A 115343-nucleotide genomic window follows, 5' to 3' on the forward strand; every position below is an offset into this window, starting at 1 on the left:
AGCAGCATGAGGAAAGTCCATGCTAGCACTGGCTGTGATGCCAGTAGTGTTTGTGCTAGGTGAATTCATAAGCCTAGGGATGTTTAATTGACATTACGGCGGATAAGGAGAGCTAAGTCCTGTGATAAGCTCTCTGATCCTGAAAGTGCCACAGTGACGGAGCTCTTGCGGAAACGCAAGAGGTGGAACGCGGTAAACCCCTCAAGCTAGCAACCCAAATTTTGGTCGGGGCATGGGATAGCTGGAAAACGAACGGACTATCCCGACTGTACAAACAGTAGACAGATGATTATCGAAGGAGGCAGCACCTAGTGTCTCTGGAACAAAACATGGCTTATAGAAAATTGCATAATAGGTTTTAGAGCTAGCTCAGGCTAGCTTTTATTTTATAGTAGGAAGTCCATAAGGAGATAGAGAAGTTGAGCCTTCCTTTTTCTGCATGGAAATGAGTAAGGATGAAACAAAAATTTAATTTACTAGCAACAGCAGCGGCTGGTCTAGAGGCTGTGGTCGGACGTGAAATTAGAGATTTAGGACTTGACTGTCAGGTCGAAAATGGTAGGGTGCGCTTGCAAGGAGATATCCGCACAATCGCGGAAACAAACCTCTGGCTTCGAGCAGCTGACCGTATTAAAATTGTCGTTGGGGAATTCCCGGTACGAACGTTTGAAGAACTTTTTCAGGGCGTTTTTGCTCTCGATTGGGAAAATTATCTACCTTTAGATGCCGCCTTTCCTGTTACCAAAGCGAAATGTGTACGCTCAAAACTGCATAATGAACCCAGTGTTCAAGCTGTTACTAAAAAAGCTATTGTAAAGAAATTGCAGCAGCATTTTCACCGTCCAGACAGTGTCCCTTTGCAGGAAACTGGAGCAACTTTTGCGATTGAAATAGCGATTCGTAAGGATAAAGCTATGGTCATGATTGATACGACAGGCGAAAGTCTTTTTAAGCGTGGTTATAGGACTGATAAAGGCGGGGCTCCTATTAAGGAAAATATGGCAGCAGCGATTATTATGTTATCCAATTGGTATCCTGATAAACCTTTTGTCGATCCAACCTGCGGTTCTGGGACTTTTTGTATTGAAGCCGCAATGATTGGCATGAATATTGCACCAGGATTTAATCGGGATTTTGCCTTTGAAGCTTGGCCCTGGGTTGATAAAGAGCTGGTTGAGGCTGTCCGTGAGGAAGCTGACAGTAAGGCTAACTACGATATAGAATTGGATATTATGGGGACAGATATTGACTCCCGTATGATTGAAGTTGCTAAAAATAATGCCTTAGAGGCTGGCCTTGCAGATGTTATCAAATTGAAACAAATGCGCCTGCAAGACCTAAAAACAGATAAAATCAATGGTGTCATCATTTCAAATCCGCCTTATGGGGAGCGACTGCTGGATGACAAAGCGGTGGACATCTTGTATAATGAGATGGGTAAAAGCTTTGAATCGCTCAAAACGTGGAGTAAATTTATTTTGACGAGCGATGAAGCATTTGAAAGTAAGTATGGGCGACCTGCTGATAAGAAGCGCAAACTTTACAATGGAACCTTACGGGTTGATTTATATCAGTACTTTGGTCAGCGTGTCAAACGATCAGAAATGTAGAGAGGACTTTTATGGCTAAGGAAAATGAAAACGGGAAGCTGGATTTTGAAGATGCTAAAGATTTAACTGTTCAGGAAGCCTTGCGCAAGCATAAGGAAATTGAAGCGGGTGTTACTGATGATGATGGCGTCCTTGATAAATATATTAAGCAGCACCGCGATCAAGTGGTAGCTGAAAAATATGAGACACAGACGTCTGACTTTGAAAATATTGATACGTCATCTTTGGACAGTTTCATTCAAAAACAAAGGGAAGAATTGGCTAATCAAGGCTTATTAGCTAAGGATGAGGAAATTTCAGAAGCATCTGAGACATCGCAGGAGAGCAGTGAAAAACAAACTGAAGATGAATTTGTCGATGAGACCCGTGTTTTTGCGCCTGTTAAGAATGATGACTTAAAATCTGATATTGATTTGGCTATTGAGGAAGAGGAGCCGTCCTCACCTGTTGAAAGTGTCGCAGAAGATGAGGAGGCGGTAGATGATCTTGCTCCTTCAAAAAAGCATAGGTCTCTGATTATTGGAAGTTTAGTTGCCCTTCTAGTCTTGATCTTGGGGATTGGTTTTGGTATCAATCACTGGACAAAGCAATCCCGAACGGCTGTTTCATCGAAGGCTCCTTCTAAGTCAGAAAAATCTGGGACGTCTGATTATCAAGCTTTTGAAAAATTGTATAAGGCTTTCTTCATTGATAAAAAGCGAACGCAGCTTAAAAATAGTCAATTTTCTAAGTTATCTGATCTTAATATTAGTTTGAAAAAGCTGGAGGGTACTAGTTATTACAAGACAGCTAAAAGTGATTATAATAGTTTGAACAAGCAGATTACAGCTATTCAGACAGTAAATAAACTCTTTGAAAAAGCCGTTATTGTAGATGGTAAGTTAGTTAGCGATGCTAAGGCTAAAAAAGACGCTGACTTTGATAAGTTGACAGATGATACCCTGAAAACAGGTAATGCGACTCTGGATAAGCTGATTCAAGAAGCTATTGCTAAGGGAAAAGCGCAACAAGAAACAGATAAATCATCATCAAGTAATGAAGCGTCATCGGATGATAACTCTGATAACGCTGGTGGAGATACCAATGCTGGTTCATCCGCTAATACTGGTGCGATTCCATCTGGGGGGAATATTCGTCAAGCAGGAATTACCAATTATGATCCAGGTACCCTGCAAAGAGATCGAAGCCGTGTTCCTTATGATGCTGCAAAGGTCCAAGATGTTAATAATTCTGCTTGGGTCTTTGGCGATGGCATCTTGGAGAAGGTGGTTTCGACATCGCAGTCACGCGGATATTTTTCAGGTGATGATTATATTTTGGAACCTGTTAACATCATTAATGGTAATGGCTACTATAATATGTATAAATCAGATGGAACTTATCTCTTTTCTATCAACTGTAAGACGGGTTACTTCTTCGGAAATGCTTCCGGACGTCCGACAGATTTTTAAAAAATAGAAGGTAAGCTGGACAGGAACCGTTTAAAAATATAAAAACCACACAATTTTTTCTCATCTTGATTCGTTTCAAGTTAAGAATGACTGTGTGGTTTTTATTATGGACTCGTTCTTGCCCAGCCCGGATTTTTATGATTTAAACAATATGGCGTTCAAAAGCATTGTCTGAGATCCCTTGGGAAAGGATCAGTTTAGCCCACTCCTTAGCCGAATGCAGGCTGTGGTCTTTATAGTTTCCGCAGGACTCAATAGTTGTTCCTGGAACGTCGTTCCAAGTAATGCTGCTAACAATCTCTTCAAGACTGGACTTGACAGCTTTCGCGATTTCTGTCGGATTTTGCTTACCCCAAAAAATCATATGAAATCCTGTTCGGCAGCCAAAAGGAGAGCAGTCGATGAGGCCGTCAACGCGCTGGCGAATGAGCTTAGCTAGCAAGTGTTCAATAGTGTGAAGGCCTGCTGTATCAATAGCATTTTCGTTAGGCTGAACTAAACGGAGGTCGAAGTTGGTAATGGTGTCTCCGACAGGGCCTTGTTCTTCAGAAATCAAGCGGACGTAAGGTGCTTTGACTATGGTATGATCCAATTCAAAACTTTCTACTACAACATCTTTTGGCATAGGTAAACCTCACTTTCAAAAGTTTTACTAGTCTTATCATACCATAAATGTTAGGAATAAATAAAACAAATGATGACTGTTCTGTAAAACGCAGCATGTCGGGGATTTGTCATGTAAGAAATATAATTGAGATATTCTTTAAAATATGCTAGACTTAAAGTTAGCCTTTTAATAAAAAGGGTATTAGATTTGAGGTGAAACATGCTAGATATTATTTTAGTGATTGTTGCTATCCTCATTGGTTTAGGTATCGGTTATGGAGCCATGGTTGCTAAGACAAAAGCTGACCGTGAAGCTGCAGAACTAGCGCTTTTAAATGCTGAACAAGAAGCGGTTACGATTCGGGAAAAGGCTCAAGATGATGCTGTCCATATCAAAAAGACGGCTGAGTTAGATATGAAGGCTGAGCGTAAGGAGATGCTTCTTGAGGCTAAGGAAGACGCCAGAAAATATCGCGAAGAAGTTGATAAAGAATTTAAGTCTGAAAAACAAGAATTGAAGCAGATGGAGACGCGTTTAACCGAACGTGCTTCAAGTCTTGATCGTAAAGATGAGAATTTATCAAGTAAGGAAAAAACACTTGATAGTAAAGAACAAAGTCTTTCTGATAAATCTAAACACATTGATGAGCGAGAAGCAAAGATCGCACAATTAGAAGAAGAAAAACATGCCGAGTTGCAACGAGTTGCCAACATGACTATTGCTGAGGCGCGTGATGTTATTTTGACAGAGACTGAAAGTGATTTGAGTCAGGACATCGCTAATCGGATTAAGGATGCTGATGCCGAGGTCAAGCGAACGGTCGATAAGAGGGCCAAGAACTTGTTGGCTCAGGCCATGCAGCGCTTGGCTGGTGATTACGTTACCGAGCAGACCATTACGACGGTTCATTTACCTGATGACAGTATGAAGGGGCGGATTATTGGACGCGAGGGGCGTAATATCCGTACTTTAGAAAGCTTAACTGGGATTGATATCATCATTGATGACACGCCAGAGGTTGTTGTCCTTTCCGGTTTTGATCCCATCCGCCGTGAGATTGCCCGCATGACTCTGGAAGCCTTGATTCAAGACGGTCGTATTCATCCAGCTCGCATTGAGGAATTGGTTGAAAAGAACCGACAGGAAATTGACAATCGCATTCGTGAGGCTGGTGAAGCAGCTGCTTACGAAATTGGTGCTCCTAATCTTCATCCCGATTTGATTAAGATTATGGGTCGCTTGCAGTATCGGACGTCTTATGGCCAAAACGTTTTGCGTCACTCGGTTGAGGTCGGTAAACTAGCAGGTATTTTAGCTGGTGAGGTTGGCGAAAATGTTGCTTTAGCCCGCAGGGCAGGTTTTCTCCACGATATGGGGAAGGCGCTCGACCGCGATGTTGAAGGCAGCCACGTTGAAATCGGTACAGAATTTGCTCGTAAGTATAAGGAGCACCCTGTAGTCGTTAATACGATTGCTAGCCACCATGGTGATGTAGAGCCAGAGAGCGTCATTGCTGTTCTGGTTGCGGCGGCTGACGCTCTCAGTTCAGCGCGTCCGGGAGCTCGTAATGAATCTATTGAGAATTATATCAAGCGTCTGCGCGATCTGGAAGAGATTGCTTCCGGTTTCGATGGTGTTCAGAATAGTTTTGCTCTGCAGGCAGGTCGTGAGATCCGTATCATGGTACAACCTCAGAAGATTTCTGATGATCAGGTGACTATTTTAGCCCATAAGGTTCGTAAGAAGATTGAAGATAATCTAGATTACCCAGGGAATATCAAGGTGACAGTCATCCGTGAACTGCGTGCCATTGATTATGCCAAATAAAAGTTATAAAGTCGCTAGGCAACTTAGCGGCTTTTTTGGTGCACTTTTTGTTAGCGGCCGTGACAGAAGTTGTACCCAAAAAATATTGAAACGCTTACATTCCTTGCTTATAATGATGGTAACAAGGAAATAAGGAAGGAGGCCCGTATGATATCGCGATTCTTAACTCAGGATTGTGTACACTTTTCTGATAAAAAAATATCTTGGGAAGATGCTATAAGGTTGTCTGCCCAGCCGCTGCTTGACCAAGGTAAAATTGACGAAGTTTACATTGAGGCCATGATCAATAAGGTAAAAGAGTTTGGTCCTTTTATTAATTTGGGGCAGGGAGTGGCCCTCCCACATGCTCGACCGGAGGAGGGGGTCAAGGATTTTGGAATGTCCGTTTTAAAATTGCAAGAGCCGGTGTTTTTATTGAATGATGAACAACAAAAAGTAGATTTACTTTTTTGTTTAGCGGCTAGTGATAAGGACAAGCACTTAGAAGCTTTGTCCTCTTTAACGAAACTTTTGTCCAATAAGCAGACCTTGAAGCGGTTAAAAGAGGCCAAGACTAGTCAGGAATTTATGGCTATTATAAAGATGGAGGAAGGATCATGAAAATTTATGCCGTATGTCAAAGTGGTTTAGGAACTAGTTTTATGGTTCAAATGAATATTGAAGCAGCTTTAGAAGCAGCTGGGGTTGATAGGAATGATTTCCAGGTTGATCATGCCGATTCTGGCAGTATCAGTGGAGATATGGCAGATTATTTCTTTGCGGAAAAAACACTGGTACCAGCTTTAAATAATCTACCAGATGAAAAAATAATCCCTCTGGATTCCATTATTGATGCTGACGAAATTAAAGAAAAAGTTTTGCAGCTCTTAGATGATAATGGGATTGCGCACAGTTAATTCGGGAGATTAAAGGAGGGTCTCGGTTATGGAAAGTATCCTGAATTTATTTGTTTCGATTGTTACGCAGCCGGCGATTCTTGTGGCGCTGATTGCTCTGATTGGTTTGATTTTGCAGAAGAAAAAGATTTCTGATGTTGTTTCGGGAACGATTAAAACAGCTGTCGGTTTCCTTGTTCTGACAGGCGGAGCTGGCATTCTTCAATCAGCATTAGAGCCTTTCGCGAAAATGTTTCAAGTTGCTCTTCATGCTCAAGGGGTCGTTCCGAGTAATGAAGCTGTTGTGGCTATTGCCTTAAAAGATTATGGCAGCCAGACGGCCTTGATTATGCTGGTAGGGATGATCGTCAATATATTATTAGCTCGCTTTACAAGGTTTAAATATATCTTTTTGACAGGACAAGCAATGATGTATGTTTCCTGTATTACCGCCGTTATTCTGATTAGCTCTGGTATGAAGACCAGTCCTCTGATGATTATTTTAGGAGGCATTTTTGAAGGGACACTTTTAACGATTACACCAGCCCTTTGTCAGCCATTCATGAGAAAGATAACTGGCAATGATAAGGTAGCAATGGGGCACACTGGCAATATTGGCTATGCAGTCTCTGGCTGGATTGGAAAATTTTTTGGTGATGAAACAAAGTCAACAGAGGATTTAAATGTTCCATCATCGTTTGGTTTTTTGAGAGATTCGACCGTTTCTATTATGATTCTAATGAGCTTGGTTTACCTTGCTTTGACCTTCTTTACGGGTCTTGGTTACGTGGAAAATAAATTAAGTGATGGAACCAGTGCTATCGTCTTTGCTCTTGTTCAAGCCGGAACTTTTACAGCTGGCTTTGTTGTTGTTCTTCAAGGTGTTCGAATGGTTTTGGCTGAAATTGTTCCAGCCTTTCAGGGAATCGCTAAGAAGTGGGTACCTGATTCTAAGCCAGCCTTGGATGTTCCGATTATTTTCTCATATGCTCCTAATGCTGTGCTGATTGGTTTCTTTGCGAGTTTTTTGGCTGGAACCCTATCGATGTTTGTCATGATTGCTCTTCATACGACAGTGATTATTCCGGGTGTTGTTGGACATTTCTTCTGTGGAGCAGCAGCGGGCATCTATGGGAATGCTACAGGAGGTCGCCGAGGAGCTGTCTTAGGTTCGGCAGTCAACGGTGTGCTCTTGAGCTGGCTTCCTTTGCTTATCTTGCCGCTGCTAGGCTCTTTAAAATTGGCGGCTTCAACCTTTGCTGATACGGACTACTTAATTCCAGGCTGGATTTTAGGTACGTTGGGTCAAGCCGGCCCTGTGGTTTTAGTAGCTAGCATTGTTGCTTTTGTACTACTTGTTATCATGGCTAGTTTTCTTTTGGGAAGGAAGGTAAGATCTGTCAGCGGTGAATAAATAAGTCAACTATCGTCCTAACCAATTCGGGCGGTAGTTTTTGATTTCGAAATAAGGTATCAGTAGGTTAGAATGATTATATATACTGATTAGTACTAATGATTGCTTTGCACCAAAGGTTGGAGGACAAGTATGCTTGATAAGCGGTTAAGAGATCTGGCTATTTTTTTTATCAGGGAGAGACGAAGCAGCCTAGCTGTTTTAGAAAATTATTTCGGCTTGTCGCGTCGGCAAATTACATACGTACTCGATCGCTTAAATGAACTCTTTCGAGAAAATCAAATTTCACCGATTTCTTATCTAGGACGAGAGCTCGAACTCACAGATAGGCAGTTGGATTTTCTGTCGCAACTGCTTGCTACTCCTCAAACGAAGAATTATATTATGAACACTGAAGAGAGGCAGAAGTTCCTTTATTTGATGCTAGTTGCTGTTGATCTAGACTACATTTCTTTAGCAGATATCGTAGACGACTTACGGGTTAGTAAGACAACTGCTCTGGCTGATTTAAAGAATTTGGAAAAGTATTTAAAGGTCAAGGATGTCACTTTGGCTTATTCCAGAGATAAGGGCTACCATCTCTTGGGTGATGAATTAGTTTTGAGAAATCTACTTTTGGAGTGGTTAACACAAGATATTGAAGAGGATAATAGTATTATCTACGATGTTTACATTTCAACATTTAAGGCGGAGAATGTTGAAACTCTTGTCCAAAAAATCCGTTTATTGAAGCAGTCTTATCGTCTCCAGTTGGTAGAAAGCCGGATGGTTGAGCTGTCCTATTTTATTGTTTTGACTTTGAAGCGTTTAAAAGGGAGATTTTATCGAGGGGACGATTTTTCAGAGATTGAGCTCTCAGATTTTGAGGAATACCATTTTGTTCAAGCCTTGCTAAAAAGTCTGAACATAAATAGTAGCAAAGAAAGTTCATTTTTATCCGCCTTAGTTTTGGGAGAATCAGTAGGCGATATTAATTGTGCTTCACCAGATAGGGCAAAAATTTTAAAACTAACAGAGGCAATGGTCACTCATTTTAAGACCTTATCTGGAATTTACTTTACGGAAGGGTCCGATATCGTAGGGCAAATTTATAGCCATTTAAGGCCAACCTATTACCGTTTACTATTTCATCTACCCATCAATAATATATTAGTTGATAAGGTAAAGTCGGAGTACCCTAGTATTTTTTATCTCGTTGAAAAGGCTTTGCAAGAAACAGAAGGTCTAAAAATGTTTGTGGTTCCAGATGAAGAATTAGCCTTTTTGACGATGCACTTTGCCTCCCTCTTGACGAAGAACCAGCAAAGGGGACCTCATCGATCAGTCAGAGCGTTGGTTGTTTGTACGAATGGTGTAGGCAGTTCGGCTATCCTGTTTGAAGAATTAGACCATTTATTTACTGAAATAGATTTGTTGGGGCCGATGACTATGGAGAAAATGCTGACGATGGCTGATGATGATTTTGATATTATTTTTTCTACAGCTAGTAACCTTTCGATTTATCACATGCATAAGCCTGTTTTTATTGTCAATCCTGTCATGACTGCTGATGAAGAGTACCGTCTAGTCAGACGGGTTTATGAGACTGTAGGAAATTCTTATTTTAAGCTGCCTAATGTAGATGATTTGATGGCGATTATCGAAAAATATACGATTATTCAAAACAACTCATCTTTGCGGCAGGAACTGTCTCAATACCTTTCTCCTCAATCGAGAGATGGCGAGCGCTCTTTCGAAGGACCAGGTTTAAATGGTGTATTAAAAAAGGAGTTTGTCCTTGTTCTTGAAAATATATCCAGCTTGCATGAAGCAGTTGAAATGGTGGCTCAGCCATTAGTGGAAAAAAATGTCATTGAGGTGAGTTACACTAATCAGGTTTTAGAAAATCTGGATCAAAACTTGCAAAATTTTTTAATCGCTCCAGGAGTGTTATTGCCCCATGCCTATCCTAATGGTGTTAATGCTATAGGGGTAGGTTTAGCTGCATTGCCGAAGCCACTTGAGACGACTTTTGGTCAGATTAACCTGATTATTTTTCTTGCTGCTGTGGATAATGAGAGCCATCTGCAGGTCATGAAAGACCTGCTCAAGCTCCTTTCAAATCAAACACTCATCAATAAGCTGAAGGGATTAAGGTCTCAGGAAGAAATTTATGACTTGTTTCAAAAGACGTTCAAGTAAACATGGCTGGTTTTAGGCTGGCCAATCCAATGTTATTAAGTTAAGTAAATCCTAGATTATATGCCCCATCTGAGTGTAGGAGATTTTGCAGTTTCAGCACCTAGATGGGTTTTTGTGTGCACTAAAATATCATATTCGTTTGAGAAATTTCAGCAGTAAGAACCCGAGGATATTCATAGAAAGTCCCAGACTTGCATACTATTTGTGGAAAAAGGCTGTAATAGAGACCGACAGGATTTGACTGAGAAGTTTCTTAGGTAAGGGGGCTTCTACTCATGCTAGGGATTGTGGAACTTATGAACGGTATCTTAAAAATTAGGCGGAAAGTCTAATACTTGGGGTATCTTTTTGGTATTTATTAAATCTACTAAGGATTTTCACTAGAAATACTACTTTATAAGGTAACAGTGATTTTAAGGTGCATTGCAAACTATTTTTAAGCACGAGAGAGCTATCAGCTGTTTCTATAAGATCGGTTGACAAGGGGATCAGGATAGGTGAGAAAGTAATTTTTGTTATCTGGAATAAATGAAAACGAAAAGAAAAAGAATTTTTTTAGCCTGTAATAGTTAGTTTGAAATTTCATTAAATTAGGCTCAACTGTATTTTCATCTGAAACTAATTGTGTTAGACTGGGTTTCGTTAAGTCAAAGTGCTTAGCAAAATAAAAAGGGAAATAAAAGGAGAATTTCTTATGAACACACTTGCATTTAATGATTTTGAAGCAGTAGAATTAGTTGACTTGGCTGCTGTAGAAGGTGGTGACTTTGGTGATTTCCTAGAAGCAACTGGTGAGGGAGCTGCTATCGGAGGTGCAGGCGGACTAGTCACAGGCGGTGTTTCTGGTGCTATGGCTGGATGGATTGCACCTGGTCCAGGAAATGGTATCGGAGCTGTTGGTGGAGCTGCTATTGGAGGCGCCTCTGGTTTTGTTGGAGGAGCCGTTACTGGTGCCTTAAATTATTTATTTTAATTAATATCAGATATGAAAAGCACTTCTGTTAATCTCCTAGATACAGGGGTGTTTTTTCTATCCTTTGTCAAGTATATCAATGGTTTTAGTGAATAATTTTTAGAGAAACAGTAGAGTTGTGAGGTCTACTGTTTCTTTTGAGGTTGTTTTGATAGAAAAAAGAGTATACTAAAACAACACCTCATCTAGTATTTTTTGAAACAAGGTGTTACAATGATGAGGCCTAAACAACTTTAATGATTTTGGGTCGAAGCGTAATCGCAAAGTTTGTTAGGCGTAATGAGGTAATGCATTGTCCTGATGAGACAGTGTATAGAGGCAATCGTGTGTGGCTTAGTTGAAGCTATTGGCGATTGCCTTTTTCGTTTCTCATAGAAGTCAGCGATATGACAAGAATTGGTATGGTTAGCTGAAGCGATGTTGTGAATGCACTTGAATAAGATTTTTCTGGCATAAGGATTGCCTCGTTTGGTCATGTGCTCTTTAGCGAGAAAGTTACCAGATTCGTAGTGTCTAAGATCAATCCCAATAAAGGCATTGATTTGATTGGCAGGCTGGAAGCGGCGGATGTCGCCAAGTTCGCCAATGATAGAAGTCGCTGTGGTTTCTGCAATGTCAGGAAGAGACAGTGAAATGTCATATTCTGGTAAGATGCTAAGAATGGTGGAACTAGCAGTCTTTATAGATGAACCTCTCGTACGGGTAAGGGGAAGCTTAGAATGGCAATTTACCAGTATTTTGACTAGTTAGGATATCTAAAAAATGAGTTTTTAGAGCTGCTCTTTAGCGTAATGATTAAGATTATGGTTTTGCAGCAACGTTACATATCTGATAGAAACTTGTTGCAAGAAGATGTTATTTTCAAAGGTAATTTTTCTCTATATAATGTAAGCGTAAACAATCGAGAGCTAGAAAGGAGGGATAAGGTGTTAAATAAGCGTCAAGAAGATATTCTCCACTATATTGAAGACGGCAGGGAATATGTAACAATCGAAACAATTGCTAATAATTGTGGCTTATCCAAGCGGACAATCCATTCAGAGTTGCAAGCTGTTTCGAATTATCTTGAACAAGAAGGAAGGCATCTAGAGAAAAAACGCGGTGTCGGAATCACTATAAAAGATAATCTGGAAAAAAGTTTTGACCGAAAAAGTGAGACTATTTCGCCTGATGTTAGTGATGTCTTGGAACGCCGTATGGAAATTATGCGATGTCTGCTTTTCGATAATAAATATCTTACTTATCAATACCTGTCTGATCTATTTTTTGTCAGTAAAACTTCTATTGTCAAAGATTTTGAATTTATTATGTCAGTTTTAGGTGCAGATTCAGCTGTCTCTTTGACAAGCAATCGGCATGGTACCAAGTTACAAGGGACAGAAGCTGATTTTCAAACGGCTATGCTTCAGTTTAATCGCTTTGTCATGTCACATGCTGAAATTTATGCAGACGACATGCTGCATAAAAATATTGATATTTTGTCCATCTACTATGGCGATGATATTGTAAAAACTTGTAAAAATATTTTCTATTCCTATATCAGGAAGTACTCAAACGTTATATCTGATCACTATGTTCAAAATGTTTTGAGTATCTTTATTATCTTAACTTACCGCAGCAGTGAGGATAATCATCACTTGGCAGCGGACAATCCCAACAAAGTATCCGAAAAATTTTTTGAAGACAGTGCAGAGGCTATTTTAGATAAGGTGACACTGAGACTGGGGATTCATTTTACGAGCGAGGATAAGCAATTCTTTTCTAAACATTTAGTTTTAAATCGTTTTGAAGGAGTAACAGGCGGTTCGCAGTTTACGGAGTTTGCAGATAGATTATTGCAAAGAATGACCGATAGCCTAAAAATCGATTTTTTAAGCGATGAAAAACTAGTCAAACAGTTAAAGGATCACATTCCGGCCATGATGTACCGCCTGCAGTCTAATATGACAGTGGAAAACCCATTTACTTCTCAGATTAAACGAGAATTCTCCTTGATGTTTAATCTTATTTCGATGGTGATTGTTGAGATTGAAAGTGATTATCAGGTTGTTTTTAATGAAAATGAAATTGCTTTTTTGACAACTTACTTCCAATCGGCTATTGAGCGAGCCAAAATCAACAAAAGAATTTTAGTTGTCTGCCAGATGGGAATTGCTACATCAGAATTGCTAGTCAATAGAATCAAGAAGGCCTTACCTTCTATAGATACGATTGAACTATCTTCTGTAGCAGAATTGGAGTATCTTGATATTACTGTCTATGATTTTGTCATCTCCACGGTGCATTTGGACATTCCTGATAAGAATATTATCTTCGTCTCACCTTTTTTAACAAAAAATGATATTGAAAGAATTAAGGCAGCGGGTTATACGCCAAGTCTTCTTCCCTACAGTCAGGCTGTTAGTCAGTTTCATCATCTATTTGGAAAGTTATCAGAAGACAGCATTCTATTGAATACAGCTTTTGAAGACCGAAAGGGCCTTTTTAAAGAGTTTGGTCGTTATCTGGTAGAGAAGGGATACGTAGCTCCAGAATTTATTGGGGATTTATTTCATAGAGAGCAATTAGGTGCTACGGATTTACCTGTTGGTGTCGCTATTCCTCACGGAAACCCTCAACATATTAAACAAACCCAGATTTTCCTGCTGCGAAATAAGAAAAAAATCAGGTGGGATAAGTATCAAGTAGATATTATTTTTATGATTTGCGTGTGCAAAGATGATCTTATACTAACAAGGGGAATCTTGACTGATATTTATAACATTATTGATAATCCCAAATTATTAAAATTAATTCGGCATGAGAATCAGTCATCTAAATTATTGAAACATTTGCAGGGAGGACATTAAAATGAGTGAAATTCAAGCATCTTTAAAAGATGTTGTCAGTAAAAATCTAATCTTTTTAGATGATGATTTTCAAAAACCATATCAGGTTTTAGATTATATTAGTACTCAGGCAAAAAAACATGGTTATATTGATAACCGAGACAGCTTTTTGACAGCTGTTCAAGAGCGAGAAAGAGAAGTCGCAACAGCGATTGGTTATCTTGTTGCAATCCCGCACGGGAAAACCAGTGCGGTCACCTCTCCCTTTATTGCCTTTATGCGTTTAAAGCACATGATCCATTGGGGAGATGAACCAGTCAGATTAGTTTTCTTGATTGGAGTGCCTGAATCTGAGGCAGGCAAGCTTCACTTAAGATTTATCTCTCAGCTGAGTAAAAGGTTATTGGATGAGGAATTTAGAAATCGGTTGCTTGAGCAAGATACATTGGAAAATGTATATAAGCAGTTAACATCTATTGATATTTAAGGAGGTGGTTCATATGAAAGTTGTGGCCGTAACAGCTTGTCCAACAGGTGTAGCTCATACCTATATGGCTCAAGAGGCTATTGAAAAAGAGTGTAGAAAACGTGGTTATGATGTCAAGGTTGAGACGCAAGGCAGTATGGGGATAGAAAACGAACTTGATCAGGATGACGTAGCCAATGCTGATGTTGTTATTTTGGCAGTAGCTATTGGGATTGATGGACTGGAACGTTTTGAAGAAAAGGAGGATAAGGGGAAAGTTCTTAATATTGATCCAAGTGAGGTCATTAAACATCCTGCTGAAGCGCTTGATACCGCAGAAAAACTATAAAAGTACTAGGAGGAGGCTAGTATGAGTAAAGAAAACAAATTGTGGAAGGACTTACAAAAAGCTTTTAATACTGGGGTGTCCTACATGTTACCTGCGGTAGTCGTAGGCGGTATTTTCTTAGCTATTGCTCTTGGGACAGGGAAAACCGGAGATTCTGGGATAGAAGTGTCTAATCAATTTATGAAGAATCTCAATGATCTAGGTAGTGCAGGTTTTGCCATGATGATTCCGATTTTATCAGGCTATATTGCTTATTCTATTGCGGGAAAGCCTGGTCTAGCTCCGGCTATGATCCTAGGTTATGTGGCTAATAATCCTATCGGGTCGGAACAGGTCCAAACGGGATTCTTAGGAGCTATGCTAATGGGGGTAGCTTCGGGTTATTTTGTCAAATGGTGTAAAACGTGGAAGGTACCAAGTACGATAAAAACTATTATGCCCATTTTGATTGTTCCCGTTATTACAACCTTTGTATTGGGGATGATTTATATCTACATTGTTTCAGTGCCTATAGGTATAGCAATGGATTGGCTGGTTGATACTTTAAGTAGTCTTCAGGGGGGCAGTGCCCTTATCCTTGGGCTAATCCTTGGCGCCATGACAGCAGTGGATATGGGCGGACCAATCAATAAGACAGCGACTGCTTTCACCCTCGCTCTTATGGCAGAAGGTGTGTACGCACCCAATGGTGCTCACCGCATAGCAGTGGCCATTCCACCCTTGGCTTTGGCGATCTCAACTATTGTCGATCGTAAAAAATATACAGCTGAGGATAAGGATCTTGGTATTTCTGCCTTGTTCATGGGAGTAATTGGTATCACGGAAGGTGCCATTCCTTTTGCTATTAAAGACATTAAGCGTGTTTTACCTGCTATTATTGCGGGGAGCGCTGTAGGAGGTGCTCTTGGAATGGTCAATGGTGTTGAAGCTTTAGTGCCTCACGGTGGCCTTATCATTTTACCTGTTGTCAATGGGAAGCTTTGGTATGTGCTTGCTATGTTGATTGGAACTTTGGTATCAGTTCTTATCTTACATTTTGTGAAACCCAATTTAGAAGAAACGGAGAAGAAAAATGGATAAATTACCTATTAAAACAGTTGTTCAAGGACTTTTAGATTTACAAGCTACTGGTGACAGTGCCACAATTTTAGGAGTTGGCCCAATGTCAAAAAATTGTGTACAGGCGACTCTTGAACTCTCACAGGAAGATGACTACCCGGTTATGTTTATTGCTAGTCGTAATCAGGTAGACGCAGATGCGCTGGGAGGAGGCTATGTTAATGGCTGGAATCAGTTTACATTTGCTCAAGCAGTGGCCGAAGTAGCTGAGGAAATAAAATATGACAACCTTTATTATCTTTGCCGTGATCATGGTGGACCATGGCAGCGAGATAAAGAGCGTAATGATCATCTTCCCGTTGATGAAGCTATGGAACTTGGTAAAAAATCATATATAGCTGATATTGAAGCAGGTTTTGATCTTCTGATGATTGATCCTACTAAGGACCCATTTGAAATCGGTAAGGTCATCCCACTTGATGTTGTTTTGAAACGAACAGTTGAACTTATTGAATTCTGCGAACAGGAACGAAAGGCTCGCCATTTGCCAGAAATCGGTTATGAGGTTGGTACTGAAGAGACAAATGGAGGTTTGACCTCTACGGAAACATATGAAACTTTTATCATTCAGCTTCGCGAAGAATTGAATAAGCGCCAATTACCGATGCCTACCTTTATAGTTGGTCAAACTGGGACCCTAACACGTAAAACAGAACAGGTTGGTCACTTCAACTTTAAAAATGCTGTTGATCTATCACAGATGGCCAAAAAGTACGGCGTAGGATTGAAGGAACATAACGGAGACTACCTTGATGATGTCACTCTTCTGGAACATATTCCTTCTCATGTGACAGCTACCAATGTTGCGCCACAATACGGGACAGAAGAAACACGCGCTTATTTGAATTTGGCTAAAGTTGAAGCAAAATTAGTTGAGTATGGCCTAGTTAAGGAAGCTTCTAATATCCGTGAAGTTCTTCTTGTTCATGCTATTAAGAGCGAACGTTGGAGAAAATGGATGGTTGGGGATCAAACGAAGTTAACTGTTGACGAAATCCTAAAAGGTGATAAGGAGCTTCAAGAGGAGATTCTTGATATTGCGGGTCACTATACCTTTAATGATGATGAAGTTAAGGCTGAGATTGATAAATTATATGCTAATTTATCGGCCCATGATATTGATGGCAAGCGCTATGTTATCGATCATATTAAACGTCCAATACGGGACTATGCAGAATGTTACAATCTAAAAGGTGTAACAAACCGTATTAGAAATTTGTCAAAATAGTGGGGGAAGGTTATGAAGTTTTTCCTAGATACTGCGAATGTTGAACAGATCAAACAGATTGATGAGCTTGGTGTTGTTGATGGTGTCACAACCAATCCAACTATTATTTCGCGTGAAGGTCGTGATTTTGAAGAAGTTATTAAGGAAATTTGTGGTATCGTTTCTGGTCCAGTAAGTGCCGAAGTCACAAGTATAAGAGCTGATGACATGATTTTAGAAGCCAGAACCCTCTCCCAGTGGGCTCCTAATGTGGTTGTTAAAATACCGATGACGGCAGAAGGACTAAAAGCGGCTAAAGTTTTGTCCAAAGAGAAGATCAAAACGAACCTCACATTGATCTTCACGGTTTCGCAAGGATTAATGGCTATGAAAGCGGGGGCAACTTTTATTAGTCCTTTTGTCGGACGTTTAGAAGATACCGGAGCCGACGCCTATCAGTTAATCGCTGATTTACGCTCCATTATTGATCGTTACGATTTTAAAACTGAGATTATTGCGGCTAGTATTAGGAATACCAAGCATGTGGAATCAGTAGCAAAATTGGGGGCTCATATAGCGACTATTCCAGATAATTTGTTTATAAAAATGACGGAGCATCCTTTAACTAAGAGCGGACTTGAAACGTTTTTGAGTGATTGGAAATTATTTAAAAGGAAGTAAGACCATGCTCGCTTTGTATTTTGATGTAGATGATACTTTATATGATCAGTCTGTCCCTTTTCGGCGTGCCTTTTGTAAAAATTTTTCCTTTGATATTCCAATTGAAAGCTTGTATAAAGTCAGCCGAAGGTTAAGTGATACTGTTTTTGAACCATCAGAAAACGGGCAGATATCAATGCAAGAGATGCATATTTATCGTATCAAAGAGGCTCTAAAGAAATTTGGCTATCGTATTTCAGATGAAGAGGCGCTTAGATTTCAAAAAGATTATGAAAATTATCAAAAAAAGATTACGCTCTCTCCTCAAATCAAAGCTATGCTGGCTCAGTTAGCTGAAAGTGGTGTCACACTTGGAGTTATTACAAACGGTCCTAAAGGGCATCAGCAACAAAAGATTAAACAATTGGGCCTACAAGAATGGTTTTTATCGGAGCGTATTATTATTTCGTCAGACGTGGGTGTTGCAAAACCTGATCAGGCTATTTTTGATTTAGCTTATCATGCCATTTCTTTGCCTCTATCTCAATGTTATTATATTGGGGATTCTTTTGAAAATGATGTTAAAGGAGCCAAGGGGGCTGGCTGGAAATCGATCTGGTTTAACAGAAGGGACAATTCTCTTTTTGAAGGTGACCTAAGACCTGATAAGATTGTTTCAAGTGAGGAAGAATTGGCTAAAACAATCCTAGGATTGGTGCTATAGCAGCCTTTTGAAGTTTTTTATAAACGTTTTCAGAATATCTGATTTATTTATGATACAATAACGATATAGATTCTTATTCTTTTTTATATAGAAAGGTCGTTCCAGTCATGTCGTTTGATAATATTGATCAATTGGCGGTCAATACCGTCCGTTCACTGTCGATTGAAGCTATCCAAGCTGCTAATTCAGGTCACCCTGGTCTGCCAATGGGTGCTGCACCAATGGCTTATGTTTTGTGGAATCGCGTGATGAATGTGAATCCCAAAACTAGCCGTTCATGGAGCAATCGCGACCGCTTTGTTTTATCTGCTGGTCACGGTAGCGCCCTACTCTACAGTCTCTTGCACTTATCCGGTTATGCTGTCAGCATGGATGATTTGAAAAATTTCCGACAATGGGGTTCTAAGACGCCAGGCCACCCAGAAGTGGGACATACCGATGGTGTTGAAGCGACCACCGGTCCGCTCGGTCAGGGGATTGCTAACGCTGTTGGTATGGCTATGGCAGAAGCCCATCTAGCTGCTAAATTTAATAAGCCTGATTTTGATATTGTTGATCATTACACCTATGCTCTTAATGGTGATGGCTGCCTGATGGAAGGGGTTAGTCAGGAAGCAGCAAGTTTGGCAGGTCACCTCAAACTAGGTAAGCTGATCTTGCTCTACGATTCCAATGATATTTCCTTGGACGGCCCAACTTCAATGGCCTTTACCGAAGATATTAAGGGCAAATTTGAAGCTTATGGTTGGCAGCATATTTTAGTAGAAGATGGCAATGATCTTGAAGCTATCGAGACTGCTATTGCAGCTGCTAAGGCTGAAAAGGATAAGCCATCAATCATTGAAGTCAAAACAGTTATCGGTTTCGGTGCTGAAAAACAAGGAACGTCTGCTGTCCATGGGGCACCGCTAGGACAAGAAGGTATTGACTATGCTAAGAAAGCATGGGGCTATGATTACCCTGCCTTTACCGTACCTGATGAGGTTAAACGTCGCTTTGAAGTTGGAATCCAATTCCGCGGTGAAGCGGCTGAAAATGCTTGGAATACCAAGTTCAGTGAATATGAAAAAACCTATCCAGAACTGGCAGCTGAATATAAGGCGGCTTTTGCTGGTCAGCCCGAATCGGTTGAGCTGGAAGCTCATGAGCTTGGTACAGCAGTGGCTAGTCGGGTTTCTAGTCAATCTGCAATTCAGCAGATTTCTGCTCAAATTCCGCATTTCTGGGGTGGTTCAGCTGATTTATCAGCTTCTAACAATACTATGGTTAAAGATGAATCAGATTTCCAAGCTGATCATTACGCCGGCCGCAATATCTGGTTTGGTGTACGGGAATTTGCTATGGCAGCTGCTATGAATGGAATTGCTCTGCATGGCGGTACGCGTGTTTATGGCGGCACATTCTTTGTCTTCTCAAACTATCTCCTGCCAGCTGTTCGGATGGCTGCCTTGCAAAACCTGCCAACCGTCTATGTTATGACGCATGATTCAGTTGCCGTTGGTGAAGATGGCCCTACCCATGAGCCGGTTGAACAATTGGCTAGTGTCCGCTCCATGCCAAATCTGAATGTGATCCGGCCAGCTGATGGTAACGAGACCAACGCTGCTTGGCAGCGAGCTTTGGCTGAAACTGACCGTCCAACCATGTTGGTTCTGACCCGTCAAGGCTTGCCTGTTTTAGAGGGTACCAAAGAAAAGGCAGCAGATGGTATCAACAAGGGGGCTTATGTCCTGTCAGAAGCCAAGGGTGATTTGGATGGTATCATTATTGCGACTGGTTCTGAAGTGAAGTTGGCTTTGGATACACAGGCTGCTCTGGAAGCTGAAGGCAAACACGTGCGTGTGGTTTCCATGCCAGCACAAAATATTTTTGATGAGCAAGATGCCACCTACAAAGAAAGGGTTCTCCCAGCGGCTGTAACCAAACGTTTGGCGATTGAAGCTGGTGCGAGCTTGGGCTGGGGTAAATATGTCGGCCTAGCAGGCAAGACCTTGACCATTGATACTTGGGGAGCTTCGGCACCAGGTGGCAAAATCTTTGAGGAGTATGGTTTTACAGTTGATAATGCCAAAAAACTCTACGATTCCTTGTAAAATAAGCTTTTTATTCTAACATATGGAAAAAAGCTAATATTTGAAAGAGAGTGGGACTCAATCAGTAATCGTGGTAAAATCACGATTTTGATTTTCCTCGCTCTTTTATTTTAAGGCTCAGGCCTCTGCCACTTTCCTGTTTTTAGGTGGCAAGCTTTGGCAGTCTATCCTCAGACTGCCAAACTCCACTGGAGCATTTTGACCCTTGTTTTACAAGCTTTATTTCTCAATTAAAAAGGCCTACTAGACCTTTTTAACCCACCTCCGTATAGCCCCAAAGGTCCGGGGGACCTTTGGAGGTTGGAAATAAGATGATTTAACGTTCATAGAATTGGCTATCCACCACTGCGCCTAGCAAATAAAATTGACCAAATAAATAGGGCTGAGAACTTTTGTCTCAACCTCTTTTTTGGTTGACAAAAATCTGTAACGAATTATAATAGAGCTTGTAATGTTTCTATAGTACAATATTTGAAGTGTAAAATTAACTTGGTCAAATTCTTAAAAGTCTGAGGGAAAAACTATGACTATGTTGACTGGCTTTAATGAGACTATAGGGGTGATTGATCTGCAGTAGACACTGTTTTATCTGCAAATGGATTGCCCTTGTATTGTTATAGATTTAGCATCAAAAGGAGACTGTTATGATTGAATTTCAGCATATATCAAAAGTATATGGTGATAAAGAAGCATTGGGTGACTTGAACTTGACCATTAATAATGGCGAAATTTTTGGTCTAATTGGCCATAATGGAGCGGGAAAAACAACGACAATCAGTATTTTAACTTCTATTATTGAAGCAAGTTATGGTGATGTCCTAGTAGATGGGCAGCTTTTGTCGGCAAACCGTGATGCTATCAAGCGTAAGATTGCCTATGTTCCAGATTCACCGGATATCTTTCTCAACCTCTCGGCCAAGGAATACTGGCATTTTTTAGGTAAGGTTTATGGATTGGAGTATGTTCAGGTAGAAGAGAGAATTGCTGAATTAGCGCAGTTATTTGACTTGACTGAGCAGCAAAATGATATTATTGATAGCTTTTCACACGGTATGCGTCAGAAGGTCATTGTTATAGGGGCTCTGGTTGTTCGTCCGGAGATTTGGATTTTAGATGAGCCTCTGACAGGTCTCGATCCGCAGGCATCTTTTGATCTTAAAGAGATGATGAAAAAGCATGCGACCGATGGGAAGACAGTCCTCTTTTCAACCCATGTCTTGCAGGTAGCTGAACAGCTGTGCGATCGCATCGGCATTCTTAAGCAGGGTAAGCTTATCTTTGTTGGAACCTTGGATGAGCTCAAAGCTAACCATCCCGATAAGAATTTGGAGACGATTTATTTAGAGATGGCTGGCCGTCATACAGAAGAGGAGGAATAGGGATGTCTTGGTCAACAATATGGGAATTGGTAAAAATCAATATTCTTTATTCTAATCCGCAATCTATGACCCAGATTAAAAAGAAGCGGGAGAGAAATCCAAATAAAACTTACTCTTCTTACAAAGCGGTAATTCGTCAGCAGTTGCTTTTGATAGTAGTTTTTACTTTTATTTTTCTTTTCAATTTTGCGACGGTCAATTTCAAGGACTATCCGGGCCTTTTTAGCCAATATGTAGCTTCCTTTTTTGTCATGGCTGTTTTCTATGGCTTTTCAGCTATGTATTCCATCTTTTATGACAGCAAGGATTTGGTACTCTATGCGCCGTTGCCTATCAGACAATCCGAGATTTATGTCGCCAAGGTTATCTCGTCACTGGGCATGGGAGGTATGTTTTTGGTGCCTATGCTGGCCTTGTTTGGCATTGCCTATTGGGAAATAATAGGTCCCTTGGGGATTATTTTAGCCTTATGTAATTTTTTACTTTTATTTGCTAGCTGTATCACTCTTTCTCTTGTTATCAATCATTTGATAGGACGTTTAGCTGTTCGAAGTGCTCGCCGCAAACTCTTTTCGAGCCTACTAATGGTTATTACAACGGTTGCTTGGCTGGCCATCTGGATTTTTCTAAACTTTAGCTCGACTCATTACGAGGTAGGCTCTAGTCGATCGGACAGTTCCTTGTGGCCATATTTTCGGGGATTTTATGATATTGCTGTCCGGCCATTCAGTTTGGAGAGTCTTTTAAATTTTTATCTGCCAATCGTGTTGGTCTTGCTTTTGCTCTTAGGTCTTGTCAAGGTAATGGTTCCGCGCTTTTATCAGGAAACTCTCTATAGCGGTGCTATTCAGGCTTCCAGTCGCAAGAAAAAAGCTTATCAGGATCGTAGTCTGACAAAACTGCTTGTGAGGCATCATTTAGCTACCTTGCAAAATGGTCCTTTAATTATCCAGACTTACCTTTTGCCCCTGCTCTATCCTCTTATGCTACTAGTTCCGATGATGATTAGTGGCAAGGGGCCTCTGCGTCACATCCCTCTGACTTTTTTTGGCGTTGTTTGGCTGGCTGGAATGATTGTGGGCTTGATGTCAGTTAATCCCACAAGTTTTATAGGAGTTGCTCTGTCTTTGGAAAAGGAAGATTATTTTATGTTTAGGGCTCTGCCTTTAAATTTCAAGGCTTTTGCTAGGCAAAAGTATTTGGTTCTGGCAGCTGTGCAAGTCTGCCTGCCAGCTTTCGTCCTCCTTGTTGTTAGTTTGTTAGCTGGTCTTTCTCCAGGGCTATTGCTCAGTTTTCTTGCGGCTTACCTCCTGACAGCCTTTGTTGTGGGACAAATTTTTTACAGCAGGGATTACAGGTTACTGGTCTTGAACTGGCAAGACATCACCCAGCTTTTTCAGCGTGGAGGCGGACAGATTTTGGTCGCTACCTTGATTTTTGGTGCTATACTGCTAGGTATTCCTCTGGTATTTATAGCTTATATCCTAGCACAGTACACCAATCCAGCCATCGTTAGTTTGATTTTGGTTATTATTGGTTTAGGTCTGCTGGGAATTGTACAATTGATTATGAACCGTAGATTTTGGAAAAACTTAGCTTAGTTTATTAAAAAATAAGGAGAAGCCTTGGTTCAGGGCTTCTTTTTGGCTTTTTCTATCACTTGTCGAGACTACCAATCTTTTTCAAAAAATATTTTCTAAGGTAACTATTAATTTAGAGGAAAGCTTTGATTTTCTTGGTGTATGAGAGGGGGTGGCGTGCTCGATATGTGAGATTTGTGGATGAATGGACTGAAGCCGCTATGTCAGACAGCAAAAGATTATTGGGGCACATCTGTGTAATTTATGGTAAAATAAAAGTTATGACAAATGAATTTCATCATGTGACGGTACTCCTTCATGAAGCCGTAGATATGTTAGATATTAAACCTGACGGGATTTATGTCGATGCAACCTTGGGTGGCGCTGGACACAGTTCTTACTTGCTGTCAAAATTAAACTCCAAGGGACATCTCTACTGTTTTGATCAGGACCAAAAGGCAATTAATCATGCTAAGACCAGTCTGAAAGAGTACACTGAGAAGGGCATGGTGACTTTCATCAAAGATAATTTCCGTCATTTAAAAACTCGCTTAAATCAGCAAGGGGTGGAAGAAATTGACGGAATTTTATATGACCTAGGGGTTTCCAGTCCTCAACTTGACGAGCGTGAGCGTGGCTTTTCCTATAAGAAGGCAGCGCCTCTGGACATGCGGATGAATCAGGAAGCCAGTCTCACAGCTTATGATGTGGTTAATACCTATGATTATCGAGAGCTGGTGCGAATCTTTTTTCGATATGGTGAAGATAAATTCTCTAAACAAGTTGCCCGTAAAATTGAACAAGCGCGTGCAATCAAGCCCATAGAGACCACGACTGAGCTGGCTGAGGTGATTAAATCAGCCAAACCAGCTAAGGAGCTGAAAAAAAAAGGACATCCGGCCAAGCAAATTTTTCAGGCCATTCGCATTGAGGTCAATGATGAGCTGGGGGCGGCTGAAGAGTCACTTCAAGCGGCACTAGAACTCTTGAGTGTTGGTGGAAGAATTTCAGTAATTACTTTCCATTCTTTAGAAGATCGTCTGACTAAGCAGCTTTTTAAAGAGGCGGCGACGGTAGACGTCCCTAAGGGACTACCCTTTATTCCGGATGACTTGCAGCCCACTGTCGAGTTGGTTAATCGCAAGCCTATTTTACCGTCAAAGGCAGAGATGACTGATAATAATCGTGCGCATTCGGCTAAGCTACGAGTTGCTCAAAAAATTCGAAAGTAGAGAGATAAATATGGCTAATAACAATCAGGAAGAAAGGGCTGTCAAAGAGGCTTTTCAGCGGCGTTTTCGTAAATTTTCCCGTCTAGAGGTCGCTTTTTACGGCTCTATCATTTTGACAGCTGTTTTGATGGCAGTGGGGATTATTTATTTGCAAAGCCGCAATCTCCAAGTCAAACAGCAGATCACTGAAATCAACAGTCAGATTAGTGATGCTGAAACTGATTTAAATAATGCCAAACAGGAAGTTAATGAATTGACCCGTTCAGAGCGGATTTCAGAGATTGCACAAAAGGCAGGTCTGACTATTGATAATTCTAATCTTGGGAATGTTGGGAGTAACGAATAGGACATGAAAAATCTGATCAATCGATTTCTGTCTTTTGTAACCAGGGATCGCCGTGGCCCTAGGGCTAATCGTGAGCGTGTCGGTCAAAATTTGATGATTACGACAGTTTTCATCTTTTTTGTCTTTATTATTAATTTTGCCATTATTATTGGAACGGATCGAAAGTTTGGTGTCGACCTGTCCAAAAAGGCTAGGGATGTCTACCAGATGACAGTGACGAAGGCGGCCAAACGCGGGACTATCTATGACCGTAATGGCAATGTCATTGCCGAAAATTCGACGACCTATACGGTCTATGCTATTATTGATAAAAAATATGTCTCGGCTTCTGATGAAAAGCTTTATGTCCAAGACGATAAATTTGATGCTTTGGCTGACATATTGAATAAGCAGATTGGCATTGATAAAGACTATGTTGAAAAGCAGCTGAATCAGAAAGATCTTACTCAGGTCTATTTTGGTTCCAAGGGAAGTAATCTTTCCTACAGTACTATGAAAGCTATCCAAGATGAGGCTAAAAAAGCAGGTATTAAAGGAATTGATTTTGATTCTAGTGCCAGTCGCCTTTACCCGAATGGAACTTTTGCTTCGGAGTTCATTGGAATTGCACAGAGCCATAATGGTAATAAGGGTGACGCGACCTTGGTAGGAACCACTGGTCTGGAAGCTTCGATGAATGATATTTTGTCAGGGACAGATGGCAAGGTTACCTATGAAAAGGACGAGAATGGTAATATCTTGTTTGGAACTGGTAAAAATGTCAAAAAGACAGTCGATGGGCGTGATGTTTATACAACGCTGGACGCTACCTTGCAAAACTATCTAGAAACCCAGATGAATACCTTTATGGATGAGGTTGGACATGCGACTGATGCCGGTGCGACCTTGGTCAATGCTGAGACTGGTGAGATCTTAGCGACTACTCAGCGCCCCACTTATAATGCAGATACTCTACAGGGAATGAGTAAAGATGAGGGGTATAACTGGCTTAACTTGCTCTATGGTACTAACTATGAGCCAGGCTCGACGATGAAGGTTATGCTGCTGGCTTCGGCGCTCAATGAAGGAGCTTTCAATCCTAATCAAACCTATTATAATGGTGATGGAATTACTATCGCCGATACAACTATTAATGACTGGGCTGTCAACAATGGGACATCAGCTGGTCAGACCATGACCTTAGCACAAGGCTTTTCCTACTCCTCCAACGTTGGTATGACAATTTTGGAGCAGCAATTAGGAAATTCAACTTGGGGAAGTTATCTTTCTAAGTTCCGTTTTGGTCTACCGACGCGGTTTGGAATGGCTGATGAGGAGTCAGGTTCTGTTTCATTGAATAATGAGGTGACAGCAGCTATGTCGGCCTTTGGTCAAGGGGTTTCAGTAACTGAAACCCAGATGCTACGGGCTTTTTCGGCAGTGGCTAATGATGGGGTCATGTTAGAGCCGCGTTTTATCAGTCAAATTTATAATTCGGATAACAATACTAGTCGGGTTGGTTCAACTGAAGTTGTTGGGAATCCTGTATCCGCTGAGGCTGCTAGTCAAACACGTGATTATATGGTTGATGTTGGAACGGATCCAGACTATGGTACGCTTTATTCAGCTACAACTGGCGGACCTGTGATTAAGGTCGGTGATTATCCTGTAGCTGTGAAATCAGGTACCGCTCAATATGCTGCTGAAAACGGTGGTTATGAACAAGGGGAATTTAGTTATATTTACTCCGTTGTAGCCATGGTGCCATCGGATAATCCTAAATTTATCATGTATGTTACCCTGAAAAAGCCAGAAAGATTTAGCGCAGTTTACTGGGCAGATGTGGTGAATCCAGTATTAGAACAGGCCATGCTTATGCAGGACGAATTAGCTTCTCCATCAATGACTTCTCAAGCCCCTAAAGAAACGGGTTATAAAATGCCCAATTTCAATGGCAAAAATGCTGGTGATGCAGCAGTGACCCTGAGGCAGAACCTTGTCCATGTTGTGTCATTAGGAACGGGCAGCAAGGTCAAGAAGACCTCGGCAAGTACTGGCGCCAGCCTTGATGCCGGCAGTCAGGTGCTTATTTTGACTGATAAGATTAAGGAACTGCCCGATATGTATGGTTGGACTAAAGAAAATGTAAAAACCTTTGCCGACTGGATGGGGATCAAGGTGTCCTTTAAAGGCTCAGATTCGGGCACAGTGACTCAGCAGAACATTGATACTGGAACTAAGCTAAAAAAAGTTAAAAAATTAACCATTACACTAGGAGACTAATATGTTAACTATTTTATTAGCAGGCCTTATCGCTTTTGTCTTGACAGTGATTGCCATGCCCTTCTTTATTAAAGTTTATCAAGCCAAGAAGATTGCCGGTCAGCAGATGCATGAGGATGTTAAGCAGCATTTAGCTAAGGCTGGAACCCCGACTATGGGTGGAACGGTTTTTATCGTGACAGCGACACTGGTCACCCTGTGTTTTTCAAGTATCAGTCTCTTTAAGGAAGCTCCCTTTGGGGCGACAGCTGGTATTCTATCAGTAGTTGTTATTTATGGTATTATCGGTTTTTTAGACGATTTTTTGAAGATCTTTAAAAAAATTAATGAGGGACTAACTCCTTGGCAAAAGATGGCCTTGCAAATTATTGCTGGTTTGATTTTCTATTTCGTTCATGTCCGTCCGAGCGGTACGAATGCTATCAATATTTTTGGTTATCACCTCCATGTTGGTATCCTCTACTTAGCTTTTGTTCTCTTTTGGGTTGTTGGCTTCTCTAATGCAGTCAACCTCACTGACGGTATTGATGGTTTAGCTTCCGTATCGGTTGCTATCAGTTTAGCAGCGTATGGTGTAGTTGCTTATGTCCAAAGACAGCCGGATATTCTTCTCCTAATTGTGGTTATGATTGGAGCCTTAATTGGTTTCTTCGTTTTCAATCATAAGCCGGCCAAGGTCTTTATGGGAGATGTAGGCAGTTTGGCTCTCGGCGCTATGCTGGCCTCTATTTCTATCGCTTTGCGTCAAGAGTGGACCCTGTTGTTGATCGGTTTTGTTTATGTATTTGAAACCGCCTCTGTGATGTTGCAAGTAGCTTATTTCAAATACACTAAGAAGAAATACGGTGAAGGCCGCCGAATTTTTCGCATGACTCCGTTCCATCATCATCTAGAGCTTGGTGGTCTTTCTGGCAAGTCAGGTCAGTGGAGTGAATGGAAGGTTGATGCCTTCTTATGGAGTGTTGGTGCCTGTTTCAGCCTAGCAACCCTTTTGATCTGGCTGGTGATTAAATGATACCAGAGATTTGTTATATAACTGCAGTTTATTACTGGAGTGAGTTGCTGAGCTAAAATCAAATTTTTGTTCTAGATAGTATGAAATCCTTGCTTGCAAATATTGATTTCATACTATTTTTTGCTATGAATTTTATTTTTAAGATAGAGGATAGATAAAATATTACAAAAAAATGACAGAATTACAATTATACATTGAAAACGTTTTCCCTTATTGTTATAATAAACCTAGATATTGACCTAGAATACTAATGGAGGCATATCTTAGTAAGAAAGGAGATTAATCCATGAAAAGGGATTCAATTTGGAATGAAAGACAGCGCTTTTCCATTCGTAAATATTCCTTTGGTGCGGCCTCAGTCCTAATCGGTGCTAGTTTATTCTTCGGCGGTCAAGTACTGGCTGATGAACAAGCAGTGCCAGCGGGTCAGCCACAAGACCAAACGGTTCAAACCACCGTTGCTGACCAGCCCGTTCAAAATGGGAATAGCTTAGCTTCTCAGGCAGAAGACAGTAACACTGCCGTCTTTTCAGACAAGGCATCTGTGTCTCAACAAGCTAGTCAGGATTCAGCTCAGGCCACGGCAGAAACGTCTGCTCCCACAGACGCTGTGATAAGTACTGCAGCAGCGCCAGCTAGGGTGGACACTGCCACCCAGACGGATGCTATACCCGCTCAGGTTGAGGCACAATCAGCGGTTCAAACGGTTAATGTCACCTCACAGCAGAACGAAAGTCTGGCACCGACTCAAGCAAAGCCAGCTGTGACGAGAGCGTCTGTGGCGACAACGGTTCAAGCGGTTGGCAAAGATATCCCAAGTTCAGGCTATTATACCTATCCAGAGCGTACAGAAGTCAAGAATAGTCCTTCTGCCAGCGCACCCCTCGCCTTTTACGCCAATGCTGGTGACCGTGTTTACTACGACCAAGTGCTCACTCAAGATGGCTATCAATGGCTGAGCTACAAGTCTTACAGCGGCATTCGCCGTTATGCCAATATTGCAAAGCTAGAGGTTAAGGAAGTTCCGGCACCTAAGACAGACAATCAGTCAGCAGGAGACAGCGAAACTACTTTTCCAACCCTGCAGCGCTACACCTTCGATCGGGAAGTCGCGGTTAAAAACGAAGCCAGGGCAGCCGCTAAGACAGAGTTCACCTTTACCAAAGGAGAAGGGGTTAACTATGATAAGGAACTCAAGGCCGATGGCTACAAGTGGATTTCCTATGTCTCCTACAGCGGTATCCGCCGCTATGTCATGCTGGACAAGCTGTCTAATTCTCAGCCATCAGAATCCAAACTGACCGGGCAAATCAGTGTTGAGAACCAAACTAACCAAGGCTTTGATGTCAGGATTTCCAATGTTTCAGACAGCAAGGGTATCTTAGCCGTCAAGGTGCCTATCTGGACGGACCGAAATGACCAAGATGATATCATCTGGTATGATGGCGTTAAGCAGGAAGATGGCACTTACAAGGTAGCTGTCAAACTGTCTGACCATAAGAATGAAACCGGCACCTACAATATCCACCTGTATTATGTTGAAACTGACGGAGCTATGAAAGGGGTTGCCGCACAACAGGTTAAGGTGGCTGAACCTCAAGTTACCAGAACCGGAACCCTCTCCTTTAGTAACAAGGATAACGGCGATTTCGATGTCATCGTTTCAAATGTTACCGACAGCCAAGGACTTAAGGCGGTTAAGGTGCCTGTCTGGACAGATAGGAATGACCAAGATGATATTATCTGGTATGATGGCATTAAACAGGCTGATGGGACCTACAAGGTCACCGTCAGAGTGTCCGACCATAAGAATGAAACAGGCCTCTATAATATCCATCTCTATTACCTAGAAAATGATGGCAAGCTGGTTGGCATAACAGGTCAGCAACATCAGCCAGAAGCTAAGAATATGGACAAACAAGTGACTGGGATCCTTGCCATTCAAAATCAGACTTCCGATGGTTTTGATGTCCTGATTACCAATGTGTCGAACAGCAAGGGTATTGTAGCAGTCAAGGTTCCTGTTTGGACTAGTAATCGAGGCCAGGATGATATTGTCTGGTATACAGCAGATAGACAGGCCGACAATAGTTATAAGGTGACTGTAAAACTGTCAGAACACCAGTATGAGACAGGTACCTATATGATTCATCTGTACTATGTTGACAATAATAATCAGCTGGTTGGTGTCACCGGAACAACGTATGAGGTGCCAGCTAGTGAGAATAAGGAGCAGGTGATGGTAACCAGTATCTATAAGGGAACTGGGAACTACCTGATCACGGCTCACAATGTTCCCAGTGATGGTGATATGCTAGTGGCTATTTGGTCGGATACCCATGATCAGGATGATATCGTTTGGTATGAGATGAGCCGTTCCAACCTAGAGGCTTCCTTGCAAGTCAATACTCAAAACCACAGTGGTATCGGTATCTATCATGCCCACGTTTATCAACGGCTTGGAGATAAAATGACTGTTTTGATCGGTTATGATTTCCAAGTTGATAAGTCCAACTATGATACACCTTATTACAATCAAAGAGATGGTCGCTGGTCTGGTCTGAAATATGGCCGCGGTTATCTTGGCCCAACAGGCTGCGTTCCAACCGACTTAGCAATGGTCATCAGCTCACTCAAGGGTCAAGAGATTACCCCGAACCAGGTGGCTGACTACCTTTACAACAGTACCAATGAATTCAACAAGAATTTTGACGGAACCAGTGGTCAGGGGATCCTACAAGCTGCTAGCCATTGGGGTCTGGTTGCGACACCTCTGGGAAGCTTAGGTCAGGTTCAAACAGCTCTATCGCAAGGCTATCATGTTCTAGCTGCTGTGCAGAGTAATGTCTTTGTCAGCAATGGTAGTCATGAATTGGTCCTCAAGGGCTACAACAATGGTAGTACCCATGTATCCGATCCTTATACTTCTGGACTCTCTGGCTGGTATTCAGTGAGTCAGCTTTGGAATGAACAAAGTCATGACCCGATTGATACCAGTGGTATCGGTGCTCCGTTTATCAAGATTACAGATGCCTAGATTGTCAGATTAAACGAGATTCATCAACAGCAAAGAGCTTTGCTGCCCAGTCTTTTGAAAGATATCAGAAACAGGATTCTTTGCTAGTTGAGAGATAAGAAATGCTCGTCTTGTGAAAAAGATACGAGCATTTTTATTAGAAAAGAAGATGCAAAAAACTATTAGGAAAATATGGAGGCGAAGATGTGGTCTGAGCTGGGAGTCTATCTATATTCAGGTTCTTATGCTGAGTTCAATAAATCTTACACACCTGCCTTGTGATAGGAGTATGCTATGACTAAAGCAATTAAAAGAGGAATCTCATCCTATAATATTATGTTAGGAGTGATAGGTAACTTTGATGGACAGACGAAGTACTAGAGTTTGAAAAGAATTTTAATGGTGATGTTATACATAAATTTTCCAGTCTTATCATCCTAAATCATTCAAATATGGAGTAATAAAGAATTTTAAATTTCTCTTTGGTAGAAAGTAACTACTTCAAAATAAATTCACTCAATTATATTATGAGCTATATTCTAGATACTTTGTTACAGTACTTAGGCTTTTCTTCTGGTATAATGGGTTAAGCAAATAAGCAAAAGTAAGATATAAAAAAGCTCGGGCAGAGTTAATGAGGTAAACATGAGTTTTAAAGATTATAATTTCAAGTCCTACATCAATCAGGCTTTGGAAGAAATAGGATTCAAAGAGCCGACAGAGGTTCAAACCAAGTTGATCCCTGTAGTTCGTTCGGGTCGGGATTTGGTCGGTGAATCAAAGACAGGGTCCGGAAAGACCCATACTTTTCTCCTGCCGATTTTTGATAAATTGGAAGAGACTGCCAGCAACGTTCAAGCAGTGATTACAGCGCCTAGTCGAGAGCTAGCAACTCAGATTTATGAAGCAGCTAAGCAGCTTGCTCAGGCGGCTCAACAAGATATTCGTCTGGCTAATTATGTGGGTGGTACAGATAAACTGCGCCAGATTGATAGGTTGACGACAGTTCAACCCCATATCGTAATCGGGACTCCAGGACGAATCTATGATCTGATTAAATCTGGACATTTGGATGTTCATAGAACTAAGACTTTTGTCGTTGATGAGGCTGATATGACTATGGATTTGGGCTTTTTGGATACGGTTGATAAGATTGCTGCCAGTCTGTCAAAGGATGTCCAATTTCTTGTCTTTTCGGCAACGATTCCGCAAAAATTACAGCCTTTTCTAAAGAAATATTTGGCTAACCCTGTTGTTGAAAAAATCAAAAGCCAAACGGTTATCGCTGACAGTATTGAGAATTGGCTAATTTCTACTAAGGGGCGTGATAGGAATAGCCAAGTTTTGGCTGTCCTGAATGTCATTCGTCCCTACCTAGCTATGATCTTTGTCAATACGAAAGAACGTGCGGATGAACTTCATGCCTATCTAGTTGCGAACGGTCTGAAAGTGGCTAAAATTCATGGCGGTATCCCACCGAGAGAACGCAAGCGTATTATGAATCAAGTTAGGCGATTGGAATATGAATATATTGTTGCAACGGATTTAGCGGCTCGCGGCATTGATATTGAGGGGGTCAGCCATGTTATCAATGATGCTATACCGCAAGATTTATCTTTCTTTGTTCACCGGGTGGGCCGGACTGGTCGCAACGGTCTATCTGGAACAGCTATAACCCTCTATCAGCCTAGTGACGATTCGGACATAAGAGAATTGGAAAAGGCAGGAATTGTTTTTCTACCGAAGGTGCTTAAAAATGGTGAATTTCAGGATACTTATGATCGTGACCGCCGTGCCAACCGCGAGAAGGGCTATCAAAAACTTGATACAGAGATGATTGGTCTGGTTAAGAAGAAGAAAAAGAAAGTTAAGCCAGGCTATAAGAAAAAAATTCAGTGGAAGGTTGATGAAAAGCGTAAACGCGAGCGCCGAGCAGCCGCAAGGGCTAAGGGACGCGCCCATCGCAAGGCTAGGAAGCAAGATTTTTAGTAAAAAGGGTCAGAAAAAAGTGTTCTCTTTTCTGATGATATGCCCTGCCTATCACCCGATAAAAATTTGGTATTATTCAAATAGTTATTGGAATGGTAGACTGGTATTATATTAATAATGAGACGGGGACACATTCTATGAAGTTTAAAAAAATATTGCTAGCCAGTCTGATTGTGGGAGCTAGTGTTCTGACATTAGCAGCTTGCTCATCATCTAAGTCAAGCTCCACTAAGCAGGATATTATTGTGGCGACCGATTCGGATACAGCACCTTTTACTTTTACTGGAGATGATAATAAGCAGACAGGCTACGATATTGAAGTTTTACAGGCTGTCTTCAAGAATTCGGATAAATACAATTTAAAATTTGAAACGACTGAGTTTGATTCTATTTTACCGGGAATCGATTCGGATCGCTATCAAATTGCGGCTAATGACTTCAATTATAATGAGGATCGTGCTAAAAAGTATCATTTTTCTGATCCTGTCTCTGTCTCTAACTATGCGATTGTTACAAAATCTGGGACTAAATATGACCGGTTGGATCAGCTATCTGGAAAATCAACAGAAGCTCTAGCTGGTTCTAATTATGCTCAAACCCTAGAAGATTGGAATAAGAAGAATCCTGACAAGGAGCCGATCACCATTAATTATGTTTCGGGTCAAACCGGGTTTACATCACGCTTGCAGGATTTGGACCAAGGCAAGATTGATTTTATTTTCTATGATCAGATTTCTTCCTCCTATGCTGCTAAGGATCAGGGGTACGATTTTGAGGTGACTTCTTTGAAAGATAAGGTTGGATCCAGCAAAGATGGTTTGGAGTACTTCCTGTTTGCTAAGACTGATCAGGGTAAGGAATTGCAATCATTTGTGAACAAGCGCCTGAAGGAACTTCAAAAAGATGGAACCCTAGTTAAGCTTAGTAAGAAATATTTTGGCGGAGATTATGTTTCTAGCCTGAAATGATAAAGATTACAATTGAGGTGATCTTTAATGAAGTAGAAGATTTAGAGTAAGAGGCTGGGCAAAACTCGTCCAGTCTCCCTGTTTTTAAATAAAGTTTTAAGACAGTAATTGATAGCGACCAACCTCGCTGCCTTGATCAACAAGGTTCAACTGTCTACTAAACAGTTGAGCTCCCTTTATGCAAGGTTAAAGTCAGGAGGCTTGAAACAAGGAAACGAGCAGCTAACTGTGCTGGGCTCAGCCAGTCGAGGTCTGCTGTTTGAGATGCGAGCTCTAAAACAATAAGGTAAGCAGTCAGTTTGGAGAGAGGCTAGACGTTTCTGGTCGCCGCCGAGAAACTAGGGAGTGGAGAGAACCAGAATTAACAGTTTTGAGTTCCTTTCCGCTCTCTTTCTTGAGTTTTTAAAATTAACTATTTTACATAAGTCGGTTCGGGTGGTAAAATGGGAAAATAATTACTATTTTCTGTGAAAAACAAAATGATCCCCACTAATGGAAATGATTATTTTTAGCCAAGATAATTCTAATTTTCTTATTTTCCATTCCGATAGATAGGACACATTGATACTATAAGATCTTTTAAGTTAGGAGAATAATAGGAGTAAATATGGTAGAAAAAAATACAAAACTACAGGAAGTGGCTGAGACTAAGAAAGGGATTCAAGCTTTCTTTAAAACAGCAAAGGGGAAGATGCTAGGCTTCTTTGTACTCGTTTTCCTAGTGATTCTAGTGCTGACTCAGATTTGGCGTTTTTTACTAGATTCGGGGGTCTATGATAAATTTGTTAAGTCGCTCCCTGATGGTATGCTTTTCAGTGTACGTTCAGTTTTTAGCGCGATTCCTGATATTTTAAAGCATATGCCGATGACATTAGGCCTAACATTCTGGGGTTCTGTTTTTGGCCTCGCTTTAGCGCTCTTATTTGCCGTTGTAAAAATCAACCGTATACCGGTCATTTATCAGATTCAGGCCTTCTTTGTAAGCTTTTTACGGGGAACCCCTATTTTGGTTCAGCTGATGCTGACCTACTATGGTATTCCGCTTTTGCTGCGTTATCTCAAGATGGAATACCATCTTAATTGGAATGTCAATGATGTACCGCCAATCATTTTTGCGGTTGTAGCTTTTGCCTTCAATGAGGCAGCTTACACCAGTGAAACTATCCGGGCGGCTATTCAGGCCGTTGATTCTGGAGAAATTGAAGCAGCTAAAAGCTTGGGGATGACTAATCTGCAAATCTACCGCCGGGTAATTATTCCTAATGCAGCGGTTATTGCGACACCAACGCTGATCAATACCTTGATTAGTCTGACTAAGGGAACATCTTTAGCTTTCAGTGCAGGTATTATTGAAATGTTTGCTCAGGCTAAGATTATTGGCGGCCGTGACTACCGTTATTTTGAGCGTTATATTTCTGTAGCAATTATTTATTGGATCGTCAGTATTGTGATTGAAAATATTGGCCGTTACATTGAAAAGAGTATGGAGATTAAGTCGCCGGATAAACTTGCTGATAAGGAAGGGGAACTGCGCTAATGATTAAGATTACTAACTTGAGTAAAGAATTTTCGGGCCAAAAAGTTCTGGACGGTCTCAATTTGGAGATTCAAAAAGGCGATGTTATTGCCCTCGTTGGTGCTTCTGGTGCTGGGAAGTCTACTTTTCTGCGCAGTATGAACTACCTAGAAGAAGCAGATTCTGGAACTATTGAAATCGATGATTTTAAGGTCAATTTCGAGACCATCACCAAAGAAGAAATTTTAACGCTGCGGCGGAAATTAGCTATGGTCTTTCAACAGTTCAATCTCTTTGAGCGGCGGACAGCTTTGGACAATGTCAAAGAAGGGCTGAAAATTGTTAAAAAAATGCCGGATAGTGAAGCAACAGCTCTAGCTAAGGAGGAACTGCGTAAGGTTGGCTTGTCTGATCGTGAAAATCACTATCCGCGACATCTTTCAGGAGGACAAAAACAGCGGGTTGCTCTTGCACGGGCTTTGGCTATGAAACCGGATGTACTCTTGCTTGATGAACCAACTTCAGCTCTGGATCCTGAGTTGGTTGGCGAAGTAGAAAAATCTATTGCCGATGCGGCTAAATCTGGTCAAACCATGGTGCTGGTCAGTCATGATATGAATTTTGTTGCTCAGGTTGCTGACAGGGTTCTTTTCCTTGAAAAAGGCCATATCCTGGAGCAGGGAACACCTGATCAGCTTTTCAATCATCCTAAAGAGGAGCGGACCAAGGAATTTTTTGCTAGTTACAAAAAATCTTACGTTTGATATAATAAGATTATCTTTGGTGGGCTGCAATATTATGTACTGCCTTCTGGTGATGGATAACTTATGGTGTATCGCAGTACACCTTTATTATTAGGGAATAAAGCAGAGGCTGGAAGTGTGCCAGTCTCTTATTTTGGATAAAGGGAAAGCACGTTTATTATGCTAACAGACATTTTTAAATTTTATCTACAGGGACTTTTATTGGCTGTTGTGTTCGTTATTATTGCTGTTATTTATTGGTTAAGTTACCGGGCACTTAAGCTTAAGGATAAGACTATCAGGGAGCGTCAGAACGCCCTTTATGATGGGATAATGATGGCCTTGGTCTCTATCCCAATTTTGTCTTTTGCTTTTATGGCGATTATTCTCATGATTAAGTCGTCATAATTGACCATTGTTGACTTTTAGAGTAAACTAGGAGCACATACTGAAGTGAGGGGAGTAAAAACTATGTATGATACATTGATTATTGGCTCTGGTCCAGCAGGGATGACAGCAGCTCTTTATGCAGGACGCAGCAATTTAAAGGTTGGTGTTATTGAACAAGGGGCTCCAGGCGGTCAGATGAATAATACTTCAGATATAGAGAACTATCCAGGATTTGAAACTATTTCGGGTCCGGATTTGTCAATGAAGATGTATGAACCACTGGAGAAGTTCGGTGTTGAAAACATTTATGGTATTGTTGACAAGATTGAAGACCATGGTAATTTTAAACGCGTATTGACCAGTGATGACCATTTTGATGCTAAGACGATCATTCTGGCTACCGGTGCTAAGCACCGCCTGATTGGTGTCAAGGGTGAGCAGGAATTTAATAGCCGGGGTGTTTCTTACTGTGCGGTTTGTGATGGTGCTTTTTTCCGCGGGCAGGATCTCTTAGTTGTTGGTGGCGGCGATTCTGCTGTTGAAGAAGGACTTTATTTGACACAGTTTGCTAACAAGGTGACTATTGTGCATCGTCGCGATGAGCTGCGAGCACAAAAGATTTTGCAGGACCGTGCCTTTGCCAATGATAAGATTGATTTTATCTGGGATTCTGTTGTCGAAGAGATCAAGGGTGATGACGTCAAGGTCCGTTCGGTTGATATCAAAAATGTAAAGACCGGCCAAGTAACGAATCATGATTTTGGTGGCGTCTTTGTCTATGTTGGTCTCGATCCTGTTTCTAGTATGGCTGCTGATTTGGGAGTCACTGATGAAGCAGGCTGGGTGATCACCGATACAGATATGAAGACGAGTGTTGACGGTGTCTTTGCTATCGGAGATGTCCGTCAGAAAGATTTACGCCAAATTACGACTTCCGTTGGAGATGGTGCAGTTGCTGGTCAGGAAGTCTATAAATATCTCACTGAACATGCTTAATGATCTTTTAAATCGAAGTTGGGAGGAAATCCCAACTTTTTAAATTATGTTATAATAGTCACAACTTTATACGCTTTTAGCATCAGAAGGAGACCTTCATGTACCAAGATGACAGTTTAACATTACATACAGATTTATACCAAATCAATATGATGCAGGTTTATTTTGAACAAGGCATTCATAATAAAAAAGCCGTGTTTGAGGTTTTTTTCCGCAAGGAGCCTTTTGCGAATGGCTATGCCATTTTTGCAGGTTTAGAAAGAATTATTCAATACCTAGAGCAGCTGCATTTTTCGGAGACAGACTTAGCCTATTTAAAAGATTTGGGTTATCCAGCAGATTTTTTAGCCTATCTAAAAAATCTAGAAATGACTTTAACCGTTAAGTCAGCAAGAGAAGGAGATTTAGTTTTTGCCAATGAGCCTATTGTTCAAATCGAAGGCCCTCTGGCTCAGTGTCAGTTAGTTGAAACAGCCATTTTAAATATTGTCAATTATCAAACATTGATTGCGACCAAGGCAGCTCGTATTCGTTCAGTTATTGAAGATGAGCCTCTCTTAGAGTTTGGGACACGCCGAGCTCAAGAAATGGATGCTGCCATCTGGGGAACACGGGCAGCAGTTATCGGTGGCGCTAATGCCACTTCTAATGTACGAGCGGGTAAAATGTTTGGTATTCCCGTCTCTGGCACCCATGCTCACGCTCTCGTACAGACTTATGGCAATGACTACGATGCTTTTATGGCTTATGCTAAAACCCACAGGGACTGTGTTTTTCTTGTTGACACCTATGATACTCTTCGCTTAGGAGTTCCGGCTGCTATCCGTGTTGCCAAAGAATTGGGGAATAAGATTAATTTTCTGGGTGTGCGTTTAGATTCAGGGGACTTAGCTTATCTATCTAAGAAAGTTCGTAAGCAACTAGATGAGGCTGGATTTACGGATGCCCATATTTACGCTTCTAATGATTTGGATGAAAATACCATTTTAAACCTTAAGATGCAAAAGGCTAAGATTGATGTCTGGGGCGTTGGCACAAAGCTCATTACAGCTTATGATCAGCCAGCTCTTGGTGCAGTTTATAAAATTGTTGCCCTAGAAGATGATAGAGGCGTAATGCAAAACACGATCAAACTCTCCAACAATGCTGAGAAAGTTTCCACACCCGGCAAGAAGCAGGTGTGGCGCATTACGAGTCGTGAAAAAGGCAAGTCGGAAGGGGATTACATCACCTATTATGATGTCGACGTCAATGAAGTAGAAGAGCTGCATATGTTCCACCCGACTTACACCTATATCAATAAAACAGTGAAAAATTTTGGTGCTGTTCCCCTTTTGGTTGATATTTTTGAGCAAGGGCTCTTGGTCTATAAGCAGCCGACTCTTGAGGAGATAAAGGCTTATGCCAAGGCAGAATTGGATGATCTCTGGGATGAATATAAACGAGTTCTCAATCCGCAGGATTATCCAGTTGATTTAGCACCAGATGTTTGGCAGGATAAGATGGATTTAATCGATCAGCTGCGTGATAAAGCTAAACAAACTGAGAATTTCTAAGGAGGAGAGTATGACCTTACAAGATACCATTATTCAAGAATTAGGAGTAAAACCGGTTATTCATGCTCAAGAAGAGATCCGCCGTTCTATTGACTTTCTCAAAGATTATATGAAAAAACACCCCTTCTTGAAATCATACGTATTAGGCATTTCAGGAGGCCAGGATTCAACCCTAGCAGGCCGCTTGGCTCAACTGGCCCTTGAGGAATTACGTGAAGAGACAGGTAAGGATTATCGCTTTATCGCCATCCGTCTTCCCTATGGTATTCAAACTGATGAGGCAGATGCCCAGCTTGCCTTGGAATTTATTCAGCCTGATCTTTCGCTTTCTATCAATATTAAGAAAGCTGTTGATGGGCAGGTTGCTGAATTAGCCAAGGCAGGTGTAAGTGTATCAGATTTCAATAAAGGGAATATTAAGGCTCGGCAACGCATGATTACTCAGTATGCTGTTGCGGGTGAAAATGATGGGGCAGTTATTGGAACAGACCACGCTGCCGAGAATGTCACAGGATTTTTTACTAAATTTGGCGATGGTGGAGCTGATATTTTACCGCTCTATCGTCTGAATAAACGTCAAGGTAAACAGCTGCTGGCGGAGCTAGGGGCAAATAAGGCTCTCTACGAAAAAGTACCGACAGCTGATCTAGAGGAAGATAAACCGGGGATTGCTGATGAGCTTGCCTTAGGTGTCACCTATCAGGATATAGACGATTATTTGGAAGGTAAGAACGTCGGTTCCCAAGCTCAGCAAACGATTGAGAATTGGTGGAAGAAGGGCCAGCATAAACGCCATCTGCCTATTACAGTTTTTGACGACTTTTGGAAATAAAAAGGTCCAGTGGACCTTTTTATCCCGAGCCCAAAAATCAAACAGCGAGGTTAGTCCAGTGATTATCGGTTTTCCATTTTTAAAATTTTAGAGTGGGACTCAATCAGTAAATGGTGGTAAAATCATGATTTTGATTTTCCTTGCTCTCTTATTTTAAGGCTCAGGTCTCTGCCGCTTTCCTTAGGCTATTTTTGGATTTATTTTAGTAAATTTGGTTCTTGCTTCTTCCTTTGTTACATGGTATACTAATAGTAAGTTAAAAAACTAATTTTTTTTGATAAAGCAATGCTGATCAGCTCAACTTGCTAGAGACAGAACTGATGAGCCGAATGTGTTTGTATTGGAGGATGAGATGTTTTCGGCAGAAAAATTAAAGAAACGTCGTCAGAAATTGGGTCTATCTCAGGCTGATCTCGCTCGTCAGCTAGGAATTTCCAGACCATCGTATTTTAACTGGGAAAATGGTCACACTAGACCTAATCAAAAAAATTGGGATAAACTCAGTCAGATTTTACAAGTAAGTCCATCCTACTTTTTATCTGAGCATGAGATAGTTGAGACCTATGTTCAGCTTAACCAGACGAATAAGAAAAAAACTTTAGATTTTGCCAATCACCTTTTAATCAGTCAAGGTAAAATGATATCGGAAGCTGGTAAGCAGCTATATCCTTACAAAGTTTATGAACGGCTATCTGCTGGTACTGGCTATACTTATTTTAATGATGGCAATTACGATGAAGTTTTTTACGATGAGGAATTAGACCATGATTTTGCTTCTTGGGTTTTTGGAAACTCTATGGAACCTACCTATCTCAATGGTGAAGTTGTATTGATTAAACAAACAGGATTTGATTATGACGGAGCTGTTTATGCGGTGGATTGGGACGGTCAAACCTATATCAAACGAGTCTATCGTGAGGAAGGTGGTCTGCGTTTAGTATCGATTAACCAGCAGTATGCCGATAAGTTTGCTCCTTATGATGAGGAACCGCGGATCGTCGGAAAGATCGTAGGCAATTTTATGCCAATAGAAGCTCAAGGATAGTTAGGATTTGCAGCAGGCCGCTAGAATTTATGAAGAAAACAAATACCTAGCCAAGCCTAAACTTGCTGGAGAGAGAGCTATTATGATTAATCCTAAGCGAGCAGAAGCTTGGAACTAATTAGCTCGGATTCATCGTCAGGCAGGCCAAGTTTATCAAGCTTCTGCTTGTGATTATATGGTCAAGGATTTGGAAGCCAAGCCCAATTTTCTTTTTGTCTGCCAACCACTTATGATTTTTGATTTTCTTGTGAGCTCTTAGAGTTTGGTATTGAGCTTAGTCGTATGGTTGAAGCTTGCCAGAGTTCTATCAGTTAATTTTAAGGAGATATAAAGAAACTTACCAAAACTATCTTTCTTATCTTTCTGATTTCATGCTTTATCTATATCAGGAAGGTACCTAAGGACTAGAAGACGGATTAATTTAGAATTTATAGAAAAAAGACTCTCTTACCTTATGGTGCGGGAGTCCTTCTTTTTTTAATTATATTTATAACTATTGGATCGCGAGAGGGTTTATTAACTGACTGGCATGATAAGCTGGGATTTCTCCAAATCAAGGCTTAGGGAATAATCACTGTTATCGCGCAGGGTATGTTCAAAATCAGTTGTATAGAGAATAAGGCGGAGGGTGTCTCCTTTGGATAGTTGGTAGATGCTAGGCTGTAAGTCCAATATTAGAGTCATCCATTGATCCGGCTCAATATCCTGTACCCTCAAAAGACTACTTCTATTTTGGAGATTGATACTGGCTTTACTAATCACTCTGTAGGGTGTTTCAGCAAAGGGCAGTTCCATACAGTGTTCTCTAGCATAAAGGCGACCGTTATCAATACCTCGGGCTTCTTTAACAGCTGGGACGTCCTTATGGCGTTTTTTCTTGCCGTAATCCAATAACTGAGCGGACAAGAGTCCCTTGTTTGCAGAGGATTTTATCCTAAGTTTTAAGCGTGGTCGACCATTCATCAGTAAGTCTTTCGTCAGGTTCAAATCAACTGTCACTTGCTGGGCTTTATTGTTAAAAAGCTGAGTCTTGAAATGATTAAAGTCTTTGCAATAGCTATCAAAAACCTCTTGTTGGTAATGATTTTGAATGATAGGCACATTATTCCCTAAGTTGAAAGTCTGCTGATATTGGCTATCGAATTGCTCCAGAATTTGCCAACTTTGTTCCTGGTGGTTATCCTGCCAGATAAGCTCAGGTAGTTCAAATTGGTTATCTACCCTCAGCAGTTTTTTAGTTAAGAGGGCATTCATACATTCTCGAAAATCAATAGACTGCCAATTGTTCATATAAACATGCATACCATTGTGGAAAAAGAGATGCTTTTTAACATGACTGGGCAAAGCTCTGAAAAATTGGTAGGTATGTATGGGTTTGACATTCCAATCCTGACTGCCGTGGGTCATAACGATTTCAGCTTTGATCTTATCGGTATGAATAAGGTAGTTACGATCGTGCCAGTATTGGTTGTAATTTCCGCTATCGCGCTCAAGTGCCTGGCTTTGCTGTTTGAGAAAGCCTTGATAGTTGTTATTGCTGCGTAAATATTCTCCGGCTAGAAGATTTCTGGAGTAGGTGTATTCTGTCAAAACGTCTAAATCTTCTCCAGGATAGCCGCCAGGACTGGACACTAAGCCATTTTCACGATAGTAGTCATACCAAGAGGAAATTCCCGCTTCAGCAATGATAACTTCTAAGCCATCTACTCCTGTAGTTGCTAGAGCATTTGACATGGTTCCCAGATAAGAGAGTCCGGTTGTGACCACCTTGCCTGAGGCCCAGTCTGCTTTTACTTGGAGTTGCCGCTTGTGGGTGGTAAACGCATTAGCACGACCATTGAGCCAGTCAATAACCGCTCGAAAAGCGTTAACTTGCTGATAGTCCCCGCTGGTCATAAATCCTTGGGAGGCTAAGGTGCCTATCCCAGATACATAAATATTAGCGAATCCGCGGGCAAGGAGATAATCATTAAGCGAATAATTGGCGATATGTGTAAAGGTCTCTTGCGCTGGGCTCGTCGGTTTCTGGGAGAGTCGGTAGTTAGGAGAAGGGATAGGTTTATCGACAAGTGTGATAGTTTCAGCTTTTTGGGGCTTGAGCTCTTCTTCCATTTGGTGCATCTTTTTATCATTAGCAGCAGGATTGGTACCTTGGTGGTAGGGACTGGCTGTCATGCTTGCTGGTAAGGGCTGGTTGGATTCTGGACGCATGATATGGACACGAATAAGATCGTTTTGGCCATCGTGGTCACTATCAACTGCTGTTTCGACATAGACAACTTCACGGATAATACGGTTAGTATCAAAAGTAGCCAAACTTTTTCCATTGAAAAAATGATAGTGATTGTCTGTGGGAATCAGCCCTTGACTGACCAATTTATCAATGAGGGTCATGCCGGTCTTCTGTCGTGTTGCTAGCAGCTGATGTAGAGTCTTGGGAAACTGTTCAGCTTGGTAAAGCACAGGAAAGTGAAGTTCAGTCAGAAAGGATTCTATATTTTTAAAATCAACATGAGGAATAAAATCTAGCAACTGTAGGGCTACGATATTAAAAATTTCTTCAGTGAGCGGCTGTTCCGATTGGAAAAAGGTCCATAAGTCTGTATTAAAATCGGCAATAAGATTAGAGATAGGAAAGTCTTTATCATGATATTGAAAAAAATACCTTTCAAGAAAATTTTTTAAATTATGCTTAGTAGAGTAATTTCGATCAATATCAAAACCCAAAGCCCGCAGTTCTGTCTCTGCTTGATCCAGCGGACTAGGGATGTAACTAAATTGGTTGTATCGCATAGTATTTCCTTCTTTTCCTTGCTAGTAAGCGTTTTAATTTCGTTAACATCTTTACTTTATCTATTATACTTGATAAAATGGTAACTGTCTAAAACTTGTAAGTAGAAGGGAAAGCTAGACAAATGAATGAATTTTTTAAAGAGGCTCTGACGCATGAATGGCTGCTTAAGTATGGAACAGAGGTCATTGCAACGGCGCTGATGGTTTTAATTGGTAATGGTTCTGTAGCCAATGTTGAATTAAAAGGCACTAAAGGAAACAAATCTGGCTGGTTGGTAATAGGGTTTGGGTATGGCTTTGCCGTAATGCTTCCAGCTCTTATGTTTGGTACAGTTTCAGGAAATCATATTAACCCAGCTTTTACACTAGGATTAGCTGTATCTGGCTTGTTCAAATGGACTTATGTACCAGGGTATTTGATTGCTCAGTTCTTAGGTGCTATGCTTGGACAAGGCTTGCTTGTTCTTGGTCATGCAGCTTACTATCAAAAGACAGAGGATCCAAACGCTATCCTAGGTTCTTTCTCGACAATTTCAGCTTTGGATGATGGTACAGAAGAATCTCGACGTCCATCTACGATCAATGGCTTTATTAACGAATTTATTGGAACCTTTGTTCTAATTTTTGGGGCGCTTGCCTTGACAAAAAATTATTTTGGTACAGATATTCTTAAGCAAGCCGCTGAGCAAACTGGGATGACAGTAGAAGTGCTATCCCAACAAAGTCCTCAAATTCCATTGTTAACTAGTGGTTCTCTTGCTGTTGCGCATTTAGGACTAGGGTTCCTTGTGGCAGCATTGGTTATTTCTCTCGGTGGTCCGACTGGTCCAGCTCTTAACCCTGCTCGTGACCTAGGTCCTCGATTGCTTCACCATCTTCTTCCAGAAACGGTTCTTGGAGAAAACAAGGGAGATTCAAAATGGTGGTATGCTTGGGTACCGGTTGTAGCTCCAATTTTAGCAGGTATTATCGCCGCTGCAGCCTTCAAAGCCTTGTATCTGTAATAGATGAAAAAAACGCTCCAGTGGAGCGTTTTTTCACGAGCTTAGAAATGAGAAGGCGAGTCAGCTTCGGTGGAGGAGTTTTCATGACTTCAAAATCAAGTAGGCAACTCTGCCTGTATTTATATTAAAAAATATCTAGAAATGCCTGGCATTTGAGGTAGCTTATCTTTATAATTTATCAAAAAAATCTAGCTTTAAGCTAGATTTTTTTGATAAGGGACGAGCGGATAAGCATAATACCAGTAAAGATAACGATACCCACGACCAATGTTTTGAGAGTATTGAGATCGATGCTCGTCAAAAATCTAACAGCAATCAGTACTCCAATGATACCTCCAAGAACAAGACCAGCATAGCCGGTCCAATTAACGCGGTCGGCCTTGATAAATTGTGTACTGGAAGCTGTCATAATCATGGCTGCATCCAGCATCATAACCGGCATAGCAATGGTTGGGCTGAGTCCCATAAGTGAGAAGAAGATGAGCTCAGGTGCGTAGTTGCCTAATCCCATTGTCATGAGGATTCCAATGATAAAATTGAATATTACCCCGACGATGAGCCAGATACCGTGCAGACCATGGATGCTATTGGACAGGTTATTTCCAGGGTTAGTAAGCATGCGGTAGAGCATGATTAAGGCTGCAACAATCAACAGACTACCTAGAATCAGTTGGACTAATTTTTCATTCCAATTTTTGGTGATTCGTGTTCCATAGAGGGCGCCAAAGAAGGAAGCTGCTGCCATGAGAACTAGGGTCAAAGGCTCAACTTTAACAACCAGAATAAAGCAAAGAGCTTGCACCATAACTGGAATAACATGGGCTGTATTCATAGTACCAGGCAACTTGCTATCATCATCATTAAGTTTAGTAATTTTAAAGAGGGTTGTCGTCGTCGCAAAAGATCCAATTCCTAAGGTATCTAGCATATCTGTGATGAGGCCAATCCAAAAACCCGTGAAGAAGCGTTTAAAAATATCAATTTTTTTATGGCGAATGTGAAGAAAAAGTTCGATGATAATCGCCAACATAGCTATTACCAAAGTTGCTTGGATAACATGTAAGATAATATTTTCGTTCATATAGCTAGTTTACAGAAAAAAAACATAATAGTAAATAGTTTTTGCTTAGGGCGCATAATTATTTGTCAAATGGATAGTTTTTGACTAAAATGGAGGAGATCGGGTTGAGAAATCACGATTTAGAAATACAATTGCATTGGCCTTAATCAAGTAGCCAAAATGGTTAAGTCCAGCACGTTTTAGCTTAAGCAGCGGTGCTTTTCTAAAATGCTAGCTACTTTTTAAGAGTCTTGAACTTTGTATAAGGAGAGTATTATGACAATATTTGATGGTATTAGTTTATCAGCACCTGTTCTGCGGGTGAATAATCGCGAACGTAATATAGAGTTTTATTGTAAGACGCTGGGATTTAAGGTTTTAAAGGAAGAAAACACCGAGGTTTTTTTCGGTGGTCATGCTAAGAAAATTGATCGTTTTCGGATTGAGGAGTCACCATCGATGCGTGTTCGTGCGGTAGAAGGGCCAAAAAAGCTCCATCGTCTCTATATTAAAGCAACAGTGGCAGGGGAGATCGAGGCTCTTTTAGCAAAAGGTGCCTCCTATCAGCACCTTTATAAAGGCGACAATGGCTATGCTTTTGAAGCTCTGTCGCCAGAAGGAGATACTATCTTGCTACATGCGGAAGACGATGTGTCTAGTCTGAAAGATATCTCTAATCAGAAGTGGTCTTTCCAAACGATAGAAAATTTTCAGGGTCTATCTGACTATCAAGTGGATAAGCTTATTTTAAATGTTCCTGATCTACAGCAATCGAATGACTTTTATCAGTATTTTGCTGGCTTATCTTTTCTGCCGGATTTACGTTTAACTCAAGGATCCGATTTACAGGCTGAACCTAATAGCACTTGGGATCTTGAGTTTCTTGAATATCATGTTCCAGACGACTATGATCTATCAATGCTGAAATCTCATCTTGAAACTTTAGGGCTGGATGTTTACTTGGATAGGGCCCAGACTGTGCTTGTTCTTTCAGATCCTAGCCGTGTAGAAATTTGGTTCAGTAAATGAAAGTTATTTTAGATAAAATTAGGGCCCAGATTGAGGCTGGTATTTATCGTGGTGCCAGTCTAGGTCTGTATCGTGGTGACTGGCAGGAATATTATCTAGGCACTCAGGATGGGCACCTACCGGTTGGACCAGACTTGGTTTATGATTTGGCCAGTGTTTCCAAGGTTGTGGGAGTTGGTACTGTGATACTTCAATTGATTGATGAAGGAACTATTCGGCTGGATCAACCGCTCAAGCTCTATTATCCTGACTTTGATAATGGACAGGTCACCATTCGTCAGCTCCTGACCCATACTTCTGGTATTGAGCCCTTTATTCCGAATCGGGATGATTTAGATGCAGCAGGTTTGAAAGCGGCTATTAACAACATTCAGGTGATAGAAAAAAAGGATTTCCACTATACTGATATTAACTTTATCCTACTTGGTTTTATGCTTGAGCGCGTGACTGGTCAATCCCTATCTCAACTTTTTTCTGAACGTGTATTTAAACCTTTTGGAATGTCAGAAACAGGTTTTGGGCCTGTAGCAGCGGCAGTACCGACAGTAAAAGGTCTACCATCTGGTCGAGTTCATGATCCCAAAGCGCAGGTTCTGGGGGTTCATACGGGTTCTGCAGGCCTTTTCTCAACGTTAAAGGATTTAGAGCTCTTTAGTCAGGCTTATTTGATACAGGATTTTGCAAAATCCCTTCGTCACAATTATGCTCCTTCAGGACATAAGGAACGCAGTCTTGCTTGGGACAAGCAAGGGGATTGGCTCCTCCATACTGGCTACACTGGTACTTTTATTATGTTTAATCGTAAGGAACAGCAAGCTGCTATTTTCCTATCTAACCGCACTTACGATAAGGATGAACGAGCTCAGTGGATTATGGATCGTGATGAGCTCATTGCAGTCATCAAAGAAGCCTTGGGGCAGTGATGGGGAAAATCTCAAAGTAAAAAAGACTTTGCCTAAGCGGCAAAGCCTTTTATAAATGGATTTTATTTAGCTTGGCCTGAAATGGCTTCAGCTGCATCATCCATTGAAAGAACTTCGTGGAAGACACGTTGCGTCAATTCAGTCTTTTGTTCCTTAGTCAGGTACTTAGTGTTAACACAGTAACCAGAGATACGAACGATAACATCTTCACCATTCATGATCTTGTCGTAGACATCTTTAAGGTCCATGACATTGAGGTTGACGTGTTGGCCACCATTTTCAAAGTAACCATCAAGGATAGTAACAAGATTATCTACTTGTTCATCACGAGTCTTACCAAGAGCACGTGGAGAAACTTGAGTGGTCAATGAGATACCATCTGCTGCATAGCCAAAGTCAAGGCTTGCAAGAGAGTTAAGGTTTTGCAACCAACCACCCTTTGCCTTGTTAGAAGGGTTAGCACCTGGTGAGAAGAATTCAAGTTTAGACAAGTTAACCGTACCATCTTCGTTGAGGTAAACACCCTTGTGGACTGGTGAGTTACCAGTTTGTTTAGAGTAAGCAACATTAGATGTGATTGTAAGAAGTGATACAGTAGCTTCAGCATTCTTGTAAAGCTTGTGGTTACGAAGACGAGTCGTGTAGGCTTCGATCAACCATTCTGCTAGTTCGTTTGAACGAGGATCGTCTTCACCCCAACGTGGGTAATCACCAGTTGTTTCGTAATCGTAGATGTAGCCATCTTCATCACGAATTGGTTTAACAGTAGCATACTTGATAGCTGAAAGCGTATCAACTGTGTTGGCAAAACCACAGATACCGAATCCCATGTTAGCACGTTGATGAGTAGGCAAGAAGGCCATTTGTACAGCTTCATAGTTGTACTTATCAGTCATGTAGTGGATGATGTTAAGGGCGTCAACATAAGTATCAGTCAACCAATCTAATGATTTTTCAAAGTTTTCCTTAACAGTATCAAAGTCTAGGACATCATCACGGATAGGCTCGATATCGAAGACCTTATAGTCTTTATGAACATCATCGTAACCACCGTTAAGACCAGTCAAGAGAGCTTTCAGAACATTTACACGAGCACCAAAGTATTGGATGTTGTGGCGTTGCTCTTCATTTTCAGGGTCAAGCGGTGATACACAGCATGAGATACAGCTCATTTCACCGTAACCGTCTTTAGCCATTGTTGTCACACCTTCGTACTGGATGGAAGAGTGCTTATGACTCATATGCATGCAGTAATGACGGAAAGCGTATGGCAATTTATCTGTCCAAAGAACAGTCAGGTTTGGTTCTGGTGAATTACCAATATTATCCAAGGTGTTTAAGAAACGATAATCCATCTTGGTAACACGGTGACGACCATCAGCTCCCATACCGGCCATAGAAGTAGTGATAAAGGTAGGGTCACCTGAATACAGTTCATCGTATGCTTTAGTGCGGGCAAATTTAACCGTACGCAGTTTCATAACGAAATCGTCAATAAATTCTTGGATTTCACTTTCAGTATAAGTACCGCGAGCCAAGTCACGTTCAGCATAGATGTCAAGAACGATTGGAACACGTCCAAGAGAAGTAGCTGCACCATTGATAACACGGCAGACAGCCATGAAGGCAATATTAGTCCATTGAACAGCTTCTTTTGTATCATAAGCAGGACGGCGGACATCAAGACCATAAAGGTCACCTAATTTAACAACATCTTGTAAAGCTTGATATTGCAGGTTAACTTCTTCACGGAGACGAATGGTTTCTTCGTCAATTTCTGTTAAAGCATTCCAATCATTAACTTTTTCCTGCATAAGGTAGTCAGCACCATAAAGGGCAAGACGAGCATAAACACCGATGATACGTCCGCGTGAGTATGCATCTGGCAAACCAGTTACAGTGTGGGCGTGACGAGCACGACGAATATTTGAAGTGTAAGCACGGAAGATACCATCATTAACAGTTGTCACATGTTTTGTAAAGATTTCATGAACAGCTGGATCTGGTTCGTATCCGTGTTCCTTCAAAGCGGTTTCGGCCATGCGGATACCGCCTTTTGGCATAAAGTTAAGCTTGAAGAGCTCATCATTTTGAATACCGTAGATCAATTCTTGATCTTTATCGATATAACCAGCATCGATATCAGCGATTGATGTTGGGCGAGTATCCATCGGGAAGCGTCCTTGCGCTTCGTAACCAGCTTTAGTTTCATCTACGAGCTTTTTGATGTGCAAGGTCCGTTCAGTTGGACCAGCCAAGAAGCTTTCGTCACCATCGTAAGGGGTATAGTTTGCTTGCACAAAGCGGGCAATACTTGCTTTTTCTCTCCAGTCGGTACCTTTGAAGCCTTCCCAAGCTTTTTCAAAGACATCAGTGTTGGTTTTGACAGTAGCCATGATAAAAAATTCTCCTAATCTAGTAGCAGATTTATCTGTTACAATTTACAGTATAATAGTAACACAGAGTAACCGTTTTCACAAGAAAAAAATCCGATAATAGGGGTTTCTTTTATAATACAGTTCCTGAAATTCTTTTAACTGTCTTATAAATTGCTTGATTGGAAATCTCACAGAAAATGTTGTATAATAAACTAACAAAAATATAAAAGAAGGCCTGTGTATGCTCATTTTTCCTCTCTTGAACGATACTAGCAGAAAAATTATCCATATTGACATGGACGCTTTTTTTGCTGCTGTTGAGGAGCGCGATAATCCTGAGCTGGTTGGAAAGCCGGTTATTATTGGAGCCGATCCAAGAAAGACTGGCGGGCGCGGTGTTGTTTCTACTTGTAATTATGAAGCTAGAAAATACGGAATTCATTCAGCTATGAATGCAAAAGAAGCCTTGGAACGCTGTCCAGATGCTATTTTTATTTCTGGTAATTATCAGAAATACCGCAGTATTGGTACTCGTATTCGGGAGATTTTTAGACGCTATACGGATTTAGTAGAACCTATGTCCATTGATGAGGCTTATCTGGATGTTACAGATAATAAGAAAGGACTTAAATCAGCTGTCAAAGTTGCGAAAATGATTCAGTTTGATATCTGGCATGAATTGCGTTTAACTTGTTCAGCTGGCGTCTCCTATAATAAATTTTTGGCCAAGCTAGCTAGTGATTTTGAAAAACCCCACGGTTTGACTTTGATTTTACCAGAGGAGGCAGAAGATTTCTTAAGCACTTTACCGATAGAAAAATTTCACGGTGTCGGTAAGCAGTCGGTCAAGCGTCTACATGAGTTAGGTGTTTATACGGGAGGCGATTTGCAGGCTGTGCCTGAGATGACTTTAATTGATTGTTTTGGCCGTTTTGGTTACGACTTATACCGCAAGGCAAGGGGAATTTCTAACAGTCCTGTTAAGCCCAATCGTGAGCGCAAGTCTATTGGCAGTGAACGTACTTATGGTAAACTTCTTTACAGCGAGGAGGATATTAGGGCAGAGATTGCAAAAAATGTCAGACGGGTTGCGGCTAGTCTGGAACAGCATCAAAAACAGGGGCGAATCATTGTGCTAAAGGTTAGATATTCGGATTTTTCGACCCTGACTAAGCGCCATAGCCTAGAGTCAGCTACCCATGATGGTGATACTATTGAAAAGGAAGCCTGCGCTATTTTTGATGAACTAGAGGACAGGACAGCTTTGGGAGTACGGCTTTTGGGTGTTACGGTAGCAGGATTGGAAGATCATAGAGAAGATATTCCTCTGGATATTTAATAAAAACGAATGGATCTGGTAACTTGGTTTGTCCAGATCCATTCGTTTTAGTTAGAATAAGTAAAAGTATTAATTCCTAGTTTTAATTGGTGTGTTCATTTCAATCTTTAAAGTCATCAGAGGAATTGGTAATGGCAGACTGGAGGATTATCATTTATTTCATCATTAAGGTAAAAATACAAGGAAAGAGAGTGAGTGATAACTATAAAGAACTGTTTAAAAGGCGGGCAGCCTTGCGGGAGGAAGCATAAAAAGGAAGGTAGATAATTTGTAAAAAGAGATTAATAGTGATTCCCGCTGTTATCCAGTCGGATAGGACATTGATAGCAAAGAGAGTGTAGCCTAGTAGATAAGGCCATTCAGATAGTCCTTGATTTTTCCTTAGTTTGGCTTGATTTCGAAAGGCTAAAACCATGATAACAACATTAAAAATAATATTTACTAATGTGTTAAATGTAAAATTACCCGGTAAATTTTGCAAGGCATTGCTGGCATCAGCAGCTGAAGGGTAACCAGTTTTAGGATAGAGGTCTGCTTGGAGGGAGTACATCAAAAGAATATAGGCTAAAAGTGTCAAACTGTTTAGCACTAGATTGATAAGATGCAGGACAGCAACTGGTCGGTTTGATTTTTTAAAAATCTTTTTTAAATCTTGGATAGGTATCATAGCATAACTCCTATATGTTCAGGGGATTAAACTTGGTCTTGATGGGACTTAAAGAAATGAGCAAAGTCAGCTTCTTCTAAACCAATAAGAGGGTCAATAGTCAGTAAGTTATCGTCTGTAAGGCGATAACTTAGGGCAGATTCGGACTGACGGTCCAACTTTTTTTGTGTTTGACTAGCTGTTTCGTCATCAGAAACAGCTAGAGTACGCTCATTACTATTAACAGTCTTCAAATCAGCTGTCTGGTTTTTAACTTCGGCTTGTTCTGGATCTTTGAAGCGCTCAACCAGATAAGTATGGCGTTGACTGCCTTGATTTTTCACGGCATAATCAAAGGCTGTTATTTCTCCCAACAGGATAAGTTTACTCTTGGAACGAGTAATAGCTGTATAGAGCAGGTTGCGCTGGAGCATACGGCCGCTCTGGCGTGTCAGAGGTAAAATAACGACCTGAAACTCACTTCCCTGTGATTTATGGATGGACATGGTGTAGGCTAGGGTTATCTTTGACCATTCATTGCGTGGATAGACTACTTCGCTACCGTCGAAGTCCATATAGATTTCATCCTGTTTGCTCTCAGTGTATTTAGCAGGGATAAGGTCGGTAATATAGCCAATATCTCCGTTAAATACATTGAGTTGGGCATCATTAATGAGGTGGAGAACCTTGTCTCCTTTGCGAAAGCTTAAGTCGTTGAAACGAAATTCATTCTGGCCTGTTAAAGGATTTAAAAGGTTTTGCATCAGGGTATTGAGGTTGTTAATCCCAGCCTGACCGCGGTACATGGGGGCTAAAATCTGAATTTCGAAAGGAGCAATGCCGTTTTTGACCGCAGAGGTAACGATTTGTTCTACCATAGCAGGAATGTGATTAGCTTGTGCTTCAAAATAGGAGCGGTCTGCTTTCTTGGCGGTGAAATCACTGGGGAGCTGTCCTTGCCGAATCTGACTGGCCAGGGTGACAATAGTGGAATTTTCAGATTGTCTAAAAATTTTAGTCAGACTAATTTGTGGCAGCTGCTCTATTTTAAGGAAGTCCGCTAAGACCTGTCCCGGACCTACTGATGGGAGCTGATCGCTGTCACCAACAATGATAACTTGCGTATGGGAAGAGATGCTAGCGAGCAACTGATTAGCGAGCCAGGTATCAACCATGGAAAATTCATCGATAATAATCAGGTCGCAATCAAGATAGTCATCAAGCGCTTGATAATCACTATCATCAGTTGTTAGACCGAGGTGGCGATGGATAGTCGCGGCAGGTAATCCTGTGAGTTCGTTCATTCGGCGGCTAGCTCGTCCGGTTGGTGCTGCTAAAATGATGGGAATATCACCCTTATCTAAATCAATGTTATAGAGCTCAGCATAAGCCCTAATGATACCGTTGATAACAGTCGTTTTACCTGTGCCCGGACCTCCAGTTAGAAGAAAAATTTTGCTGGCTAAAGCCTTTTGGATAGCTGTTTTTTGGGTACTATCGTAGCTGAGATTGAACTCTTCTTCGATATCTTTGAGAATGGCCGATACCGTTTCGGCTTTAGGTGTCTGCACCAACGGTGTCTCAAGAATACGACTAATATGCTTTTTAATCCCTTCTTCGGCATAGAAGAGGCTATTGTCAAAAATATAGGTACCGACATTTTGTACCTTATCTTCGGTGATTAAATGCGTCAGCTCGTTAGCAACTAGCGTAGGATCAAGCTCGATTTGGCGGGCGTTCTCCAAAAGGCTGATGGCATACTCTAACAAGTCGCGGGCTTCTACATAGGTATCCCCGCGTTCGATAGAGAGTTCTGTTAAAGCGTGGACTAAGGCTGCTCGGAAACGTTTGGGAGAATCACTCTTGATCCCCAGCTGCTCTGCCAGAGTGTCCGCAATTTTGAAGCCGATCCCTCTAATGTCCTCGACCAACTGATAGGGATTGTCCTGAAGGATATCTAGTGTTTCTCCCTTATAGGTATCAAAAATATCGAGAGCTTGGCGGTTGCTGAGACCATATTCCGCTAATTTGGAAAGAACTTGCTCAGTACCGTAATTACTTTTTAACTTAGCGAGGAAGCTGTTTCGACTGTCTTTTGAAAGTCCAGGGATTTGTTTTAGTTTATCAGGGTTGGCTAAAATCTTATCGATCGTATTGCCATCACCATAAGCCTCAACAATGCGTTGGGCTATTTTTTTACCAATCCCTTTGAAGTTATCGCTGGCAAAATATTTGATAAGACCAGCAGCAGTCAGTTGGGCGCGTTCATAGCGATCGGCCTTGAGCTGTTCCCCGTATTTAGGGTGCTGGATGACTTCTCCCCAGAAGGTATAGTCTTCATCTTCCATGATGTCAGCCATGGTTCCAGTGATGATGATATCGCTATCCTCGTAGTCGGGATGATTGGTATCTTCGATATTAAGGAGAAGAATTTTAAAAAAATTACTGGCATTTTCAAAGATAATACGTTCGACAGTTCCAGAAAAATAAACGTGACTCATAAGCTGGTGCTTCCTTGATGTTTATAACTTGATTGGGCTAATAAAAAAGAGAGTAAGGCAAAATGCTAACCAGTGGCTTCTGCTGTCTCTCCATAATTATTATAGGACTATTCTACGCCCCCTACTTTGGTTAAAGGCCAGAAACGTAACTTGATTTCCCCGACGACGGCATCCTTGTCAAAGGTTCCGACTAGGCGGCTATCCTTGGAAACAATACGGTCATCACCAAGGAGGAAATATTGCCCTTTGGGAACTTTAACAGTGAAATTAGCATTACCTTGACTATCAACGGTAAAAGATTTAGCCGCTCTAGCGAGCTGCTGAAAGTAGGTATCATAGGAGTAAGTCGATTGCAACTTATCTTGGGCAAATTTCTTCTGATAAGACTGGAGGTATTCTTCATTGACCTTCTTACCATTGACAGTCAAAACGTCGTTATTGTAGGTGATAGTATCACCAGGCATACCGATAACCCGCTTGACAATCTGTTTCGATTTACCTTTTTCGGTCTCCTTGGCAACAACAATATCAAAACGCTCAATCTTAGCTGTTTTGAGAACGATAAGCCGCTGATTTTGGGCAAGAGTAGGATCCATGGAGTGGCCATCGACAGTCACTACACTCCAGATGAAGATGCGACTGAGTAAAAGTAAAACAATGATAGAAATTAAAACTCCCCACTCTTTAAGAAAGGTGACAATAGGGGGGTCAAAAGTCTTAGTGGTTTGTTTAGATGAAATTGCAGACATGGTAATAGTTATCCTTTATTTTTTAATAAGGCTTGTGCCTTTTTGGTATTGGCAAAATGAAGTTTAGCACAGTAGTTCAGTCCCTGCATGCCATAGGCTTCAAGAATTTGACTGGCAACTCTGTCAGGCTTACTTCCTGCACCGCTGGGGAGCTGATAGCCCAACTCTTGACCTAGGACCTTGAGGTTCTCCAAGAAAAGGTTGCGGGCAATAATAGAACTAACAGCCACAGCCAGATATTTTCCTTCAGCTTTTTCTTCAAAAGTTAAGGGATTGTCAAATTGGTTGCGCTCCTGCTTGAGGTATTTTTGGTAATTCTGATAATTCGTGAAAGCATCAATTACAATCTTATCCGGTTTGTCTACTTCCTGAAGGAGGAGATAGATAGCTTGATTGTGTAAGGCTACCTTGACGGATACAGCATTGTAAGACTTGCCTGAGCCAACGACCTCATTATATTTTTGCGGCGATAACAGCAAGCACTTGTGGGGAATGGCTTCCTCGAGGAGTGGGGCTATCTGCTGAATCTTTTGGTCCGTCAGAGCTTTGGAATCAGCTACTCCCAATTCTTTTAAAAAAGAGTGCTTGCTAGGTGTTACAAAGCTAGCGACAACAGCGAGACCACCGAAATAGGAGCCATTGCCAACTTCGTCGGAGCCGATGAGGGTCAAATTCTGCTGATCAACCTCAGCTGCCCCCTTATCAGTAATAGTTGGCAAACCAAACTGCTGGGCCAGTATTTCAGCCTCTCTTCCTTGAAAAACGACCTTGCCAGAGGTATAAACAAGCACGGTCGTTCCCTGCACTTTAGCTGCAAAGCTGACATAGGGGTTTTTGTTGCTAATCTGATAGGCAGCCAATTCTGTCGGTAGCTGTTCAGTTCTTCCCTGCCCCATTTTCATGACGAGAGTATTCATGAAAACTATTCTATCATAAAAGACTTTATCGTGGCAGAAAGAAGGCACAGAAATTTTATTGACTGCTTGCCAGAGTAAATCCAGATTGGAAATGCCTATAACAGTGAAGCTAATCCTTCTTCTTTTTGTGGAAGGTGAGGATTGTCGAAAGGGGAATTTTACGGTATAATGGCAGGCAAAGAGGTACGAGTATGACAAAGACAAAGAATCGCTATAAATTTACGTTTGGCCAGAAACCGCTGACGCTGACGACTGATAAGGACAATCTCTTTATGGAGGAAGTTGAGAGGGTCGCGCGCGAGAAGTATGAAGCTATCAAAGAGGCTCTCCCTTCTGCAGATGATGAAACGGTTGCTATTTTGATGGCTATCAACTCTTTATCAACCCAGCTCAGCCGTGAGATTGAGTTTGATAAAAAAGAGGCAGAATTAGAGGAACTTCGTAAGAAGGAACTGACAGCGATTAAAGGCAGAAAGGCTAACAAGGCAGCTAGTGGTGGCGAAGCATGATTTCGCTTATCGTTCTCTTGCTTCTTGCTTGGCAGTTTTATATTGGCTACAGGCGAGGTCTGTTTTTGCAGGTCTTTTACTTTATCGGCAGTTTATTCGCGATTGTAGTAGCTTTCCTTTTTAAAAATAAGCTTGCCGATATTCTTAATCTCTGGGTCCCTTATGCTAATCCTACAGAAGGAGCTGAGATGCAGTTTTTCACCTCAGAGAATATCTTTGGTCTAAATCGGCTTTATTATGCTGGAGTAGCTTTCCTTCTCCTCTACCTCACTGTTTACTTAATCTGGCGATTTTTTGGGATTTTTGCCCATGTTGTAAGCAGCCTCCGTCTTGAAATGTTAGCTTATCAGCAGTTGCTTGCTGGTGGATTAGCAGTCTTTGTGGCACTCTTTAGCTTAGGGGCTTTTTTAACTGTTTTAGCTACTCTTCCGATCACAGGCCTACAGAATATGCTAGCAGATAGCTGGCTGATTAAGGTATTAGTCGTGCTTTTCCCGAAATTTTTGCTGAATTAAATCAAGATATATTAATGACTGAGGCTGGAACATTTGTGTTCCAGCCTCAAACTTTGTATAGGATAATAGTTTCCCACAGTGCTTAATGTCCCCAAAATGTTTGAATGTCGCAGCTGTGACTTGAACAGTAGGCTGCAACAATAGATCTAGTGGAGTGCCAAAATGAGAATTAAGGTTGATGAAGCAAGGTTACTTTGATTTACTGTGTGATTAAGACTATTCTTTTTGCTCGGTGACAGCTAAGCGCTTGAGTGACAGGGTTTAGTGGCTAGGAAGGTATATTAGAGGCCGCTCATTTAGGCATAAATCTGTTATAATATCCCTATGAACATGAAAATTTTAGAAGCTTTGGAATTTGCCAAGGTCAAAAATCAATTTGAACCCTATTTACAAACTCAGGCCGGTCAAGAGGAGCTGCAGCAGCTGCTTCCTGAAACTAATCGCGACAAGATTGAGCGCTCTTTCGTTGAAATTCGTGATATGGAGCAGCTTTTTGTAGAGGAACATGGCTTTGCTGTTGGATCAGTTGGTACTATAGCGGAACCTCTGGGTCGATTAGAGTTAGATGCTGATCTTAATGTTGATGAACTCATTGCGCTCAAGCGTCTTTTAGAAGTTTCTGCTGAGCTTGCTCGTTTTTATGAAAATTTGGAGAATGTCGAGCTAGGAGCTTTGCATCGGCTTTTTGAAAATCTAGAAATCTTTCCTAAGTTGCAGGGGAGTCTGCAAGCTGTGAATGATAGTGGATTTATCGAGAATTTTGCTAGTTCTGACTTAGAGAAAATCCGTCGCCGTATCCATCAAGGGGAAAGCCAAGTACGTCAGATTCTACAAGATATGCTCAAGAACAAGGCTGATTTGCTAGCCGAAAATCTGATTGCCAGCCGCAATGGCAGAAGTGTGCTGCCTGTTCGTAATACCTACCGCAACCGGATAGCGGGGGTTGTTCATGATATTTCTTCATCGGGAGGAACGGTGTATATTGAACCGCGTGCCGTTGTTCAAGTTAATGAAGAGATTACTCAGGCTAGAGCGGACGAGCGTCATGAGTTGCGTCGCATTTTGCATGAATTATCTCAGCTGCTTCGTCCTCATAGGCAAGCGCTTCGCAATAATGCATGGCTGATTGGCCATCTTGATTTTGTTCGCGCGAAGTACCTTTTTATGCAAGAGTATCAGGCTAGTCTTCCGGAATTATCGGAGGACAAAACGGTTCATTTGCTCAATGTCCGCCATCCTTTGCTGACTGCCCCTGTTGCTAATGACTTGCATTTTTCCGAAAACCTGACAGTTATTCTTATCACGGGGCCTAATACGGGTGGTAAGACCATCATGCTGAAAACACTCGGTCTGACCCAGTTGATGGCTCAGTCTGGTTTGCCTATCTTAGCCGATAAGGGCAGTAAGGTCAGCATCTTTAAGGAAATCTTTGCTGATATTGGTGATGAGCAATCAATTGAGCAGAGTTTATCGACCTTTTCCAGCCACATGGGGCATATCGTCGATATTTTGGGACAGGCTGATAAGCAGAGTCTAGTCCTGCTCGATGAGTTGGGAGCGGGAACCGATCCCCAAGAAGGTGCCAGTCTGGCCATGGCTATTTTAGAGCATTTGCGTCTCAGCAATATTAAGACTATGGCAACAACTCATTATCCTGAACTTAAGGCTTATGGTATTGAAACGGCTCATGTTCAGAATGCCAGTATGGAATTTGATATAGACAGTCTTAGTCCGACCTATCATTTTATGCAGGGCGTTCCGGGGCGCTCCAATGCTTTTGAGATTGCCAGACGCTTGGGCTTAGCTAAGATTATAGTGGATGATGCTGAACGAATGACTAATCAAAACAGCAATACCAATGCCATCATTGAGCAGCTGGAGGCTCAAACGGCTGAAAGTCGCAAGCGCCTGAATCATATCCGAGAAGTTGAGCAGGAAAATCTCAAATTTAATCGGGCCGTTAAAAAACTTTACAATGAATTTTCACACGCCTATGACAAGGAGTTGGAAAAAGCACAGGAACAAGTTCGCCAGATGGTAGATAAGGCCTTAGCAGAAAGCGATCAAATTCTTAAAAATCTCAATGACCGTTCGCAGCTTAAGCCGCATGAAGTGATTGAAGCTAAGGGACAACTTGAAAAACTGGCACCGGGTGAAGATCTCTCTAAAAATAAAGTTTTACGCAAGGCTAAACGACAGAAAGCAGCACGCGCCCCTAAGGTTGGTGATGATATTGTTGTGTTAGCGTATGGCCAGCGAGGAACGCTGACCAGCCAGCTTAAGGATGGACGTTGGGAAGCCCAAGTCGGTTTAATCAAGATGACTCTGAAAGAATCTGAGTTTAATTTGGTGAAAAATCAAGAAAATAAGAAGGTCAGCAAGAAAAAACAAGTTAATGTGGTCAAAAGGTCTACTGGAACTGGTCCGCGTGCCCGTTTGGATCTTCGTGGTAAGCGCTATGAAGAGGCTATGCAGGAGCTGGACGATTTTATCGATCAGGCTTTGCTCAACAATATGGCTCAGGTTGATATCATTCACGGCATAGGTACCGGTGTTATCCGTGAGGGTGTGACCAAGTATCTGCGCAGCCATCGTTACGTCAAGAGTTTTGGCTATGCACCGCAAAATGCGGGTGGCTCAGGCTGTACGATTGCTAACCTTAGTTGATAGTTGAGGTAAAATTAGAAAGGACATACCTATGCAAGGTTACATTCATAAGGTTCAATACTATGAGACAGACCGGATGGGGATTACGCATCACTCAAACTATGTTCGTTGGATGGAGGAAGCGCGTGTCTACTTTTTGGAGAAGGTAGGCCTTCCTTATGACAAGTTGGAGGCCGATGGTATTATTTCACCGGTCACTGCAGTAGATTGTCGCTATAAGGCGACATCAACGTTTGCAGATAACATTGCTATTGCTATTAGCGTCAGCATGCTCAAGGGAGCTAAACTAGGGTTTGATTACACTATGACTAATCAGAATGGGCAGCTTGTCTGTCAGGCTCATTCTGAGCACAGTTTTATAGGAGCCGATGGACATTTTGTTGCTCTTAAGAAGGTTTATCCTGAATTTTATGATAAGGTTCAAGATATGATTGATAAATAACATATTAGATAAGGAGTCTTTATGATTAAACTGATTGCCATTGATTTGGACGGTACCCTGTTAAATAGTCAGAAAAAAATTCCGACCGATAATATCGAAGCTGTGCGGAAAGCAGCAGATGCTGGTGTAAAAATTGTTCTGTGTACCGGGCGTCCAAAATCCGGTGTTCTTCCTTATTTTAACCAGTTGGGACTAGCTGGTGAGGAATATATCATCATGAATAATGGCTGTACAGTATACAATACCCAAAATTGGGAATTAATCGGCCAAGTTTCCTTGAACCGCGAAGACTTATCACTTTTAGAGAAAGCGTGTGCGGATGATCCGGATGTCTATCTAACTTTGACAGCCGAAGCGACCTACTATGCAGTTGCTGAACGTGTACCTGCCTTGGTTGCCTACGATGCAGGTCTGGTCTTTGATACAGCGCAGGCGGCTAGTCTCGATGATGTCGCTGCTAGCGGGCAGATTGTCTTTCAAGCGATGTACATGGGTGAAGAAGAAGCTTTAAATAGTTTTGAATCTCGGGTTGAGCATAAACTCAGTCAACGTTTTTCAACAGTGAGAAGTCAGTCTTATATTTATGAAGTCATGCCCTCTGAGACGACTAAGGCCTCAGCCCTCAAGGCTCTGGCTCAGCAATTAAATATTCAAACAAATGAGATTATGGCCTTAGGAGATGCAGCTAACGACATGGAAATGTTGGAATTTGCCGGTCATAGCGTGGCAATGGGGAATGCTCCGGATACGATTAAGGCTCGCTGCCGTTATGAGACAGAAAGCAATGATAATGCAGGTGTAGCGAAGGCTATTTATGAGTATGTGTTAGACTAAGAATAAAAAAACTGTAGAATTTAAAATTATTCTACAGTTTTTGTCGTGTAAGAAGAATTGAGAAATGTGGAGATTATAATGGGAAAATCACGGAAGATGAGGCAACACACGTTTAGACAGATGCAAAGGGAAAGAGTAACCTCAAAGAATCACTATAATATGCCTAATATATCTGGAAATTCTTCAAAATCATTGAAAAGAAAAAGGAAAAATTCAGAGTAAGTATTAAATACAAGTTTCTTTATATATTATTGATATTATTTTTTATAGGGTGTATTTTAAATTATTATTTTATACCTCACTTTAGTTCTCCAATAATTTTTCTTAAAATTCAGCAATGTTTATATTATTTTTTGCTATGCCTTTATATTTTGCCAATCCTCTATTTATTTCTCAAAATAGGTAATACTAATCGAAAAATCATTAAAGAAGAGATAAAAAATATTATTTTTATTCTCTTTAAGTATTACTGTTCTTATTACATTCTACTAACTATTGTGTCTAGTGTTTTTAATAATAATGGGGCATTAGTTAATTTTGATTATACTAATCCTATAGTGTCTATGATAAAAGCTCCTTTTTATCTGAGGGGGCAAAATATCATAATTTTTTCAATCTTACTTTCAGTATTAATATTGTTATATTTTTACCATAAGATAATGAAAAATATACCTCCGTTAACTGGAAGAATTTATATAATATTTCAATCAATCTTAGTGACTTTTTGCACGATAATTTTGATTTTTTCTCTTATAGTAACGTTAGAAATTGTATTTAACCCTTTCACAGATGTGAATTTAGGAAATGGCAGAGAATACCTAGATGCTATAAGTGAACAAACTACGATAATTGAGAATAAGTTTTTTATTTTAGTTCTCACTAGTGTTATATCAATATCTACCCAGATGGTCTCTTTCATTTGGGAAAGGAAGAAAAATAGGAAATTTATTTGGAAAAAATGTAAAAAAGATATATTTCTCATAGTTTATAATATTCTAATGGGGAGCCTATTTAATTTATTGATTATAGACTTTAGTCCATATATAATATTGCTATTATTTTGTCTTAGCTTTATAATTAAGATTCTTATCTATAAGAATGGCTCTATTTCTTTGGCTAATCCTTTACTAGAAGTAACACAGGTTTTTCTCATTGTATTTTTTCTGCATTTATTTCAAAATAATTATTATAAAGTATTGTTTGAAGCAGATTCTACTCAAGCTATTTGGAGTATTTTAGTTGGGTCATTTTTTATAGATATTCCGATATTATTTTATCAATACTTACATCTAGAAAAGCCTGAGTGCAGTTTTCTTAGCTTACTTCAAGAATACCTTTCATTTCATAAGGTCAAGGATAAAACTAGCAATGTTGTTGCGATAATTATTGATGTTTTATCAGCAATAATAATTGCGGTAAGTTTAAATAACTCATGGATTTTTTTGATCCCTTTATTCTCTTTCCTATACTATATAGTTGAAAAAAATTTTAATAACTTAGAGTTAAGACATAAGTTAGTTTCAAAATTAACCTCCAATATTTTAGTGCTAGTTTTTTTATTTGTAACGTTAGATTACTTCTTAAACGGGCAAAGTGCTGTCGCAACTATGCAAAAAGAGATATATTTGATTACCTTCTATTTCTTTTTACAAGTTTTTATTTTTGATTATGTGGGTTTTTTTAAAATAGTACTGAAATTTTTGAATTCTCTATAAAAGACAACTGGTATATACCATTTACAAAATAATACAAAAACATTATAATGAAGAAAGGAAATCTCGTTGAAAGAGGGGAATAATAGATGGCAACCTACATTAAGGCCGATCGTTTTTATTATGCTCATGAGACTAAGCCAGCTGGCTATCTTGAAATCCTTGATGGCCGCTTTGGTCAGTGGGTTGAGAATGTACCAAGTGCTGCTCAAATCTTAGATTACACAGGTTATCAGATTGCACCGGGACTAATCGATACCCATATCCACGGTTACGCCGGTCATGATGTGATGGATAATTCCAGAGAGGGACTTCTTACGATCAGTCAGCACTTGCCAGAAGCTGGGGTGACTTCTTTTTTACCGACGACTTTGACGGCTAGCAGTCAGCAGCTGGAGGATATCTGCGCGACTATCGCTGATGTATCGGGATCTGAGATAGGTGCCAAGATTCAAGGGATCTACTTCGAGGGCCCCTATTTCACAGAGAAATATAAGGGAGCGCAAAATCCTTCCTACATGAGAAATCCGAGCTTTGAGGAACTGGAGCGCTGGCAAAAGGCTGCAAAGGGTCTGCTGTGCAAAATCGGTTTAGCACCTGAGCGTGAAGGAACGGTTGAATTTATCCGCAAAGCCACAGCTTCCGGAATCATTGTCGCGCTGGGGCACTCTGATGCTACTTATCAGGATGCCAAGAGGGCTGTCCAAGCAGGTGCTAGTGTCTGGGTGCACGCCTACAATGGCATGAGTGGTCTCAACCATCGCAAGCCCGGCATGGTGGGTGCTGTTTATAATCTTGACAATACCTATGCTGAGCTCATCTGCGATGGCTATCATGTGTCGCCAGTGGCTTGTCAGATTCTTTTCAGGCAAAAAGGTACTGATCATGTGGCTATGATCACCGATTGCATGTCAGCTGGAGGTCAGCCAGATGGTGATTATATGCTGGGTGAGCTGCCTGTGATCGTTAAGGATAATACTGCTCGTCTCAAGGATGGCGGTAACCTAGCCGGTTCCATCCTCAAACTAAAAGATGGCCTTAAAAATGTCGTTGACTGGGGGATTGCTACAGCTGAGGAGGCTGTCCATATGGCCACTTACGTTCCGGCCAAATCTGTCGGTCTTGAAGACAGGTGTGGCCAGCTGAAAGCAGATCTCCCAGCAGATTTTATCGTTTTAGATGCTGACTTGGAACTTAAGGCTACTTATATTAATGGTCAACAGGTATGGGGAGACTAGTTGAGTCGCTATTTGGTCTCGTTTGAGTACTTTAGTATCAGCCGTAGTGCTTCAAACAGTTGGTGCTAGAATTTTGCACCAGCTGTTTTCTTTTGTTAGACTATTAATGGTTTAAGGCAAAAGGCTAGTCTTGCCCAACAGGATTTAATATGGGGAAATTTCAGTATTTTCTCATATACAGCAGTTTTTGGCGATAAACCTTTCTTACTAGAATAACTTTTAGGAGGAATAGATGATGGAATTTATGAAAACACGCGCGGCTGTAGCTTGGGCCCCCAATGAGCCCTTAAAGATCGAAGAGGTCGACCTTATGATGCCCAAGGCGCATGAAGTCTTGGTTCGTATAACAGCAACAGGGGTTTGCCATACGGATGCTTACACACTTTCAGGTAAGGATAGCGAAGGGGTCTTTCCTTGTGTCCTTGGCCATGAAGGAGCTGGTATCGTTGAGGCTGTCGGTGAAGGTGTCACTGAGTTTCAGGTCGGTGACCACGTTATTCCGCTTTATACGGCTGAATGCGGTAAGTGTGAGTTTTGCTTATCCGGCAAGACTAACCTTTGTTCAGCTGTGCGTGAGACCCAAGGCCGCGGTCTCATGCCAGATGAGACTGTTCGTTTCTACAAAGACGGTCAGCCTATCTACCACTACATGGGAACCTCTACTTTTGCGGAGCATACGGTCGTTGCGGATGTATCCTTGGTTAAGGTCCGTGACGATGCTCCTCTTGAGGAAGTCTGCTTGCTTGGTTGCGGGGTGACAACTGGTATGGGGGCTGTGCTCAATACAGCCAAGGTCGAAGAAGGTTCAACGGTTGCTATCTTTGGTCTGGGGGGTATCGGACTTGCCGCGATTATCGGAGCTCGTATGGCCAAGGCTGGTCGTATTATTGCGATTGATACCAATTCTGATAAGTTTGAAAAAGCTAAGGAGCTTGGAGCTACTGACTTTGTCAATCCTAATGACTATGATTGTCCAATCCAAGAGGTTATCATCGAGATGACCAACGGTGGGGTGGACTATTCCTTTGAATGTATCGGAAATGTCGAGGTCATGCGTTCTGCCCTTGAGGCCTGCCACAAAGGTTGGGGAGAAAGTATCATCATCGGGGTTGCCCCAGCGGGTGCTGAGATTCATACGCGCCCATTCCAGTTGGTGACAGGCCGTGTTTGGCGTGGGTCAGCCTTTGGCGGTGTCAAAGGGAAATCAGATCTTCCGGGTATCGTTGACCAGTACATGGATGGTGAATTCGCCCTTGATGATTTCATCACTCATACTATGCCGCTTGAAGACATCAACAAAGCCTTCGACCTTATGCATGAGGGCAAATCAATACGGACAGTAGTTCATTACTAAGATACCACGGATTTACTCGAACTAAGAGCTAAAGCTCTTATTCTCCTACGAGAAATTCTATGGAAATTCTCTATGTCACTAACTAATCCTAAACTTTCAGTATTATCGACTGAAAGTTTAGGATGGCGCCAAGCCGTTAAGCGACTAGAATCTTATTTAAATCCCGAGCTTTAGCCTGTGTTCAGTTAGTCAAGATACAGCAGAGGCCAATAACTCTTAACTAGTGTCTCAATGAAAGACAAGAGAGGCTGGGACAAAAGTCCTTCCTCCTTTAACTATTTAAGATATAGCAGTTTGACGCAGTGGTTGATTAGAGCTATCACTTGCATGAACTTTGTTCATATTATTCCAACCTCAAAAGGTCTCCCAGACCGCAGAGGTGGGATTGAAATGCTCCGGTGGAGGATTTCAATCTGAGCCTAACAATAGGAGAGCGAGGGAAATCAAAATCGTGATTTTACCACGATTTACTGATTTTTGTCCCACTTTCTCTGGTTATCAAATATTTACTTAAACCTATGAAAAATCTAGAATTAATTTCAAGCAACCGCTCTTTTGGCGGTCAACACCAACGCTATACTCACTTTTCAACCAGCACTCAGACGCAGATGACTTTTGCCATCTACCTGCCGCCTCAGGTTGAAACAGGCAAGAAAGTGCCAGTAGTCTATTTTCTATCTGGTTTAACCTGTACAGATGAAAATTTCTCAACCAAAGCTGGTGCCCAGCAATGGGCGGCTAAGTATGGTCTAGCGCTGGTCATGCCAGATACTTCACCGCGCGGTGAAGGTGTAGCAGATGCAGATAGTTATGATCTGGGGCAAGGAGCAGGCTTTTATGTCAATGCCACTCAGGAACCTTGGGCTAAGCATTATCAGATGTATGATTATATTGTCGAAGAATTGCCTGAGCTGATTGAGGCAAATTTCCCAGTTACTGATCAGCGTTCGATTTTTGGGCACAGTATGGGTGGGCACGGTGCCCTCCAGATTGGTCTTAAGAATCCTGAGCGCTACACAGCTATCTCGGCTTTTGCACCAATCGTTAATCCTATGGAGGTCTCTTGGGGGCAGAAGGCTTTCACCGCCTATCTTGGTGAAGACAAGGAAGCTTGGGAAGTCTATGACAGCACCCGGCTGCTGGCTCAGGTGGATCCTGATAAGTGCTTGCCAATTTTAATTGATCAGGGACTGGCGGATGGCTTTTATCCCGAGCAGCTCCAGCCCGAGCGCTTTGAAGCGGTGGCTAAGGAGCGCCAGCTTCCTGTCACTCTCAATCTGCACCAAGGCTATGATCACAGTTATTATTTCATTGCTAGTTTTGTCCAAGAACATCTAGCTTTTCACGCCGAACATTTGGGGCTGACCTTAGTCAAAAAAGAGAAATAGACCTGTTTTTAAATGCTAGCAGGTTCAAAATTTGGAGTAGAGAATTTTAAAGGAAATATTATTGTGAAATCAAAGATCCATCTGCCCTTGGCAGGGCTCATGCTGTTTTACTTATTGACTTCTATTTTGTTGAGAATCATCTCTCGTCAATTACCCATACAACTTTTTGATCATTTGTTTCATCCATTAGTAGTAGTGGATTGGTTGGTAAGTCTAGTTGTTATCGCTTTTATTTTTTCAGGAAAAGGGAGGTTTGCAGTTCTTACTCAGTTGATTTGGGGTCTGCTTTATCTATTGCTTAGCTCCGTGATCTTTGGTCTCCCTATGGCTTTATCACTGATCTTGTCTATTGCTTGGTTGATCGCCCTAGGTCTCCTTTTGACCAAGCAAAAGTGGGCTTTTATTCTAGCTTTGATCATCAGTTTTCTGAATTTTATAGTAACAATTGGACTTAATATATTTTCTTTAGTAGATCCTCTCGCAGTAGGTAATGAGGTGGCAATCCTTTTTGCTTATTTGCAGATGGTGATAGCTATTATGACCGTGTTAATAATGCCCTTGCTGGTCATTGCCTTTAATGAAACGGAAAATTCGTCCTTCTCTATGGTCGACTACCTCTATCATGATACTTGGGGTGTGAATCTGCTTTATACAGTTTTGAGTTTGGGGATGTTTGGTTTTGTTTGGGTGGGACATCTTCTCCATAATGTCCGTCAGCTAACTGGGCAAAGAACTGCTGTGATTGGACATATGCTAGGCTATATCTTTGTTCCCTTTTATTCTATTTATGTCATTTATTTGATCCAAAGCCGTTTAAATCAGTATCATCAATATTTGATGAGGAGCCATCACGTCCCTATTTCTAAATTACCGGTAGAGATGCTTGTGCTTATTCTTTCACAGATATTTATCGGATCTTATCTTTCCCTCCCCTTGCTTCAAGTTAATAGCCAAGAGCTGACGGGTTTTTATCAGCAAATGTTTACCAGTCAACGGAACCAGCGATAGAAGGTAGAGAAGGGGAGTAATACCTAGGAAAATCAAAATCGTAATTTTCTCAGGGTTTATTGATTTTTGCCCCCCTCTCTTGTGTTACTGTATAATAATTTTTCCTTGTCAGAATATAGATATAACATGAAATACTTAGTTACCAAAAAGTGCCTACTTTACAGTGTAGGCACTTTGTTTTATGATGACATTAGGAAGTGGATACTTCTGCCTTTAAGTGGTTATAATTTTCTCCCCAATCAGCTAAGGAGATTAAGAGTGGATAGAGATCTTCACCAATGTCTGTCAACGTATACTCTACCTTGGGTGGTACTTGATGATGGTCTCTTCTGGAAATGAGACCATTTCTTTCCAGTTCTCGTAGACTTTCTGTAAGTACTTTTTGGCTAACGTTATCCAATTCTTGCTTAATTTGTCCGTATCTTTGTGTTCCCTTGTTATGTAGAAGATAGATAATAAGGATCTTCCATTTGCTGGAAATTAAGCTTAACGTTGTTTTGACAGGGCAAGTATCCGGTGTCATTTGATAGACTTCCTTTCTATGTTTTACACTATTTTAGCATGGATAAAAGCTACAAGTAAATTATAAGGAGGAATTAGTATGAATATTGCAATTTTAGCGGCTAATGGGAAATTGGGGCATCTACTTGTCCAGGAAAGCCTAGCGAAAGGATTAAGGGTAACGGCTGTTGCGAGGAAATCTAATCAGACATCTAGCCAGTACTTTCTTAAAAAGGATATCTTGGAATTGAAAAAAGAAGATCTAGCACCGTTTGACGTCATTATCAGCGCATTTGGAGTTAGCCAGTTATCTGATTAGCCTTTATTTTCTGTTACTACTCAGCATTTGCTGGATCTATTGGAAGGAAGTCGCAAACGCTTGATTGTGGCAGGCGGTGCAGGGAGTCTTTATATTGATGAAGGACTGCGTTGGGTAGATGCTACAGATTTTCCAGCTGAACTCAAGCCACTTGCTCAAGCAGAAGATGATGCTTTCGCCCTTTTAAGGAAAAATCAAACAGTGAGATGGCTTTATGTTTCGCCACCTGCCGAGCTAAGATTCGGTCAGCCCAAGGTGGGTAAAACGGTATTATCGGACGATCATTTGAGGGACAATGCTAGTGGCAAAAGTACTTTAACTTATGCGGACTATGCAGAAGCCTTGATAACAGAAGCGCTTTCTTCTAAGCCTCATGTGCGGGAACATATTTCTTTTTTGGAATCTTAGGGAATGAAAAGAGAATGAGATTGGAAATAGAATGAACAGCGTTCATGGGATTAGATAACCTCCAACAGTTTCATAAACTGTTGAAGCTATCCCTTGCATGGCAGCTAAACAGTCTAGTGGATTGTTTAAGGGGGCGCCTGAAAGTGGGCGCCCCAAGATAAGGACCGCCAGTCTAGTAAAACTAGGGGAAGATGAAAGAGGCAGAGATTTTTTGTACTGACCTCTTTTTCTTGACATATATTATAAGTTAGCTTATAATATAAACACTTATTAACAAGGAGGAGTTTCTATGAAATTTTCTTTTGAGTTGGCTGTCAATGCTAAAAAAGAGGACGTTTGGGTCTACTATTCTCAAGTTGATCAGTGGTTTGTCTGGGAAGGTGATTTGGAACAGATTACTTTGAACGGTGATTTCACTACAGGGCAAAAGGGGCAAATGAAGTTGGAGGGCATGCCTGAACTTGCCTTTACTTTAGTTGAGGTGCGTGAAAATCAGTATTTTTCTGATGTAACAGCAACGCCTTTTGGCAATGTTCTCTTTGATCATGAGATACTTGAAAATTCTGCCGGTGGCATCAGTCTGAGACATTCTGTTTCTTTGATAGACGGTGAGATGACAGAGGACGCTTTGGCCTTTTTGAAACAGGTTTTTGACGATGTGCCAGAAAGTGTTGGAAAACTGAAACAGATTTTGGAGGCAGCATGACAAAGACTTTTCATTCCCAATATGCGGATAACCACCAGGAATCGACAGGTCTTTTATTTGCCCGGGTCTATAATGCTTGGCATGACCGAGTAAAAAAAGCTCTGCAAGATGTTGACCTGACGCATCCTCAGTTTATTATTCTGACGAGTTTAGGAGCTTTGGAAGAGAAACAAGATTGGATTACTCAGGTTACTCTAGCTACTTTTTCGGATATGGATGTAATGACGGTCTCACAGGTTCTTAAACTCTTGCTGAAAAAAGGCTTGGTTGAACGGCGGGAACATCCGCAGGACAGTCGGGCAAAAGTTGTCTTTCTGACAGATGCAGGCAGAGAGCGCATGAATCAAGCTTTGCCTCTCGTTGAGGCGATTGATCAGGATTACTTTGGCCAGCTGGACAATCAGCTGGCGGATTTCAATCAGCTTTTAATAAAACTGGAGAAAAGAGATGGTTAAATTTTGGGTCGGAGTGGTTTCGGAAAACCATGTCAAACGCGGTGTTGACGGCGGTTTTTGCCAAGTCTGTCATGGGAAAGGCGGCCCCTTAAAACGCATGAGTCAAGGAGACTATCTGCTCTACTACAGTCCAAAAGTTGCTCTTGACTCTGATCAAAAGCTGCAGGCCTTCACAGCTGTGGGTAAAATGAAGGATGACAAGGTCTACCAATTTGAGATGGCACCGGACTTTGTTCCTTTCAGGCGAGATGTTGAGTATTACAAGTCTGTCCGTCCCTGCCCGATTGAGGTAGCAAGGCAGCACCCAGACTGGAAAACCTATGCCAGTCAGTTGCGCTACGGACACTTTGAAGTCAGTCGAGATTTCTTTATGTCTATTTTTGAGTATATGAAAACGAGGCAGGCCTAGACAATTCGTATCTTTTCTGCTACAATGTACCCCAAGAAAGAATGTTATTTCAATCCTTTCTCTTAGCGAGTTCGGAATGGTGGAAGCCGAATAGAAAGAAGGAATAACTGGCGCTTTCTCTTAGTTGCTCAACTAAGTTTAATCGTAATAAAATGAAGTAACAAATTAGGGTGGAACCGCGTTTCTGACGCCCCTAGTCGCAAGGCTTGGGTGTTGAAATTCGGTTTTTTTGAGTTTCGTCAAATACCCAAGAGGAAAGGAACATAATGATTAAAGGATCTTGTTTATGTAAAGCAGTCACCTACACTCTAGATGAAGAATTATCGGAAATAGTTTTTTGCCATTGCTCGTTCTGTCGGAAAGCAACTGCGTCGGCCTACACAGTTAATGCCAAAGTTAGCAGCAAAAATCTGGCATTGTATGGAAAAGAGAATTTGGTTACCTATAGTTCATCTCCAGGGAAACAACGTTATTATTGCCAGAACTGTCATAGTCAAATTTTCACTACTCAAGAAAATATACCAGAAGTTTGCGCTTTGAAATTAGGAACAATAGATGAATGCGATCAGAATTTACAAACTGTTCCCAAACGTCATATTTTTCAGGACCCAGCTTTTTCTTGGTTACTTGATAAATAAACCTAAGAAGATAATATAAATTAAAGGAGTAAACAATGTCTAAGAAATTAACATTTCAAGAAATTATTTTAACTTTGCAACAATTTTGGAATGATCAAGGTTGTATGCTTATGCAAGCTTATGACAATGAAAAAGGTGCGGGAACGATGAGCCCTTACACTTTCCTTCGTGCTATCGGGCCTGAGCCGTGGAATGCGGCTTATGTAGAGCCATCACGTCGTCCTGCCGACGGTCGTTACGGGGAAAACCCCAACCGCCTCTATCAGCACCACCAATTCCAAGTGGTCATGAAACCATCGCCAAGCAATATTCAAGAGCTTTACCTTGAGTCTTTGGAAAAATTGGGCATCAATCCCTTGGAACATGATATTCGTTTCGTTGAAGACAACTGGGAAAACCCTTCAACAGGTTCGGCTGGACTCGGCTGGGAAGTCTGGCTGGATGGGATGGAAATTACCCAGTTTACTTATTTCCAACAGGTCGGTGGCTTGGCAACCGGTCCTGTAACCGCAGAAGTTACCTATGGTTTGGAACGTTTGGCTTCCTATATTCAAGAGGTAGATTCTGTTTATGATATTGAGTGGGCACCGGGTGTTAAGTACGGTGAAATCTTCTTGCAGCCAGAATACGAGCATTCCAAATACAGCTTTGAAATCTCAGACCAAGATATGCTCCTTGAAAACTTTGACAAGTTTGAAAAAGAGGCTGGTCGAGCTTTGAAACAAGGTTTGGTTCACCCAGCCTACGACTATGTTCTCAAATGTTCCCATACCTTCAACTTGCTTGATGCGCGTGGTGCCGTTTCTGTAACGGAACGTGCGGGTTATATCGCCCGCATTCGTAATTTAGCTCGGATCGTTGCTAAGACCTTTGTGGCTGAACGCAAGAAATTAGGTTATCCATTGTTGGATGAAGCCACACGTGAAAAACTTTTGGCACAGGAGGAAGACTAAGATGACTAAGAATTTACTGGTAGAATTGGGCTTAGAAGAACTTCCAGCCTATGTGGTAACCCCAAGTGAAAAACAATTGGGTGAAAAAATGGCAAGCTTTTTATCAGAAAATCGTCTGTCATACGACGCTATCCAGACTTTTTCAACCCCTCGTCGTTTGGCTGTGCGTGTCATGGGACTAGCTGATGCTCAAACGGATCTTTCAGAGGATTTCAAAGGTCCTGCTAAAAAAATTGCCCTAGATAGCGATGGCAACTTCACCAAGGCTGCTCAGGGATTTGTGCGTGGTAAAGGTTTGACTACTGATGATATCCGCTTTGAGGAAGTCAAAGGTGTTGAATACGTTTATGTGACTAAAAACGAAGCGGGTAAACCTGCTGAAGACGTTTTAGCAGGCATCCCTGAGGTGCTTAACAGTCTTACCTTCCCAGTTAGTATGCACTGGGCTAAGAATACCTTTGAGTACATCCGTCCTGTTCATACCTTGACCGTGCTTCTTGACGACAAGGAGCTTGATATGGATTTTCTCGATGTCAGCTCTGGTCGTATCAGTCGTGGTCACCGTTTCTTGGGTCAAGAAACTGAGATTGCAACAGCAGACTCTTATGAGGAAAATCTCCGCAAACAGTTTGTCATTGCAGACAGCACTGAGCGTGAGCGCATGATTGTGGAACAGATCAAGGCTATTGAAGTTAAGAAAAATGTCCAAGTCGATATTGATCCAGACCTTCTCAATGAAGTCCTTAACTTGGTTGAATATCCAACTGCCTTCATGGGGAGTTTTGATGAGAAATATTTGGAGATTCCAGAAGAAGTGCTGGTAACATCTATGAAGAGCCATCAACGTTATTTCGTTGTCCGTGATCAGGAAGGCAAGCTCAGACCTAACTTCATCTCGGTGCGTAATGGTAATGACGTTGCTCTGGAAAATGTTATCAAAGGCAATGAAAAAGTATTGGTAGCCCGCCTTGAAGATGGGGAATTTTTCTGGCATGAGGACCAAAAACTCCGGATTGACGACCTTGTGGCTAAGCTGTCTCAGGTGACTTTCCACGAAAAGATCGGCTCTCTGTCTGAGCACATGGCGCGTGTTGGTGTCATTGCAGACTATCTTTCAAAACTAGCAGAGCTTTCATCAGATGAGGCGGCAGCGGTTGCTCGTGCAGCGGCTATCTATAAGTTTGACCTCTTGACCGGAATGGTCGGTGAGTTTGATGAGCTGCAAGGCATTATGGGTGAGAAGTACGCTCTTCTTGCAGGCGAAGAAGAGGCTGTTGCGACAGCTATCCGTGAGCATTATCTACCTGATTCGGCTGATGGTGAGCTTCCAGAAACAAAGGTCGGTGCTGTTTTGGCGCTGGCTGATAAGTTGGATACGCTTCTCAGCTTCTTCTCAGTCGGTCTCATCCCAAGTGGATCTAATGACCCTTACGCTCTGCGTCGTGCGACGCAAGGGATCGTCCGCATCTTAGATGCTTTTGGTTGGACCATTGCGATGGATGAGTTGGTGGATAACCTCTACGGTCTTACGTTTGAGAGCTTGACTTACAATAACAAGGCTGAGGTCCTTGATTTTATCCGTGCTCGTGTGGACAAGATGATGGACAAGACACCAAAAGATATCAAGGAAGCAGTTCTCGCTGGCTCTACCTTCGTCGTGTCAGACATGTTGGCTGCAGCGGATGCCCTTGTAGAGGCCTCGCAAAAAGACAACTACAAACCAGCAGTTGAAAGCTTGTCTCGTGTCTTTAACTTGGCTGAAAAAGCTGACAGTGCAGCCGCTGTAGATGCTGATCTCTTTGAGAACGATCAAGAAAAAGCCCTAGCTCAAGCTGTTGCTAAGCTTGAGTTGGGTAAGGAAGCAAGTGCAAATATTGAGCAACTCTTTGCGCTTAGCTCAGTCATTGATGCCTTCTTTGACAATACTATGGTTATGACAGATGACCAAGCCGTGAAAAACAATCGCTTAGCTATCCTCTCAGACTTGGCTAACAAAGCCAGCCAAGTCGCAGCTTTTAACCGGTTGATAACGAAATAGGTACTAGCAAAATTGTCCTAATGCGAGATAAAATAAGGAGGTGATGATATTGGATCCTAAGAAAATTGCTCGAATCAACGAGCTTGCCTTGAAGAAAAAAACGCAGGGCCTAACTGGCCAAGAAAAGGTGGAGCAGGCTGAATTGCGTAAAGAATACATAGAAGGTTATCGTCGCAACCTGCGTCACCATATCGAAGGGATTAAATTGGTGGATGAAGAAGGCAATGATGTCACCCCTGAAAAGCTCCGTCAAATCCAACGCCAAAAAGGCCTACATGGCCGCAGTTTGGATGATCCCAATAGCTGATTAATGCAAGATGTTCTAATACTCAAAGGGATTAGAATTTTTGTATCGATTCTAAAAAGTTGGATAAGAAATTGTTGAAGGGATTTAGTTCTGTGTTGGAAAGGACTAAGTCCTTTTAGTTTGAGTTTAATTCTTCTGTTATTATATAGGTGATAAGTTCCCTCTTTTAAATGAGTATGATGGATAGCGTTTATTCTATTTTATAGTTTTTGTGCTTTGTGAGGTTTAAGCATAATGGTTTTAAATCAGTTTTTTCTTGATAATTGTCATTAGATTTTGGGTTTGTTTAGCTTTTTTAGGCAACGGTTTTAATAATTTTTGTTAGAATGATAATGATTTTTCTTGAGCGTCTGATGTTCATTATGAGAGGGGTGTCAGAATGATCTTTATGAAGTGGCGACGGTCTGGTGTACTAGCTGTTGGTCTTATCTTGCTGCTTGTGCTAGGAGCCTTATTGTTATCTTTTTCGTCTGTGACCAAGGGCAGTGAGCAACCTATCTATGGTGTTACGATTGATGATACTTGGGAAGGTGAGGTCACTACTGATGCTATTGTTCAGGCATTGGAAGATATGCCGGTGAGGCCGACCGTGCGTATTGTGATGTCTAAGGAAAAAAGTCCACGGTCCTATGTCTCTCTTTTTAAAAAGATCGCACCGGTAGCGGATATTATGGCGCAGCCTGTGGATTCTTATGATATGAATGCTTATCCTGATCCTGCCTCCTACCGTCAGCGCTTTCGGGAGTCCTTAAAATATCTGAAAGACTATACAAAGATTTGGGAAGTTGGTAATGAGATTAATGGAATTGATTGGATCAAGCAAGATCCAGAGTTGATTGTTGATAAAGTCCAAGCCGCTTATGATCTTGTTGAAGCGTCTGATCAAGAGACTGCAGTGACCTTTTATTATGAGAATCCTAAGGATCATGATATGTTGACCTGGATAGATCGCTATATTCCGCGACAGATGACACAAGGGTTAGACTTTAGTTTTATCTCTTATTATGAGGATGATAATGGGGGGTACCAGCCAGATTGGCAGACTGTTTTTAAAAAATTTCAAGGGCAGTTTGCCAAATCCAAGGTCGGCATGGGAGAGTGTGGCAATACTGCTCCATCAGCGACTAGAGCTAGTAAAATAGCTATGATGCGTCACTATTATCAGCAGCCAGTTTATACAAAGCATTATGTCGGGGGTTATTTTTGGTGGAATTGGGTTCAAGACTGTGTTTCTTATCAGCATAATCAAGTCCACGAGGAGTTCAATCATATATTAAAGCAAGAGAAATGATGTCAGGAAGAATCTAGCGTTTGTGCTAGTATGATCAAAAAGCAACTCAACTTTGAGTTGCTCTTTGGCTATCTTTCATTATTTTTTTGAAATTGTTCCTCTAACAAAGAATGACATAAGGAGTCCATAGAAGATTGCTTGGAGAATTTTTTCATTGAGAAGATATGGTTAAAACCGTCTATCATTGCACTGATAATCCAGAAAATGATAGTAAAATAGATAAATCGCTTGATTGGATTATTCAAGAGGGTTTGTTGGCGTTTTTCTGCGCTGTTTAGTTCTTCATACTCAACTTCATTGATATCTTTACCGTTGTACCTCCAGTGGCTAAGGAAATAGACTAAAAAGAGTAGAAAAGTCAGTGTAGCAGGGTAGGCGATAGCTACAGCTAGTGGATAGTTATCTGTGAAACTAATGACGAATAGGTCTCCTATAAAGATAAAAATAGCTAACCAGATGAAAACGATATTCCCGATAGCACATGGCTTTTTGCAGTTTAAATTCATCCAAGGGACCTTGGATACCGTAGAAGCGTTTGATCAGTTTGGTGGTGAAAGTTTCTTTTTCATAGGCTGTTATCTCCTTGTTCTTGCTAAAAGAGTTGATTGAGGTTGGTATTCGAAGACCAAGTTAGGCGCAGGCAGAGATCCAGCGATGGATTGTATTTATGATTTTCAATCATATTGATGGTCTGCCTAGAGACGCCGATCTCCTTGGCTAGTGTTAGCTGGGAGAGACCTGCCTTCTGGCGAAAGTATCTGACGTGATTCATAGGACTCCTTAGTGTCGGATATATACAACGCTACTATGTGTAGCATAGTGTTATGGGATAGTCAACTATAATTGACATATTGTTTGTGAGGGCCTACAAAATAGAAGGGCTTGGAACAAGACCTGTTTCACGGCAGACCAAAGTAACGGTTTTAATGCCGTTGCTTTTTGCTTTGGTGAGATCATCCTGTTAACATATAGTTGTCCCCAAAATATTAGAAAGGCTATCTCACATTTCAGTGTACCACAAAAACCACTTTGTTATTGGAAATAGGCTCTTCTTTATTACCACAGATCCACCTAGTCTTTACGATTGAAGAGGTGGTTCATACGCTATAATGATAGTAGCTTTAACAACTTTTATCGCAAAAATGGTCGCCCGTTCTACCATTCTAAAATGATTTTGTTTTCTCTATTATTGGTCTATTTGAAAGGTGTTTTCTCAGGTCGAAAAATGATGGTTGAGAACTATTTTGTTCCAGCCTTTTACAAAAGCCTTTGATACTAGGATGTAACAAGTTTATTGCGAAGGAAGGTTATACTCTTTCAGTAAGAACATGTTAGAATGAATCTGTCTACAATGGATACGATGGAGCAGAAGCATCAGCTTTATGTTATCAATAGACGTCATAAAAATTAATATGAAGAGAGGATATAATGGAAGAGATAGGAAATCAGTTGAAAAAAGCCCGTCTGGCAGCAAATTTAACCCAAGAAGAGGTTGCGCAGAAATTATTTGTGACCCGGCAAACGGTTTCTCGATGGGAGCAGGATAGGAACCTGCCTAATGTCTATGCGCTGAAAGACTTGAGTCTGCTCTATCAAGTAGACGTCCAGTATTTTTTTGGAGAAGGGGCGGATGAGTCGCCTGAAGAAAAGAAGATTCACGCTTGGGCGCTTGTAGGAATTGTACTTTTTAACCTCTTTTTCTTTCTGTTTGCTTATTTTACTATGCTGATGGTTCTGTTCTGCCTTTGGGCTGCGACGATTGTCCTTATTCTGATGCCAATCATCTACCAACTTCCAGGGGTCGTTACTATTTATGTGGGCAATCACCACTGGACACCAAGTTTGGGGCTGGCTTTGATTTTGTGCGGAGTCGGTCTTGCGATCTCCCCCTTAATCATCTTGCTGACCAAGCAGGTTTGGCGTTTTACCAAGCATTATATTCGCTATAATATCAAATCTATTTATTACTAAACGAACAGATTAGCCTTTGATTTCTTTAAATCAGCTAAATCTGTTCGTTTTTCTATCTTCAGCAAGTTTCTCTTTAAGAGGAGCTTCTGTTCTGCCTAGCTAACTGCTCTTCTCGTTGATCCAGCAAGCCCTTAACATTAGTCTCAATGACTGCCATGCGCTTGCCCGTCAGCATGTAGGTGGAGAACAGAGCAATGAGGAGAAAAAGGTAGGCTGTATACATGAAGGCAGCTGTATCAACTTTCTCGCTCATTAAAGTTGATGAGGAGACTGAAAAACTGGCAATATCCCAAACGGCGTGATAAAGAATAGTAAGGGAGAGTCTGCCTGTGTACAAATAAATCAGGGCAAAAGGGATACCAATAGCAGTAGCCGCCAGAACCTGTAGGCTGGTATTAGCCAAACCCTGCCCTCTAAGAAGGTTAGTAATATGGATGGCTCCGAAAATCAGGGAAGACAGAAATATGGCTTGGAGTATCCTTATTCGGACTGGTTTAGAGACTGAGAAAGAGGCCAGCATGCTGAGCAGTATCAGGTATCTAACCATTGTTTCCTCCAGAAGGCCGGCTTGGAAGCCTGTGAAAAAGAATTCCCAAGTCAGATTAAGGGGGCGGCTCTCAAAGGCGATTAGCATATTTACCCAGCTGTCGCCAGTATTGAAACTATTAAAGAGCAAGAGATAAAGGCAAAAGACAGCCATCATGGCGAGGGTTGTTAACTGCTGCTTTCCTCTGCTTTTCCAATCGGGCAAGGGCAGGGTCCAAGCTTTCATCATTAGGATAAAAAGGCAAAGCATGACAAGACTGCCACAAACACCGGAGGTCAGAAAATGATAAATGAAGCCGTTGGCCGGAAGATTGATAGCCAGATTGCGTGAAGCAGCGACATAGAGATTTCCCCAGTAAAGGATGAGGATAATTTTGGAGCCAAGTGACTGAAGTCGGGGTAAGGCCAGCTCATAGACTGTTGGAATTAGGGCGAGGCTGTGGTAAATAAGGGCAAGAGGTAGCAACAGCGCATTAAAATCCGGAAAGGTAGCCAACGTAGAGACAAGGGTAAATTGAATAATCAAGGGCTGAGCTAACAACTGCAGCCAGCTGATGATTTTATTGATGAGACCGCTAGCCTGTTTGAAAGTCTGAAAGATCCCTAACAGGTTGATGGCAATCAGGATGATGCTAAGAAGAAAATTGCTTGTATTGCCCTGACTGATTCGCCAAGTCAGCAGGATCGGCATTAAGACGAACTGGGTGATTAACTGACCGCGGTAAATGGTCTTTAAATTTAAGTTTCTTAGAAACATAAAATCTCCTTTCAAGTTATTAGGATTAAGATAAGCATCAGCAGTAATGTTATCAGATTTTACTTTATAGTTTCTTTGAAGTAACGACAAGCAAGGTTCTTGTTACAGGCGTGATAGTTATGGGTTTTGAGAACTATGCGTTTATTAAAAAGATTGTTAATCTCGACGGGCAACTAAGCTGTCAAGATAAGTTGACAAGCTTGTCAAGCTATTTTGGTAGCCCCAAGATACAGGGTCTTATAATCTTTAAATATCCAAACGATAGGGTGTTGCAAACTGAACCTAGGGAAGTAGATATGTGTCGGAGGTAAGAGAAGTCGGTCTCTGACAAATTTACTAGATTATACTTTATGATTTTGAGTATAAGGGATAAAATGAATGATTGAGAGAATGATGAAAAAGCTATGAGCATTTGTGACGGTTTTCATATCTAACTTGACAAATATAAGGGAAAGCGTAAAATACTGGTTGTAAGCCGAATTAGCTCAGTTGGTAGAGCAACGCACTCGTAACGCGTAGGTCACAGGTTCGAGCCCTGCATTCGGCATGATGTCAGTTTGAAAGCGTTGGTCATCAGCGCTTTTTTGGTAGTCAAATAGCTAGCGAAAGGCCAGAATCTGCTATAATAGAAGTGTTGTAGACCTTCTAAGGTTTAGACGGATGAACACAGGGTCATCACAATGTAGAGATTAGCCAGAAGTGTAAGAGCTTTAGCACTTGAATTGAGTAAGTTAGCAGTAAAACTACTGCGATAATAATCATTAGTTGTTACTGGTTTGTACAGCTCTCCAGTTACGATGTTTCGAAAGCCAGTCGATAATACTGGCGAATCGAAACTAGTAAGTGGCATAGCAAGTCTCCATAGAGACTTGTGTAGGAAATCAAGTACTTTAGTACTTAGATTGAGTTTGCCAGTTAGAAAGGAAATAAACCCACCTGCGGGATTGGCGACATCCTAAACTTTCAGTCGATAATACTGAGGTTTAGGATTAGTCAGTGACACAGAGAATTTCAATAGAAATTCTCGTAGGAGAACAAGAGCTTTAGCTCTTAGTTCGAGTGTGTCAGTGGTATCTTAGAAAGGAAATGAACCCGCCTACGACTCTGTGGAATTAGATAAAATCTCCTAGGTGTCTTTTCACCTGCGTCGATTTTCCTAAATTCCTTTGAGTCGTTTAACGGCTTGGTATCTTAGTTATGCAAGATAAGTTAGTGATTCATGGGGCACGTGCCCATAATTTGAAAGATATAGATGTAGAAATTCCACGAGATAAGCTGGTGGTAGTGACTGGTTTGTCTGGATCTGGTAAATCCAGTCTGGCTTTTGATACTATCTACGCAGAAGGGCAGCGGCGCTATGTGGAGAGTTTGTCAGCCTATGCTCGTCAGTTTTTGGGAAATATGGAAAAGCCTGATGTAGATAGCATAGACGGTCTCAGCCCAGCTATTTCTATCGACCAGAAGACGACCAGCAAGAACCCGCGTTCAACCGTTGGTACAGCGACTGAAATCAATGACTACCTGCGTTTACTCTATGCGCGTGTAGGAGTTCCTTACTGTCCAAACGGTCATGGGGAAATCTCCGCCAGCTCGGTTGAACAGATTGTTGACCAAGTTTTGGAATTGCCAGAGCGCACCCGTATGCAAATCCTAGCACCGGTTATCCGTCGTAAGAAAGGACAGCACAAGACCCTTTTTGAAAAAATCCAAAAAGAAGGTTATGTGCGGGTGCGTGTGGATGGTGAGGTCTATGATGTGACTGAGGTGCCTGAGCTGTCCAAGTCCAAGATGCATAATATCGAGGTAGTTATTGATCGTCTGGTCAATAAGGAGGGCATTCGCAGCCGTCTCTTTGATTCTGTCGAAGCTGCCCTTCGGATTGCGGATGGCTATGTCATTATCGACACTATGGATGGCAATGATCTTCTTTTTTCGGAGCATTATTCCTGTCCAGTCTGCGGATTTACCGTTCCTGAGTTAGAACCGCGTCTTTTTTCTTTCAATGCTCCTTTTGGGTCCTGCCCAACCTGTGATGGCTTGGGGATGAAGTTGGTGGTCGATATGGATCTCCTCATTCCGGATCCTAGCTTGACTTTGCGTGAGGGAGCTCTTGCGCCTTGGAATCCTATTTCTTCCAATTATTACCCAGCCATGCTGGAGCAGGCCATGGAAGCATTTGGGGTTGATATGGATACACCCTTTGAAGACCTGCCCGAAGAGCAGCAGAATCTGGTTCTCTATGGTTCCGATGACAAAGAATTCCATTTCCACTATGTCAATGACTTTGGTGGTGTACGCGATATTGATATCCCCTTTGAAGGAGTGGTTAATAATGTCAACCGCCGCTACCATGAAACTAACAGTGATTTTACCCGTAATGTTATGCGGGGCTATATGAATGAGCTGACTTGCGCGACTTGTCACGGCTACCGTCTCAATGATGCTGCGCTATCGGTTAAGGTGGGTGGTGAGACCGGCCTTCATATCGGTCAGGTTTCTGATCTGTCTATTCAGGATCAATTGGCTCACCTAGAGCACTTAGTTTTATCAGATAATCAAGAAACCATCGCAGCACCTATTTTGAAAGAAATTAGAGATCGTTTGACTTTTCTAAATAATGTTGGCCTTAACTATCTAACTCTTTCCCGTGCCGCTGGGACCTTGTCCGGAGGTGAAAGTCAGCGGATTCGTTTGGCTACTCAGATTGGTTCTAATCTCAGTGGCGTCCTCTATGTCTTGGACGAGCCCTCTATTGGTCTTCACCAGCGGGATAACGATCGTCTGATTGCCAGCCTGAAAAAAATGCGTGATCTAGGCAATACCTTGATTGTGGTTGAGCATGACGAAGATACTATGCGACAGGCCGATTGGCTGGTGGATGTCGGTCCGGGAGCAGGTCATTTTGGTGGTCAAATTGTAGCTTCAGGTACTCCAGAACAGGTTTCTAAAAATAAGAAATCTATCACTGGACAGTACCTATCTGGTAAGAAGGCCATTCCTGTCCCATCTGAGCGCCGTTCAGGCAATGGCCGTTTTGTTGAAATTAAGGGAGCTAGCGAAAACAATCTCCAAAATATCGATGTCAAGTTCCCACTTGGAAAATTTATTGCAGTGACAGGTGTCTCGGGGTCTGGAAAATCTACTCTGGTTAATAGTATTTTGAAAAAAGCCATGGCGCAAAAGCTCAATCGCAACTCGGAAAAACCAGGTAAACACAAGGCTATTGAAGGTATTAACCATATTGAACGCTTGATTGATATTGATCAAAGTCCGATCGGACGAACTCCCCGTTCCAATCCAGCTACTTACACAGGTGTTTTTGATGATATCCGTGATCTCTTTGCCAAAACCAATGAAGCTAAGATTCGTGGTTACAAGAAAGGACGCTTTAGTTTCAATGTTAAGGGTGGTCGTTGTGAGGCCTGCTCTGGCGATGGCATTATTAAGATTGAAATGCACTTTTTGCCAGATGTCTATGTTCCTTGTGAAGTTTGTCATGGTACCCGCTATAACAGCGAAACGCTTGAGGTCCACTATAAGGAGAAAAATATTGCTGAAATCCTTGATATGACCATTAATGATGCAGTGGATTTCTTTGCGCCTATTCCAAAGATTGCCCGCAAACTCCAAACGATTAAGGATGTGGGGCTGGGCTATGTTACGCTAGGTCAGCCGGCTACGACTCTATCAGGTGGTGAGGCTCAGCGTATGAAGCTGGCCAGTGAACTCCACAAGCGTTCAACTGGGAAATCTTTCTACATCTTGGATGAGCCGACAACAGGACTCCATACCGATGACATTGCCCGCTTGCTTAAGGTGCTGGAACGGTTTGTTGATGAAGGAAATACGGTTCTCGTTATTGAACACAATCTAGATGTCATCAAAACTGCTGATTATCTTATCGATCTTGGTCCAGAAGGTGGTATCGGCGGCGGTACTATCGTTGCAACCGGAACACCAGAAGAAGTTGCTCAAAATGAGCAATCTTTTACCGGTCGATACTTAAAAGAAAAATTGAAATGAAGTAAAAAGCGTCAGTGTTGTAGTGCTTGTAGAGCATAGCCAACGCTGACGCTTTTATTTATATTTTTACTCGGTATAAAAAAGGGAATTCTTCACCGCTTAGCAAGAGTAAAAGGATTGGAGAAAATAGATCTCCGCCTGTCGATCTCTGTCTCAGTTTTCCTCTAATAACTTATTGACATACCGATTAAAACCAAAATGAGAATAAGAAAGAGGAAGATAATAGGAAGAGCTAATCCAATGCTGTTAAGGATAATTTCTGTCTTATACTTATGGGGCTTATTATTTTGAACGAGAGAAAGGATTAGGCCAATAATGCCCAAAATGAAGCCGATAAAGGCAAAGTATAAACTTAAATCTAAAATGATAGATAAGATTCCTAGAACTAGGGGAGCCTGAGATTTAGCCGGCTGTGGCATTTGGAAGGACTGAGGATAAGGTGGCTGTGTGGGTTGTTGAGGCTGTTGATAGAAGTATTCTTGCTGCTGTTGTAGGTAGGTTCCATTTGATTGTTGCTGGGTATTTGGATTTTGTTCTTGGTAATATTGCCCCTGCTGCTGCCACTGGGGATATGGGGCTTGCTCTTGATGCTGTCCCTGAGGGTAGGTTTCTTGTGCTTGGGGTTGTTGGTTTGGGATCTGCTCTGATGGCTGACTTTGCCCGTTTGGTTCTTGTGGTATTTGAGATTGAGGGAATTCTGGTTGGGTCATTTTGGTTCTCCTTGACTAATATTTCTGCTCTCATTTTATAGACTCTGTAAAGTTTTGTCAAATGACGACTCTGCACTCCATTGTAGACGCGGGAGGCGTGGAGATGGTATACTAAGTATTATTGCTGAGCTTTATTGGGCTTTGAAAGCGTAGCGCTAAGAGATGTGTAATGAGGAGGACGAAGGATGTCGGAAAGATTATCGTGGCAGGACTATTTTATGGCTAATGCGGAACTGATTTCTAAGCGATCGACCTGCGATCGTGCTTATGTTGGTGCTGTTTTGGTCAAGGATAAACGAATTATTGCCACCGGCTATAACGGCGGTGTATCTGAGACAGATAACTGTGACGAAGTTGGACACTACATGGAGGATGGTCACTGCATTCGAACTGTTCATGCAGAGATGAACGCCCTCATTCAATGTGCTAAAGAAGGGATTTCGACTAAGGATACGGAAATTTATGTGACGCATTTTCCCTGCATTAACTGCACTAAGGCCCTGTTACAGGCGGGTGTTAAAAAAATTACCTACAAGGCTAATTACCGCCCAAGTGCTTTGGCAGTCGAATTGATGAAGCAAAAGCAGGTTGAATATGTTCAGCATGATGTTCCAGAGGTGTCCCTAGGGATGAATCAGTGAGCACCGATTAACCCCCTATTTCCTATCAAAACAGCGCTTTTATGCCCTGTGTAAGGCTGTTAGAGTATTCTTAAAAAATTTGAGTATCCCTTGTAATTATGATAGAATGAAGTGATAATTAAATTTAATAAAGGGGTAGTTAAAACATGATTGAAGCAAGTAAGCTCAGAGCTGGTATGACGTTTGAAACGGCTGATGGAAAGCTGATCAAGGTGCTTGAAGCCAGCCACCACAAACCTGGTAAGGGTAATACAGTTATGCGCATGAAGCTACGTGATGTACGTACTGGTTCAACTTTTGATACGACTTACCGTCCAGAAGAAAAATTCGAACAGGCTATTATTGAAACGGTGCCTGCACAGTATCTTTATAAGATGGACGACACTGCCTATTTCATGAATAATGAAACTTATGACCAGTATGAAATTCCTGTTGCTAATGTTGAAAATGAATTGCTCTACGTTTTGGAAAATGGTGAGGTTAAAATTCAATTTTATGGAACAGAAGTTATCGGAGTGCAAGTACCTACAACGGTTGAGCTGACAGTGACAGATACTCAGCCATCGATTAAAGGGGCAACGGTTACTGGTTCAGGTAAGCCGGCTACTTTAGAAACTGGTCTTGTAGTCAATGTACCGGATTTCATTGAAGTGGGTCAAAAGTTAGTGATTAATACGCAAGAGGGAACTTATGTTTCCCGTGCTTAATGATGAGGCAAGCGTATCAGATTTATAGAAAAAACTAGAAAGGACAGACCTATGGCAGAAACAATCGGAGACATTGTCATTGCTCCGCGTGTGCTTGAAGTCATCACGGGGATTGCAGCGACAAAGGTTGAGGGGGTCTATTCTCTTAATAATAAGGCTGTGACAGATAGCATCAGTAAGACAACACTAAGTCGGGGGGTCTACCTAACGACCAAGGAAGGCGATAAGGTAACCGCTGATATTTATCTACAACTCCAGTATGGAGTGAATGTACCGGCTGTCTCAATTGAGGTTCAGCGTGCCGTTAAATCAGCTGTTTATGATATGGCTGAAGTAGAGATTTCAGACGTCAATGTCCATGTAGTCGGTATTGTCCCCGAAAAGACACCTAAACCGGATATGGCTGCCTTGTTTGATGAGGATTTCTTAGATGACTGATTCAAGACGTAACTTACGTGAGCGTGCTTTTCAGGCTATTTTTAGTTTAGAATTCGGTCAAAGTGACTTTCTCCAAGCAGCTGAGTTTGCTTATAGCTATGATAAGGATTTAGAGAACAGACAGGAAACAGAGGTTCCTGCCTTTCTTCTGAACCTTGTTAAGGGTACTGTTGATGAGCGTCCAGAGATAGACGATCTTATCGTTGAAAATCTAAAAAAAGGCTGGTCTCTGGAGCGTCTAACCTTGACAGACCGCAGCCTTCTGCGCTTGGGTTTGTTTGAAATCAAATATTATGATGAAACACCTGAGCGTGTAGCTTTAAATGAGATTATCGAGTTGGCTAAGTTATATTCAGACCAAACCTCAGCCAAGTTTGTCAATGGTATCTTGACAAAGTTTGTGGAAGAAGAAGCTTCGTAACGACCTTAACAAATAAATAAAACTCGGGAAAACAAAATCTATTAGTTAGTTTCCGAGTTTTTATTATGAGAATTTTAGCCCGTTTGGCCTCCTATGGTGCAAGGCAAGAGAGGTCGAAATAAACATCTAGAATTTTAACCTGCGCTGATTCGATATAGTATATAAAAGAGAGTAATGAGTACTTGGAACTCATTACTCTTTTGTATTTATAGGGATTTTCCTGTCAGCAAGCTGATTGGAAGAATGTAGCTTTCTTGAACAGGATGTCCTTCAATCTTAGACAGAAGAACATCTACTAAGAGCTCTGCGATTTCCTTAATTGGCTGCTTGATGGTAGCTAATTGCGGAAAGTAATTTTCAACAAATTGAGTTCCATCGTAACCAACAATCTTAAGATCTTGTGGGATATTCAGTCCCAGGTCCTCAGCTATTTTCATTGTCAGAATGGCAGTCATATCATCGGAGGCGAAAATACCATGAGGTTTTTCGTTGTTGAGGACCGTTTTAATTTCCATTTCTTTGCGGATAGCTGAATAATCGCTGGGAATATTAAAAACTTTGGCTTGTGGTAGAACAGCGTTAAAACCTTGACGGCGCAATCCTGTTGTTGAGTTGGAATTGTCATTGCCAGTAAACATGATAATGTTATTGCAGCCAACCTTTTGTAAGGCGAAGGCAGCCATCCTGCCTCCTTCAAAATTATCTGATGAGACGACAGGGATATGCGGAGCAAGGTTACGGTCAAAAGCAACGATAGGAGCTTCCACTTGTTCGTAATCTTTGATATCCAGATTATGACTGGATGAAATGATGCCATCCACCTGGTTGGCCGCCAGCATCTCTAAATATTCTCGCTCCTTTTGAGATTCATTTTGGCTATTGCAGATAATAACCTTGTAGCCGTGATAAAAGAGAATGTGTTCCAAGTGTTCAATAATTTCAGCGTAAAAAACATTGCTGATTTTTGGGAAAATCAACCCGATTAGCTTTGAGGATTTGCCTTGCAGTCCGCGGGCTAAATTATTGGGCTTATAGCCTAACTGGCGCATAGCAGTATGGACTTTTTCCTTGGTCTTTTCAGATAGATAGCCCTTGTTATTGATGACACGTGATACAGTTGTTGGACTAACTCCAGCTAACTCTGCAACATCTGTTAGTTTTGCAACCATAGGCCTATTTACGCTTTCAATTCAAAGTATGATCCAGTCGGTTGACCAGATAGGATTTTGATACCGGATTGCCCTTTTTCGGGGAAGACACGGCTGGTAAAGACTTTTTCTCCTTTGTTGATAAAGATTTCTACAATTGAGTTATCAACAAAGATATTGGCAGTCTGAGCCTGTTCAATACGGCATTCACGACTGGTACCAAAATCGGTTGCATACTGGATTCCAGCTTTAGAGCGGTCTAGTGTGACAGTACCGGTGGTATTATCGACCGTCAGTTTCAGTCCTTGTCCCTTTTCATCCGCAAAGAGTAGAAGTTCTGTTTTTTCCTTCGCTTCAAAATTGACTTCTAACTCGTAGGTGTTTGAGGTCTCAAGCTTGTTTGTCAGCCTGTCTTGTGATGAGCGCAAAGAAGTGATGGCAGGTACGGGATACTGGTAGAGTTTGCCATTCTTGATAGTTAATTCTTTAACGAGGCTCATAGCTCCTTGATAATCGTATTGGTCGGTTGGGTAGTCGATATCTGGGAGACCGATCCAGCTAACGATCAAGGCACGGCCGTCAGGTGTGTTAAAACCTTGGGTAGCATAAGCTTCAAAACCATAATCAAGGTTGCTAATTTTAGAAGCACCTATCAGGGCAGGTTGGTTTGTGTCAAACGATTGACATATCTTATAGGTGTTGGGGTAGATGTTATCATAGCTCAACTCAGTTTTGCTCAGCCCCTGTGGACTGTAAAGCAGAACTGGCCTGTTATCAACAAATACTAGGTTAGGACATTCAATCATATATTCAGAGCCTGTCCCGCCAAAGTCCAAATTGCCGACTTCCTGCCAGTTGTAAACATCATTATCAAGCGCCTTGTAGAGTTTGATGAAGCCTTGTTCATTTAAGCTTTGAGCACCAACAATCGCGTAAAACTGGTCTTGGTATTTAAAAATTTGGGGATCGCGGAAGTGTTCGGTGACATCGTTTGGCTGCTGAATAAGGACGTCTGTAAATTTCTCGATCTTACCATTTTTATCCATCCAGGCCCCAATCTGCAGAGGGTCGCGAACCCAGTTTTCGTCGCGGACATTGCCGGTGTAAAAGAGAAAGAGTTTATCACCAATTGGGTAGGCGGAACCCGAGTAAGCCCCGTGGCTATCATTTTTGTTATCAGGTTCAAGAGTGACACCTGTCTCTTCAAAATGAACTAAATCGCTTGATTGGGTGTGTACCCACTGTTTTAAACCGTGCGCAGCTCCAAAGGGCCAATTTTGGTAAAAAAGGTGAAACTTTCCATTAAAATAGGAGAAACCATTAGGGTCATTTAGCAGCCCGGTTTTTGGCTCAATATGGTAGTGAGTATGCCAAGGGGATTCGGCCACCTTAGCCCTGATTGCTGCACGTTCCTTCTGAGTCCAATCAGCATAGGGGCGGTAGCGTACCTCTGTTGGTAGATTCATAATTGTTTCCTCCGATATAGGTCGATCATCTGTCAAAAGATGTCACTTCTTTAACATAGTAAAGGTTTTCAAAAAAAAAATCAAGGTGTAACTCTGCAATTAAAATAAAAAATATGTAAAGCGGTTGACATATTTTGTTGAGTGTGATAAATTAGGGGATGTAAAAAAGCGTTTTCAAAAATGAGATGCTAAAAAATTAAAAGGAGTTACGCTATGGATTATTCTAAAGTAGCTGCCGACGTCATTAAGGCGGTCGGTAAAGATAATCTTGTCGCTGGAGCTCACTGTGCAACTCGCCTTCGTCTGGTTTTGAAAGACGATAGCAAGGTTGATCAGGAAGCTCTTGATAACAATCCCGATATCAAGGGAACTTTCAAAATGGATGGCCAATACCAAGTGATTATTGGTGCTGGTGATGTTAATCATGTTTATGCTGAACTGATTAAGCAAACGGGTCTGAAAGAAGTTTCAACAGAAGAAGTTAAGCAAATTGCTGCTCAAGGGTCCAAGACCAACCCAGTGATGGCATTTGTCAAGATGCTTTCTGAAATTTTCGTCCCAATTATCCCAGCTCTCGTCGCTGGTGGTTTGTTGATGGCGGTTAACAATATTTTCAAGTCTCCAGATTTGTTTGGACCCCAGTCACTTGTTGAACAGTTTCCGCAAATCTCTGGTGTTTCTCAACTTTTGACAGTTTTGGCTGATGCGCCCTTCATCTACATGCCAGTCCTTATTGGTATTTCTACTGCCAAACGCTTTGGTGGTAACCAGTTCCTAGGTGCGGCTCTGGGCTTGATGATGAGTTCGCAAGAGCTTAATGAATTCGTAGCTAAAGCAGCAGATTTCTCTCTTGACTGGAACTTCTTTGGTTGGACGCTTCATGCACAGCAGTACACATCGCAAGTTATTCCTGCCATTATTGCTGTATGGTTGATGTGCGTCGTTGAAAAATGGTTCCATAAGCATTTGCATTCAGCAGTTGACTTTACCTTCACACCACTTCTGACGATGATTATTACTGGTTTCTTGACATTTGCTGTTATTGGACCGGTCTTTGGTCAAGTATCTGATTGGGTAGCCAATGGTTTGGTTTGGCTGTATGATACGCTTGGTTTCCTTGGTATGGGTATTTTCGGTGCCTTCTATACCCCAATCGTAGTTACCGGTCTGCACCAATCCTTCCCTGCTTTTGAAACTATTCTTTTGAACTCTTGGAAAGATGGTCAAGGTTCAGGTGATTTCATCTTTGTTGTTGCTTCAATGGCTAATATGGCTCAAGCAGCGGCAGCCTTTGCAGTCTTTACTTTGACGAAAAACTCTAAGACAAAAGGTCTCTCAAGTTCCGCTGGTATTTCAGCCCTTCTTGGTATTACAGAACCTGCAGTCTTTGGGGTTAATCTGAAATACCGCTTCCCATTCTTCTGTGCTTTGGTGGGCTCAGCAGTCTCTGCAGCTGTTGCGGGGCTTCTTAGAGTCATTGCAGTATCACTTGGTTCGGCTGGTGTGCTCGGTCTTATCTCTATCTATCCTAAATCAATTCCATTCTATCTAATTTGTGAAGTTATCTCATTTGTCATTGCATTTGCGATTACTTATTACTATGGTAAAACAAAAGCGGCTAATGTTTTTGCAGCCGAAGCAGCTGTTGCAGCAGCTGAAGCTGATGTAGAAGAACACAACGAGGTTGCTGCTGCAGACAAACCAGCGGCAGAGGTAATTGAAGAAACCATTTATGCTCCGCTTGACGGTCAAACCGTTGATCTCTCTGGTGTCAATGATCCAGTATTCTCGTCGGGTGCTATGGGGAAAGGAATTGCTGTAAAACCTAGTGGCAATACAGTTGTTTCACCAGTTGATGGCTTAGTACAGATTGCCTTTGAAACTGGCCACGCTTATGGTCTAAAATCAGATAACGGTGCTGAAGTCTTAATTCATATTGGTGTTGATACAGTCTCTATGGATGGTAAAGGTTTCGAGCAAAAAGTCAAGGCTAATCAAAAGGTTAAGAAAGGTGATGTTTTGGGAACATTCGATTCAGAAGCTATCGCTGAGGCTGGCCTTGATAATACTACAATGGTTATCGTCACGAATTCAGCTGACTATGCTGAAGTTACCCCTGTGGCTAATGGTGATGTCAAAGCTGGTGCTGACTTGATTGCTGTTAAATAAGATGGCTATCAAGATAGTCTATTGATAATAGATGAGGAGGTTGGGCTGATGTCTCAGCCTCTTTCTTGTTGGCAGCAATTCAATTATCATTGATTTATAGTCCCAATTTTTTTATAATGGGAAAGAAAAGAAATTAAGTCATTTATTAATGAAACATAGGCTAAAAGCGTCGAGAAAAAGCAGTGCGGTCGTTAGAATTTTAGTTCTTACAGATGTAACTATTCTGGAGTGTAAGTATTTCTAAATGTTATTACACGCTAACCGCACTTCTTGTTTTCATCGCTGAATGGCTTAGTATTGTTTGGAGGAAGGGTATATGAAATTATACGGAAGTGTGGAAGCGGGCGGAACAAAGTTTGTCTGTGCAGTTGGTGATGAGAATTTTCAAATCGTCGAAAAGGTTCAGTTCCCTACAACGAAGCCTTATGAAACCATTGATAAAACGGTTGAATTTTTTAAAAAATTTGAGGACGATTTACAAGGCATCGCAATTGGATCATTTGGTCCAGTAGATATTGATGAGAATTCTAAGACTTATGGTTATATCACCAAGACGCCTAAACCCAATTGGTCTAATGTTGATTTAGTTGGTCTGATTTCTAAGGAGTTCAAAATTCCATTTTATTTCACAACAGATGTAAATTCGTCAGCTTATGGTGAGGCTCTGGTGCGTCCAGGTGTGGATAATCTGGTCTATTATACTATTGGGACAGGTATTGGTGCTGGCGCAATCCAAGGAGGAGAGTTTATCGGAGGTGCTGGTCACACTGAGGCTGGTCACGTCTATGTTGCCTTGCATCCAAGTGATGTTGCCAATGAATTTCACGGAACCTGTCCTTTCCACAATGGCTGCTTGGAAGGTCTGGCGGCAGGCCCTTCACTGGAAGCTCGTACCGGTACTCGCGGTGAGTTGATTGAACGGAATGCAGATGTTTGGGATATTCAGGCTTACTACATTGCCCAAGCTGCTGTGCAGGCAACCCTGCTTTACCGCCCAGATGTCATTGTATTTGGCGGCGGCGTGATGGCACAGGAGCACATGCTTAGACGCGTGCGTGAAAAATTTGCTGGCTTGTTGAATGACTATCTGCCGGTTCCTGATGTGTCTGACTATATTGTGACACCAGCTGTTGCTGGCAATGGCTCAGCAACCCTTGGTAACTTTGCTCTAGCGAAAAGAGTGGCAGAACGCTAAATGAGAGTAATCAACCAGCTCCTGAAGCTTGTCTTTGGGAGCTTTTCACTTAGGAGGAAAGTATGAATTTTAAAGAGCGGATTTCGCTTCAATTTACGAATCTGACAAAAACTGATAAAAGAATTATCAATATATTACTTAAGTCTCCGAATTATTTAATTGATAATAGTGTTCAAGAGGCAGCAGCTCTGATTGAAACCTCTCCTGCTGCTTTAGTTAGACTGGCTAAGAAGATTGGTTATAAGGGTCTGCCAGATTTTAAAATATCATTGGAGGAGTATTTTCAGGAAGGAGAAGCCAGTGAGGCTTATTCAGATAAAAGTTTAATCACTAATGTTGTTGATAATTACCGCCATAACCTAAATCTTGTTGAGAGTCAACTGGATGAAGAGCAATTAGAGCGTGTCTCGCAACTGCTAATTTCATCGTCTAATATTAAAATTTTGGGAATCGGAAGTTCTGGTTTAAGTGCTGAGCAGATGGTTTACTTTTTACTCTATCAGGATAAATATGCAGAAAGTGTCACTAGCAAGACAAAAATATATTACTTGTCTCGTAATCTGAAAAAAGAGGATGTCTTGATTTTTTATACTGTATCAGGTAATAAAGACTATCAAGAGATTTTCAATGCAGCTCAGAAGGTCGGTTGTACGACAGTCGTCATAACAATGGATGATAAAAGGGAATTGCGAGAACTGGCATCAGAGTTCATACTCTTACCTTCTAATCTGTCACTATTCCTTGGCGATTCACAGGAAATTTATCAACTCGATAATCGTTCCATGTTTTTAATTTTTTCAGAAATCCTAGCGGCCTATGTCAATAAAAACATGAAATAAATTTTATTTTTAAGAAAATAAATTGAAATATATTTTATAAATGATATAATGAGCATGTAATAAATCACATTTCAAAAGGAGATCGCCATGAACAGATTTATGGACATGCTTAGTGAAAAGGTATTGCCGATAGCAACGATTTTGGGCAATAATAAATATTTGCTGGTGCTGCGCGATGCTTTTATGTTATCGTTTCCTCTGACGATGTTTGGCTCTTTGATTGTTGTTTTTAACAATCTGCCATTTTGGCCGGATAATTTAAAGGTACAATTTGCAGATTTATTTGGCAACGGGCAGAGCGCTACAATGTCTATTATGACCATTTTTGTCAGCTTGGGTATTGGTTATTATTTAGCCAAGGCTGAGGAGACGGAAGAAGGACTTTATGCAGCTGTTGTTGCTCTGGCTTCATTTTTGATTTTAACACCGTTTTTCTTTGATGTTTTAGGGGATAATGGTAAGGTTGTAGCTAAAGCAACTGGTGCGCTTAGCCTTGATAGATTAGGCGCTAAAGGGATGTTTTTAGGTATCATAACATCCTTTGTTGCTGCTAAATTATTTGTCTATCTAACCAAGCGTGGTTTTACGATTAAAATGCCAGAAAGTGTTCCGCCAGCGGTTTCTAAATCATTCTCTGCTTTAATTCCTGCAATTGGAACCTTGATGGTTTTCTTGTTGGTCAATGCTTTGATGACATCGGTTTTCAATACTAATTTACACGATGTTATTTATAGTCTTATTCAACAACCTCTGACTGGCTTGGGAACGAGTCTGTTTGCAACAGTTGTCGCTGTATTCTTTGTACAATTTTTATGGTTTTTTGGTCTACATGGCCAAGTTATTGTCAATTCAGTATTTGAGCCCTTCTGGCAAACCAATATGCTGGATAACGCAAGGCTGACTCAAGAGGGAGCAGATGCCTTAGCGCAGCATGGGCATATTGTTACTAAAACGTTCATGGACACTTTTACCGTTGGTCTGGGAGGTTCCGGTTCAACTTTAATTGTGGTCGTTATGATGGCCTTCTTAATGAAGCAGAGGCAATATCGCGAAGTGGGTCGCTTTGCCTTGGCACCTGGTATCTTCAATGTGAACGAGCCGGTAATTTTCGGTTTGCCTATGGTCATGAATGCTAGTATCTTTATTCCTTGGCTGCTTGCACCGATTGCTTCAGTGATCGTAGCTTATCTTGGTTTTGCAAGTGGACTAGTGCCTCTAACAACTGGCGCTCAAGTTCCTTGGACAATGCCAATTTTCGTTTCAGGATTTTTGGCAACCAATTCCATTATGGGCTCCTTGCTACAATTGGTTCAAGTTATTGTTATTGCGATTATCTGGTTTCCGTTTCTGAAAATAGTCGACCGTCAATTGGACTGATAAAGGCTGGTTCGTGAGATGTTTAAGCCAAAGAAGCTTGGAATATTATTCCAGCTTCTTTCATTAGGAGGGAAGAAAATGACGAGATTAGAATTTCCAAAAACGTTTTGGTGGGGAGGAGCTACGAGTGGCCCACAGCTAGAAGGTCGTTTTAAAAAAACGCATCAGAATGTGATGGATTACTGGTATGATAAGGCATCGGAAGATTTCCATAATCATGTTGGCCCTGATGTGGCATCCAATTTTTATCATGATTTTAAAGAAGATATTAAACTGATGAAAGCCAGCGGTCTTAATAGCATTAGAACATCTATTCAATGGTCACGTTTGATCGATGATTTAGAAAAAAATACAGTTAATGAAGCGGCAGCAGCTTTTTATAATGCGATTATTGATGAATTTTTAGCGAATGGTATTACCCCTTTTATCTGCCTTCACCATTTTGACCTACCAGTTGAGTTACTGCATCGGTATGGTGGCTGGGCGAATAAGCATGTTGTTGAGCTATTCGCTGGATTTGCAGAAAAATGTTTTGAACTTTTTGGTGATCGCGTAAAACACTGGTTTACTCATAATGAGCCTCTGGTAGTGGTCGAAGGAGCTTATCTGCATCAATTTCATTATCCTAAGCTTGATGATGGCAAAGCAGCGGTTCAAGTGGCTTACAATTTGCAATTGGCTAGCAGTATGGCTATCGAGAAATATCGCCAATTAGGATTAGATGGTCAAATTGGTATTATTTTAAATTTAACTCCAGTCTATCCAGCTAGTCAGGAAAGGGAAGATGTAGAGGCCGGAAATATTGCTGACTTATGGTACAACCGACTTTTTATGGATGCCAGTAGTAAAGGGGCTTTTCCGAAAGATTTGGTCACTTTATTAGACCAAGAAGGGGCTCTTTGGGAAAGTAGTCAAGAAGAGTTAGAGCTTATTGCTGCCAACACGATTGATTTCTTAGGCATTAACTTTTATCATCCCAATCGCGTTCAGCGTCCGCGCTATTCGCCTAATAGTTTAGCCGTTGATTTTCGTCCGGATAAGTATTGGCAAGCTTATGATATGCCTATGGCACGAATGAACGTTGATAAAGGATGGGAGATTTATCCCAAGGCTGTTTATGATATCGCCAAGGATATTCAAAATAACTATGGCAATATCCCATGGTACATCAGTGAAAACGGTATGGGGGTGTCGCATGAAGAGCGTTTTCTTAATAGGGATGGTATGATCGAGGATGATTATCGCATTCAATTTATTCAGGAGCATTTATTTTGGTTGCACAAGGGGATTGTTGAGGGAAGCAACTGCTTAGGCTATCATTTGTGGACACCGATCGACTGTTGGAGCTGGGCAAATGCTTACCGCAATCGTTATGGATTAATTTCGAACAATATCCATACGCAGGTTAAAAGGCTAAAAAAATCTGGTTATTGGATGAAGACACTAGCTGAAAATGGTTATTTTGATATGTGACATGCTATAATGGAAGCAGAATGATTAGACAGGAAGTGGTATGATGGCAGAACCATTATTTTTACAATCAACCATGCACGATAAAATCTGGGGTGGGACACGCTTGCGAGATGAGTTTGGCTATGATATTCCTACGGAGACAACTGGGGAATACTGGGCGATTTCAGCTCATCCTCATGGTGTCTCGGTAGTAGAAAATGGTCCTTACACTGGTATGGGATTAGACCGTCTCTATCGGGAGCAGCCAGAGCTTTTTGGCAATCCATCCAGCCCAGTTTTTCCGCTTTTAACGAAGATTTTAGATGCCAACGACTGGCTCAGCGTCCAAGTGCACCCTGACGATGCCTATGCCAAGGAGCGCGAGGGTGAATTAGGTAAAACTGAGTGCTGGTATATTCTGGCTGCTGATGAGGGGGCAGAAATTATCTATGGGCACACCGCCCAGAGTCGCCAGGAATTAGCAGAGCAGATTGAGGCTGGAGAATGGGAACAACTCTTAACGAGAGTGCCTGTCAAGGCTGGTGATTTCTTTTATGTTCCAAGTGGCACGATGCATGCCATTGGTAAAGGAATTATGGTGTTGGAAACTCAGCAGTCCAGCGATACAACCTACCGGGTCTACGACTTTGACCGTCCTGATGCATCAGGAAACTTGCGCCCTCTGCATATTCAGCAGTCCATTGATGTCATGACGATTGGTCAACCGCAAAATTCTCACCCTGCCACTTTAAGAACGGGTGACTTAACATCCACTTTGTTGGTAGCCAATGAATTCTTTACGGTCTATAAGTGGGATGTTGGTGGCCAGACTACTTTTGAGGCTGTTGCCCCTTACTATCTTGTCAGTGTCATTGATGGTCAAGGTCAGATTAAGATTGCTGATCAATCCTATCCATTGGGAAAAGGACAGCATTTTATTCTGCCTCACACAGTTCAAGAATGGGAAATGACAGGAAACCTGTCGCTGATTGTCAGTCATATAGCTCATTGAATAAAGTAAATCAAGGAGGAAAGCTCCTTGGTTTTTTTATTTTTTGAAAGTGCATCAAGGTTCTGCATACTAGAGATTCATAAGCGCGATCATATGAAAATAATTAAAAATATTACATTTTAGTTGCAATTGTTTTTCTTTGTTTTATAATTAGAGTGGTTATGTTTGCTTTTTGACAATAGACGTTTGTAAGTGTTTATAATCAACATAAAATATTTAGAGAGGGATGGATACATTCTATGAAACCTAAGCCTAGGAAATCTAAGTATTCTATTCAAAGGAAAGAATACTTTTCTATTCGTAAGTTTAAGTTTGGCGCAGCTTCGGCCTTGATCGGGGTCAGTTTGTTCGCTACCGGTAGCGTTCTCGCTGAAGAGCAGCCCCAAACTCAGTCTACAGTCGTAGCTGTTCAGTCTTCGGAAGGGGCCGGTCAGTCGGTTAATTCGGAGCAGACAGTGACGTCAACGCAGGATGCTGGTGCTAGTAATAGCGCTGGTGAAAGTCAGACGAGCCCATCAAGGGAGAATGGGAGCTCGGCAGAAACGTCACAAAATGCAGAACTAACTACCGATAAGGGTTCAACTGCTGATCACACATCAGTAAGTGAGGGCTTACAATCAAATAGCCATGTTGATGATTCGGATAGAGTGGATGCTGCAGGGCAGAATGCCTATATTTTTTATAAGGTGCGCTATGTTGAACAAGGAACTAATGGTTCTGAAACAACAGTTGCCCAAACATCAGCTAAATCGCTAGTTATTCCCGCAAATGAGCTTTCTAATAAAGTCATTACTGAAACGGCTAACTTTAATCAAGTAGGTTTATTGGGATATAGTCTGTTACCAAATCAGGCTGATACGCAGGCTGTTGCAGCTTTAGAACTTCAAAAATCTAAGTATGTGACTTTCTATGTCAAAAGAAATGTTCCTCAAGTTACAGCTGCAGCAAGCAATGGACAGACTTTCGCACAGCATCATAGTACACAAATTGCTACTGAACAACATGGCGGTCAAGCTCAAGGGACACTGGATGTGGCTATTGGCCGTGATTATCAATCCTTGAATGAAGCAAGCAGTATCCGTCCTATTGCCATCACAGCTAATCAATCTGGTAAGGCAATTGATCTTGTTCTTGCGGGAAGTATTGATGAAGATGAGGAAGAAGCATCAGATAGTAAGGTGGCACAGGCAGAATTGTCCTTTAGTTACACTAAGGAAGGGACAGCTGAAGTAGTTAACGGGCTACCTGCCGGCCTCTTCTATGATGCCGAAAGTGGCCAATTAACGGGGGCAGTCCTCCAATCTGGGCAATATACGATTCAAGCTACTGTGCAAGCCGCTGATGGTGCAGCAGTCAGCAAAACGATTGATTTGGATGTTAATGCGCTGCCTAAGAGTGATCAGGCTGTCTTTTCTGGTCGTAAAATTTCTGGTATTGCCGTTAATGGTGGGGTTAATGCGGTCTCAACCAAATTTAGCTATAGTGCAACTATTAATGGAAAAACAGTGACCAAGGATGGTTTACCAGATGGCCTAGTGTATGATTCTGCTACTGGTAAAATTGAAGGACAAGTTGCTCAGGCTGGTAGCTATACTATTTTGTCGCAGGCTAGTGTTGAAGCAACAAACCCTGACGGTACTTATATTGGCTCAGGTGCTGTAACTTATGTAACAGAAAGCCATCTATATGTGGCTGAACAAAATGGTCCTGGCCTGCCGTCTGTCTCACTTACGGCTAATCCGATAAATGCATCAGCTGTGTCTGCTCAGCCAACTCAATCGGGCGGTTCCGTATTTAGGGCTGTAGCTGGTGAAAATCCTGTGGGTACTGTTCATCTTGGTGACAATGCAACCCCATCCAACAATCATGATACCGCTATTGGTTATTATGCAGAAACCAATGTTGGTTTAAATAACAGAGGAGGTGCCGTTGCCCTTGGTACTTATACAAAAGCCAACGGTGAAAATGCCATTGCTGTTGGTAATACAGCGAATGCAGACGCTAATTCAGCCATTGCCCTCGGTGGTAAAGCAAGTGGTGTCGGCGCAATAAATATTGGTTATACAGCTTCTGCTGATGCCCCTGCAAGTGTTAGCATAGGTTACTATGCCAATGCTCAATCGTCAAATAGTGTTGCGCTTGGTACCCAAGCTAAGTCGGAAGCTATTCTGGCTTCAGCAATTGGTCCTTCAGCGCAAGCTACTTACTATAATTCTGTTGCTCTTGGTGCAGGATCTATAACAGATTCAGATGCAACAGCAGAAGATAGCGCTACTATTAATAATATTACTTACTCAGGATTTGCAGGTCAGGCGAAAGCTTATGGGGATCAGGTTTCAGTTGGTTATAAAGATAAAGAACGTCAGATTAAAAATGTAGCTGCAGGTGCAATTTCCGAAACATCTACAGATGCTATTAATGGTTCTCAATTGTACCTTCTGACCAGAGATTATCATTGGATTGCTACATCTGGTACTGCTGGAACAGGTACGCAAAATCAGGTGAATGATACAAATGTTGCTCCAGATGCTCAGCAGGTTCATGGCGGTGACACCATTACTTTCCGTGCAGGAAATGGCCTTAATATTGAGCAAAATGGCAATGTCTTCACCTATTCGATTAATACTCAAAAACCTAAGCTTGAAATTACCCCAGGTGAAAACGGTACCTACACGGTTAAATACACTGATGCCTTTGGACAAGAAGCTTCGGCACAATTTACTGTTAATACCATTAAAGGTGAAAAAGGTGATACTGGAGCCGCAGGTCGTGAGGGCCGTGACGGTGTAGACGGTAAGTCAGCTACTGCCACAGCTAAAGACAACGGAAATGGTACGTATACGATTACACTCATTAATGGTGATGGGACAACGTCATCCGTAACTGTACGAGATGGTAAAGACGGAAAAGATGGTAAATCACCAACTGTAACGGTTACCGATAATTACAACGGTAGCTACACTATTACAGTAACAAATGCAGATGGTTCAACATCAAGAGTAGTAGTTAGAGATGGAAAAGATGGTCGTGATGGTATTTGTGGCTGTCCACCGATAATTCCTGGCCAACCGCTTTCTCCAATTCCTCCTCTCCCTCCTCTCCCTCCAACCCTACCTAATGTGCCTATAGTCAATCCACCTAGTGGTTCGGGTAACTATGACCCTGATCTTCAACCCTCGCTTTCTAGTGAAGGTGTGAAGAAAGGCATCATTATTAATGAAAAGTCTGTACAGTTGGTGACGAGAAAACAGGATGCACAGTCAAATCGTTTGCCAGATACAGGTGATAAGGGCATAAGCCTTGCCACTCTTGCAGGCACAGCTCTTGTTCTTGTAGTTATGGTTGGGGTATTCGGAAAAAGACGGGATGAAGATATTTAACCTATATGATATGGAAGGTTAACTATAGCTTAATTTAGTCTAATTAATAGTCCAACGTGACAAAAGCAACAGTGAATTTAGCTGTTGCTTTTTAGCTTGAAATGATTTTAAATAGCCTGTTTCTATGTTATGAGGAGATGATTATGCTGCGGTTAAGTAAACGTCGAAATGTAGCAGGCAACCCATTAATGCTATGGCTCGGTATTAAATGATTTTATTATCGACAAATTAATATCATAAAAAGAGCTATTTATGGGACAAAGATAGAAGTTATAACAGACTCTCAAACTATTTTGTCATTAGCGTAACAAATACTATTTTGGGCTGATTATTTAGATGAGTCAGATTGGTTGAATTCTTGTATCAGTATGGCTTTTATGATAGAATATGGTGTTAGTGACTATCGAAAGGAAAAGAGATGGCAAATATATTACGCAAGGTCATTGAGAATGACAAAGGCGAACTTCGAAAATTAGAAAAAATAGCTAAGAAAGTTGAATCTTATGCGGATGACATGGAAGCATTGTCAGATTCAGAACTTCAAGGCAAAACAGAAGAATTTAAAAAGCGTTATCAAGATGGGGAGAGTCTTGATCATTTACTACCAGAAGCTTTTGCGGTTGTACGTGAAGGAGCGAAGCGAGTTTTAGGACTTTACCCTTACCGTGTTCAAATCATGGGAGGCATTGTTCTGCATAATGGGGATGTCCCAGAGATGCGTACCGGTGAAGGTAAAACGTTAACAGCGACTATGCCTGTATACCTCAATGCTTTATCTGGTGAAGGTGTGCATGTTATCACCGTCAATGAGTATCTTTCCGCTCGCGATGCAACTGAAATGGGTGAACTCTATAGCTGGTTGGGTCTATCAGTGGGGATTAATCTATCTTCTAAGTCTCCAGCTGAAAAGCGAGAAGCCTATAACAGCGATATTACCTATTCTACCAACTCAGAGGTTGGTTTTGACTATCTCCGCGATAACATGGTTGTTCGCAAGGAAGACATGGTTCAGCGCCCGCTGAATTATGCCTTAGTCGATGAAGTTGATTCTGTTTTGATCGATGAAGCGCGGACCCCCTTGATTGTATCAGGTCCTGTAAGCTCTGAGACCAGTGCACTCTACACGCGGGCTGATAGGTTTGTTAAAACACTAGAATCTGTCGACTATGCTATCGACGTTCCGTCAAAAACAATTGGTCTGATGGATTCTGGAATTGATAAGGCAGAAGACTTCTTTAACTTGGATAATCTCTACGATATTGAAAATGTTGCTTTGACTCACTATATCGACAATGCATTGAGAGCCAACTATATTATGAATCTCAATATGGACTATGTGGTTAGCGATGGAGAAGTTTTGATTGTCGATCAATTTACTGGCCGGACAATGGAAGGCCGCCGCTTTTCAGATGGTCTTCACCAAGCGATTGAAGCTAAAGAAGGTGTGCCGATTCAGGATGAGTCTAAGACATCAGCATCTATCACTTATCAAAATATGTTCCGGATGTACCGCAAGCTTTCAGGAATGACGGGGACTGGTAAAACAGAAGAAGAAGAATTCCGTGAAATATATAATATGCGCGTTATTCCGATTCCGACTAATCGCCCCGTACAGCGGATTGACCACCCTGATTTACTTTATGCGACAACAGAAGCTAAGTTTAGGGCAGTTATTGAAGATATTAAAGAGCGCCATGAAAAAGGACAGCCTATTTTGGTTGGTACCGTAGCCGTTGAGACTTCTGATTTTATTTCTAAAAAACTACAGAAGGCTGGGATCCCACATGAGGTTTTGAATGCTAAGAACCACGAAAAAGAGGCCCAGATTATTATGAATGCTGGACAGCGTGGTGCTGTTACGATTGCAACTAACATGGCTGGTCGTGGTACAGATATCAAGCTCGGTAAAGGCGTTGTAGAGCTAGGAGGCCTTTGTGTTATCGGTACAGAACGCCATGAAAGTCGCCGGATTGATAACCAGCTGCGGGGGCGTTCTGGTCGGCAAGGAGATGAGGGTGAGTCTCAATTTTACCTCTCCTTTGAAGACGATCTGATGAAGCGTTTTGGATCTGAGCGTGTCAAGTTCTTCTTGGAGAGGCTCTCGCCAGAAGATGAGGATGTCGTAATCAAATCGCGTATGCTAACGAGGCAGGTAGAATCAGCGCAAAAACGGGTTGAAGGAAACAACTACGATATCCGTAAACAAGTTCTTCAATATGATGATGTCATGCGGGAGCAGCGTGAAATTATTTATGCTGAACGCTCTGATGTCATTACGGCTGAACGTGATTTAGGTCCTGAAATCAAGGCTATGATCAAGCGAACGATTGACCGAACAGTCGATGGTCACAGCCGTGGTGATGTAGATGAAGCTTTGGAAGCGATTTTGAATTTCGCTCATACTAATCTTTTGCCTGAGGATTCCCTAAGCTTGGATGACTTGGATGAGTGGACTTATGAAGAAATGAAAGATGAGCTCTATGAGCGAGCTCTTGATGTTTATGATTCGCAAATTGCTAAACTGCCAGATCAAGAATCTGTTGTTGAATTCCAAAAGGTTCTTATTCTTCGAGTTGTTGATAGCAAGTGGACAGATCATATCGATGCATTAGATCAGCTTCGTAATTCAGTAGGATTGCGTGGCTATGCTCAAAATAATCCGATTGTTGAATACCAATCAGAAAGCTTCCGCATGTTCAATGACATGATAGGTGCTATTGAATTTGATGTGACGCGTTTGATGATGAAGGCACAAATTCATCAGCAAGAGCGCGAAAAGACTACTGCTCATGCTCATACAACAGGGGCGGCTAACATTGCAGCACAGCGTCCACATCAGCTTGTTGACGATGCAGATCTTGACTTGACCAATGTCAAGCGTAATGATCCGTGTCCATGTGGTTCAGGTAAAAAATTTAAAAATTGTCATGGACGTCAGCGAGCGGTTTAGAACTAATGAAATATTCTGATAATAGATTGAAATAAGCCTAGAAAGTGATATAATGGAGAAGTTATATCACTTTTATTTTCTCTAAATCCTGGGGAAAGATTTTATCAGTATTGAGGGAGGTACAGTATGGCATTTATACCGGTAAGCGATAAGATTGATATCGAAGACGTTCGGCAGCTGTCCAAATTAAGAGGAGAGGCTTTAGCGCGCAAGGAGCAGCGAGACAGAGAGCTCGAAGCAATTATTAAAGGAGAAGATGATCGTCTTCTTTTGGTTATCGGGCCATGTTCGTCTGATAATGAAGAGGCTGTTCTTGACTATGCCCACCGCTTAGCTGATTTGCAGGAAAAAGTTAAAGATCGCGTCTTCATGGTCATGCGGGTCTATACAGCTAAGCCCCGTACTAATGGTGACGGCTACAAGGGTTTAGTTCACCAACCGGATGCACAGGGTCAGCCTAATCTTATCAATGGTATTAAGGCAGTCCGTAATCTCCACTACCGTGTGATTACGGAAACAGGTTTGACAACGGCTGATGAAATGCTGTATCCAGAAAATCTGTCCTTGGTTGATGATTTGGTATCTTATATTGCCATCGGAGCTCGCTCAGTAGAGGATCAGCAGCACCGCTTTGTAGCTTCAGGTATTGATGTCCCTACAGGTATGAAGAACCCAACCTCTGGCAATTTAAAGGTCATGTTTAATGGAATGTATGCGGCCCAATCCAAGCAGAACTTCCTTTACAATGGGCAGGAAGTTAATACATCCGGCAATCCTTTGGCTCACGCTATTTTGCGTGGAGCTCTCAATGAGACAGGGAAAAATATCCCTAATTATTATTATGATGATCTTTTGGATACTATAGATCAGTATGAAAAATTGGGCTTAGAAAATCCTTTCATTATCATTGATACCAACCATGATAATTCCGGAAAACAATACATGGAACAGGTGCGGATTGTCCGCCAAACACTTATTAACCGAGATTGGAATGACAAGATCAATCAGTATGTTCGAGGTTTTATGATTGAGTCCTACTTGGAAGATGGTCGTCAAGATGCGCCAGATGTGTATGGGAAATCAATCACAGATCCTTGCTTAGGCTGGGATAAGACAGCTGAGCTGGTTCAAGAAATTTATGAAACGCTAGGAAAATAATATGGGAATTCATCAAAAAAGCCAAAAAATCAATGTAGCAGAAGTTAAGCAACTTTCAAAGTTAGAAGGTGATGCTTTAGCTAGGAAGCAGGCGCGTGATCAAGAGTTAGAAGCTATTATCAAAGGTGAAGATAATCGCACACTTCTAGTCATTGGACCATGTTCATCTGATAATGAAGAGGCTGTTCTGGAATATGCCCGTCGTCTATCAGCCCTGCAGGAAGAAGTTAAGGACCGTGTTTTCATGGTCATGCGGGTTTATACAGCTAAGCCTCGTACTAATGGGGATGGCTATAAAGGTCTTATTCATCAGCCTGATACTTCAAAATTGCCGGATTTAATCAATGGTATTGCAGCCGTCCGCAATCTTCACTACCGTGTCATTACTGAAACGGGTCTGACAACTGCTGATGAGATGCTCTACCCATCTAATTTACCCTTAGTTGATGATCTGGTTTCTTATCATGCGATTGGAGCACGTTCAGTTGAAGACCAGGAGCATCGCTTTGTAGCCTCAGGTATTGATGTGCCGACTGGTATGAAAAATCCAACATCTGGTAATCTTAATATTATGTTTAATGCCATCTATGCCGCTCAGAATGAACAGAATTTTATCTACCATGATGCTGAAGTTGACACTGACGGAAATCCGCTGGCACACGCTATTTTGCGAGGAGCGACCAATGAGCACGGTGAAAATGAACCAAACTTCTATTATGATATTTTGGTCAAATCAATTGAACGATATGAGCAGATGAGCCTGTCTCATCCTTTCATCCTAATTGATACTAATCATGATAATTCTGGTAAAAATTATTTAGATCAGATCCGTATTGTGCGCCAAACCTTGATAAATCGTGATTGGAATGATAAGATTAACCAGTATGTCCGAGGCTTTATGATTGAATCTTACTTGGAAGATGGCCGTCAGGACAAGCCAGAGGTCTTCGGGAAATCCATAACGGACCCTTGCCTGGGGTGGGATAAGACGGAAAAACTTATCCGTGAAATCCATCAAACTCTGGGTAAGAATTCATTTGAAGAAATGCTAAATGACTAAAGGGAGGAGAGCTGGGCAACTCGGCTCTTTTTCTATAGGGGGATTAGAAAATGATTATCGGCCATGGGATTGACCTGCAGGAAATTTCTAAGGTTCAAGAAGCATACGAAAAAAATCCAGTTTTTGCCAAAAAAGTACTGACAGATTTAGAATTTGAGCGCTTCAGCGACTTGAGCGGACAGCGGCAAATGGAATATTTGGCTGGTCGTTGGTCTGCTAAAGAAGCTTTTGCAAAAGCGTGGGGAACCGGTATTGGTAAGTTACGTTTCCATGATATTGAGATTGCGACCAATGAAAAGGGGGCTCCTATTATCAGCAGTTCGGTTTTTTCAGGCCGCAGTTATGTTTCTATTTCACACAGTGGCAATTTTGTACAAGCTAGTGTCATTTTAGAGTCTTAATGCTTCTAGCAAGTGAGAGCTACAGTAAGATAAACATGGCTCTTAGAATTTTGTGAGAAACGCAGCAAATAGTCCGTTTCATGTTAGTAAGATTCAATTGTGCTAGGTGGATCAGGTTGGAGATGAGATGAACAGCCTTCATCACATGAGGTCTGGGAGACCTTTGGAGGTTGGAAGTAAGATGAAGGATATTCCTCACATTCGTTTAGGCTTTTCCGCTTTAGCCTTGCGGCAAAGGGAAAGCCAGCCAGCAGTGATTCATTGGTACTAAAGCACCAACTGTACAGGAGTAAGACCAAGCTGGCGTCGCCAACATTCTTGCTTCCAACCACTGTGCTAAGAGCTGATTCTGATTCCAAAATAGGGATACTAGACGAGTTCTTGCCCAGCCTCTTTCCGGCATCTGATTTTTGGGTGCCTTACCTGTTAGTCTCTCTTTCTCAGTGTTTTGATTTTGGCAATATCTGTTATAAATAAGTGAGGTTTTAATTAGCATGATTTCAAGTTTGCACCGGCCGACCTTGGCCAAGGTTGATTTGTCAGCCATTTCATCCAATATTGAGCAAGTTCAGCACCATATTCCCGAAGGGGTAATGACTTACGCAGTTGTTAAGGCTAATGCTTACGGTCATGGAGCTGTTGCTGTTGCCAGTCACATTCAGACTATGGTGGACGGTTTTTGTGTCTCTAATATTGATGAAGGAATCGAGTTACGTCAAGCAGGTGTCCGCAAACCGATTTTGATTTTGGGTGTTGTCCTGCCAGATGAGGTAGCATTGGCACGAGATTACCGCTTGACGTTAACAGTAGCAAGTTTAGAATGGTTGCACTTAGCTCAAGATAAGAAAATCGATCTAAATGGCCTAACGGTACATATTAAGGTTGATTCTGGCATGGGGCGGATTGGTGTTCGTAGTCTAGCAGCTGCTAATCAATTGATTGCTGGTCTGCAAGAAGCTGGAAGCTATGTCCAAGGTGTTTTTACGCACTTCGCAACGGCCGATGAATATAAGGATAGTAAATTTCAAGAGCAACTCACTTTCTTTAAAGAAATACTAGCTGGACTGGCTTATTGCCCAGAAATTATCCATGCCAGTAATTCAGCTACGAGTCTTTGGCATGGAGAGGGAATTTTTACTGCTGTCCGCCTAGGTCTTATTATCTACGGCCTCAACCCTAGCGGGCAGGTTTTGGAATTGCCTTATGCTGTCAAGCCAGCATTGAGTCTGGAATCGGAATTAGTCCATGTCAAGCAAGTACCAGAGGGAAGTGATATTGGCTATGGAGCAACTTATACGGTTCGTCAAGAAGAGTGGATCGGTACTCTGCCACTTGGTTATGCGGATGGTTGGACGCGCGATATGCAAGATTTTAATGTCCTCATTGACGGTCAAAGCTGTCCGATTGTCGGCCGTGTTTCTATGGATCAGATTACAGTCAAATTACCCCAGGCTTATCCTTTAGGAACAAAGGTAACTCTGATTGGAAGCAACGGTGATGCTACTATTACTGCAACGGATGTCGCTAAACAGCGGGGAACTATTAATTATGAAGTTCTCTGTTTGCTCAGTGACCGTATCCCACGCGAATATGAATAAAAGAATAAAACAGAGCCCTAGCTTGTGATAATCACTACAGGGTTCTTTTTGTTATAATAGGGATATGTTATTAAGTGAACCAATTGCAGCACTTAAGGGGTTTGGACCGAAGTCTGCAGAAAAATTTACAAAATTGGGTCTTTATACTATCGGTGATTTATTACTTTACTATCCTTTTCGCTATGAAGACTTTAAAAGCAAGTCTGTTTTTGAACTGGTAGACGGTGAAAAGGCGGTTATTACAGGGACAGTTGTGTCACCTGCTAATGTCCAATATTATGGTTTTAAGCGCAACCGTCTCTCTTTTAAGATTAAGCAGGGAGAAGTTGTTATTGCGATTAGTTTTTTCAACCAGCCTTATCTAGCAGACAAGATTATCTTGGGGCAAGAGGTAGCTGTTTTTGGCAAATGGGATGCGCTTAAGTCCTCTGTAACAGGTATGAAAGTTTTGGCACAGGTCGAAGATGATATGCAGCCCGTTTATCATCTAGCTCAAGGTGTTTCACAGACGGCTCTTATCAAGGCGATTAAGGCAGCTTTTGATAGTGGTGCTCTGACAGCCTTGCCAGAAAATTTACCGAGTATTTTGTTAGATAAATATCGACTTTTGGATCGTCAAAGTGCAGTGCGTGCCATGCATTTTCCCAAGGACTTAGCAGAGTATAAGCAGGCCCTGCGCCGAATTAAGTTTGAGGAGCTCTTTTATTTCCAACTCAATTTGCAGGTGTTAAAGTCGGAAAATAAGTCGGAAAGCAACGGTTTAGCTATTGCCTACGATGGCGAGAAGGTGGAAAAGCAGATTGCCAGCTTGCCTTTTGCCTTGACAGAAGCGCAAAAGCGTAGTCTGTCGGAGATTTTGCAGGATTTGCGCTCGGGTGCCCACATGAATCGGCTCTTGCAGGGGGATGTCGGTTCAGGAAAGACAGTCATTGCCAGTCTAGCCATGTATGCTGCCTATACAGCTGGTTTGCAGTCAGCACTCATGGTTCCTACGGAAATTTTGGCTCAGCAGCATTTTGAAAGCCTAGTCACCCTTTTTCCCAGTCTAAATATTGCCTTGTTGACCTCAGGAATGAAACCAGCTGTAAAAAAAGCAGCTCTAGCTGCAGTTGCCGATGGATCGGTTGATATGGTTGTTGGAACACATGCTTTGATTCAAGATAGTGTCACCTATCACAGATTGGGTCTGGTTATTACGGATGAGCAGCACCGTTTTGGTGTAAATCAACGCCGAATCTTCCGTGAGAAAGGGGATAATCCCGACGTTCTTATGATGACGGCGACTCCTATCCCTAGAACTCTAGCTATTACGGCATTTGGTGAAATGGATGTGTCGGTTATTGACCAAATGCCAGCAGGACGTAAACCTATCATTACTCGCTGGGTCAAACATGAGCAGCTAGACACTGTTTTAAATTGGCTTAAGGGTGAATTGAATCAGACAGCTCAGGCTTACGTTATTTCACCTTTAGTTGAAGAATCTGAGAGTATGGATTTGAAAAATGCAGTGGAACTGCACCAAGAATTAATAGACTTCTTCGATGATGATCTTAAAATTGCTCTTGTACACGGACGTATGAGGAATGACGAAAAAGAAGCGATTATGCAAGATTTTAAAGATGGACATTCTCAGATTTTGGTTTCAACGACAGTTATTGAGGTGGGCGTTAATGTCCCCAATGCTACAGTTATGATTATTATGGATGCTGATCGCTTTGGACTCAGTCAACTTCATCAGTTACGTGGACGTGTCGGTCGTGGACACAAGCAATCTTATTGTATATTGGTTGCTAATCCTAAAAATGATGTCAGTAAGCGCCGCATGTCGGCTATGTGTGAGACGACTGATGGTTTTGTTCTAGCTGAGGAAGACCTTAAGATGCGAGGTTCCGGGGAAATTTTTGGCACACGTCAATCTGGAATTCCTGAATTTCAGGTTGCCGATATTGTTGAGGATTATAATATCCTAGAAGAGGCGCGCAAAGTCGCCAGTCAGATTGTCCAAGATACTCATTGGCAGGAAGACCCACGTTGGCAGATCTTATTGCCCCATTTGAAAGAGACAGGGAACTTTGACTGATAGCAATTAATTTTAGCTACCAACACCGGATGAATTCACTTTCTAAAGTCCGGTTTGTTCCTTGGCGCTAATAGGTACAAGAAGAGGCTGGGCGAAACTCGTCCAGTCTTCTTATTTTAGAATGAATTCTTACTCCTGCACAGTTCACTAGGTGCTTTAGCACCAATAAACCACTGCTGGCTGATTTTCGTTTTGCCACATGAGGTCTGAGGAGAGATCATTTCAGGTTTCCATCTTAAAATTAGGACGTGGAGAGAGCCAAAATTTTCAATTTTTAGGTTGATCCCACTTCTTTTTTTTATTCTCAACAAAAAAATATCAAAAAACGATAAAAATTATTGACAAACAGCTTTCTGTGTTGTAATATAAAAATATCGAAATACGATAATTATATTCCGAAAAAGGAAAATATTAGTCATAAGGAGAATCAATATGGAAACCATTTATACGAATCAAGATCTTATTGCTTTAGCTGGCTATGCCATCGCGCTTGGCATTGGCCTAGCCTTTATCTTGATGGAAGTCATTGTCAATGCTGTTCTCTTTCAGAGAGCAGGAGAATCTTGGTGGAAGGCGATCATTCCCTTTTATAATAACTTTACCAAGCATAAAATCAGCTTTGGCGAAGAAAATAAGTGGTTCTGGTTCCTCCTCATTTTTGGGATATATGACCTCTACACGAATTTTTCTTATGTAAGAAGCTATGGCAAGAGCTTAGGTTTCTGCGTCTTTGCTGTGATTCTGCGGCCGATTGCTAGCCTCGTCATGCTTATACAAGGAGATCGCTACCAAGGTCCACGCCCGCATGTCTTGAGAAGTCTGTAGTTAAAGGAGAAAGATTATGACTAAACAAACTAAATTTATTAAAGCTATTTATTATTTTGTAAACTTGATGTTGGGATTTAACTACTTTGCCTTTGGTTTTCTGATTTTGACTGGTGTGATTGCTGTAGTAGTGCCGCCAGTTAGAGACTATGTCGGTGCGGCATTAGCAAGAGAAAATTTCCAGACCTCTTTCTTAAGTATTAGCCTAGCCGCGATCGCTGTCCTCTTTAACTTTGTCTTAATCGTATTGGTTCTTAGGGGTATTAAGCAATTTTTGAGAAACCTTCTTAATGATCATATTTTTACTGAGCAAAATGTTACATTAGCCCGTCGTACGAGTCTCTATTTATTTTTAATGTCCTTTTATACAGGGGATTCAGGTATTATCAATTTCAGTATCAATGCTCACTATAATGATATTTCATTGTTTGACTTTAGCTATATCTTAGCCGCGCTTTTGGTCTGGGTGATTTCTGTTGTACTTGAAAGAGCTGTTGTTATCGCCAAAGAAAATGAATTTACGATATAGGAGGTCAGCCTATGATTATTGTTAATTTAGATGTCGAGCTGGCCAGAAAAAAGATGAAATCTGGCGAGTTAGCAGAACGTATCGGCATTACACCTGCCAATCTCTCTATCCTTAAGACGGGGAAAGCCAAGGCTATCCGCTTTTCGACCCTAGAAGCCATTTGCCGAGAATTAGGCTGCCAGCCTGGTGATATTTTGCAATATGTAGCTGATAGGGATGAGGATTTTTGAGTTCTAAAGGGTTCTAAAGGAGGTGATTAGGATGTTGCTAGTTAGTCAAATTATAAGTAGCCTTTTGCAAGTTTTGGGTGTGTTTGTAATCTCTTATCTGATTTATCGCTTGTTAGGAAAACCTCAAAATTCTTTTAAAGTCTGGTTGGGTATTGAAAAAGTCCAAATGCACTGGGGCTATATCTTTTCCATTGCTGTCATCTATCTATTCTTGTTTATAGCTCCTTTTGTCTGGCTTTATACTAACCATAGTATAACAACAAGAAATTTAATGACAGCTTCTTATCAAGCCACAGGTTTTAGTGTTGAAACTGTCTTAATCATTCTGCTTTGGGCTATTATTCAGACGTCGCTTTCAGAGGAAATACTTTTTCGTGCTTGTTTGAGAAAACTCTTTGCAAGATTGTGGGGACAAAGAGCTGGTAATGTTCTACAAGCTTTCTTATTTGCTCTGCTTCATATCTTTGCTCTTATTACTTATGGTTTCCTGCCCGTCTTGATCATCTTTTCTATGACATTTTCAGTAGCTTATGCTATGGGCTGGCTTGTTTCAAAAAATCCAAATGGTAGTATTTTGGAAAGTTGGTGTATTCATGCGCTTGTGAATCTTATTTCTCAGTCCTTTATTTTATATTTTTTAGTGTGAGGAGTTTGCTTATGTGTTAAGTAAGATTTTGCAATGAGAACACTCTGATTTAGTAATCGTTTTCACAATGTGCTATACTGGTTTTACCAATAAGTCACAAGGAGAAACGACATGTTACAACAAATAGGATCAACAGGTGTTGAGAGTTCACGAATTGTTTTGGGATGTATGCGCATGGCTGCACTGGATACAAAAGAAGCAAGTGCGGTTATTCAGTCGGCCATAAATCAAGGGATTAATTTCTTTGATCATGCTGATATTTATGGTGGCGGTCAGTCTGAACTGCGATTTCGCGATGCCGTGAGAAACTTAGGTTTAGCGCGTGAGGATATGATTCTACAGTCCAAATGCGGTATTCAAAAAGGTTATTTTGACTTTTCCAAAGAGCACATCCTAACTTCAGTTAATGGGATTTTGGAGCGCTTAGGAACAGATTATCTGGATTTCTTGGTTTTACATCGTCCAGATGTCTTGGTTGAGCCTGAAGAAGTGGCGGAAGCCTTTAGTCAACTGCAGCAAGCTGGTAAAGTTAAGCATTTTGGTGTCAGCAATCAAAATCGTTTTCAGATTGAACTCTTGCACACCTACTTAGACCAGCCTTTAGCTGTTAATCAAATGCAGCTGTCGCCAGCTCATACACCGATGATTGATGCAGGTCTTAACGTTAACATGCAAAATAGCGCAGCTATTGACCGAGATAACGGTGTCATTGATTATTGCCGTCTGAACAAGATGACTATTCAGGCTTGGTCGCCTTTCCAAATTGATTTGGGACGCGGTCTCTTTATGGGGAATCCTAATTATGAAAATCTAACGGCCACCATCGAAAAATACGCCGAGCACTATAGTGTTTCGACAGAGGCTATTATTATTGCCTGGATTTTACGTCATCCCGCTCAAATGCAAGCCATCATTGGTTCTATGAATCCAGAGCGTATTGCGCGTATTGCAGCTGCTGAGAAAGTCATTTTGACACGTCCGGAATGGTACGATATTTACCGCAGTGCAGGCAATGATTTACCTTAAGAAATAGGAGTTTCAGTGATGAGGGTTATTCAAGAGGTTAATATTTTAGAAAATAAGAAGATTGTGATTTGGCTCAATATCCTAACAATCCCGCTCTTTGTCATGTTTTCATTTTTCTTTGAATGGTTAGGAGCGGCTATCATAGGAAGTCATGCAGTAAGGTTCGACTTTGGCCTAGGAAAGTTGCTTTTATTTTTCTTAGCCTTAATTGCGGTCTTTTTCATTCATGAAATGATTCATGGTGTCTTTTTCAAGCTATTTAAACCTGAAAACAGGGTCAAATTTGGTATTAAGTGGGAATCGGGCATGATTTATGCGACCAGTCCAGGTTCTATTTACAGTAAAAAGCAGATGTTAATCATTTCCTTAGCACCTTTTATCACTTGGACTTTTGTTTTTTCTCTTTTATTGGCAGTCAAACTGATGGGTTTAGCGGCCTATGTTGCCCTTGCTAGTATCCATGCTGCGGGCTGTGTTGGTGACTTGTACTATGCTTATCTCATGCTATTTAAACACAGCGGTAAAGAGATTTCGGTTCAAGACACAGAAACTGGCTTGATTATTTACCAGTCGGACGATCAGTTAAAAAGAGAGTGAGATAAACTCATCATTTGGCAGCTTTTGATTTTTCAAAAATTTTCATGACTAATTTTTGACACTTGGTCTGTAAGTTTTGCTTCCAGATTAGCAGGCTTTCCTAAAACTATTCGCCCCCTCTTGGTACCGTTAAGTAGAGTTATAAAGGTTGATCTGCCAAGGTATCAAAACTTAATCAGCTGCTGTGCTTTGCATCTAAAACTATATAGAAAAAAGCAGAACGTAGACAAACCCTATTATTGATAGAATATTGCCAATTCAAAGGTTGACTACCACATAATTGAAACTCATAGAAATGCTGTTATATCAATGGTTCTATGAGTTTTTTTATTTCAAGTAAAAGAAAACAGATTGAAGAAAATTGCCCAAAATGGACTTTTCTCAATTAAAAAGGCCTACTAGACCTTTTTTGGCAGCTTATTTTTTAGTTAAATATTTAGCGGCAGAACAGAAGATAATAGTCCCGCAAATGGCTAGAGTTGTCAAAAGCAACTGCCGGTCAGGAATCTCTAGGGAATAGTGGAAGTTCTTATCTTTAGGTCTGTCCTTAGCAGATATTGTAAGCGTCATAGAAGACACCTTTCTTTTCATGAAAATAGTGGGCTCTTAGCGAGAGAAGGTCAGCCTTCAATGTAGTCTTTCAGCTGCTCTCCTGTTAAGCCTGCGTTGAGGGCTATAAGGAGTTTGAGACGGGCTTTTTGACTGTTGAGTTCTTTGACAAACATGACACCTGCTGTCTGTAGCTTTACACCTCCGCCGTCGTAAGCATAAACAGGTTCGGCGATACCGTTGAAACAGCGGGAAACAAGGACAACCGGAATGCCGTTGGCCATTAAGCTTTCTAGCTCATGGGCGGCTTCTGGGGGCAGATTGCCTGCCCCCAGTGCTTCGATAACTACCCCGTCAATTTTTTGAGGATCTAGTAAGCTGATAATACCGTCGCCCACCCCCATACCGGCATAGGCCTTGATAATAGGAACGGTACCTGTAATACTGTCTAAGTCAAAACGTACACGTGGTTCAGCTGTTTTGAAAAAGAGAATATCGTGCTTCATGATAATACCAAGTGGTCCGTGGGTAGGTGTATTAAAGGTGGCAAGGTTGGTTGTGTGCGTTTTGGTTACATATTTAGCAGCGTGAATCTCATCGTTCATGACAACCAGTACGCCTTTATCCGCTGCTTTGTCATGACTGGCTACACGAATAGCGGATAGGTAGTTATAAATACCATCGCTTCCTAATTCGTTGGATGAGCGCATAGCTCCAGTTAAAACGATAGGAATAGCAGGAAGAGCCATGGTATCCAAGAAATAGGCTGTTTCTTCTAAAGTATCTGTTCCGTGTGTAATCACGACACCATCAAACTGGTTAGCGCATTCTCTGACTTTGTGATAGATAGCCAACATGTGGTAAGGAGTCATGTGAGGACTGGGGATATTTAAAAAATCGATAATGGTTAGATCCAGATTAGCTAAATCGAGACCAACATGGTTCATGGGATTATCGTCACTGGGATTGATTTGGCCAGTGTCATCAGCCTGCATGGAAATGGTACCGCCTGTATGGAGAACAAGGATTTTTTTCATCTGTCTGAATTTTCTTTCCAAAATTGTGTTATAATTTATTCTAACATAAATCATATGAAAGGAGCCTGTGGTTTGGCGATTCGGGCGGTTTTTTTCGACATAGACGGTACACTCTTGAACGATCG

The 115343-nt window shown here is 41.5% G+C and carries 102 protein-coding genes, 1 tRNA gene, 1 other RNA gene and 3 pseudogenes (2 of these 107 cut by a window edge); 86 read left to right on the forward strand and 21 right to left on the reverse strand.

What is annotated here, in order from left to right; genetic code table 11:
- From rnpB to ACVR1G_RS03560, 3 genes are all read left to right on the forward strand, one after another.
- Positions 1 to 342: RNase P RNA component class B (rnpB, locus tag ACVR1G_RS03550), an RNA gene on the forward strand; it begins 27 nt to the left of the window's first position.
- A 113-nt stretch (positions 343 to 455) separates the two neighbouring features.
- The gene (locus ACVR1G_RS03555) at positions 456 to 1610 is read left to right on the forward strand and encodes a THUMP domain-containing class I SAM-dependent RNA methyltransferase (protein ID WP_447451825.1); all 1155 of its coding nucleotides are present in this window, start codon (positions 456 to 458) and stop codon (positions 1608 to 1610) included.
- An 11-nt stretch (positions 1611 to 1621) separates the two neighbouring features.
- Complete coding sequence (locus tag ACVR1G_RS03560; protein WP_447451826.1) at positions 1622 to 3061, forward strand: cell division site-positioning protein MapZ family protein; 1440 nt, start codon at positions 1622 to 1624, stop codon at positions 3059 to 3061.
- Positions 3062 to 3203: 142 nt separating this feature from the next.
- Here the strand turns inward: ACVR1G_RS03560 and ACVR1G_RS03565 are convergent, their stop codons facing one another.
- Entirely contained in the window at positions 3204 to 3686 is a 483-nt protein-coding gene (locus tag ACVR1G_RS03565; protein WP_447451827.1) for an S-ribosylhomocysteine lyase, read from the reverse strand.
- A gap of 201 nt (positions 3687 to 3887) precedes the next feature.
- On the opposite strand from ACVR1G_RS03565, the gene ACVR1G_RS03570 reads away from it, so the two are divergent.
- The 6 genes from ACVR1G_RS03570 (at position 3888) to ACVR1G_RS03595 (ending at position 10938) form a co-directional block, all read left to right on the forward strand.
- Entirely contained in the window at positions 3888 to 5495 is a 1608-nt protein-coding gene (locus tag ACVR1G_RS03570; protein ID WP_447451828.1) for a ribonuclease Y, read from the forward strand.
- 147 nt (positions 5496 to 5642) lie between these two features.
- Positions 5643 to 6095 carry a PTS sugar transporter subunit IIA gene (locus ACVR1G_RS03575; RefSeq protein ID WP_447451829.1) on the forward strand — a complete coding sequence of 151 codons (453 nt, stop codon included), beginning with the start codon at positions 5643 to 5645 and terminating at the stop codon, positions 6093 to 6095.
- Positions 6092 to 6391 (forward strand): PTS sugar transporter subunit IIB, encoded by a 300-nt coding sequence (locus tag ACVR1G_RS03580; protein ID WP_165329306.1) that lies wholly within the window; start codon positions 6092 to 6094, stop codon positions 6389 to 6391. The genes ACVR1G_RS03575 and ACVR1G_RS03580 overlap by 4 nt, the downstream gene beginning before the upstream one ends.
- A gap of 28 nt (positions 6392 to 6419) precedes the next feature.
- Positions 6420 to 7784 carry a PTS ascorbate transporter subunit IIC gene (gene ulaA, locus ACVR1G_RS03585; protein ID WP_447451830.1) on the forward strand — a complete coding sequence of 455 codons (1365 nt, stop codon included), beginning with the start codon at positions 6420 to 6422 and terminating at the stop codon, positions 7782 to 7784.
- Between the two features lie 132 nt (positions 7785 to 7916).
- A complete protein-coding gene (locus ACVR1G_RS03590; RefSeq protein WP_447451831.1) occupies positions 7917 to 9965 on the forward strand; it encodes a BglG family transcription antiterminator in 2049 nt (682 codons plus the stop codon).
- A gap of 694 nt (positions 9966 to 10659) precedes the next feature.
- Complete coding sequence (locus tag ACVR1G_RS03595) at positions 10660 to 10938, forward strand: hypothetical protein (protein WP_447451832.1); 279 nt, start codon at positions 10660 to 10662, stop codon at positions 10936 to 10938.
- 233 nt (positions 10939 to 11171) lie between these two features.
- Here ACVR1G_RS03595 and ACVR1G_RS03600 read toward each other — a convergent pair.
- Positions 11172 to 11588, reverse strand: a pseudogene (locus ACVR1G_RS03600) (transposase); the annotation flags it as partial.
- Between the two features lie 276 nt (positions 11589 to 11864).
- Here ACVR1G_RS03600 and ACVR1G_RS03605 point away from each other — a divergent pair.
- The 25 genes and pseudogenes from ACVR1G_RS03605 (at position 11865) to ACVR1G_RS03725 (ending at position 41249) form a co-directional block, all read left to right on the forward strand.
- A complete protein-coding gene (locus tag ACVR1G_RS03605) occupies positions 11865 to 13787 on the forward strand; it encodes a BglG family transcription antiterminator (protein ID WP_447451833.1) in 1923 nt (640 codons plus the stop codon).
- Between the two features lies 1 nt (position 13788).
- Positions 13789 to 14253, forward strand: a complete 465-nt coding sequence (locus tag ACVR1G_RS03610) for a PTS sugar transporter subunit IIA (RefSeq protein ID WP_447451834.1) — start codon at positions 13789 to 13791, stop codon at positions 14251 to 14253.
- 13 nt (positions 14254 to 14266) lie between these two features.
- Entirely contained in the window at positions 14267 to 14581 is a 315-nt protein-coding gene (locus tag ACVR1G_RS03615) for a PTS fructose transporter subunit IIB (RefSeq protein ID WP_447451835.1), read from the forward strand.
- A 21-nt stretch (positions 14582 to 14602) separates the two neighbouring features.
- Positions 14603 to 15661, forward strand: coding sequence for a PTS fructose transporter subunit IIC (locus ACVR1G_RS03620; protein ID WP_447451836.1), 1059 nt, complete (start codon positions 14603 to 14605; stop codon positions 15659 to 15661).
- Positions 15654 to 16928, forward strand: a complete 1275-nt coding sequence (locus ACVR1G_RS03625; protein WP_447451837.1) for a class II D-tagatose-bisphosphate aldolase non-catalytic subunit — start codon at positions 15654 to 15656, stop codon at positions 16926 to 16928. The genes ACVR1G_RS03620 and ACVR1G_RS03625 overlap by 8 nt, the downstream gene beginning before the upstream one ends.
- A gap of 12 nt (positions 16929 to 16940) precedes the next feature.
- Complete coding sequence (gene fsa / locus ACVR1G_RS03630) at positions 16941 to 17588, forward strand: fructose-6-phosphate aldolase (protein ID WP_447451838.1); 648 nt, start codon at positions 16941 to 16943, stop codon at positions 17586 to 17588.
- Between the two features lie 4 nt (positions 17589 to 17592).
- Positions 17593 to 18291 (forward strand): HAD family hydrolase, encoded by a 699-nt coding sequence (locus tag ACVR1G_RS03635; RefSeq protein WP_447451839.1) that lies wholly within the window; start codon positions 17593 to 17595, stop codon positions 18289 to 18291.
- A 107-nt stretch (positions 18292 to 18398) separates the two neighbouring features.
- A complete protein-coding gene (tkt, locus tag ACVR1G_RS03640) occupies positions 18399 to 20384 on the forward strand; it encodes a transketolase (protein ID WP_447451840.1) in 1986 nt (661 codons plus the stop codon).
- Positions 20385 to 21028: 644 nt separating this feature from the next.
- Complete coding sequence (locus tag ACVR1G_RS03645) at positions 21029 to 21763, forward strand: ABC transporter ATP-binding protein (RefSeq protein ID WP_447451841.1); 735 nt, start codon at positions 21029 to 21031, stop codon at positions 21761 to 21763.
- A 2-nt stretch (positions 21764 to 21765) separates the two neighbouring features.
- On the forward strand, positions 21766 to 23364 hold the full coding sequence (locus ACVR1G_RS03650) for a hypothetical protein (protein ID WP_447451842.1): 1599 nt from the start codon (positions 21766 to 21768) through the stop codon (positions 23362 to 23364).
- 260 nt (positions 23365 to 23624) lie between these two features.
- The gene (gene rsmH / locus ACVR1G_RS03655; protein ID WP_447451843.1) at positions 23625 to 24575 is read left to right on the forward strand and encodes a 16S rRNA (cytosine(1402)-N(4))-methyltransferase RsmH; all 951 of its coding nucleotides are present in this window, start codon (positions 23625 to 23627) and stop codon (positions 24573 to 24575) included.
- Positions 24576 to 24585: 10 nt separating this feature from the next.
- A complete protein-coding gene (gene ftsL, locus ACVR1G_RS03660; RefSeq protein WP_447451844.1) occupies positions 24586 to 24921 on the forward strand; it encodes a cell division protein FtsL in 336 nt (111 codons plus the stop codon).
- 3 nt (positions 24922 to 24924) lie between these two features.
- On the forward strand, positions 24925 to 27183 hold the full coding sequence (pbp2x, locus tag ACVR1G_RS03665; RefSeq protein ID WP_447451845.1) for a penicillin-binding protein PBP2X: 2259 nt from the start codon (positions 24925 to 24927) through the stop codon (positions 27181 to 27183).
- 1 nt (position 27184) lies between these two features.
- Positions 27185 to 28198: a phospho-N-acetylmuramoyl-pentapeptide-transferase gene (gene mraY, locus ACVR1G_RS03670; RefSeq protein WP_447451846.1), complete on the forward strand. Its 1014-nt coding sequence runs from the start codon at positions 27185 to 27187 to the stop codon at positions 28196 to 28198.
- 286 nt (positions 28199 to 28484) lie between these two features.
- A pseudogene (locus tag ACVR1G_RS03675) lies at positions 28485 to 30413 on the forward strand (GBS Bsp-like repeat-containing protein); the annotation flags it as partial.
- 51 nt (positions 30414 to 30464) lie between these two features.
- A pseudogene (locus ACVR1G_RS03680) lies at positions 30465 to 31235 on the forward strand (C39 family peptidase); the annotation flags it as partial.
- A 624-nt stretch (positions 31236 to 31859) separates the two neighbouring features.
- Positions 31860 to 33203 (forward strand): DEAD/DEAH box helicase, encoded by a 1344-nt coding sequence (locus tag ACVR1G_RS03685; protein ID WP_447451847.1) that lies wholly within the window; start codon positions 31860 to 31862, stop codon positions 33201 to 33203.
- A 137-nt stretch (positions 33204 to 33340) separates the two neighbouring features.
- Positions 33341 to 34171, forward strand: a complete 831-nt coding sequence (locus ACVR1G_RS03690; RefSeq protein WP_447451848.1) for a transporter substrate-binding domain-containing protein — start codon at positions 33341 to 33343, stop codon at positions 34169 to 34171.
- 607 nt (positions 34172 to 34778) lie between these two features.
- Positions 34779 to 35708 carry an amino acid ABC transporter permease gene (locus tag ACVR1G_RS03695; protein WP_447451849.1) on the forward strand — a complete coding sequence of 310 codons (930 nt, stop codon included), beginning with the start codon at positions 34779 to 34781 and terminating at the stop codon, positions 35706 to 35708.
- Entirely contained in the window at positions 35708 to 36451 is a 744-nt protein-coding gene (locus ACVR1G_RS03700; protein ID WP_447451850.1) for an amino acid ABC transporter ATP-binding protein, read from the forward strand. The genes ACVR1G_RS03695 and ACVR1G_RS03700 overlap by 1 nt, the downstream gene beginning before the upstream one ends.
- A gap of 159 nt (positions 36452 to 36610) precedes the next feature.
- Positions 36611 to 36838: a DUF4059 family protein gene (locus ACVR1G_RS03705; protein WP_447451851.1), complete on the forward strand. Its 228-nt coding sequence runs from the start codon at positions 36611 to 36613 to the stop codon at positions 36836 to 36838.
- 63 nt (positions 36839 to 36901) lie between these two features.
- Positions 36902 to 37816 carry a thioredoxin-disulfide reductase gene (gene trxB, locus ACVR1G_RS03710; protein WP_447451852.1) on the forward strand — a complete coding sequence of 305 codons (915 nt, stop codon included), beginning with the start codon at positions 36902 to 36904 and terminating at the stop codon, positions 37814 to 37816.
- Between the two features lie 98 nt (positions 37817 to 37914).
- Positions 37915 to 39372: a nicotinate phosphoribosyltransferase gene (locus tag ACVR1G_RS03715; protein WP_447451853.1), complete on the forward strand. Its 1458-nt coding sequence runs from the start codon at positions 37915 to 37917 to the stop codon at positions 39370 to 39372.
- Positions 39373 to 39382: 10 nt separating this feature from the next.
- Positions 39383 to 40204, forward strand: coding sequence for an NAD(+) synthase (gene nadE / locus ACVR1G_RS03720; protein WP_447451854.1), 822 nt, complete (start codon positions 39383 to 39385; stop codon positions 40202 to 40204).
- 352 nt (positions 40205 to 40556) lie between these two features.
- Positions 40557 to 41249 (forward strand): LexA family transcriptional regulator, encoded by a 693-nt coding sequence (locus tag ACVR1G_RS03725; protein WP_447451855.1) that lies wholly within the window; start codon positions 40557 to 40559, stop codon positions 41247 to 41249.
- Positions 41250 to 41765: 516 nt separating this feature from the next.
- Here ACVR1G_RS03725 and ACVR1G_RS03730 read toward each other — a convergent pair.
- Positions 41766 to 44042 (reverse strand): Xaa-Pro dipeptidyl-peptidase, encoded by a 2277-nt coding sequence (locus ACVR1G_RS03730; RefSeq protein ID WP_447451856.1) that lies wholly within the window; start codon positions 44040 to 44042, stop codon positions 41766 to 41768.
- A gap of 122 nt (positions 44043 to 44164) precedes the next feature.
- Between ACVR1G_RS03730 and gla the strand changes: the two genes are divergently transcribed.
- Positions 44165 to 45046: an aquaglyceroporin Gla gene (gene gla / locus ACVR1G_RS03735; RefSeq protein ID WP_447451857.1), complete on the forward strand. Its 882-nt coding sequence runs from the start codon at positions 44165 to 44167 to the stop codon at positions 45044 to 45046.
- Positions 45047 to 45245: 199 nt separating this feature from the next.
- Here gla and ACVR1G_RS03740 read toward each other — a convergent pair whose 3' ends face one another.
- Positions 45246 to 46127, reverse strand: a complete 882-nt coding sequence (locus ACVR1G_RS03740; protein ID WP_447451858.1) for a TSUP family transporter — start codon at positions 46125 to 46127, stop codon at positions 45246 to 45248.
- A 255-nt stretch (positions 46128 to 46382) separates the two neighbouring features.
- On the opposite strand from ACVR1G_RS03740, the gene ACVR1G_RS03745 reads away from it, so the two are divergent.
- A complete protein-coding gene (locus ACVR1G_RS03745) occupies positions 46383 to 47135 on the forward strand; it encodes a CppA N-terminal domain-containing protein (protein WP_447451859.1) in 753 nt (250 codons plus the stop codon).
- Complete coding sequence (locus ACVR1G_RS03750) at positions 47132 to 48058, forward strand: serine hydrolase domain-containing protein (protein ID WP_447451860.1); 927 nt, start codon at positions 47132 to 47134, stop codon at positions 48056 to 48058. Before ACVR1G_RS03745 ends, ACVR1G_RS03750 begins: the two co-directional genes overlap by 4 nt.
- Before the next feature lie 62 nt (positions 48059 to 48120).
- Here the strand turns inward: ACVR1G_RS03750 and pflB are convergent, their stop codons facing one another.
- Positions 48121 to 50454, reverse strand: a complete 2334-nt coding sequence (gene pflB, locus ACVR1G_RS03755; RefSeq protein WP_447451861.1) for a formate C-acetyltransferase — start codon at positions 50452 to 50454, stop codon at positions 48121 to 48123.
- A 223-nt stretch (positions 50455 to 50677) separates the two neighbouring features.
- Here pflB and dinB point away from each other — a divergent pair, with 223 nt between their 5' ends.
- Positions 50678 to 51775, forward strand: coding sequence for a DNA polymerase IV (dinB, locus tag ACVR1G_RS03760; RefSeq protein WP_447451862.1), 1098 nt, complete (start codon positions 50678 to 50680; stop codon positions 51773 to 51775).
- A 202-nt stretch (positions 51776 to 51977) separates the two neighbouring features.
- Here dinB and ACVR1G_RS03765 read toward each other — a convergent pair whose 3' ends face one another.
- The 4 genes from ACVR1G_RS03765 to rnhC all read right to left on the reverse strand — a co-directional run bounded on the left by ACVR1G_RS03765 (position 51978) and on the right by rnhC (position 56588).
- Positions 51978 to 52442, reverse strand: coding sequence for a hypothetical protein (locus ACVR1G_RS03765; protein WP_447451863.1), 465 nt, complete (start codon positions 52440 to 52442; stop codon positions 51978 to 51980).
- A gap of 26 nt (positions 52443 to 52468) precedes the next feature.
- Complete coding sequence (gene recD2, locus ACVR1G_RS03770) at positions 52469 to 54922, reverse strand: SF1B family DNA helicase RecD2 (protein ID WP_447451864.1); 2454 nt, start codon at positions 54920 to 54922, stop codon at positions 52469 to 52471.
- 107 nt (positions 54923 to 55029) lie between these two features.
- The gene (gene lepB / locus ACVR1G_RS03775) at positions 55030 to 55671 is read right to left on the reverse strand and encodes a signal peptidase I (protein ID WP_447451865.1); all 642 of its coding nucleotides are present in this window, start codon (positions 55669 to 55671) and stop codon (positions 55030 to 55032) included.
- A gap of 8 nt (positions 55672 to 55679) precedes the next feature.
- On the reverse strand, positions 55680 to 56588 hold the full coding sequence (gene rnhC / locus ACVR1G_RS03780; RefSeq protein WP_447451866.1) for a ribonuclease HIII: 909 nt from the start codon (positions 56586 to 56588) through the stop codon (positions 55680 to 55682).
- 191 nt (positions 56589 to 56779) lie between these two features.
- Between rnhC and ACVR1G_RS03785 the strand changes: the two genes are divergently transcribed.
- From ACVR1G_RS03785 to ACVR1G_RS03830, 10 genes are all read left to right on the forward strand, one after another.
- Positions 56780 to 57097, forward strand: coding sequence for a hypothetical protein (locus ACVR1G_RS03785; protein WP_447451867.1), 318 nt, complete (start codon positions 56780 to 56782; stop codon positions 57095 to 57097).
- Complete coding sequence (locus tag ACVR1G_RS03790; RefSeq protein ID WP_447451868.1) at positions 57094 to 57612, forward strand: CvpA family protein; 519 nt, start codon at positions 57094 to 57096, stop codon at positions 57610 to 57612. Before ACVR1G_RS03785 ends, ACVR1G_RS03790 begins: the two co-directional genes overlap by 4 nt.
- 324 nt (positions 57613 to 57936) lie before the next feature.
- Positions 57937 to 60279 (forward strand): endonuclease MutS2, encoded by a 2343-nt coding sequence (locus ACVR1G_RS03795; protein ID WP_447451869.1) that lies wholly within the window; start codon positions 57937 to 57939, stop codon positions 60277 to 60279.
- A 31-nt stretch (positions 60280 to 60310) separates the two neighbouring features.
- On the forward strand, positions 60311 to 60721 hold the full coding sequence (locus ACVR1G_RS03800; protein WP_447451870.1) for an acyl-CoA thioesterase: 411 nt from the start codon (positions 60311 to 60313) through the stop codon (positions 60719 to 60721).
- A 21-nt stretch (positions 60722 to 60742) separates the two neighbouring features.
- On the forward strand, positions 60743 to 61555 hold the full coding sequence (locus tag ACVR1G_RS03805; RefSeq protein ID WP_447451871.1) for a Cof-type HAD-IIB family hydrolase: 813 nt from the start codon (positions 60743 to 60745) through the stop codon (positions 61553 to 61555).
- Positions 61556 to 62214: 659 nt separating this feature from the next.
- A complete protein-coding gene (locus tag ACVR1G_RS03810) occupies positions 62215 to 63270 on the forward strand; it encodes a hypothetical protein (RefSeq protein WP_447451872.1) in 1056 nt (351 codons plus the stop codon).
- An 86-nt stretch (positions 63271 to 63356) separates the two neighbouring features.
- The gene (gene nagA / locus ACVR1G_RS03815) at positions 63357 to 64505 is read left to right on the forward strand and encodes an N-acetylglucosamine-6-phosphate deacetylase (RefSeq protein WP_447451873.1); all 1149 of its coding nucleotides are present in this window, start codon (positions 63357 to 63359) and stop codon (positions 64503 to 64505) included.
- A gap of 235 nt (positions 64506 to 64740) precedes the next feature.
- Positions 64741 to 65859, forward strand: a complete 1119-nt coding sequence (locus tag ACVR1G_RS03820; RefSeq protein ID WP_447451969.1) for an S-(hydroxymethyl)glutathione dehydrogenase/class III alcohol dehydrogenase — start codon at positions 64741 to 64743, stop codon at positions 65857 to 65859.
- A gap of 518 nt (positions 65860 to 66377) precedes the next feature.
- On the forward strand, positions 66378 to 67247 hold the full coding sequence (fghA, locus tag ACVR1G_RS03825) for an S-formylglutathione hydrolase (RefSeq protein ID WP_447451874.1): 870 nt from the start codon (positions 66378 to 66380) through the stop codon (positions 67245 to 67247).
- Between the two features lie 63 nt (positions 67248 to 67310).
- Positions 67311 to 68255: a hypothetical protein gene (locus tag ACVR1G_RS03830; RefSeq protein ID WP_447451875.1), complete on the forward strand. Its 945-nt coding sequence runs from the start codon at positions 67311 to 67313 to the stop codon at positions 68253 to 68255.
- Between the two features lie 190 nt (positions 68256 to 68445).
- Here ACVR1G_RS03830 and ACVR1G_RS03835 read toward each other — a convergent pair whose 3' ends face one another.
- Positions 68446 to 68778, reverse strand: coding sequence for a winged helix-turn-helix transcriptional regulator (locus tag ACVR1G_RS03835; RefSeq protein ID WP_447451876.1), 333 nt, complete (start codon positions 68776 to 68778; stop codon positions 68446 to 68448).
- 78 nt (positions 68779 to 68856) lie between these two features.
- Here ACVR1G_RS03835 and ACVR1G_RS03840 point away from each other — a divergent pair, with 78 nt between their 5' ends.
- The 9 genes from ACVR1G_RS03840 (at position 68857) to ACVR1G_RS03880 (ending at position 74989) form a co-directional block, all read left to right on the forward strand.
- The gene (locus ACVR1G_RS03840; RefSeq protein ID WP_447451877.1) at positions 68857 to 69075 is read left to right on the forward strand and encodes a Rossmann-fold NAD(P)-binding domain-containing protein; all 219 of its coding nucleotides are present in this window, start codon (positions 68857 to 68859) and stop codon (positions 69073 to 69075) included.
- A 27-nt stretch (positions 69076 to 69102) separates the two neighbouring features.
- Positions 69103 to 69483 (forward strand): NAD(P)-dependent oxidoreductase, encoded by a 381-nt coding sequence (locus ACVR1G_RS03845; RefSeq protein WP_447451878.1) that lies wholly within the window; start codon positions 69103 to 69105, stop codon positions 69481 to 69483.
- A 289-nt stretch (positions 69484 to 69772) separates the two neighbouring features.
- Complete coding sequence (locus tag ACVR1G_RS03850; protein ID WP_447451879.1) at positions 69773 to 70189, forward strand: SRPBCC family protein; 417 nt, start codon at positions 69773 to 69775, stop codon at positions 70187 to 70189.
- A complete protein-coding gene (locus tag ACVR1G_RS03855) occupies positions 70186 to 70644 on the forward strand; it encodes a MarR family winged helix-turn-helix transcriptional regulator (RefSeq protein ID WP_447451880.1) in 459 nt (152 codons plus the stop codon). Before ACVR1G_RS03850 ends, ACVR1G_RS03855 begins: the two co-directional genes overlap by 4 nt.
- Positions 70637 to 71053, forward strand: coding sequence for an EVE domain-containing protein (locus tag ACVR1G_RS03860; RefSeq protein WP_447451881.1), 417 nt, complete (start codon positions 70637 to 70639; stop codon positions 71051 to 71053). Before ACVR1G_RS03855 ends, ACVR1G_RS03860 begins: the two co-directional genes overlap by 8 nt.
- Positions 71054 to 71319: 266 nt before the next feature.
- Positions 71320 to 71691: a GFA family protein gene (locus tag ACVR1G_RS03865; protein WP_044754191.1), complete on the forward strand. Its 372-nt coding sequence runs from the start codon at positions 71320 to 71322 to the stop codon at positions 71689 to 71691.
- Positions 71692 to 71726: 35 nt separating this feature from the next.
- The gene (gene glyQ, locus ACVR1G_RS03870; RefSeq protein ID WP_447451882.1) at positions 71727 to 72644 is read left to right on the forward strand and encodes a glycine--tRNA ligase subunit alpha; all 918 of its coding nucleotides are present in this window, start codon (positions 71727 to 71729) and stop codon (positions 72642 to 72644) included.
- 1 nt (position 72645) lies between these two features.
- Positions 72646 to 74682, forward strand: coding sequence for a glycine--tRNA ligase subunit beta (gene glyS / locus ACVR1G_RS03875; protein ID WP_447451883.1), 2037 nt, complete (start codon positions 72646 to 72648; stop codon positions 74680 to 74682).
- A gap of 49 nt (positions 74683 to 74731) precedes the next feature.
- Positions 74732 to 74989: a DUF896 family protein gene (locus ACVR1G_RS03880; protein WP_447451884.1), complete on the forward strand. Its 258-nt coding sequence runs from the start codon at positions 74732 to 74734 to the stop codon at positions 74987 to 74989.
- Here the strand turns inward: ACVR1G_RS03880 and ACVR1G_RS03885 are convergent.
- Positions 74932 to 75183 (reverse strand): IS3 family transposase, encoded by a 252-nt coding sequence (locus ACVR1G_RS03885; RefSeq protein ID WP_447451970.1) that lies wholly within the window; start codon positions 75181 to 75183, stop codon positions 74932 to 74934. The two genes, ACVR1G_RS03880 and ACVR1G_RS03885, sit on opposite strands and share 58 nt — an antisense overlap.
- Positions 75184 to 75377: 194 nt before the next feature.
- On the opposite strand from ACVR1G_RS03885, the gene ACVR1G_RS03890 reads away from it, so the two are divergent.
- Entirely contained in the window at positions 75378 to 76280 is a 903-nt protein-coding gene (locus ACVR1G_RS03890; RefSeq protein WP_447451971.1) for a hypothetical protein, read from the forward strand.
- Positions 76281 to 76348: 68 nt separating this feature from the next.
- Here the strand turns inward: ACVR1G_RS03890 and ACVR1G_RS03895 are convergent, their stop codons facing one another.
- From ACVR1G_RS03895 to ACVR1G_RS03905, 3 genes are read right to left on the reverse strand one after another with little or no spacing between them, the layout of a single operon-like run.
- Entirely contained in the window at positions 76349 to 76786 is a 438-nt protein-coding gene (locus ACVR1G_RS03895; protein ID WP_447451885.1) for a hypothetical protein, read from the reverse strand.
- Entirely contained in the window at positions 76692 to 76898 is a 207-nt protein-coding gene (locus tag ACVR1G_RS03900; RefSeq protein ID WP_447451972.1) for a DUF3278 domain-containing protein, read from the reverse strand. Before ACVR1G_RS03900 ends, ACVR1G_RS03895 begins: the two co-directional genes overlap by 95 nt.
- Entirely contained in the window at positions 76873 to 77052 is a 180-nt protein-coding gene (locus ACVR1G_RS03905) for a helix-turn-helix transcriptional regulator (RefSeq protein ID WP_447451886.1), read from the reverse strand. The genes ACVR1G_RS03900 and ACVR1G_RS03905 overlap by 26 nt, the downstream gene beginning before the upstream one ends.
- A 312-nt stretch (positions 77053 to 77364) precedes the next feature.
- Between ACVR1G_RS03905 and ACVR1G_RS10830 the strand changes: the two genes are divergently transcribed.
- Together ACVR1G_RS10830 and ACVR1G_RS03910 are read left to right on the forward strand one after the other, a co-directional pair.
- Complete coding sequence (locus ACVR1G_RS10830) at positions 77365 to 77553, forward strand: transposase (RefSeq protein ID WP_522732194.1); 189 nt, start codon at positions 77365 to 77367, stop codon at positions 77551 to 77553.
- 155 nt (positions 77554 to 77708) lie between these two features.
- A complete protein-coding gene (locus tag ACVR1G_RS03910) occupies positions 77709 to 78251 on the forward strand; it encodes a helix-turn-helix domain-containing protein (protein WP_447451887.1) in 543 nt (180 codons plus the stop codon).
- A 73-nt stretch (positions 78252 to 78324) separates the two neighbouring features.
- Here ACVR1G_RS03910 and ACVR1G_RS03915 read toward each other — a convergent pair whose 3' ends face one another.
- On the reverse strand, positions 78325 to 79554 hold the full coding sequence (locus tag ACVR1G_RS03915; RefSeq protein WP_447451888.1) for a CPBP family intramembrane glutamic endopeptidase: 1230 nt from the start codon (positions 79552 to 79554) through the stop codon (positions 78325 to 78327).
- Between the two features lie 474 nt (positions 79555 to 80028).
- Between ACVR1G_RS03915 and ACVR1G_RS03920 the strand changes: the two genes are divergently transcribed.
- Positions 80029 to 80101: transfer RNA gene (locus tag ACVR1G_RS03920), tRNA-Thr, on the forward strand.
- A gap of 105 nt (positions 80102 to 80206) precedes the next feature.
- Here ACVR1G_RS03920 and ACVR1G_RS03925 read toward each other — a convergent pair.
- Positions 80207 to 80404, reverse strand: coding sequence for a hypothetical protein (locus ACVR1G_RS03925; RefSeq protein WP_447451889.1), 198 nt, complete (start codon positions 80402 to 80404; stop codon positions 80207 to 80209).
- A gap of 347 nt (positions 80405 to 80751) precedes the next feature.
- On the opposite strand from ACVR1G_RS03925, the gene uvrA reads away from it, so the two are divergent.
- On the forward strand, positions 80752 to 83577 hold the full coding sequence (gene uvrA, locus ACVR1G_RS03930; protein WP_447451890.1) for an excinuclease ABC subunit UvrA: 2826 nt from the start codon (positions 80752 to 80754) through the stop codon (positions 83575 to 83577).
- 164 nt (positions 83578 to 83741) lie between these two features.
- Here the strand turns inward: uvrA and ACVR1G_RS03935 are convergent, their stop codons facing one another.
- Entirely contained in the window at positions 83742 to 84287 is a 546-nt protein-coding gene (locus ACVR1G_RS03935) for a hypothetical protein (RefSeq protein ID WP_447451891.1), read from the reverse strand.
- Between the two features lie 185 nt (positions 84288 to 84472).
- Between ACVR1G_RS03935 and ACVR1G_RS03940 the strand changes: the two genes are divergently transcribed.
- The 4 genes from ACVR1G_RS03940 (at position 84473) to nusB (ending at position 86494) form a co-directional block, all read left to right on the forward strand.
- Positions 84473 to 84928 carry a deoxycytidylate deaminase gene (locus tag ACVR1G_RS03940; RefSeq protein WP_447451892.1) on the forward strand — a complete coding sequence of 152 codons (456 nt, stop codon included), beginning with the start codon at positions 84473 to 84475 and terminating at the stop codon, positions 84926 to 84928.
- Between the two features lie 146 nt (positions 84929 to 85074).
- A complete protein-coding gene (efp, locus tag ACVR1G_RS03945) occupies positions 85075 to 85635 on the forward strand; it encodes an elongation factor P (RefSeq protein ID WP_447451893.1) in 561 nt (186 codons plus the stop codon).
- A gap of 51 nt (positions 85636 to 85686) precedes the next feature.
- Complete coding sequence (locus ACVR1G_RS03950) at positions 85687 to 86073, forward strand: Asp23/Gls24 family envelope stress response protein (RefSeq protein ID WP_447451894.1); 387 nt, start codon at positions 85687 to 85689, stop codon at positions 86071 to 86073.
- Positions 86066 to 86494, forward strand: coding sequence for a transcription antitermination factor NusB (nusB, locus tag ACVR1G_RS03955; RefSeq protein WP_447451895.1), 429 nt, complete (start codon positions 86066 to 86068; stop codon positions 86492 to 86494). Before ACVR1G_RS03950 ends, nusB begins: the two co-directional genes overlap by 8 nt.
- A 206-nt stretch (positions 86495 to 86700) precedes the next feature.
- Here nusB and ACVR1G_RS03960 read toward each other — a convergent pair whose 3' ends face one another.
- Positions 86701 to 87663, reverse strand: a complete 963-nt coding sequence (locus ACVR1G_RS03960; RefSeq protein ID WP_447451896.1) for a LacI family DNA-binding transcriptional regulator — start codon at positions 87661 to 87663, stop codon at positions 86701 to 86703.
- Positions 87664 to 87671: 8 nt separating this feature from the next.
- Positions 87672 to 89108 carry a sucrose-6-phosphate hydrolase gene (locus ACVR1G_RS03965; RefSeq protein ID WP_447451897.1) on the reverse strand — a complete coding sequence of 479 codons (1437 nt, stop codon included), beginning with the start codon at positions 89106 to 89108 and terminating at the stop codon, positions 87672 to 87674.
- Between the two features lie 213 nt (positions 89109 to 89321).
- Between ACVR1G_RS03965 and ACVR1G_RS03970 the strand changes: the two genes are divergently transcribed.
- The 19 genes from ACVR1G_RS03970 to ACVR1G_RS04060 all read left to right on the forward strand — a co-directional run bounded on the left by ACVR1G_RS03970 (position 89322) and on the right by ACVR1G_RS04060 (position 113632).
- Positions 89322 to 91277, forward strand: a complete 1956-nt coding sequence (locus ACVR1G_RS03970; RefSeq protein ID WP_447451898.1) for a sucrose-specific PTS transporter subunit IIBC — start codon at positions 89322 to 89324, stop codon at positions 91275 to 91277.
- Between the two features lie 316 nt (positions 91278 to 91593).
- A complete protein-coding gene (gene scrK / locus ACVR1G_RS03975) occupies positions 91594 to 92472 on the forward strand; it encodes a fructokinase ScrK (RefSeq protein ID WP_447451899.1) in 879 nt (292 codons plus the stop codon).
- A gap of 62 nt (positions 92473 to 92534) precedes the next feature.
- Positions 92535 to 93311: a MurR/RpiR family transcriptional regulator gene (locus ACVR1G_RS03980; protein WP_447451900.1), complete on the forward strand. Its 777-nt coding sequence runs from the start codon at positions 92535 to 92537 to the stop codon at positions 93309 to 93311.
- Positions 93312 to 93398: 87 nt separating this feature from the next.
- Positions 93399 to 94688 (forward strand): PTS sugar transporter subunit IIC, encoded by a 1290-nt coding sequence (locus ACVR1G_RS03985; protein WP_447451901.1) that lies wholly within the window; start codon positions 93399 to 93401, stop codon positions 94686 to 94688.
- 78 nt (positions 94689 to 94766) lie between these two features.
- A complete protein-coding gene (locus ACVR1G_RS03990; protein ID WP_447451902.1) occupies positions 94767 to 96161 on the forward strand; it encodes a glycoside hydrolase family 1 protein in 1395 nt (464 codons plus the stop codon).
- Between the two features lie 43 nt (positions 96162 to 96204).
- Positions 96205 to 97152 (forward strand): mannose-6-phosphate isomerase, class I, encoded by a 948-nt coding sequence (manA, locus tag ACVR1G_RS03995; protein ID WP_447451973.1) that lies wholly within the window; start codon positions 96205 to 96207, stop codon positions 97150 to 97152.
- A gap of 239 nt (positions 97153 to 97391) precedes the next feature.
- Positions 97392 to 100532, forward strand: coding sequence for a collagen-flanked surface repeat-containing protein (locus tag ACVR1G_RS04000; protein WP_447451903.1), 3141 nt, complete (start codon positions 97392 to 97394; stop codon positions 100530 to 100532).
- A gap of 418 nt (positions 100533 to 100950) precedes the next feature.
- A complete protein-coding gene (gene secA / locus ACVR1G_RS04005) occupies positions 100951 to 103482 on the forward strand; it encodes a preprotein translocase subunit SecA (RefSeq protein ID WP_447451904.1) in 2532 nt (843 codons plus the stop codon).
- Between the two features lie 126 nt (positions 103483 to 103608).
- Positions 103609 to 104640: a 3-deoxy-7-phosphoheptulonate synthase gene (locus tag ACVR1G_RS04010; protein WP_447451905.1), complete on the forward strand. Its 1032-nt coding sequence runs from the start codon at positions 103609 to 103611 to the stop codon at positions 104638 to 104640.
- A gap of 1 nt (position 104641) precedes the next feature.
- The gene (locus tag ACVR1G_RS04015) at positions 104642 to 105700 is read left to right on the forward strand and encodes a 3-deoxy-7-phosphoheptulonate synthase (protein WP_447451906.1); all 1059 of its coding nucleotides are present in this window, start codon (positions 104642 to 104644) and stop codon (positions 105698 to 105700) included.
- A gap of 50 nt (positions 105701 to 105750) precedes the next feature.
- Positions 105751 to 106101 carry a holo-ACP synthase gene (acpS, locus tag ACVR1G_RS04020; RefSeq protein WP_447451907.1) on the forward strand — a complete coding sequence of 117 codons (351 nt, stop codon included), beginning with the start codon at positions 105751 to 105753 and terminating at the stop codon, positions 106099 to 106101.
- A gap of 494 nt (positions 106102 to 106595) precedes the next feature.
- Positions 106596 to 107699 (forward strand): alanine racemase, encoded by a 1104-nt coding sequence (alr, locus tag ACVR1G_RS04025; protein WP_447451908.1) that lies wholly within the window; start codon positions 106596 to 106598, stop codon positions 107697 to 107699.
- A 64-nt stretch (positions 107700 to 107763) separates the two neighbouring features.
- Entirely contained in the window at positions 107764 to 109779 is a 2016-nt protein-coding gene (recG, locus tag ACVR1G_RS04030; protein WP_447451909.1) for an ATP-dependent DNA helicase RecG, read from the forward strand.
- Positions 109780 to 110211: 432 nt separating this feature from the next.
- Complete coding sequence (locus ACVR1G_RS04035; protein ID WP_447451910.1) at positions 110212 to 110604, forward strand: DUF5684 domain-containing protein; 393 nt, start codon at positions 110212 to 110214, stop codon at positions 110602 to 110604.
- A 16-nt stretch (positions 110605 to 110620) separates the two neighbouring features.
- Positions 110621 to 111133: a DUF2975 domain-containing protein gene (locus tag ACVR1G_RS04040; protein WP_447451911.1), complete on the forward strand. Its 513-nt coding sequence runs from the start codon at positions 110621 to 110623 to the stop codon at positions 111131 to 111133.
- Between the two features lie 11 nt (positions 111134 to 111144).
- The gene (locus ACVR1G_RS04045) at positions 111145 to 111363 is read left to right on the forward strand and encodes a helix-turn-helix domain-containing protein (protein WP_447451912.1); all 219 of its coding nucleotides are present in this window, start codon (positions 111145 to 111147) and stop codon (positions 111361 to 111363) included.
- Positions 111364 to 111394: 31 nt separating this feature from the next.
- Complete coding sequence (locus tag ACVR1G_RS04050; RefSeq protein WP_447451913.1) at positions 111395 to 112009, forward strand: CPBP family intramembrane glutamic endopeptidase; 615 nt, start codon at positions 111395 to 111397, stop codon at positions 112007 to 112009.
- Between the two features lie 111 nt (positions 112010 to 112120).
- Positions 112121 to 113035, forward strand: coding sequence for an aldo/keto reductase (locus tag ACVR1G_RS04055; protein ID WP_447451914.1), 915 nt, complete (start codon positions 112121 to 112123; stop codon positions 113033 to 113035).
- Positions 113036 to 113053: 18 nt separating this feature from the next.
- The gene (locus ACVR1G_RS04060) at positions 113054 to 113632 is read left to right on the forward strand and encodes a DUF3267 domain-containing protein (RefSeq protein ID WP_447451915.1); all 579 of its coding nucleotides are present in this window, start codon (positions 113054 to 113056) and stop codon (positions 113630 to 113632) included.
- 417 nt (positions 113633 to 114049) lie between these two features.
- Here the strand turns inward: ACVR1G_RS04060 and ACVR1G_RS04065 are convergent, their stop codons facing one another.
- Together ACVR1G_RS04065 and ACVR1G_RS04070 are read right to left on the reverse strand one after the other, a co-directional pair.
- Positions 114050 to 114202 (reverse strand): hypothetical protein, encoded by a 153-nt coding sequence (locus tag ACVR1G_RS04065; protein WP_447451916.1) that lies wholly within the window; start codon positions 114200 to 114202, stop codon positions 114050 to 114052.
- Between the two features lie 50 nt (positions 114203 to 114252).
- Positions 114253 to 115218: an asparaginase gene (locus tag ACVR1G_RS04070; RefSeq protein ID WP_447451917.1), complete on the reverse strand. Its 966-nt coding sequence runs from the start codon at positions 115216 to 115218 to the stop codon at positions 114253 to 114255.
- Between the two features lie 72 nt (positions 115219 to 115290).
- Between ACVR1G_RS04070 and ACVR1G_RS04075 the strand changes: the two genes are divergently transcribed.
- Positions 115291 to 115343 carry the 5' portion of a Cof-type HAD-IIB family hydrolase gene (locus ACVR1G_RS04075; RefSeq protein ID WP_447451974.1) on the forward strand. The gene runs 1351 nt beyond the window's last position, so the window shows 53 of its 1404 coding nt (coding positions 1-53); the start codon lies at positions 115291 to 115293; its stop codon lies beyond the right edge, outside the window.

The sequence above is a fragment of the Streptococcus dentasini genome, from assembly GCF_053206945.1.

Excerpts from the sequence above, each read along its gene's own strand:
- ACVR1G_RS03555 (WP_447451825.1), top strand. The coding sequence starts at position 456 with ATGAAACAAAAATTTAATTTACTAGCAACAGCAGCGGCTGGTCTAGAG.
- ACVR1G_RS03560 (WP_447451826.1), top strand. The coding sequence starts at position 1,622 with ATGGCTAAGGAAAATGAAAACGGGAAGCTGGATTTTGAAGATGCTAAA.
- ACVR1G_RS03565 (WP_447451827.1), bottom strand. The coding sequence starts at position 3,686 with ATGCCAAAAGATGTTGTAGTAGAAAGTTTTGAATTGGATCATACCATA.
- ACVR1G_RS03570 (WP_447451828.1), top strand. The coding sequence starts at position 3,888 with ATGCTAGATATTATTTTAGTGATTGTTGCTATCCTCATTGGTTTAGGT.
- ACVR1G_RS03575 (WP_447451829.1), top strand. The coding sequence starts at position 5,643 with ATGATATCGCGATTCTTAACTCAGGATTGTGTACACTTTTCTGATAAA.
- ACVR1G_RS03580 (WP_165329306.1), top strand. The coding sequence starts at position 6,092 with ATGAAAATTTATGCCGTATGTCAAAGTGGTTTAGGAACTAGTTTTATG.
- ulaA (WP_447451830.1), top strand. The coding sequence starts at position 6,420 with ATGGAAAGTATCCTGAATTTATTTGTTTCGATTGTTACGCAGCCGGCG.
- ACVR1G_RS03590 (WP_447451831.1), top strand. The coding sequence starts at position 7,917 with ATGCTTGATAAGCGGTTAAGAGATCTGGCTATTTTTTTTATCAGGGAG.
- ACVR1G_RS03595 (WP_447451832.1), top strand. The coding sequence starts at position 10,660 with ATGAACACACTTGCATTTAATGATTTTGAAGCAGTAGAATTAGTTGAC.
- ACVR1G_RS03610 (WP_447451834.1), top strand. The coding sequence starts at position 13,789 with ATGAGTGAAATTCAAGCATCTTTAAAAGATGTTGTCAGTAAAAATCTA.
- ACVR1G_RS03615 (WP_447451835.1), top strand. The coding sequence starts at position 14,267 with ATGAAAGTTGTGGCCGTAACAGCTTGTCCAACAGGTGTAGCTCATACC.
- ACVR1G_RS03620 (WP_447451836.1), top strand. The coding sequence starts at position 14,603 with ATGAGTAAAGAAAACAAATTGTGGAAGGACTTACAAAAAGCTTTTAAT.
- ACVR1G_RS03625 (WP_447451837.1), top strand. The coding sequence starts at position 15,654 with ATGGATAAATTACCTATTAAAACAGTTGTTCAAGGACTTTTAGATTTA.
- fsa (WP_447451838.1), top strand. The coding sequence starts at position 16,941 with ATGAAGTTTTTCCTAGATACTGCGAATGTTGAACAGATCAAACAGATT.
- ACVR1G_RS03635 (WP_447451839.1), top strand. The coding sequence starts at position 17,593 with ATGCTCGCTTTGTATTTTGATGTAGATGATACTTTATATGATCAGTCT.
- tkt (WP_447451840.1), top strand. The coding sequence starts at position 18,399 with ATGTCGTTTGATAATATTGATCAATTGGCGGTCAATACCGTCCGTTCA.
- ACVR1G_RS03645 (WP_447451841.1), top strand. The coding sequence starts at position 21,029 with ATGATTGAATTTCAGCATATATCAAAAGTATATGGTGATAAAGAAGCA.
- ACVR1G_RS03650 (WP_447451842.1), top strand. The coding sequence starts at position 21,766 with ATGTCTTGGTCAACAATATGGGAATTGGTAAAAATCAATATTCTTTAT.
- rsmH (WP_447451843.1), top strand. The coding sequence starts at position 23,625 with ATGACAAATGAATTTCATCATGTGACGGTACTCCTTCATGAAGCCGTA.
- ftsL (WP_447451844.1), top strand. The coding sequence starts at position 24,586 with ATGGCTAATAACAATCAGGAAGAAAGGGCTGTCAAAGAGGCTTTTCAG.
- pbp2x (WP_447451845.1), top strand. The coding sequence starts at position 24,925 with ATGAAAAATCTGATCAATCGATTTCTGTCTTTTGTAACCAGGGATCGC.
- mraY (WP_447451846.1), top strand. The coding sequence starts at position 27,185 with ATGTTAACTATTTTATTAGCAGGCCTTATCGCTTTTGTCTTGACAGTG.
- ACVR1G_RS03685 (WP_447451847.1), top strand. The coding sequence starts at position 31,860 with ATGAGTTTTAAAGATTATAATTTCAAGTCCTACATCAATCAGGCTTTG.
- ACVR1G_RS03690 (WP_447451848.1), top strand. The coding sequence starts at position 33,341 with ATGAAGTTTAAAAAAATATTGCTAGCCAGTCTGATTGTGGGAGCTAGT.
- ACVR1G_RS03695 (WP_447451849.1), top strand. The coding sequence starts at position 34,779 with ATGGTAGAAAAAAATACAAAACTACAGGAAGTGGCTGAGACTAAGAAA.
- ACVR1G_RS03700 (WP_447451850.1), top strand. The coding sequence starts at position 35,708 with ATGATTAAGATTACTAACTTGAGTAAAGAATTTTCGGGCCAAAAAGTT.
- ACVR1G_RS03705 (WP_447451851.1), top strand. The coding sequence starts at position 36,611 with ATGCTAACAGACATTTTTAAATTTTATCTACAGGGACTTTTATTGGCT.
- trxB (WP_447451852.1), top strand. The coding sequence starts at position 36,902 with ATGTATGATACATTGATTATTGGCTCTGGTCCAGCAGGGATGACAGCA.
- ACVR1G_RS03715 (WP_447451853.1), top strand. The coding sequence starts at position 37,915 with ATGTACCAAGATGACAGTTTAACATTACATACAGATTTATACCAAATC.
- nadE (WP_447451854.1), top strand. The coding sequence starts at position 39,383 with ATGACCTTACAAGATACCATTATTCAAGAATTAGGAGTAAAACCGGTT.
- ACVR1G_RS03725 (WP_447451855.1), top strand. The coding sequence starts at position 40,557 with ATGTTTTCGGCAGAAAAATTAAAGAAACGTCGTCAGAAATTGGGTCTA.
- ACVR1G_RS03730 (WP_447451856.1), bottom strand. The coding sequence starts at position 44,042 with ATGCGATACAACCAATTTAGTTACATCCCTAGTCCGCTGGATCAAGCA.
- gla (WP_447451857.1), top strand. The coding sequence starts at position 44,165 with ATGAATGAATTTTTTAAAGAGGCTCTGACGCATGAATGGCTGCTTAAG.
- ACVR1G_RS03740 (WP_447451858.1), bottom strand. The coding sequence starts at position 46,127 with ATGAACGAAAATATTATCTTACATGTTATCCAAGCAACTTTGGTAATA.
- ACVR1G_RS03745 (WP_447451859.1), top strand. The coding sequence starts at position 46,383 with ATGACAATATTTGATGGTATTAGTTTATCAGCACCTGTTCTGCGGGTG.
- ACVR1G_RS03750 (WP_447451860.1), top strand. The coding sequence starts at position 47,132 with ATGAAAGTTATTTTAGATAAAATTAGGGCCCAGATTGAGGCTGGTATT.
- pflB (WP_447451861.1), bottom strand. The coding sequence starts at position 50,454 with ATGGCTACTGTCAAAACCAACACTGATGTCTTTGAAAAAGCTTGGGAA.
- dinB (WP_447451862.1), top strand. The coding sequence starts at position 50,678 with ATGCTCATTTTTCCTCTCTTGAACGATACTAGCAGAAAAATTATCCAT.
- ACVR1G_RS03765 (WP_447451863.1), bottom strand. The coding sequence starts at position 52,442 with ATGATACCTATCCAAGATTTAAAAAAGATTTTTAAAAAATCAAACCGA.
- recD2 (WP_447451864.1), bottom strand. The coding sequence starts at position 54,922 with ATGAGTCACGTTTATTTTTCTGGAACTGTCGAACGTATTATCTTTGAA.
- lepB (WP_447451865.1), bottom strand. The coding sequence starts at position 55,671 with ATGTCTGCAATTTCATCTAAACAAACCACTAAGACTTTTGACCCCCCT.
- rnhC (WP_447451866.1), bottom strand. The coding sequence starts at position 56,588 with ATGAATACTCTCGTCATGAAAATGGGGCAGGGAAGAACTGAACAGCTA.
- ACVR1G_RS03785 (WP_447451867.1), top strand. The coding sequence starts at position 56,780 with ATGACAAAGACAAAGAATCGCTATAAATTTACGTTTGGCCAGAAACCG.
- ACVR1G_RS03790 (WP_447451868.1), top strand. The coding sequence starts at position 57,094 with ATGATTTCGCTTATCGTTCTCTTGCTTCTTGCTTGGCAGTTTTATATT.
- ACVR1G_RS03795 (WP_447451869.1), top strand. The coding sequence starts at position 57,937 with ATGAACATGAAAATTTTAGAAGCTTTGGAATTTGCCAAGGTCAAAAAT.
- ACVR1G_RS03800 (WP_447451870.1), top strand. The coding sequence starts at position 60,311 with ATGCAAGGTTACATTCATAAGGTTCAATACTATGAGACAGACCGGATG.
- ACVR1G_RS03805 (WP_447451871.1), top strand. The coding sequence starts at position 60,743 with ATGATTAAACTGATTGCCATTGATTTGGACGGTACCCTGTTAAATAGT.
- ACVR1G_RS03810 (WP_447451872.1), top strand. The coding sequence starts at position 62,215 with ATGAAAAATATACCTCCGTTAACTGGAAGAATTTATATAATATTTCAA.
- nagA (WP_447451873.1), top strand. The coding sequence starts at position 63,357 with ATGGCAACCTACATTAAGGCCGATCGTTTTTATTATGCTCATGAGACT.
- ACVR1G_RS03820 (WP_447451969.1), top strand. The coding sequence starts at position 64,741 with ATGGAATTTATGAAAACACGCGCGGCTGTAGCTTGGGCCCCCAATGAG.
- fghA (WP_447451874.1), top strand. The coding sequence starts at position 66,378 with ATGAAAAATCTAGAATTAATTTCAAGCAACCGCTCTTTTGGCGGTCAA.
- ACVR1G_RS03835 (WP_447451876.1), bottom strand. The coding sequence starts at position 68,778 with ATGACACCGGATACTTGCCCTGTCAAAACAACGTTAAGCTTAATTTCC.
- ACVR1G_RS03840 (WP_447451877.1), top strand. The coding sequence starts at position 68,857 with ATGAATATTGCAATTTTAGCGGCTAATGGGAAATTGGGGCATCTACTT.
- ACVR1G_RS03850 (WP_447451879.1), top strand. The coding sequence starts at position 69,773 with ATGAAATTTTCTTTTGAGTTGGCTGTCAATGCTAAAAAAGAGGACGTT.
- ACVR1G_RS03855 (WP_447451880.1), top strand. The coding sequence starts at position 70,186 with ATGACAAAGACTTTTCATTCCCAATATGCGGATAACCACCAGGAATCG.
- ACVR1G_RS03860 (WP_447451881.1), top strand. The coding sequence starts at position 70,637 with ATGGTTAAATTTTGGGTCGGAGTGGTTTCGGAAAACCATGTCAAACGC.
- ACVR1G_RS03865 (WP_044754191.1), top strand. The coding sequence starts at position 71,320 with ATGATTAAAGGATCTTGTTTATGTAAAGCAGTCACCTACACTCTAGAT.
- glyQ (WP_447451882.1), top strand. The coding sequence starts at position 71,727 with ATGTCTAAGAAATTAACATTTCAAGAAATTATTTTAACTTTGCAACAA.
- glyS (WP_447451883.1), top strand. The coding sequence starts at position 72,646 with ATGACTAAGAATTTACTGGTAGAATTGGGCTTAGAAGAACTTCCAGCC.
- ACVR1G_RS03890 (WP_447451971.1), top strand. The coding sequence starts at position 75,378 with ATGAAGTGGCGACGGTCTGGTGTACTAGCTGTTGGTCTTATCTTGCTG.
- ACVR1G_RS03895 (WP_447451885.1), bottom strand. The coding sequence starts at position 76,786 with ATGAATTTAAACTGCAAAAAGCCATGTGCTATCGGGAATATCGTTTTC.
- ACVR1G_RS03905 (WP_447451886.1), bottom strand. The coding sequence starts at position 77,052 with ATGAATCACGTCAGATACTTTCGCCAGAAGGCAGGTCTCTCCCAGCTA.
- ACVR1G_RS03910 (WP_447451887.1), top strand. The coding sequence starts at position 77,709 with ATGGAAGAGATAGGAAATCAGTTGAAAAAAGCCCGTCTGGCAGCAAAT.
- ACVR1G_RS03915 (WP_447451888.1), bottom strand. The coding sequence starts at position 79,554 with ATGTTTCTAAGAAACTTAAATTTAAAGACCATTTACCGCGGTCAGTTA.
- ACVR1G_RS03925 (WP_447451889.1), bottom strand. The coding sequence starts at position 80,404 with ATGCCACTTACTAGTTTCGATTCGCCAGTATTATCGACTGGCTTTCGA.
- uvrA (WP_447451890.1), top strand. The coding sequence starts at position 80,752 with ATGCAAGATAAGTTAGTGATTCATGGGGCACGTGCCCATAATTTGAAA.
- ACVR1G_RS03935 (WP_447451891.1), bottom strand. The coding sequence starts at position 84,287 with ATGACCCAACCAGAATTCCCTCAATCTCAAATACCACAAGAACCAAAC.
- ACVR1G_RS03940 (WP_447451892.1), top strand. The coding sequence starts at position 84,473 with ATGTCGGAAAGATTATCGTGGCAGGACTATTTTATGGCTAATGCGGAA.
- efp (WP_447451893.1), top strand. The coding sequence starts at position 85,075 with ATGATTGAAGCAAGTAAGCTCAGAGCTGGTATGACGTTTGAAACGGCT.
- ACVR1G_RS03950 (WP_447451894.1), top strand. The coding sequence starts at position 85,687 with ATGGCAGAAACAATCGGAGACATTGTCATTGCTCCGCGTGTGCTTGAA.
- nusB (WP_447451895.1), top strand. The coding sequence starts at position 86,066 with ATGACTGATTCAAGACGTAACTTACGTGAGCGTGCTTTTCAGGCTATT.
- ACVR1G_RS03960 (WP_447451896.1), bottom strand. The coding sequence starts at position 87,663 with ATGGTTGCAAAACTAACAGATGTTGCAGAGTTAGCTGGAGTTAGTCCA.
- ACVR1G_RS03965 (WP_447451897.1), bottom strand. The coding sequence starts at position 89,108 with ATGAATCTACCAACAGAGGTACGCTACCGCCCCTATGCTGATTGGACT.
- ACVR1G_RS03970 (WP_447451898.1), top strand. The coding sequence starts at position 89,322 with ATGGATTATTCTAAAGTAGCTGCCGACGTCATTAAGGCGGTCGGTAAA.
- scrK (WP_447451899.1), top strand. The coding sequence starts at position 91,594 with ATGAAATTATACGGAAGTGTGGAAGCGGGCGGAACAAAGTTTGTCTGT.
- ACVR1G_RS03980 (WP_447451900.1), top strand. The coding sequence starts at position 92,535 with ATGAATTTTAAAGAGCGGATTTCGCTTCAATTTACGAATCTGACAAAA.
- ACVR1G_RS03985 (WP_447451901.1), top strand. The coding sequence starts at position 93,399 with ATGAACAGATTTATGGACATGCTTAGTGAAAAGGTATTGCCGATAGCA.
- ACVR1G_RS03990 (WP_447451902.1), top strand. The coding sequence starts at position 94,767 with ATGACGAGATTAGAATTTCCAAAAACGTTTTGGTGGGGAGGAGCTACG.
- manA (WP_447451973.1), top strand. The coding sequence starts at position 96,205 with ATGGCAGAACCATTATTTTTACAATCAACCATGCACGATAAAATCTGG.
- ACVR1G_RS04000 (WP_447451903.1), top strand. The coding sequence starts at position 97,392 with ATGAAACCTAAGCCTAGGAAATCTAAGTATTCTATTCAAAGGAAAGAA.
- secA (WP_447451904.1), top strand. The coding sequence starts at position 100,951 with ATGGCAAATATATTACGCAAGGTCATTGAGAATGACAAAGGCGAACTT.
- ACVR1G_RS04010 (WP_447451905.1), top strand. The coding sequence starts at position 103,609 with ATGGCATTTATACCGGTAAGCGATAAGATTGATATCGAAGACGTTCGG.
- ACVR1G_RS04015 (WP_447451906.1), top strand. The coding sequence starts at position 104,642 with ATGGGAATTCATCAAAAAAGCCAAAAAATCAATGTAGCAGAAGTTAAG.
- acpS (WP_447451907.1), top strand. The coding sequence starts at position 105,751 with ATGATTATCGGCCATGGGATTGACCTGCAGGAAATTTCTAAGGTTCAA.
- alr (WP_447451908.1), top strand. The coding sequence starts at position 106,596 with ATGATTTCAAGTTTGCACCGGCCGACCTTGGCCAAGGTTGATTTGTCA.
- recG (WP_447451909.1), top strand. The coding sequence starts at position 107,764 with ATGTTATTAAGTGAACCAATTGCAGCACTTAAGGGGTTTGGACCGAAG.
- ACVR1G_RS04035 (WP_447451910.1), top strand. The coding sequence starts at position 110,212 with ATGGAAACCATTTATACGAATCAAGATCTTATTGCTTTAGCTGGCTAT.
- ACVR1G_RS04040 (WP_447451911.1), top strand. The coding sequence starts at position 110,621 with ATGACTAAACAAACTAAATTTATTAAAGCTATTTATTATTTTGTAAAC.
- ACVR1G_RS04045 (WP_447451912.1), top strand. The coding sequence starts at position 111,145 with ATGATTATTGTTAATTTAGATGTCGAGCTGGCCAGAAAAAAGATGAAA.
- ACVR1G_RS04050 (WP_447451913.1), top strand. The coding sequence starts at position 111,395 with ATGTTGCTAGTTAGTCAAATTATAAGTAGCCTTTTGCAAGTTTTGGGT.
- ACVR1G_RS04055 (WP_447451914.1), top strand. The coding sequence starts at position 112,121 with ATGTTACAACAAATAGGATCAACAGGTGTTGAGAGTTCACGAATTGTT.
- ACVR1G_RS04060 (WP_447451915.1), top strand. The coding sequence starts at position 113,054 with ATGAGGGTTATTCAAGAGGTTAATATTTTAGAAAATAAGAAGATTGTG.
- ACVR1G_RS04065 (WP_447451916.1), bottom strand. The coding sequence starts at position 114,202 with ATGACGCTTACAATATCTGCTAAGGACAGACCTAAAGATAAGAACTTC.
- ACVR1G_RS04070 (WP_447451917.1), bottom strand. The coding sequence starts at position 115,218 with ATGAAAAAAATCCTTGTTCTCCATACAGGCGGTACCATTTCCATGCAG.